This is a genomic window from Streptomyces microflavus, assembly GCF_014650075.1.
Lineage (GTDB): Bacteria > Actinomycetota > Actinomycetes > Streptomycetales > Streptomycetaceae > Streptomyces > Streptomyces microflavus.
Genome location: NZ_BMUG01000004.1, coordinates 515703 through 628132, shown reverse-complemented (window position 1 = coordinate 628132; position 112430 = coordinate 515703). Strand labels below are relative to the sequence as shown.

General features: G+C 70.2%; 111 protein-coding genes, 5 tRNA genes and 3 pseudogenes (2 of these 119 cut by a window edge). 31 read left to right on the top strand and 88 right to left on the bottom strand.

The annotated features are described in order from the left end of the window. The 4 genes from IE264_RS15080 to IE264_RS15065 form a co-directional block, all read right to left on the bottom strand. On the bottom strand, positions 1–941 hold the 5' portion of the coding sequence (locus IE264_RS15080; RefSeq protein ID WP_032757405.1) for an ABC transporter permease. It extends 1 nt beyond the left edge of the window; only the first 941 of its 942 coding nucleotides appear in the window; its start codon is at positions 939–941; the stop codon is cut by the window's left edge — 2 of its three bases fall inside, at positions 1–2. After that, positions 938–2092 (bottom strand): ABC transporter ATP-binding protein, encoded by a 1155-nt coding sequence (locus IE264_RS15075; protein ID WP_015611790.1) that lies wholly within the window; start codon positions 2090–2092, stop codon positions 938–940. Before IE264_RS15075 ends, IE264_RS15080 begins: the two co-directional genes overlap by 4 nt. A gap of 74 nt (positions 2093–2166) precedes the next feature. Continuing rightward, positions 2167–3414, bottom strand: a complete 1248-nt coding sequence (locus tag IE264_RS15070) for an ABC transporter substrate-binding protein (RefSeq protein WP_015611789.1) — start codon at positions 3412–3414, stop codon at positions 2167–2169. A gap of 72 nt (positions 3415–3486) precedes the next feature. Beyond that, positions 3487–5001, bottom strand: a complete 1515-nt coding sequence (locus tag IE264_RS15065) for a gamma-aminobutyraldehyde dehydrogenase (protein WP_015611788.1) — start codon at positions 4999–5001, stop codon at positions 3487–3489. A 207-nt stretch (positions 5002–5208) separates the two neighbouring features. On the opposite strand from IE264_RS15065, the gene ybiA reads away from it, so the two are divergent. Continuing rightward, positions 5209–5772: a riboflavin biosynthesis intermediates N-glycosidase gene (gene ybiA / locus IE264_RS15060; RefSeq protein ID WP_032757406.1), complete on the top strand. Its 564-nt coding sequence runs from the start codon at positions 5209–5211 to the stop codon at positions 5770–5772. A 125-nt stretch (positions 5773–5897) separates the two neighbouring features. Here the strand turns inward: ybiA and IE264_RS15055 are convergent, their stop codons facing one another. Continuing rightward, positions 5898–6593 (bottom strand): DUF4190 domain-containing protein, encoded by a 696-nt coding sequence (locus IE264_RS15055; RefSeq protein ID WP_078657470.1) that lies wholly within the window; start codon positions 6591–6593, stop codon positions 5898–5900. A 128-nt stretch (positions 6594–6721) separates the two neighbouring features. Between IE264_RS15055 and IE264_RS15050 the strand changes: the two genes are divergently transcribed. From IE264_RS15050 to IE264_RS15040, 3 genes are read left to right on the top strand one after another with little or no spacing between them, the layout of a single operon-like run. Continuing rightward, positions 6722–7756, top strand: a complete 1035-nt coding sequence (locus tag IE264_RS15050; RefSeq protein ID WP_032757408.1) for an adenosine deaminase — start codon at positions 6722–6724, stop codon at positions 7754–7756. Positions 7757–7778: 22 nt separating this feature from the next. Further along, on the top strand, positions 7779–8492 hold the full coding sequence (locus IE264_RS15045) for a glycerophosphodiester phosphodiesterase (protein ID WP_015611784.1): 714 nt from the start codon (positions 7779–7781) through the stop codon (positions 8490–8492). Between the two features lie 58 nt (positions 8493–8550). Then, on the top strand, positions 8551–9354 hold the full coding sequence (locus IE264_RS15040; protein WP_032757409.1) for an SAM-dependent methyltransferase: 804 nt from the start codon (positions 8551–8553) through the stop codon (positions 9352–9354). Positions 9355–9387: 33 nt separating this feature from the next. Here IE264_RS15040 and IE264_RS15035 read toward each other — a convergent pair whose 3' ends face one another. The 3 genes from IE264_RS15035 to IE264_RS15025 form a co-directional block, all read right to left on the bottom strand. After that, the gene (locus tag IE264_RS15035) at positions 9388–9930 is read right to left on the bottom strand and encodes a hypothetical protein (RefSeq protein ID WP_190167647.1); all 543 of its coding nucleotides are present in this window, start codon (positions 9928–9930) and stop codon (positions 9388–9390) included. 54 nt (positions 9931–9984) lie between these two features. Next, complete coding sequence (locus IE264_RS15030; RefSeq protein WP_032757411.1) at positions 9985–11148, bottom strand: polyamine ABC transporter substrate-binding protein; 1164 nt, start codon at positions 11146–11148, stop codon at positions 9985–9987. A gap of 204 nt (positions 11149–11352) precedes the next feature. Beyond that, complete coding sequence (locus IE264_RS15025) at positions 11353–12792, bottom strand: gamma-aminobutyraldehyde dehydrogenase (protein ID WP_032757412.1); 1440 nt, start codon at positions 12790–12792, stop codon at positions 11353–11355. A gap of 176 nt (positions 12793–12968) precedes the next feature. Between IE264_RS15025 and IE264_RS15020 the strand changes: the two genes are divergently transcribed. The 4 genes from IE264_RS15020 to IE264_RS15005 all read left to right on the top strand — a co-directional run bounded on the left by IE264_RS15020 (position 12969) and on the right by IE264_RS15005 (position 16921). Continuing rightward, positions 12969–13460 carry an Lrp/AsnC family transcriptional regulator gene (locus IE264_RS15020; RefSeq protein WP_030928325.1) on the top strand — a complete coding sequence of 164 codons (492 nt, stop codon included), beginning with the start codon at positions 12969–12971 and terminating at the stop codon, positions 13458–13460. Next, positions 13445–14824, top strand: coding sequence for an aspartate aminotransferase family protein (locus IE264_RS15015; RefSeq protein ID WP_032757413.1), 1380 nt, complete (start codon positions 13445–13447; stop codon positions 14822–14824). The genes IE264_RS15020 and IE264_RS15015 overlap by 16 nt, the downstream gene beginning before the upstream one ends. A gap of 217 nt (positions 14825–15041) precedes the next feature. Further along, entirely contained in the window at positions 15042–15779 is a 738-nt protein-coding gene (locus IE264_RS15010) for an ABC transporter ATP-binding protein (RefSeq protein ID WP_032757414.1), read from the top strand. Then, positions 15761–16921: a hypothetical protein gene (locus IE264_RS15005; RefSeq protein ID WP_032757415.1), complete on the top strand. Its 1161-nt coding sequence runs from the start codon at positions 15761–15763 to the stop codon at positions 16919–16921. Before IE264_RS15010 ends, IE264_RS15005 begins: the two co-directional genes overlap by 19 nt. 16 nt (positions 16922–16937) lie before the next feature. Here the strand turns inward: IE264_RS15005 and IE264_RS15000 are convergent, their stop codons facing one another. The 10 genes from IE264_RS15000 to rpsB all read right to left on the bottom strand — a co-directional run bounded on the left by IE264_RS15000 (position 16938) and on the right by rpsB (position 27389). Beyond that, positions 16938–17393 carry an SRPBCC family protein gene (locus IE264_RS15000; protein ID WP_015611775.1) on the bottom strand — a complete coding sequence of 152 codons (456 nt, stop codon included), beginning with the start codon at positions 17391–17393 and terminating at the stop codon, positions 16938–16940. Positions 17394–17513: 120 nt separating this feature from the next. Continuing rightward, positions 17514–18557, bottom strand: a complete 1044-nt coding sequence (locus IE264_RS14995; RefSeq protein ID WP_015611774.1) for an ABC transporter ATP-binding protein — start codon at positions 18555–18557, stop codon at positions 17514–17516. A 5-nt stretch (positions 18558–18562) separates the two neighbouring features. Further along, positions 18563–20176 (bottom strand): ABC transporter permease, encoded by a 1614-nt coding sequence (locus IE264_RS14990; RefSeq protein WP_032757590.1) that lies wholly within the window; start codon positions 20174–20176, stop codon positions 18563–18565. A gap of 53 nt (positions 20177–20229) precedes the next feature. Further along, positions 20230–21330 (bottom strand): thiamine ABC transporter substrate-binding protein, encoded by a 1101-nt coding sequence (locus IE264_RS14985; protein WP_032757416.1) that lies wholly within the window; start codon positions 21328–21330, stop codon positions 20230–20232. A 263-nt stretch (positions 21331–21593) separates the two neighbouring features. Beyond that, complete coding sequence (gene rlmN, locus IE264_RS14980; RefSeq protein ID WP_015611771.1) at positions 21594–22700, bottom strand: dual-specificity RNA methyltransferase RlmN; 1107 nt, start codon at positions 22698–22700, stop codon at positions 21594–21596. A gap of 111 nt (positions 22701–22811) precedes the next feature. Then, positions 22812–23897, bottom strand: a complete 1086-nt coding sequence (locus IE264_RS14975) for a phosphatidate cytidylyltransferase (protein ID WP_032757417.1) — start codon at positions 23895–23897, stop codon at positions 22812–22814. After that, a complete protein-coding gene (gene frr / locus IE264_RS14970) occupies positions 23897–24454 on the bottom strand; it encodes a ribosome recycling factor (protein WP_018509617.1) in 558 nt (185 codons plus the stop codon). Before frr ends, IE264_RS14975 begins: the two co-directional genes overlap by 1 nt. 116 nt (positions 24455–24570) lie before the next feature. After that, positions 24571–25347 carry a UMP kinase gene (gene pyrH, locus IE264_RS14965; protein WP_015611768.1) on the bottom strand — a complete coding sequence of 259 codons (777 nt, stop codon included), beginning with the start codon at positions 25345–25347 and terminating at the stop codon, positions 24571–24573. A gap of 161 nt (positions 25348–25508) precedes the next feature. Then, positions 25509–26345: a translation elongation factor Ts gene (tsf, locus tag IE264_RS14960; protein ID WP_015611767.1), complete on the bottom strand. Its 837-nt coding sequence runs from the start codon at positions 26343–26345 to the stop codon at positions 25509–25511. 99 nt (positions 26346–26444) lie between these two features. Then, entirely contained in the window at positions 26445–27389 is a 945-nt protein-coding gene (gene rpsB / locus IE264_RS14955; protein ID WP_015611766.1) for a 30S ribosomal protein S2, read from the bottom strand. A 276-nt stretch (positions 27390–27665) separates the two neighbouring features. On the opposite strand from rpsB, the gene IE264_RS14950 reads away from it, so the two are divergent. Further along, positions 27666–28439, top strand: a complete 774-nt coding sequence (locus tag IE264_RS14950; protein ID WP_229887527.1) for a murein hydrolase activator EnvC family protein — start codon at positions 27666–27668, stop codon at positions 28437–28439. Here IE264_RS14950 and IE264_RS14945 read toward each other — a convergent pair. The 14 genes and pseudogenes from IE264_RS14945 to IE264_RS14885 form a co-directional block, all read right to left on the bottom strand. Beyond that, positions 28390–28947, bottom strand: coding sequence for a TetR/AcrR family transcriptional regulator (locus IE264_RS14945; RefSeq protein ID WP_015611764.1), 558 nt, complete (start codon positions 28945–28947; stop codon positions 28390–28392). The genes IE264_RS14950 and IE264_RS14945 overlap by 50 nt on opposite strands. Positions 28948–29043: 96 nt before the next feature. Continuing rightward, entirely contained in the window at positions 29044–29880 is an 837-nt protein-coding gene (whiG, locus tag IE264_RS14940) for an RNA polymerase sigma factor WhiG (RefSeq protein WP_015611763.1), read from the bottom strand. A gap of 254 nt (positions 29881–30134) precedes the next feature. Next, positions 30135–30512 (bottom strand): annotated as a pseudogene (locus IE264_RS37925) (recombinase family protein); the annotation flags it as partial. 144 nt (positions 30513–30656) lie between these two features. Next, a pseudogene (locus tag IE264_RS14935) lies at positions 30657–32486 on the bottom strand (recombinase family protein); the annotation flags it as partial. A 101-nt stretch (positions 32487–32587) separates the two neighbouring features. Continuing rightward, positions 32588–32788: a hypothetical protein gene (locus IE264_RS14930; RefSeq protein ID WP_032757419.1), complete on the bottom strand. Its 201-nt coding sequence runs from the start codon at positions 32786–32788 to the stop codon at positions 32588–32590. Positions 32789–32844: 56 nt separating this feature from the next. Beyond that, a complete protein-coding gene (locus IE264_RS14925; protein WP_032757420.1) occupies positions 32845–33411 on the bottom strand; it encodes a hypothetical protein in 567 nt (188 codons plus the stop codon). Positions 33412–33712: 301 nt separating this feature from the next. Next, positions 33713–34165 (bottom strand): hypothetical protein, encoded by a 453-nt coding sequence (locus IE264_RS14920; RefSeq protein ID WP_032757421.1) that lies wholly within the window; start codon positions 34163–34165, stop codon positions 33713–33715. Positions 34166–34424: 259 nt separating this feature from the next. Then, positions 34425–34904 carry a hypothetical protein gene (locus tag IE264_RS14915; protein WP_032757422.1) on the bottom strand — a complete coding sequence of 160 codons (480 nt, stop codon included), beginning with the start codon at positions 34902–34904 and terminating at the stop codon, positions 34425–34427. A gap of 404 nt (positions 34905–35308) precedes the next feature. After that, positions 35309–35650, bottom strand: coding sequence for a hypothetical protein (locus tag IE264_RS14910; protein ID WP_032757423.1), 342 nt, complete (start codon positions 35648–35650; stop codon positions 35309–35311). Further along, positions 35637–36209 carry a helix-turn-helix domain-containing protein gene (locus IE264_RS14905; RefSeq protein ID WP_158706529.1) on the bottom strand — a complete coding sequence of 191 codons (573 nt, stop codon included), beginning with the start codon at positions 36207–36209 and terminating at the stop codon, positions 35637–35639. Before IE264_RS14905 ends, IE264_RS14910 begins: the two co-directional genes overlap by 14 nt. Then, positions 36202–36516, bottom strand: a complete 315-nt coding sequence (locus IE264_RS14900) for a hypothetical protein (protein ID WP_032757425.1) — start codon at positions 36514–36516, stop codon at positions 36202–36204. The genes IE264_RS14905 and IE264_RS14900 overlap by 8 nt, the downstream gene beginning before the upstream one ends. Next, on the bottom strand, positions 36513–36713 hold the full coding sequence (locus IE264_RS14895) for a helix-turn-helix transcriptional regulator (protein ID WP_032757426.1): 201 nt from the start codon (positions 36711–36713) through the stop codon (positions 36513–36515). The genes IE264_RS14900 and IE264_RS14895 overlap by 4 nt, the downstream gene beginning before the upstream one ends. Before the next feature lie 682 nt (positions 36714–37395). Further along, entirely contained in the window at positions 37396–39945 is a 2550-nt protein-coding gene (locus IE264_RS14890; protein ID WP_051821834.1) for a bifunctional DNA primase/polymerase, read from the bottom strand. 103 nt (positions 39946–40048) lie between these two features. Continuing rightward, a complete protein-coding gene (locus IE264_RS14885; RefSeq protein WP_078657471.1) occupies positions 40049–40282 on the bottom strand; it encodes a helix-turn-helix domain-containing protein in 234 nt (77 codons plus the stop codon). Between the two features lie 1240 nt (positions 40283–41522). On the opposite strand from IE264_RS14885, the gene IE264_RS14880 reads away from it, so the two are divergent. Then, complete coding sequence (locus IE264_RS14880; protein ID WP_032757427.1) at positions 41523–41720, top strand: hypothetical protein; 198 nt, start codon at positions 41523–41525, stop codon at positions 41718–41720. Positions 41721–41770: 50 nt separating this feature from the next. Here IE264_RS14880 and IE264_RS14875 read toward each other — a convergent pair whose 3' ends face one another. Next, the gene (locus IE264_RS14875; protein WP_032757428.1) at positions 41771–42004 is read right to left on the bottom strand and encodes a GntR family transcriptional regulator; all 234 of its coding nucleotides are present in this window, start codon (positions 42002–42004) and stop codon (positions 41771–41773) included. A 128-nt stretch (positions 42005–42132) separates the two neighbouring features. Here IE264_RS14875 and IE264_RS14870 point away from each other — a divergent pair, with 128 nt between their 5' ends. Then, entirely contained in the window at positions 42133–42303 is a 171-nt protein-coding gene (locus IE264_RS14870; protein WP_190167646.1) for a hypothetical protein, read from the top strand. Here the strand turns inward: IE264_RS14870 and IE264_RS14865 are convergent. Next, complete coding sequence (locus tag IE264_RS14865; protein ID WP_078657479.1) at positions 42300–42611, bottom strand: hypothetical protein; 312 nt, start codon at positions 42609–42611, stop codon at positions 42300–42302. The genes IE264_RS14870 and IE264_RS14865 overlap by 4 nt on opposite strands. A 423-nt stretch (positions 42612–43034) precedes the next feature. Here IE264_RS14865 and IE264_RS14860 point away from each other — a divergent pair, with 423 nt between their 5' ends. Beyond that, a complete protein-coding gene (locus IE264_RS14860) occupies positions 43035–43229 on the top strand; it encodes a hypothetical protein (RefSeq protein ID WP_032757430.1) in 195 nt (64 codons plus the stop codon). A gap of 436 nt (positions 43230–43665) precedes the next feature. After that, positions 43666–43995, top strand: a complete 330-nt coding sequence (locus IE264_RS14855) for a hypothetical protein (RefSeq protein WP_032757431.1) — start codon at positions 43666–43668, stop codon at positions 43993–43995. A gap of 171 nt (positions 43996–44166) precedes the next feature. Here the strand turns inward: IE264_RS14855 and dprA are convergent. The 15 genes and pseudogenes from dprA to IE264_RS14780 all read right to left on the bottom strand — a co-directional run. Then, positions 44167–44928, bottom strand: a pseudogene (dprA, locus tag IE264_RS14850) (DNA-processing protein DprA); the annotation flags it as partial. 200 nt (positions 44929–45128) lie between these two features. After that, a complete protein-coding gene (locus tag IE264_RS14845; protein WP_032757432.1) occupies positions 45129–46751 on the bottom strand; it encodes a YifB family Mg chelatase-like AAA ATPase in 1623 nt (540 codons plus the stop codon). Continuing rightward, positions 46751–47110 (bottom strand): YraN family protein, encoded by a 360-nt coding sequence (locus IE264_RS14840; protein WP_031124481.1) that lies wholly within the window; start codon positions 47108–47110, stop codon positions 46751–46753. Before IE264_RS14840 ends, IE264_RS14845 begins: the two co-directional genes overlap by 1 nt. A gap of 164 nt (positions 47111–47274) precedes the next feature. After that, on the bottom strand, positions 47275–47583 hold the full coding sequence (locus IE264_RS14835; protein WP_003965949.1) for a DUF2469 domain-containing protein: 309 nt from the start codon (positions 47581–47583) through the stop codon (positions 47275–47277). Positions 47584–47647: 64 nt separating this feature from the next. Next, entirely contained in the window at positions 47648–48136 is a 489-nt protein-coding gene (locus IE264_RS14830) for an NUDIX hydrolase (protein WP_032757433.1), read from the bottom strand. Next, positions 48133–48885, bottom strand: coding sequence for a signal peptidase I (gene lepB, locus IE264_RS14825; RefSeq protein ID WP_015611686.1), 753 nt, complete (start codon positions 48883–48885; stop codon positions 48133–48135). Before lepB (IE264_RS14825) ends, IE264_RS14830 begins: the two co-directional genes overlap by 4 nt. A 50-nt stretch (positions 48886–48935) precedes the next feature. Continuing rightward, positions 48936–49841, bottom strand: a complete 906-nt coding sequence (gene lepB, locus IE264_RS14820; RefSeq protein WP_032757434.1) for a signal peptidase I — start codon at positions 49839–49841, stop codon at positions 48936–48938. After that, positions 49744–50820: a signal peptidase I gene (gene lepB / locus IE264_RS14815; RefSeq protein ID WP_032757435.1), complete on the bottom strand. Its 1077-nt coding sequence runs from the start codon at positions 50818–50820 to the stop codon at positions 49744–49746. Before lepB (IE264_RS14815) ends, lepB (IE264_RS14820) begins: the two co-directional genes overlap by 98 nt. Beyond that, positions 50813–51586: a signal peptidase I gene (gene lepB, locus IE264_RS14810; RefSeq protein WP_032757436.1), complete on the bottom strand. Its 774-nt coding sequence runs from the start codon at positions 51584–51586 to the stop codon at positions 50813–50815. The genes lepB (IE264_RS14815) and lepB (IE264_RS14810) overlap by 8 nt, the downstream gene beginning before the upstream one ends. Before the next feature lie 45 nt (positions 51587–51631). Next, a complete protein-coding gene (gene rplS / locus IE264_RS14805) occupies positions 51632–51982 on the bottom strand; it encodes a 50S ribosomal protein L19 (protein WP_032757437.1) in 351 nt (116 codons plus the stop codon). A 129-nt stretch (positions 51983–52111) separates the two neighbouring features. Next, the gene (gene trmD / locus IE264_RS14800; RefSeq protein ID WP_032757438.1) at positions 52112–52933 is read right to left on the bottom strand and encodes a tRNA (guanosine(37)-N1)-methyltransferase TrmD; all 822 of its coding nucleotides are present in this window, start codon (positions 52931–52933) and stop codon (positions 52112–52114) included. After that, complete coding sequence (gene rimM / locus IE264_RS14795) at positions 52933–53532, bottom strand: ribosome maturation factor RimM (RefSeq protein ID WP_032757439.1); 600 nt, start codon at positions 53530–53532, stop codon at positions 52933–52935. The genes trmD and rimM overlap by 1 nt, the downstream gene beginning before the upstream one ends. Before the next feature lie 119 nt (positions 53533–53651). Continuing rightward, positions 53652–53891 carry an RNA-binding protein gene (locus IE264_RS14790; RefSeq protein WP_015611679.1) on the bottom strand — a complete coding sequence of 80 codons (240 nt, stop codon included), beginning with the start codon at positions 53889–53891 and terminating at the stop codon, positions 53652–53654. A gap of 2 nt (positions 53892–53893) precedes the next feature. Next, entirely contained in the window at positions 53894–54334 is a 441-nt protein-coding gene (rpsP, locus tag IE264_RS14785) for a 30S ribosomal protein S16 (RefSeq protein WP_015611678.1), read from the bottom strand. A gap of 157 nt (positions 54335–54491) precedes the next feature. Next, complete coding sequence (locus tag IE264_RS14780; protein ID WP_007452841.1) at positions 54492–55085, bottom strand: hypothetical protein; 594 nt, start codon at positions 55083–55085, stop codon at positions 54492–54494. A 451-nt stretch (positions 55086–55536) separates the two neighbouring features. Here IE264_RS14780 and IE264_RS14775 point away from each other — a divergent pair, with 451 nt between their 5' ends. Further along, entirely contained in the window at positions 55537–56394 is an 858-nt protein-coding gene (locus IE264_RS14775) for a methyltransferase domain-containing protein (protein WP_015611677.1), read from the top strand. A 76-nt stretch (positions 56395–56470) separates the two neighbouring features. Here the strand turns inward: IE264_RS14775 and ffh are convergent, their stop codons facing one another. From ffh to nsdA, 5 genes are all read right to left on the bottom strand, one after another. Then, positions 56471–58024 (bottom strand): signal recognition particle protein, encoded by a 1554-nt coding sequence (ffh, locus tag IE264_RS14770; protein WP_015611676.1) that lies wholly within the window; start codon positions 58022–58024, stop codon positions 56471–56473. 131 nt (positions 58025–58155) lie between these two features. Continuing rightward, a complete protein-coding gene (locus IE264_RS14765) occupies positions 58156–60618 on the bottom strand; it encodes a [protein-PII] uridylyltransferase (RefSeq protein ID WP_032757440.1) in 2463 nt (820 codons plus the stop codon). A gap of 31 nt (positions 60619–60649) precedes the next feature. Continuing rightward, positions 60650–60988 carry a P-II family nitrogen regulator gene (locus tag IE264_RS14760; RefSeq protein ID WP_003965965.1) on the bottom strand — a complete coding sequence of 113 codons (339 nt, stop codon included), beginning with the start codon at positions 60986–60988 and terminating at the stop codon, positions 60650–60652. Next, positions 60985–62331, bottom strand: coding sequence for an ammonium transporter (locus tag IE264_RS14755; protein WP_031124469.1), 1347 nt, complete (start codon positions 62329–62331; stop codon positions 60985–60987). Before IE264_RS14755 ends, IE264_RS14760 begins: the two co-directional genes overlap by 4 nt. 403 nt (positions 62332–62734) lie before the next feature. Further along, positions 62735–64210, bottom strand: a complete 1476-nt coding sequence (gene nsdA, locus IE264_RS14750) for a transcriptional repressor NsdA (RefSeq protein WP_031124468.1) — start codon at positions 64208–64210, stop codon at positions 62735–62737. Positions 64211–64650: 440 nt separating this feature from the next. On the opposite strand from nsdA, the gene IE264_RS14745 reads away from it, so the two are divergent. After that, the gene (locus IE264_RS14745) at positions 64651–65298 is read left to right on the top strand and encodes a bifunctional DNA primase/polymerase (RefSeq protein WP_032757441.1); all 648 of its coding nucleotides are present in this window, start codon (positions 64651–64653) and stop codon (positions 65296–65298) included. A 94-nt stretch (positions 65299–65392) separates the two neighbouring features. Here the strand turns inward: IE264_RS14745 and ftsY are convergent, their stop codons facing one another. Beyond that, complete coding sequence (gene ftsY, locus IE264_RS14740; RefSeq protein WP_015611671.1) at positions 65393–66604, bottom strand: signal recognition particle-docking protein FtsY; 1212 nt, start codon at positions 66602–66604, stop codon at positions 65393–65395. 180 nt (positions 66605–66784) lie between these two features. On the opposite strand from ftsY, the gene IE264_RS14735 reads away from it, so the two are divergent. Then, positions 66785–67765 carry an LLM class flavin-dependent oxidoreductase gene (locus IE264_RS14735; RefSeq protein ID WP_032757442.1) on the top strand — a complete coding sequence of 327 codons (981 nt, stop codon included), beginning with the start codon at positions 66785–66787 and terminating at the stop codon, positions 67763–67765. 29 nt (positions 67766–67794) lie between these two features. Here the strand turns inward: IE264_RS14735 and IE264_RS14730 are convergent, their stop codons facing one another. From IE264_RS14730 to IE264_RS14715, 4 genes are all read right to left on the bottom strand, one after another. Continuing rightward, a complete protein-coding gene (locus tag IE264_RS14730) occupies positions 67795–69213 on the bottom strand; it encodes a sugar porter family MFS transporter (protein ID WP_015611669.1) in 1419 nt (472 codons plus the stop codon). Between the two features lie 227 nt (positions 69214–69440). Next, a complete protein-coding gene (locus tag IE264_RS14725; RefSeq protein ID WP_032757443.1) occupies positions 69441–73358 on the bottom strand; it encodes an AAA family ATPase in 3918 nt (1305 codons plus the stop codon). A 352-nt stretch (positions 73359–73710) separates the two neighbouring features. After that, positions 73711–73923 carry a hypothetical protein gene (locus tag IE264_RS14720; RefSeq protein WP_015611667.1) on the bottom strand — a complete coding sequence of 71 codons (213 nt, stop codon included), beginning with the start codon at positions 73921–73923 and terminating at the stop codon, positions 73711–73713. Positions 73924–74362: 439 nt separating this feature from the next. Further along, positions 74363–74644 (bottom strand): acylphosphatase, encoded by a 282-nt coding sequence (locus IE264_RS14715; RefSeq protein ID WP_031124462.1) that lies wholly within the window; start codon positions 74642–74644, stop codon positions 74363–74365. Positions 74645–74813: 169 nt separating this feature from the next. On the opposite strand from IE264_RS14715, the gene IE264_RS14710 reads away from it, so the two are divergent. Together IE264_RS14710 and IE264_RS14705 are read left to right on the top strand one after the other, a co-directional pair. Beyond that, positions 74814–75782 (top strand): CAP domain-containing protein, encoded by a 969-nt coding sequence (locus IE264_RS14710; RefSeq protein WP_032757444.1) that lies wholly within the window; start codon positions 74814–74816, stop codon positions 75780–75782. A gap of 85 nt (positions 75783–75867) precedes the next feature. Beyond that, the gene (locus tag IE264_RS14705) at positions 75868–76254 is read left to right on the top strand and encodes a winged helix-turn-helix transcriptional regulator (RefSeq protein ID WP_015611663.1); all 387 of its coding nucleotides are present in this window, start codon (positions 75868–75870) and stop codon (positions 76252–76254) included. On the opposite strand, the gene mutM is transcribed toward IE264_RS14705, so the two are convergent. From mutM to fakA, 9 genes are all read right to left on the bottom strand, one after another. Next, positions 76227–77087, bottom strand: a complete 861-nt coding sequence (gene mutM / locus IE264_RS14700; protein ID WP_015611662.1) for a bifunctional DNA-formamidopyrimidine glycosylase/DNA-(apurinic or apyrimidinic site) lyase — start codon at positions 77085–77087, stop codon at positions 76227–76229. The genes IE264_RS14705 and mutM overlap by 28 nt on opposite strands. Before the next feature lie 109 nt (positions 77088–77196). Then, a complete protein-coding gene (rnc, locus tag IE264_RS14695; RefSeq protein ID WP_015611661.1) occupies positions 77197–78021 on the bottom strand; it encodes a ribonuclease III in 825 nt (274 codons plus the stop codon). 19 nt (positions 78022–78040) lie between these two features. Continuing rightward, positions 78041–78214, bottom strand: a complete 174-nt coding sequence (gene rpmF, locus IE264_RS14690) for a 50S ribosomal protein L32 (protein WP_003965982.1) — start codon at positions 78212–78214, stop codon at positions 78041–78043. A 2-nt stretch (positions 78215–78216) separates the two neighbouring features. Continuing rightward, the gene (locus tag IE264_RS14685) at positions 78217–78831 is read right to left on the bottom strand and encodes a YceD family protein (protein WP_051821836.1); all 615 of its coding nucleotides are present in this window, start codon (positions 78829–78831) and stop codon (positions 78217–78219) included. 251 nt (positions 78832–79082) lie between these two features. Beyond that, complete coding sequence (locus IE264_RS14680; protein ID WP_032757445.1) at positions 79083–80225, bottom strand: F0F1 ATP synthase subunit B; 1143 nt, start codon at positions 80223–80225, stop codon at positions 79083–79085. A 99-nt stretch (positions 80226–80324) separates the two neighbouring features. Beyond that, positions 80325–80804 carry a pantetheine-phosphate adenylyltransferase gene (gene coaD, locus IE264_RS14675; protein WP_032757446.1) on the bottom strand — a complete coding sequence of 160 codons (480 nt, stop codon included), beginning with the start codon at positions 80802–80804 and terminating at the stop codon, positions 80325–80327. Between the two features lie 26 nt (positions 80805–80830). Next, on the bottom strand, positions 80831–81415 hold the full coding sequence (rsmD, locus tag IE264_RS14670; RefSeq protein WP_032757447.1) for a 16S rRNA (guanine(966)-N(2))-methyltransferase RsmD: 585 nt from the start codon (positions 81413–81415) through the stop codon (positions 80831–80833). A 106-nt stretch (positions 81416–81521) separates the two neighbouring features. Continuing rightward, positions 81522–83735 carry an ATP-dependent DNA helicase RecG gene (recG, locus tag IE264_RS14665; protein WP_190167645.1) on the bottom strand — a complete coding sequence of 738 codons (2214 nt, stop codon included), beginning with the start codon at positions 83733–83735 and terminating at the stop codon, positions 81522–81524. Positions 83736–83784: 49 nt separating this feature from the next. Then, positions 83785–85488 (bottom strand): DAK2 domain-containing protein, encoded by a 1704-nt coding sequence (fakA, locus tag IE264_RS14660; protein WP_015611655.1) that lies wholly within the window; start codon positions 85486–85488, stop codon positions 83785–83787. Positions 85489–85743: 255 nt separating this feature from the next. Between fakA and rpmB the strand changes: the two genes are divergently transcribed. Then, positions 85744–85929: a 50S ribosomal protein L28 gene (gene rpmB, locus IE264_RS14655; protein ID WP_003965989.1), complete on the top strand. Its 186-nt coding sequence runs from the start codon at positions 85744–85746 to the stop codon at positions 85927–85929. Between the two features lie 74 nt (positions 85930–86003). Here rpmB and thiD read toward each other — a convergent pair whose 3' ends face one another. Beyond that, positions 86004–86807 carry a bifunctional hydroxymethylpyrimidine kinase/phosphomethylpyrimidine kinase gene (gene thiD / locus IE264_RS14650; protein WP_032757449.1) on the bottom strand — a complete coding sequence of 268 codons (804 nt, stop codon included), beginning with the start codon at positions 86805–86807 and terminating at the stop codon, positions 86004–86006. A gap of 53 nt (positions 86808–86860) precedes the next feature. Beyond that, positions 86861–87832 (bottom strand): thiamine-phosphate kinase, encoded by a 972-nt coding sequence (locus IE264_RS14645; RefSeq protein ID WP_015611653.1) that lies wholly within the window; start codon positions 87830–87832, stop codon positions 86861–86863. Positions 87833–88072: 240 nt separating this feature from the next. Here IE264_RS14645 and IE264_RS14640 point away from each other — a divergent pair, with 240 nt between their 5' ends. Further along, a complete protein-coding gene (locus IE264_RS14640; RefSeq protein ID WP_015611652.1) occupies positions 88073–88306 on the top strand; it encodes an Lrp/AsnC family transcriptional regulator in 234 nt (77 codons plus the stop codon). 184 nt (positions 88307–88490) lie between these two features. Here IE264_RS14640 and IE264_RS14635 read toward each other — a convergent pair whose 3' ends face one another. Genes IE264_RS14635 through IE264_RS14625 form a run of 3 tightly spaced genes read right to left on the bottom strand, consistent with a single transcriptional unit; the run spans position 88491 to position 91460 of the window. Then, positions 88491–89666, bottom strand: a complete 1176-nt coding sequence (locus IE264_RS14635) for a D-alanine--D-alanine ligase family protein (RefSeq protein ID WP_015611651.1) — start codon at positions 89664–89666, stop codon at positions 88491–88493. A gap of 34 nt (positions 89667–89700) precedes the next feature. After that, positions 89701–90711, bottom strand: a complete 1011-nt coding sequence (locus IE264_RS14630) for an NAD(P)H-dependent glycerol-3-phosphate dehydrogenase (RefSeq protein ID WP_032757450.1) — start codon at positions 90709–90711, stop codon at positions 89701–89703. Further along, positions 90708–91460, bottom strand: coding sequence for a lysophospholipid acyltransferase family protein (locus IE264_RS14625; protein ID WP_015611649.1), 753 nt, complete (start codon positions 91458–91460; stop codon positions 90708–90710). The genes IE264_RS14630 and IE264_RS14625 overlap by 4 nt, the downstream gene beginning before the upstream one ends. A gap of 161 nt (positions 91461–91621) precedes the next feature. On the opposite strand from IE264_RS14625, the gene cofC reads away from it, so the two are divergent. Further along, positions 91622–92305, top strand: a complete 684-nt coding sequence (gene cofC, locus IE264_RS14620) for a 2-phospho-L-lactate guanylyltransferase (RefSeq protein WP_032757451.1) — start codon at positions 91622–91624, stop codon at positions 92303–92305. A 10-nt stretch (positions 92306–92315) separates the two neighbouring features. Then, positions 92316–92519: a hypothetical protein gene (locus tag IE264_RS14615; RefSeq protein WP_015611647.1), complete on the top strand. Its 204-nt coding sequence runs from the start codon at positions 92316–92318 to the stop codon at positions 92517–92519. Positions 92520–92620: 101 nt separating this feature from the next. Here the strand turns inward: IE264_RS14615 and IE264_RS14610 are convergent, their stop codons facing one another. From IE264_RS14610 to leuC, 4 genes are all read right to left on the bottom strand, one after another. Then, positions 92621–93283, bottom strand: a complete 663-nt coding sequence (locus IE264_RS14610) for an HU family DNA-binding protein (protein ID WP_015611646.1) — start codon at positions 93281–93283, stop codon at positions 92621–92623. A gap of 142 nt (positions 93284–93425) precedes the next feature. Further along, entirely contained in the window at positions 93426–93653 is a 228-nt protein-coding gene (locus IE264_RS14605) for an SCO5555 family protein (protein ID WP_015611645.1), read from the bottom strand. A 104-nt stretch (positions 93654–93757) separates the two neighbouring features. Beyond that, positions 93758–94351 carry a 3-isopropylmalate dehydratase small subunit gene (leuD, locus tag IE264_RS14600; protein ID WP_015611644.1) on the bottom strand — a complete coding sequence of 198 codons (594 nt, stop codon included), beginning with the start codon at positions 94349–94351 and terminating at the stop codon, positions 93758–93760. A gap of 2 nt (positions 94352–94353) precedes the next feature. Further along, positions 94354–95781 carry a 3-isopropylmalate dehydratase large subunit gene (leuC, locus tag IE264_RS14595; protein ID WP_015611643.1) on the bottom strand — a complete coding sequence of 476 codons (1428 nt, stop codon included), beginning with the start codon at positions 95779–95781 and terminating at the stop codon, positions 94354–94356. Between the two features lie 174 nt (positions 95782–95955). Here leuC and ndgR point away from each other — a divergent pair, with 174 nt between their 5' ends. Continuing rightward, the gene (gene ndgR / locus IE264_RS14590; RefSeq protein ID WP_003966003.1) at positions 95956–96672 is read left to right on the top strand and encodes an IclR family transcriptional regulator NdgR; all 717 of its coding nucleotides are present in this window, start codon (positions 95956–95958) and stop codon (positions 96670–96672) included. 179 nt (positions 96673–96851) lie between these two features. Here ndgR and IE264_RS14585 read toward each other — a convergent pair. The 9 genes from IE264_RS14585 to IE264_RS14545 form a co-directional block, all read right to left on the bottom strand. Continuing rightward, positions 96852–96924, bottom strand: a tRNA-Glu gene (locus tag IE264_RS14585). 20 nt (positions 96925–96944) lie between these two features. After that, a tRNA-Gln gene (locus IE264_RS14580) sits at positions 96945–97016 on the bottom strand. Positions 97017–97028: 12 nt separating this feature from the next. Beyond that, positions 97029–97101, bottom strand: a tRNA-Glu gene (locus tag IE264_RS14575). Positions 97102–97163: 62 nt separating this feature from the next. Further along, positions 97164–97236, bottom strand: a tRNA-Glu gene (locus IE264_RS14570). A 38-nt stretch (positions 97237–97274) separates the two neighbouring features. Beyond that, a tRNA-Gln gene (locus IE264_RS14565) sits at positions 97275–97346 on the bottom strand. Between the two features lie 88 nt (positions 97347–97434). Continuing rightward, positions 97435–98154, bottom strand: a complete 720-nt coding sequence (locus IE264_RS14560; protein ID WP_032757452.1) for an HAD family hydrolase — start codon at positions 98152–98154, stop codon at positions 97435–97437. A 96-nt stretch (positions 98155–98250) separates the two neighbouring features. Continuing rightward, a complete protein-coding gene (gltX, locus tag IE264_RS14555) occupies positions 98251–99723 on the bottom strand; it encodes a glutamate--tRNA ligase (RefSeq protein ID WP_015611641.1) in 1473 nt (490 codons plus the stop codon). Then, complete coding sequence (locus IE264_RS14550; RefSeq protein WP_015611640.1) at positions 99716–100501, bottom strand: fumarylacetoacetate hydrolase family protein; 786 nt, start codon at positions 100499–100501, stop codon at positions 99716–99718. The genes gltX and IE264_RS14550 overlap by 8 nt, the downstream gene beginning before the upstream one ends. 94 nt (positions 100502–100595) lie before the next feature. Next, on the bottom strand, positions 100596–100778 hold the full coding sequence (locus IE264_RS14545) for a hypothetical protein (protein ID WP_015611639.1): 183 nt from the start codon (positions 100776–100778) through the stop codon (positions 100596–100598). 578 nt (positions 100779–101356) lie between these two features. Between IE264_RS14545 and IE264_RS14540 the strand changes: the two genes are divergently transcribed. From IE264_RS14540 to IE264_RS14505, 8 genes are all read left to right on the top strand, one after another. Then, complete coding sequence (locus IE264_RS14540) at positions 101357–105082, top strand: sensor histidine kinase (RefSeq protein WP_032757454.1); 3726 nt, start codon at positions 101357–101359, stop codon at positions 105080–105082. 9 nt (positions 105083–105091) lie between these two features. After that, positions 105092–105505 carry a roadblock/LC7 domain-containing protein gene (locus tag IE264_RS14535; RefSeq protein ID WP_006127850.1) on the top strand — a complete coding sequence of 138 codons (414 nt, stop codon included), beginning with the start codon at positions 105092–105094 and terminating at the stop codon, positions 105503–105505. 135 nt (positions 105506–105640) lie between these two features. Then, entirely contained in the window at positions 105641–106048 is a 408-nt protein-coding gene (locus IE264_RS14530) for a DUF742 domain-containing protein (protein WP_015611637.1), read from the top strand. Further along, positions 106029–106610, top strand: a complete 582-nt coding sequence (locus IE264_RS14525) for a GTP-binding protein (protein ID WP_015611636.1) — start codon at positions 106029–106031, stop codon at positions 106608–106610. The genes IE264_RS14530 and IE264_RS14525 overlap by 20 nt, the downstream gene beginning before the upstream one ends. 363 nt (positions 106611–106973) lie before the next feature. Next, positions 106974–110267: a sensor histidine kinase gene (locus IE264_RS14520; RefSeq protein ID WP_032757455.1), complete on the top strand. Its 3294-nt coding sequence runs from the start codon at positions 106974–106976 to the stop codon at positions 110265–110267. Positions 110268–110277: 10 nt separating this feature from the next. After that, positions 110278–110691 carry a roadblock/LC7 domain-containing protein gene (locus tag IE264_RS14515; protein ID WP_030125847.1) on the top strand — a complete coding sequence of 138 codons (414 nt, stop codon included), beginning with the start codon at positions 110278–110280 and terminating at the stop codon, positions 110689–110691. Positions 110692–110781: 90 nt separating this feature from the next. Then, on the top strand, positions 110782–111438 hold the full coding sequence (locus IE264_RS14510; protein ID WP_015611634.1) for a DUF742 domain-containing protein: 657 nt from the start codon (positions 110782–110784) through the stop codon (positions 111436–111438). After that, on the top strand, positions 111419–112000 hold the full coding sequence (locus tag IE264_RS14505) for a GTP-binding protein (protein ID WP_014048542.1): 582 nt from the start codon (positions 111419–111421) through the stop codon (positions 111998–112000). The genes IE264_RS14510 and IE264_RS14505 overlap by 20 nt, the downstream gene beginning before the upstream one ends. Positions 112001–112087: 87 nt before the next feature. Here IE264_RS14505 and IE264_RS14500 read toward each other — a convergent pair whose 3' ends face one another. Further along, complete coding sequence (locus IE264_RS14500) at positions 112088–112291, bottom strand: acyl-CoA carboxylase subunit epsilon (protein WP_032757457.1); 204 nt, start codon at positions 112289–112291, stop codon at positions 112088–112090. A 72-nt stretch (positions 112292–112363) separates the two neighbouring features. Beyond that, positions 112364–112430, bottom strand: the end of a protein-coding gene (locus IE264_RS14495) for an acyl-CoA carboxylase subunit beta (protein ID WP_015611631.1). The gene runs 1517 nt beyond the window's last position; the window shows 67 of its 1584 coding nt (coding positions 1518–1584); its start codon lies beyond the right edge, outside the window; the stop codon is at positions 112364–112366.

Here is a 112430-nt window from a genome sequence, read left to right as displayed (position 1 = left end):
CAGACCAGGTCCTCCGTCCCGGAGCGGCGGATGTAGAAGGTGACCGCCAGCAGGACGACCGCCATGAGGATGAACGAGAGCGCGGCGGCCGTCGGATAGTCCAGGACCCGCAGGAACTGGCTCTGGATGACGCTGCCGACCATCTTGGTGTCGGTGGATCCGAGGAGCTCGGCGTTGACGTAGTCACCGCTGGCCGGGATGAAGGTCAGCAGGGTGCCGGAGACGACGCCGGGCATGGAGAGCGGCAACGTCACCTTGCGGAAGGTGGTGGCGGGGGTGGCGTAGAGGTCGCCCGCCGCCTCGTGCAGCCGGCCGTCGATCCGCTCCAGCGAGGTGTACAGCGGCAGGATCATGAACGGCAGGAAGTTGTACGTCAGACCGCAGACGACGGCCATCGGGGTGGCGAGGACCCGGTTCGACTCGGTCCAGCCGAGCCAGCTGGTGACGTCCAGGACGTGCAGGGTGTTGAGCACGTCCACGACCGCGCCGCCGTCGGCAAGGATCGTCTTCCACGCCAGCGTACGGATGAGGAAGCTGGTGAAGAACGGGGCGATGACCAGCACCAGCACCAGGTTGCGCCAGCGGCCCGCCTTGAAGGCGATGAGGTAGGCGAGCGGGTAGCCCAGCAGCAGGCAGAGGATCGTGGCGGTGCCCGCGTACAGCAGGGACCGGATGAACTGCGGGTAGTAGTCGCGCAGTGCGTCCACGTACGTCTGGAAGTGCCAGGTGACCTCGAAGCCCTGCTCCAGGGAGCCGGTCTGTACGGAGGTGGAGGCCTGGTAGACGAGCGGCAGCGCGAAGAAGACGAGCAGCCAGAGGATGCCGGGGAGCAGCAGCCAGTACGGGACGAGCCGTTTACGGGTGGAGGGCTTGCGGAGCTTGGGCCGCTGGGGCTCCTCGGGCTGCGAAGGGGGCGCGGGCGGCGCTTCGGTGAGGCTCACTCCGCGTCCTCCACGCTCGTCGCGCCCGCGTCGATGTCCTGGGCGGCGTCGAGACCGAAGGTGTGGGCCGGGTTCCAGTGCAGGACGACCTCGGCACCGGGGAGGAGTCGGGTATCCCTCTCGATGTTCTGCTCGTAGACCTGGAGGGCGGTCCCGGCCGGGCTCTCGACGACGTACTGGGTGGAGACGCCGATGAAGCTGGAGTCGGTGATGCGGCCGGTGACGCGGTTACGGCCCGCGGCGATGTCATCCGCGTCGTCCGCGTGGGCCAGGGATATCTTCTCGGGCCGGATGCCGAGGAGGAGCCGGCCGCCGCTGGTGGTGGGGGCCGAACATCGCTCGCGGGGCAGCGTGAGCTTTCCGCCGCCCGCGGCCACCACCAGGTCGCCGCCCGTGGACACGATCTCGCCCTCGATGAGGTTGGAGGTGCCGAGGAAGTTGGCGACGAAGGTGGTGCGCGGGTTCTCGTAGAGGTCGGCGGGGGCGCCGAGCTGTTCGACGCGGCCCCCGTTCATCACCGCGACGGTGTCGGCCATGGTCATGGCCTCCTCCTGGTCGTGGGTGACGTGCACGAAGGTGATGCCGACCTCGGTCTGGATCCGCTTGAGCTCCAGCTGCATCTGGCGGCGGAGCTTGAGGTCGAGGGCGCCGAGCGGTTCGTCGAGCAGCAGGACCTGCGGGTGGTTGATGAGCGCGCGGGCCACGGCCACGCGCTGCTGCTGGCCGCCGGAGAGCTGGTGCGGTTTGCGGTGGGCGAAGTCGCCGAGCTGGACGAGCTCCAGCATGTCGTCGACCTGCTTCTTCACCGACTTGATGCCGCGGCGGCGCAGCCCGAAGGCGACGTTCTCGGTGATGTCCAGGTGCGGGAAGAGCGCGTAGCTCTGGAAGACGGTGTTGACGGGCCGCTTGTACGGGGGCAGGTCGGTGATGTCCTTGCCGCCGAGGAAGACCGTGCCGGTGGTGGCCTCCTCCAGGCCCGCGATCATCCGCAGGGTGGTGGTCTTGCCGCAGCCGGAGGCGCCGAGCAGGGCGAAGAAGGAGCCCTGGGGGACGGTCAGGTCGAGCGGCTGTACGGCGGTGAAGGAGCCGTAGGTCTTGCTGATCCCGGCGAGGCGGACATCGCCGCCCGCGGTCTGCTGCTGCTGTGTCATGGGTCGCAGTCCCAGTGTGTTCGGGGGGAGTTCGGGGAAGGGGCAGGGCCGGTGGGGTACCGGCGGATGCCCGGTCAGGCGCCGATGAGCTTGGCGAACTTCTCTTCGTACGCCGTCTCTTCCTCCGTGCTCAGGGAGCGGAAGGAGCGGGACTTCGCCGCCATCTCCCGGTCGGGGAGGATCAGGGTGTTGGAGGCCATCGACTCGTCGATCTTGGCGAGTTCGTCGCGTACGCCGTCGACCGGGCAGACGTAGTTGATGTACGCGGCGAGCTGGGCGGCGACCGGCGGCTCGTAGTAGTAGTCGATGAGCTTCTCGGCGTTGGTCTTGTGCCGGGCCTGGGCGGGGACCAGGAGGTTGTCGCTGGAGGTGATGTAACCGGCGGCCGGGATGGCGAACTTGATGTCCGGGTTGTCGGCCTGGAGCTGGATGATGTCCCCGGCCCAGCCGACGCAGGCGGCGATGTCGCCCTTGCTGAGGTCGGCGGTGTAGTCGTTGCCGGTGAAGCGGCGGATCTGCTTCTTGTCGACGGCCTTCTGGAGCCGGCCGATCGCGCCGTCGAAGTCGGTGTCGGTGAACTTCCCCGGGTCCTTGCCCTGGTCGAGGAGGGTCATGCCGACGGTGTCGCGCATCTCGGAGAGGAAGGAGACGCGTCCCTTGAGCTTCGGGTCGTCGAGCAGCTGGGTGACGGAGTCGACCTTCCGGCCGCCGGTCGCCTTCGCGTTGTACGCGATGACGGTCGGGATACCGGTCCAGGGGTAGGAGTAGGCGCGTCCCGGGTCCCAGTCGGGGGTGCGGAACTGGGCGGAGACGTTGGCGAAGGCGTGCGGCAGGTTCGACGGGTCGAGCTTCTGCGCCCAGCCGAGCCGGATGATGCGGGCGGCCAGCCAGTCGGTGACGCAGATGAGGTCGCGTCCGGTGTTCTGGCCTGCGGCGAGCTGCGGTTTGATCTTCCCGAAGAACTCGACGTTGTCGTTGATGTCCTCGGTGTACTTGACCCTGATCCCGGTGCGCTTGGTGAACGCCTCCAGGGTGGGCCGGCTCTTCTCGTCGTCGCTGACGTCCATGTACTCGGTCCAGTTGGAGAAGGTGACTTCCTTCTCCTCGGCCGAGTGGTCGTCGGCGGCGGCTGCTCCCTCGGCGCGTCCGGCGGGCGGGATGCCGCAGGCGCCGAGGGTGGCTATGCCGCCCAGTGCGAGGGCGCCCATGCCGGACGCGCGCAGCAGGGAGCGGCGGGTGAGGGCGCCCCTGCCGTTGGTCAGGGACCGCCTCATGGCCGCCAGCTGGACCGGCGAGAGGCGCTCGGGCTCGTAACTCTCCATACGCGTTGCCCTTTCGGGTGGGAGGCCGCCGGGGCCCGTCGTCGTGGACGGGCCCCGATCGTGCGGCAGCTGCTATCGGTCCCCGAAGATCGTGCGGTGCCAGTCCTTGCGGGCGACCGCGGTGTTGTCGTACATGACGTGCTTGACCTGCGTGTACTCCTCGAAGGAGTACGCCGACATGTCCTTGCCGAAGCCGCTGGCCTTGTATCCGCCGTGCGGCATCTCGGAGAGGATCGGGATGTGGTCGTTCACCCACACACAGCCCGCCTGGATCTCGCGGGTGGCGCGGTTCGCGCGGTACAGGTCGCGGGTCCAGGCGGAGGCGGCCAGTCCGTACGGGGTGTCGTTGGCGAGGGCGATGCCCTCGTCGTCGGTGTCGAAGGGGAGGACCACGAGGACCGGGCCGAAGATCTCCGACTGGACGATCTCGCTGTCCTGGGCGGCGCCCGCGACGAGGGTGGGCCGGTAGTACGCGCCGTCCGCGAGGTCCCCGCCGGGGGCCTCGCCGCCGGTGACGACCTGGGCGTAGCCGCGGGCCCGCTCGACGAAGGCGGCGACGCGGTCGCGCTGGGCGTGGCTGATGAGGGGGCCGAGGTCGGTGGTGGCGTCGAAGGGGTCGCCGAGCCGGACGGTCTCCATGAGCGCGGCGACATCGCGGACGAAGGCGTCGTAGAGGGGGCGCTGCACGTAGGCGCGGGTGGCGGCGGTGCAGTCCTGGCCGGTGTTGATGAGGGATCCGGCGACCGCGCCGTGGACGGCGGCCTCCAGGTCGGCGTCGTCGAAGACCACGAAGGGGGCCTTGCCGCCGAGCTCCAGGTGCAGGCGCTTGACGGTGGCGGTGGCGATCTCCGCGACCCGCTTGCCGACGGCGGTGGACCCGGTGAAGGAGGTCATCACGACGTCGGGGTGGCCCACGAGGTGCTCGCCCGCGTCCTTGCCCGCGCCGGTGACGATGTTGATGACACCGTCGGGGATACCGGCCTCGGTGGCGGCCTGGGCGAACATCAGCGAGGTCAGGGGGGTGATCTCGGCGGGCTTGAGGACGATGGTGTTGCCCGCGGCGACGGCCGGGAGGACCTTCCAGGCGGCCATCTGGAGGGGGTAGTTCCAGGGGGCGATGGAGCCGACGACACCGATCGCCTCGCGCCGTACGTACGAGGTGTGGTCGCCGTCGTACTCGGCGGCGGCCTTGCCCTCCAGGTGGCGGGCGGCGCCCGCGAAGAAGGCGGCGTTGTCGACGGTGCCGGGGACGTCGAACTCGGTGGAGAGCTTGATCGGCTTGCCGCACTGGAGGGACTCGGCGTACGCGAAGTCGTCGGCCTGCTCGGCGAGGACGGCGGCGAAGCGGTGCATCGCCTCGGAGCGCTCACCGGGGGTGGCTCCGGACCAGCCGGGGAAGGCGGCCCGGGCGGCGGCGACGGCCGCGTCGACGTCGTCGGTGCCCGCCAGCTCGTAGCGCAGGACACTCTCGCCGGTCGCGGGGTTCACCACGTCGTGGTGGCGGCCGGACGTGCCCGGGAGCAGCTTGCCGCCGATGTACTGCGCACCTTCCGCGAAGCGGTCCTGAACCTGGAAGCCGTTGCTCATGACGCTCTCCTCCGCCGCTGTACCCGCTGGGCGGGGTCGGCGTAGCCTCTTCGTGAATTGAGTGCCGATCCTGACAGAGGGGTCCAGGCCCAACAAGTGATTCCGTTGTTGCCTTTTGGTTACGCGACGGAATCTGTCGACCATGTGTCGTGTGGTTGCGGAAATCCCCGTACGGAGTGTCAGTGGCGGATGCCACACTCACATGCCATGGGACCGATCGATGAGCTTCTGACGGACGTGGCGCGGGGCAAGCGGGTGAAGTATCTGCCGTTCTGGGGACACCGCCCGCGCCCGGACGGGCAGCTGGGGCCGAGCTGCCTGAGCCAGTGGTGGCCGTCTCCGTTCACGGTGGACGGCATCGCGTACGCGACCGCCGAGCACTGGATGATGGCCGGCAAGGCGCGCCTCTTCGGTGATCCGGAGGCGGAGCGCGCGGCCGTATCGGCGAGCAGCCCGGCGGCGGCGAAGAAGGCGGGGCGGCTGGTGCGCGGCTTCGACGAGGACGTGTGGATACGGGAGCGGTTCGCCCTGGTCGTGGAAGGCAGCACGCAGAAGTTCGGGCAGAGCCCCGAGCTGGCCGGCTATCTGCTGGGGACGGGCGACCGGGTGCTGGTGGAGGCGTCCCCGCTGGACCGGATCTGGGGCATCGGGCTGGCTGCGGACGACGCCCGGGTGGACCGGCCGCAGGAGTGGCGGGGGCTGAATCTGCTGGGGTTCGCGCTGATGGAGGCGCGGGCGCGGCTGCGGGCGGGGGCTCCCCAGGCCCTCTAGGGCCTGGCGCCGGACACGACAGCGCCGCCCGGTCCGGCGGGGAGTGGTTCCCTGCCTGGCCGGGCGGCGGATGCCGTACGCGCCGGGTGGCTCACGACGCGCTGCGCGCCGTCGGCCGCCGGTGGCTAGCCGCGGCCCTCGACGACCAGCGACGTGGCGAACGGGTCGTCGTCGTAGGACTCCTCGAAGCTCGACCCGTCATTGGCGATGGCCCAGATGATGAAGCCGAGGAGCACCGAGCCGATCACGATGCCGATCGAGCCCGTGATGATCCCGGCGATCGCCATGCCCCGGTTGGTCGCCTCGCCGCGCTTGGCCCGGCCGAGGCCGATGATGCCGAAGATCAGCGCGAGGATGCCGAGGATGATGTTCACCCCGTACATGCAGAAGCCGACGATCGAGATGATGCCGAGCACCAGCGCGGCCGTGCCGAGGCCGTTCGAGGGCTGCGGCCCCCAGGGCTGCTGGCCGCCGTAGGGGTCGTATCCGGGGTAGCCGCCGTACGGCTGCGCCGGCGGAGCCGGGTAGCCGTAGTGCCCGGTGGTCGGGGGCGGCGGTGCCTGGTGGCCGGGGCCGCCCGGGCCGATCGGCGGCGGCGGTACGGCCGAGGGCGGCGGGCCGAAGCCGCCGCCCGTCGGTATCGGGCCGGTACCCTCCGGCGCCGGACCCGCACTCGGCATCGACGTCACGGTCGGCTGGCTGTGGACGGCGGGCGGCGGCGGGGCGGCGTCCTGCTTGCCCAGTTCCACCCTGCTGTCCGGCGGTGCCCACGGATCGCGCGGCGCGGCCCCGCCCCCGGGCTGCTCTGTGTTGTCTGACATGGGCCTCCCCCATCGTGATCCCGTCATGCTACGGCCCGGCCCCCCGGCGCCTCACCCCGCCTACGATGATCGGTGCATCCGGCAAGCCCTGGGCACCGCCGACGTACACGCCGAACCGGGAGAGAACCATGACCGATCCGCACCCCTTCATCGCCGGGCTGCCCAAGGCCGAGCTCCATGTCCACCATGTCGGGTCCGCCTCGCCCCGGATCGTCGCCGAACTGGCCGCCCGGCACCCGGACTCCAAGGTGCCCACCGACCCCGAGGCGCTGGCCGACTACTTCACCTTCACCGACTTCGCGCACTTCATCGAGGTCTACCTCTCGGTGGTGGACCTGATCCGCACCCCCGAGGACGTCCGGCTGCTCACCTTCGAGGTGGCCAGGGACATGGCCCGGCAGAACATCCGGTACGCGGAGCTGACCGTGACCCCGTTCAGCTCGACCCGGCGCGGGATCCCGGAAGTGGCCTTCATGGAGGCGATCGAGGACGCCCGCAAGTCCGCCGAGTCGGAGCTGGGCGTCGTCCTGCGCTGGTGCTTCGACATCCCGGGCGAGGCCGGCCTCCAGGCCGCCGAGGAGACGGCCCGGCTCGCGGTGGAGCGACGGCCCGAGGGGCTCGTCTCGTTCGGTCTCGGCGGACCGGAGATCGGGGTGGAGCGCCCGCAGTTCAAGCCCTACTTCGACCGGGCCATCGCCGAGGGCCTCCACTCGGTGCCGCACGCCGGGGAGACCACGGGACCGCAGACGATCTGGGACGCGCTCACCGTGCTGCGGGCCGAGCGCATCGGCCACGGCACCAGCTCCGTACAGGACCCGAAGCTGCTGGAGCACCTCGCCGAGCACCGCATCGCCCTGGAGGTCTGCCCGACGTCGAACATCGCCACCCGCGCGGTCACCGACATCGAGCTCCACCCGATCCGGGAGATGGTGCAGGCGGGCGTGCTGGTCACCGTCAACAGCGACGACCCGCCCATGTTCGGCACCGACCTGAACAACGAGTACGCGGTCGCCGCGCGGCTGCTGGCCCTCGACGAGCAGGGCATCGCGAGCCTCGCGAAGAACGCGGTGGAGGCCTCGTTCCTCGACCCGGCGGGCAAGCGCAGGCTGGCCGAGGAGATCGACACGTACACGGCGAACTGGCTCCGGGGCCCCGCCCGCTGACCCCGTTCGTCACAATGGCCCCATGGCCGACACCACCACCCGCATCACCGCCGTGGGACACCGCGGCGATCCGTACCGGGCCCGCGAGAACACGCTGCCCTCGATCCGCTCCGCCCTCGACCGGGGGGCGGACGCGGTCGAGATCGACGTACGCGTGACCCGCGACGGGGTGCCCGTCCTGCTCCACGACGCGACGCTGGAGCGGTTGTGGGGCCATGACCGGCGCGTGGACCGGCTCACCCACCAGGAGGTGCTGGAGCTGACCGGCGGCGGGGTGCCGACCCTGGCCGAGGCGCTGGCCGCCGCCGGGGAGCACCGGGTGATGGTGGACCTGCCCGGCTCCACGGACGCCTCGGTGAAGAAGATCGTCGGGACGGTCCTGGAGTGCGGGGCGGGCGACCGGGCGTACTACTGCGCTAGCGCGGACGCCATGCTGCGGGTGCGGGCCGCGGACCCGGCCGCCGAGATCGCGCTGACCTGGACGACGCTCGCCCCGCCGCGCCCCGTGCTGCTGGAGGCGGTGAAGCCGCGCTGGCTGAACTACCGCTTCGGCCTGGTCAGCCGTGAACTGGCCGACCGGGCGCACCGGGACGGGCTGCTGGTCTCCGCCTGGACGGCCGACACCAAGCGGACGATGCGCCGGCTGATCGAGCGGGGCGTCGACTCGATCACCACCAACCGGATCGACACCCTGCACAAGCTGCGCTCCAACTCCCCTGCCCCGAGGGCCTCTTGATCGGTCCGGCATGATGGTCGGTGCCGTATCGCCGGACGGGTACCGAGGAGCAGCAGACATGAGTGAGAACCGACCGCAGGCCGCGGCCCCCGACCGGATACGTACCGATGTCGCGCACAACGCCCGGGTCTGGAACTACTGGCTGGGCGGCAAGGACAACTACCCGGTGGACCGGGCGGTGGGCGACCAGGTCACCGGGATGTACCCGATCATCGGTGAAGTGGCCCGCGCCGACCGGGCGTTCCTCGGCCGGGCGGTCCGTCACCTGGCCGGGGACGTGGGCATCGACCAGTTCCTGGACATCGGCACCGGTCTGCCGACGGCCGACAACACGCACGAGACCGCCCAGCACACCGCGCCGCACGCCCGGGTCGTCTACGTCGACAACGATCCGGTCGTGCTGGCCCACGCGCGGGCCCTGCTCAGCAGTTCGCTGGAGGGCGCCACCGAGTACATCGACGCGGACGCGCACCACCCGGAGCGGATCCTGGCGGCGGCCGAGCCCACCCTGGATCTGGGGCGGCCCGTGGCGGTGATGATGCTGGGCATCCTCAACTTCGTACTGGACACGGACGAGGCGCGGTCCATCGTCCGCACACTGATGGCGGCCGTTCCCTCCGGCAGCCATCTGGTGCTCACCCACCCGACGCTGGAGCTGGGCGGCGAGGGCAACGAGGCGGCGATGCGCTTCTGGAACGAGAACGCCACCCCGCCGATCACCGCCCGCAGCCGCGAGGAGTTCGCGTCGTTCCTGGACGGTCTTGACCTGCTGGAGCCGGGGATCGTCTCCTGCTCCCGCTGGCGTACGAACCCGCGGGAGCCGGAGGTGGCCCAGTTCGGCGCGGTGGGCCGGAAGCCGTGAGGATCGGTCCGGCTGGGCCGTAAGCCGTGGGACTCAGGCGCTCGCCGCGACCGGAGTCGCGGGAGGGGCGGGTGCCTGCTCCAGCCCCTCCAGCCGCTTGATCATGCGGCGGACGATCAGCAGCGGGATGACGCCGAAGACCCCGAAGGACATGTCGATCACGGTCCACCAGAACGGGATGTCGCGGATCGGTCCGCAGATCAGGGCGAGCGGGATGATCCCGGCGCAGGCGATCATGCCGAACTCGATGACCCAGATGTTGCGGACCGGGTCGCGGTAGGGCCCGTAGAAGGCGACCGCGATGACGAGGTGGGCGAAGGCCAGCCAGTCGGTGCCGTACAGCATGAAGGGCTGGTCGCGCTCGATGGTGTCGAGTCCTTCGCGGACCCGGGTGATCCACTCCATCAGGGCCGGGAGGTGTTCGGGGACCGGGGAGGCGGAGGCCTTCAGCAGGTCCTCGGCCCAGCGGACTTCGGTGACCAGCGGGAAGGCGGTGAGCCCGCTGAGGACCAGACAGACGATGAAGAAGACCAACCACATGCGTATGCGCCGCGTGAGGGCGTGTCGCTCGCTCATATCCGCAGCGTACGCCCGTGTTTACGCTCTCTTCACGCCACCCCTGGTAGGGGTTCACAACCCGACGATGGCGTTCCACTTCTTGGCGAATCCCATGCGCTCCTCGGAGGTGATGTCCCGTGCGATGGCCAGCCGTTGGCGCATCGCGTCGTCGGGGAAGATCAGCGGATCCTCGGCGAGTGCGGCCGTCTCCTCGTCCTTCGACGAGGCGAGGACGTCACGGGCGGCGGGCACCGGGCAGACGTAGTTGACCCAGGTGGCGAGTTCGGCGGCGACCTCGGGGTCGTAGTAGTGGTCGACCAGCCGCTCCGCGTTGCGCTTGTGGCGGGCGAGGTTGGGGATCATCAGGGACTCGGCCCACAGTTCGGCCCCCTCCTCGGGGACGACGAACTCGATGTCCGGGTTGTCCGCCTGGAGCTGGATGACGTCACCGGAGTACGCCTGGCAGGCCAGCACATCCCCGGTGGAGAGGTCCTTGATGTAGTCGTTGCCGGTGAAGCGGCGGATGTGCTTGGAGCGGACCCGCTTCTCGATGTGCTCGCACATGGTGTGGAAGTCGTCGGCGGTCCAGCGGGTGATGTCGACGCCGTCGCCCTGCATCAGCAGCGCGAACGACTCGTCGAGCCCGGACAGCAGGGTCACCCGGCCGCGCAGGTCGTCCGCCCACAGGTCGCCGGTGGAGCGGATCTCGCGGCCGAGCCGTTTGCGGTTGTACGCGATGCCGGTGATCCCGGACTGCCAGGGGACGCTGTGGCGCCGCCCCGCGTCGAAGGCAGGCGAACGCAGCTGCGGATCCAGGTACTTGGCCACATTGGGCTGCTTGGCCCGGTCCATCTCCTGGACCCAGCCGAGCCGGACGAAGCGGGCGGCCATCCAGTCGCTGATGACGATCAGGTCCCGGCCGGTCTCCTGGTGGTTCATCAGGGCCGGGCTGATCTTCCCGAAGAACTCGTCGTTGTCGTTGATCTCCTCGGTGTACGTGACGGAGATCCCGGTCCGCTCGGAGAAGGCGTCCAGGGTGGGCCGCTTCGAGGTGTTCTCGTCGTCGGTGTCGATGTAGAGCGGCCAGTTGGCGAAGTGCAGGCTGCGGTCGGTCGCGGAACTGTCGCGGCCGGCCCGCTCACCCGGCTCGACGAAGGCGGCGGGCACTCCGCAGCCGGCCAGGCCGGCCCCGGCCGCCCCCGCCCCGAGGGCGCGCAGCAGGGAACGGCGGGACATGGGGTGGTTCGGGATCGCTCGCACCCGCGCAGGATGCCGGTCGGTCACGGCGGCGGACAATGGGCCAAGCGTCCAGCGGGACGGGCCCGTTCCGCACACCCTGTACAGGACCGGGCGTACGGGAACGGGCGTACAGGACCCGGGCGTACGGATACGGCCCCGGGCGCGGAGCCCGGGGCCGTATCCGTACGACGTGCGCGCCGGTCAGTCCTCGATGGACGTCATGACGTGCTTGATCCGGGTGTAGTCCTCGAAGCCGTACGCGGAGAGGTCCTTGCCGTAGCCGGACTTCTTGAACCCGCCGTGCGGCATCTCCGCGACCAGCGGGATGTGGGTGTTGATCCACACGCAGCCGAAGTCGAGGTTCTTGGACATGCGCATGGCGCGGGAGTGGTTCGTCGTCCACACCGAGGAGGCGAGCGCGTAGTCGACGCCGTTGGCGTACTCCACGGCCTGCTGCTCGTCGGTGAAGGACTGGACCGTGATGACGGGCCCGAAGACCTCGTTCTGGATGATCTCGTCGTCCTGCTTGAGGCCGGAGACGACGGTCGGGGCGTAGAAGTAGCCCTTGTCGCCGACCCGGTGGCCGCCCGCCTCGACCTTGGCGTGGGCGGGGAGCCGCTCGATGAAGCCGCTGACCTGCTTCAGCTGGTTGGCGTTGTTGAGCGGGCCGTACGCCACGTCCTCGTCGTCCGGCTGCCCGGTCTTCGTGTCGGCGGCGGCCTTGGCGAGCGCGGCGGTGAACTCGTCGTGGATGGACTCGTGGACCAGGACGCGGGTCGCGGCCGTACAGTCCTGGCCGGCGTTGAAGAAGCCCGCCTCCGAGACGCCCGAGACCGTCTTGGCGATGTCGGCGTCCTCGAAGACCACCACGGGCGCCTTGCCGCCGAGCTCCAGGTGGACGCGCTTGACGTCCTTCGCGGCGGACTCGGCGACCTGGATGCCGGCCCGTACCGAACCGGTGATGGAGGCCATCGCCGGGGTCGGGTGCTCGACCATCGCGCGGCCGGTGTCCCGGTCGCCGCACAGGACGTTGAAGACGCCCTTGGGCAGGATCTGGCCCATGATCTCGGCCATCAGCACGGTCGACGCCGGGGTGGTGTCGGACGGCTTGATCACGACGGTGTTGCCCGCGGCGAGCGCCGGGGCGAACTTCCACACGGCCATCATCATCGGGTAGTTCCACGGCGCGACCTGCGCGCATACGCCGACGGGCTCGCGGCGGACGATGGAGGTCAGGCCCTCCATGTACTCGCCGGCCGAGCGGCCTTCCAGGAGCCGGGCGGCCCCCGCGAAGAAGCGGATCTGGTCCACCATCGGCGGAACCTCCTCGCTGCGGGTGAGCCCGATCGGCTTGCCGGTGTTCTCCGACTCGGCCGCGATCAGGTCCTCGGCCCGCTCCTCGAAGGCGTCCGCGATCTTCAGCAGGGCCTTCTGGCGCTCGGCGGGCGTCGTGTCGCGCCAGGCCGGGAACGCGGCCGCGGCGGCCTCCATGGCGGCATCGACATCGGCCTGGCCGGAGAGCGGCGAGGTCGCGTAGACCTCTTCCGTCACCGGGCTGACCACATCGATGGTCCGCCCGTCCGCGGCGTCCCGGAACTCTCCGTTGATGTAGTTGCGCAGACGGCGCACCTCGGTGGTCATGACCACCCCTCCTGTCGGCTGTCCGATGGGTGAGACACCCACCCTAATCGTTCCGGTGACGCTTTCGACATAGGCAACCACCCCCAGCTTCGGATTCAGTTGGTTCGTGGCACTTGCTCAACGAATTTCATCGATCTGGGGTTGCGAGACAGACGAGTGCGGTGCAGAGTGGATGTGTGGCCAGTCGCAGCGCAGACTCCAGGACCGGGAACGGATCGTCACCAGCGGTCGATGCCGTCTCCCTCGCAATCATCGAACAGCTCCAGGAGGACGGGCGCCGTCCGTACGCCGCGATCGGCAAGGCCGTGGGCCTCTCCGAAGCGGCTGTGCGCCAGCGCGTCCAGAAGCTGCTCGACCAGGGCGTGATGCAGATCGTCGCCGTCACGGACCCGCTCACCGTGGGGTTCCGGCGCCAGGCGATGGTCGGCATCAATGTCGAGGGCGACCTCGATCCGGTGGCCGAAGCCCTGTCGGCCATGGCCGAGTGCGAGTACGTGGTGATGACCGCGGGCTCCTTCGACCTGATGGTGGAGATCGTCTGCGAGGACGACGACCACCTGCTGGAGACGATCAACAAACGCATCCGGGCCATTCCCGGCGTGCGCTCCACCGAGAGCTTTGTTTACCTCAAGCTCAAGAAGCAGACCTACATGTGGGGAACCCGATAGCCGTGAGCAAGGACCTCAGCCGAACCGCGTACGACCACCTGTGGATGCACTTCACCCGCATGTCGGACTACGAGAACGCACCCGTTCCCACCATCGTGCGTGGCGAGGGAACCTACATCTTCGACGACAAGGGCAAGCGCTACCTCGACGGCCTCTCCGGCCTGTTCGTGGTCAACGCCGGCCACGGTCGTCACGAGCTCGCCGAGGCCGCGTACAAGCAGGCCCAGGAGCTCGCCTTCTTCCCGGTGTGGTCCTACGCCCACCCGAAGGCCGTCGAGCTGGCCGAGCGCCTCGCGAGCCACGCGCCGGGCGACCTCAACAAGGTCTTCTTCACCACCGGTGGCGGCGAGGCCGTCGAGACCGCCTGGAAGCTGGCCAAGCAGTACTTCAAGCTCAAGGGCCAGCCGACCAAGTACAAGGTCATCTCGCGTGCGGTCGCCTACCACGGCACCCCGCAGGGCGCCCTGTCCATCACCGGCCTGCCCGCCCTCAAGGCCCCCTTCGAGCCGCTGGTCCCCGGCGCGCACAAGGTGCCGAACACCAACATCTACCGCGCCCCGCTCTTCGGCGACGACCCGGTGGCGTTCGGCCGCTGGGCCGCCGACCAGATCGAGCAGGAGATCCTCTTCGAGGGCCCGGAGACCGTCGCCGCGGTCTTCCTGGAGCCCGTGCAGAACGCGGGCGGCTGTTTCCCGCCGCCGCCCGGCTACTTCCAGCGGGTCCGCGAGATCTGCGACAAGTACGACGTGCTGCTCGTCTCCGACGAGGTCATCTGCGCCTTCGGCCGCCTCGGCACGATCTTCGCCTGCGACAAGTTCGACTACGTGCCGGACATGATCACCTGCGCGAAGGGCATGACCTCCGGCTACTCCCCGATCGGTGCCTGCATCATCTCGGACCGGCTGGCGGAGCCGTTCTACCAGGGCGGCAACACCTTCCTGCACGGCTACACCTTCGGCGGCCACCCGGTCTCCGCGGCGGTCGGCCTCGCCAACCTGGACATCTTCGAGCGCGAGAACCTCACGCAGCACGTCCTGGACAACGAGAACGCCTTCCTCACCACGCTGCAGAAGCTCCACGACCTGCCGATCGTCGGCGACGTCCGCGGCAACGGCTTCTTCTACGGCATCGAGCTGGTGAAGGACAAGGCCACCAAGGAGACGTTCACCGACGAGGAGACCGAGCGCGTCCTGTACGGCTTCCTCTCCAAGGCGCTGTACGACAACGGCCTCTACTGCCGGGCCGACGACCGCGGCGACCCGGTCGTCCAGCTCGCGCCGCCGCTGATCTCGGACCAGTCCACGTTCGACGAGATCGAAGGCATCCTGCGGTCCGTGCTGACGGAGGCGTGGACGAAGCTCTGACCGTCACCACACCCCCTGGATGATCATCATCCAGCGGTCATTTCATACGGTCCACCCGGCCCGGATGCGCCCTTTCGAGTGAGAAGGGGCGCATCCGGGCCGTGTGCTGTGCGTACACCCCGGTCCGACTATCTACGGTGCCCAGTGACCGATCGGCCGCGTCCTCGTTCCCCCGTACGGGGGAACGGGAAAACTCATCCGAACCGAGGTGTACGCCATGGTGGCCCCGCCGGACAACGACGTGATCTGGGCGCGTTCCCTGCACCACTCCCACAACGGATCGCCCGGTCTCGCCGGTGTCTCGGTGTCCGTCCGCGACGCCGAGATCCTGGCCGTGACCGGCCCGCGCGGCAGCGGGAAGACGACCCTGCTGCACTGCCTGTCGGGCCGGCTGATGCCCGAGCAGGGCGAGGTCTGGTTCAACAGCGTCCCCGTGCACACCATGACTCCCCGGGTGCGCGAGCAGCTGCGGAGGGAACGGTTCGGCTGGATCGGCTCCGACCCGCAGCTCGTCCCCGAGCTGACCACCTGGGAGAACGCGGCGCTGCCGCTGCTGCTGCGCGGCGCCTCGCACCGGGCCGCGAAGAAGGCCGCCACCGAATGGCTGGAGCGCCTGGACATCGCCGCCCTCGCCAAGAAGCGTCCGCACGCCCTGCTCCAGGCCGAGCGCCAGCGGGTCTCCGTCGCCCGGGCCCTGTGCGCGCAGCCGACGGTGATCTTCGCCGACGAGCCCACCGCGACCCTGCACCGGGCCGAGCGCGCCCAGTTGCTGCGCACCCTGACCGCCGCTGCCCGTTCGCACGGCATCACGGTGGTCCTGGCCACCCACGACGCCGAGGTCGCGGCCCTCGCCGACCGGACCGTCCCGCTGCTGGACGGCCGCCGCGTCGCCACCGTCGCCCTGCCCGGCGTACCCGATGCGGAGGGCAGCACGGCGTGCTCGCTCTCCGTCTAGCCCGCGGTACGCATCCCCTCGTCCTGGTCCGGCGGCTGCTCGTCGCCGCCGCCTCCGCCGGAGTCGGCTTCCTCCTCCTCTGCGCCCTCGGGTACGCCGCCGCGCACCCGGCCTCCGCCGGTTCGGTGCTGCGGCTGCTGTGGTGCTTCGTCCCGCTGGCCGCCACCGTGCAGTTCGCCGTGGCGGTGGCCCGTACGGATCCGAGCACGCGGCCCCGTCCGGGCCTCTCGTCCGTGGGCCTCGGCCCGGTGCGGCTCTCGGTGCTGGCCGCGGTCTCGACGGCCGTCTCCACCACGCTCGGCTCGATGGTGGCGCTGCTCTTCTTCCTGCATCTGCGCGGCGATCTGACCGGGATGCCGTTCGACGGCGGCGCGGCGGAGTTCCTCGGCGCGGGCACCCCGTTGCCGCTGGCGGCGGCGCTGATGCTGCTGGCGCTCGTACCGATCCTCTCGGCGACGGCGAGCGCGCTGGCGCTGCGGTCGCGGCCCGACGCCCCACGGGACACCTTCGGCTCCGAGGAGCTGCCGGAGCCCGCCCCGGCACCGAGCGGTCTCCCCTGGGGCGTGGCGCTGGTGGCGGCGGGGCTGGCGGTCGAGGCGTACGCGTCGCGGGACGCGGCGGGGAGCGCGTTCCCGCTGCCGGGCCGGTTCGACGCGACCCCGGTGGCGGTGCTGGCGGGCTGGACGCTGACCGCGGTCGGCCTGGCCCTGGCCGGACCGGGGCTGACCTATCTGTGCGGGCGGGCGATCCAGGCGGTGCGCCCCGGGGCCGTACGCCTGCTGGCGGGCCGGGTCCTGATGGACGAGGCGCGCCGGATCGGCCGGCCGCTCGGGATCGTCTGCGCGGTGGTCGCCGCCGTGATCGCCGCCTCGACGCTGTACGGGGGCGACGAGCGCCCCTACGGCCCGCTCACCGCGCTCGGCGCGGTGCTGGTCCTCGGCTGTACGGCGGCGACGCTGCTGACCTCGGCCCTGGAGGCGAAGCAGGCCCGCGCCCACACCGCCGAGGCGCTGCTCCGGATGGGCGCTCCGGTCTCCGTGCTGCGCTCCGCGACGGCTCTGCGGGCTGCCGCTCTGCTGGTCGTGTTCGCCCCGCTGACCTGGGTGATCGCGGAGCTGGCGGCGCTGCCGCTGGCGAAGTAGGCCGCCAGGGGGCGGCTCAGGGGTGGGTTGCGAGGCGGGCGGCCAGGGCGTCGAAGAAGGCCTCCCAGCCGTCCTCGGCCGCCGCGTACTGCTCGGCGGTGAGGTTGCCGCCGCGCTGCTGGAAGGCCAGTTCGGTGGTGGAGTGGCCGAGATCGGTGAAGGTGACCGTGACGGTCTCGCCCTCCGCGTCCTCGGGCGCCGAGCCGTCCTTGAGGGTGAAGACCAGGCCGTCCGGCTCGCTCACCTCCCGGTACACCCCGTGGAACGGCATCTCGACGCCCGGCATCACGATGACCAGGCTCCACGTGCCGCCGGGCCGTACGTCCATCGACACCCGGTCCAGCGGGACATCGGCCTCGCCGCCGTACCAGGCCGCGAAGTCCTCCGGTGACGTCCAGGCGGCGAAGACCCGGCGCTGCGGAGCGTGCAGCACGCGGGTGAGGTCGATGCCCTGGCGGGTGCCACCGTTCATCGTCGCGGTCCTCGTCTCATGGTCGCGGTCCCCCGGAGGGGCTATGGCTGCGCCTTCAGCTTGCCCGGCCCGCCGCGTCCTGTCCTGTCGCGCCGGTCGGGGGCTGTCCTGTCGTGCCGGTCAGGGGCTGTCCTGTCGTGCCGGGTCCCCCGCCAGCACCACCGTCTCCGCCGCGTCGAAGCGGACCCCCACGACGGCACCCTCGTCCGGGGTGTCCCGCAGGGCGCACTCGGCCTCCAGCACCGGCGCGTTCTCGGGGGTCAGCCGCACGGTCACGTGGTTCCCGCGGAACGTGCGTACGCCGACCGTGCAGCGCAGCCCGTCCTGCGGGGCGCCGAGCAGCACCCCGGCGGGGCGGACCAGCAGGTCGGCCTCGCCCTGGGGGGAGCCCTCGGGCACCGGTACCTTGCCCCAGGCGGTGTCGGCGGCCAGGCCGGTCACGGTCGCCGGGGTCACGTTGTCGAAGCCGAGGAAGCGGGCGACGAACGCGGAGGCGGGGCGCTGCCAGACGTCCAGCGGGGTGCCCTCCTGGGCGATCCGCCCGTCCCGCATCACGACGACCCGGTCGGCGAGCGCGAACGCCTCGCCCTGGTCGTGGGTGACGGCGAGCACCGTCGTACCCAACTCCTGGAAGAGGGTGCGCAGTTCGACGACGAGGCGTTCGCGCAGGCTGCGGTCGAGCTGACCCAGGGGTTCGTCCAGCATCAGGAGCTTGGGGCGCGGGGCCAGCGCCCGGGCCAGGGCGACGCGCTGCTGCTCCCCGCCGGAGAGGGCGGCGACCGCGCGGCGCTCGGCGCCGGGGAGGCCCACCAGTTCGAGGAGTTCGCGGACCCGGCGCTCGGTCTCGGCGCGCCCTGTGCCGTGCATCCGCAGCCCGAAGGCGACGTTGGCGCCGGCATCGCGGTGCGGGAAGAGCTGGTGGTCCTGGAACATCAGGCCGAGCCCGCGCCGGTGGACCGGGACGCCGCTCTGGTCCTGCCCGGCCAGCAGCACCCGGCCGCCGTCCATCGGCTGGAGCCCGGCGACGGCCCGGAGCAGGGTGGACTTCCCGCTGCCGCTGGGGCCGAGCACGCAGACGATCCGGTGGTCGGCGACCTCCAGGTCGACCGCGTCGAGGGCCGTCCGCTTCCCGAACCGTACGGTGGCTGCCTGCAAGCTCAGCATGGTGTTCAGAACTCCCCGGATCGGTCGGTACGGATGCGTTCGAGGAGCAGCAGCGACACCGCGCACACCAGCATCAGGATCGTGCTGAGCGCCATCGCCTGCCCGTAGTTGAGCTCCCCGGACCGGCCCAGCAGCCGGGCGACGGCGACCGGCAGGGTCGGGTTGTCGGGCCGGGCGATGAAGACGGTGGCGCCGAACTCCCCGAGCGACACGGCGAACGCGAAGCCCGCGGCGACGAGCACCGCCCGCCGCACCAGCGGCAGATCGACCTCGCGCCAGGCCCGCAGCGGGGAGGCCCCCAGCACGGCGGCCGCCTCGCGCAGCCGGTCGTCCACCGCGCGGAGCACGGGGAGCATGGTCCGTACGACGAAGGGGACGCCCACCAGCGCCTGGGCCAGCGGCACCAGGATCCAGGAGGTGCGCAGGTCGAGCGGCGGCTTGTCGAGGGTGATGAGGAAGCCGAAGCCGACGGTGACGGCGGAGACCCCGAGCGGCAGCATCAGCAGGGCGTCGAAGCCGCGGACCAGCGGCCCCGCCCGCCGGGTCAGGGCTGCCGCCGCGAGACCGCCGACGACCAGGGCGATGAGGGTGGCGACGAACGCGTACTGCAGGGAGTTCCCGACCGCCTCCAGCGGCGGTACGAGGAAGGTCGAGCCGCTGCCCCCGGCCGACTGGAGGGCCTCGTAATAGCCGAGGCCGTAACCGCCCGGCCCGTCGAACGACCGCTCCACGAGCACACCGAGGGGCAGCAGGATCAGCAGCAGCGCGGTGAGCAGGACCCCGCCGAGCAGCGCCCACTGTCCGGCGCCGCGCGGCCGGCGGGAGGTCTGCGCCGGGTCCACCAGCTTCAGCGCCCGCTCCCGACGGCGTACGGTCACGGCGTGCAGGGCGAGGATCGCGCCGACCGCGACGAACTGGACCATGGTCAGTACGGCGGCCGTCGGCAGGTCGAGCAGTTGCGCGGTCTGCCGGTAGACCTCCACCTCCAGGGTGGAGTAGGAGGGGCCGCCGAGGATCTGCACGACACCGAACGAGGTGAACGTGAAGAGGAAGACCATCAGTGCGGCGGCGGCCACCGCCGGGCCGAGCGCGGGCAGCGTCACCCGCCGCCAGGCGGCGAACCGCCCGGCGCCGAGCACCCGGGCGGCCTCCTCCTGGCGCGGGTCGAGCTGCGACCAGAGGCCGCCCACCGTCCGGACGACCACCGCGTAGTTGAAGAAGACGTGCGCCAGCAGGATCGCCCACACCGTGGTGTCGAGCCGTACGCCCCACAGCTCGTCGAGGAAGCCGCCGCGCCCGAGCAGCGCCAGGAACGCGGTGCCGACGACGACGGTGGGCAGCACGAACGGCACGGTGACGACCGCCCGCAGCACCTGCTTTCCGGGGAAGTCGAAGCGGGCGAAGACGTACGCGCCGGGCAGGGCGATCAACAACGTGAGCGCGGTGGAGGCGAGCGCCTGCCAGGTGGTGAACCAGAGGACGTCGAGGATGTCCGGGCGGGACAGCACCTCGCCGATCCGCCCGAACTGCCAGCCGTCGTCCGTCTTCACCCCGCGGCCGACGATCGCGGTCACGGGGTAGGCGAAGAAGACGGCGAAGAACGCGACGGGCACGGCCATCAGACCGAGCCGCACCGCAGCTCCCCGCCGCCCGCCTCCGCCGGTGGTACGGCCTACTTCACGACGAGCGAGTTCCACGACCGGACCCACTGCTCACGGTTGGCGGCGATCTTGTCGGGGGCCACCGTGGCCGGCTTGTCGACGGTCTCGCCGAACTCGGTGAAGATCTCCGGCAGCTTCGCGTCCGTCACGACCGGGTTCACGAACATGTTCAGCGGCACGTCCTCCTGGAACGTCTTGCTGATCAGGAAGTCCAGCAGCGCCTTGCCGCCCGCCTCGTTCTTCGCACCCTTCAGGAGCCCCGCGTACTCGGTCTGCCGGAAGCAGGTCCCGGTGGAGACCCCGGTGGGCGCCTCCTTCGGCTGCGGGTCGGCGTAGAGGACCTCGACGGGCGGGCTGGAGGCATAACTGACGACGAGCGGCCGGTCCGCCTTGGCCTTCTTGCCGCCGGCGGAGCCCGAGAACTCCTCGTTGTAGGCCTGCTCCCAGCCGTCGACGACCTTGACGCCGTTGGCCTTGAGCTTCTTCCAGTACGCCTCGTAACCGTCCTCGCCCTGGGTGGCGACGGTGCCGAGGAGGAAGCCGAGGCCGGGCGAGGAGGTGGCCGCGTTCTCGGTGACGAGAAGGTTCTTGTACGCGGGCTTCAGCAGGTCCTCGAAGGTCTGCGGGGGCGCGAGCTTCTTGTCGGCGAAGTACTTCTTGTCGTAGTTGACGCAGATGTCACCGGTGTCGACGGGCGTGACGCGGTGCTTGTCGTCCTGCTCGGTGCCGTCCACGACCCGGTCCAGGCCCTTGGCCTCGTACGCGGTGAAGAGACCGTTGTCGAGGGCGCGGGAGAGCAGGGTGTTGTCGACGCCGAAGAAGACGTCGCCCCGCGGGGAGCCCTTGGTCAGGATCTCCTGGTTGAGCGCGGCACCGGCGTCACCGCTCTTGAGGAGCTCGACGGTGTAGCCGCTCTCCTTGGTGAACTGCTTCAGCACCGCTTCCGAGGCGTTGAAGGAGTCGTGGGTGACCAGGGTGACGGTCTTGGAGCCGCTGCCCTTCGACGCGCCGGATCCGGCCGAGGTGTCGTCGGAGCCGCCGCAGCCCGCGAGGACGGTGACGCCGAGCGCCGCGGCGAGCGCGGTCGAGGCGTACTTCTTGGTGGTGTTCATGTGATTCCTCCTGGAGGTGACCAGGAAGAGACGCGGCCCTGCCCGCCGCCGGGACGTACCGGAAGCGGGCAGGGCGCAACAGCTTGAGTAAGGTCCGAACTTCCTACCCGGAATGACCCGGGCGAGGTTCAGAGGGTCTGCGGCCAACCTGTCCTTGGTGCCGCACTCTCAGCGCTGTGGCGCTCCCCTGTCGGAATATGAAGTTGATTTCGGCCCAGGCTACACCGGCGGATTTCGGCCGGTCGCCGGGAGTCCGCCGGTGATCAGCGCTCGGAGGCCGCCAGCTGCCCGCAGGCCCCGTCGATCTCCTGGCCGCGGGTGTCCCGGACGGTGACGGGCACGCCGTGGGCCGCGATGGCCTCGACGAACGCCTTCTCGTCCTCGGGGCGCGAGGCGGTCCACTTGGAGCCGGGCGTCGGGTTCAGCGGGATCAGGTTGACGTGCACCCGCTTGCCCTTGAGCAGCCGGCCGAGCAGGTCGCCGCGCCAGGCCTGGTCGTTGATGTCCCGGATGAGGGCGTACTCGATGGAGATCCGGCGGCCGGACTTCTCCGCGTACTCCCAGGCGGCGTCCAGCACCTCGCGCACGTTCCACCGGGTGTTGACGGGGACGAGGGTGTCGCGCAGCTCGTCGTCCGGGGCGTGCAGCGAGACCGCGAGGCGGCACTTGAAGCCCTCGTCGGAGAAGCGCAGCATCGCCGGGACGAGCCCCACGGTGGAGACGGTGATCCCGCGCTGGGAGAGGCCGAGGCCGTCCGGCTCGGGGTCGGTGAGCCGGCGGATCGCTCCGACGACACGGTTGTAGTTGGCGAGCGGCTCGCCCATGCCCATGAAGACGATGTTGGAGAGCCGGGCCGGACCGCCGGGCACCTCCCCGTCACGCAGGGCGCGCATGCCGTCGACGATCTGGTGCACGATCTCGGCGGTCGACAGGTTGCGGTCGAGCCCGGCCTGCCCGGTGGCACAGAAGGGGCAGTTCATCCCACAGCCGGCCTGGGAGGAGATGCACATCGTGACGCGCTCGGGGTAGCGCATCAGGACGGACTCGACGAGCGTCCCGTCGTGCAGCTTCCACAGCGTCTTACGGGTGGTGTCGTCGTCACAGCTGATGTGACGGACCACGGACATCAGGTCCGGGAACAGCGCCTCGGCGAGCTTCTCCCGGGACCCGGCGGGGATGTTGGTCCACTCCGCCGGGTCGTGCGCGTACCGCGCGAAGTAGTGCTGCGAGAGCTGCTGGGCGCGGAACGGCTTCTCGCCGGTCGCGGCGACCGCTTCCTTGCGCTCGGCGGGCGTGAGGTCGGCGAGGTGCCGCGGCGGCTTCTTGGCTCCGCGGGGCGCGACGAAAGTGAGTTCTCCGGGCTTAGGCATGGTTCATCCAGTGTCGCAGACAGACGGGTGAGGGCCCGCCGCCCTGTGGACAACGGACCCTCACTCGTAGAACGTGCAGGTGGGACGTGGTACGCGGGGCTGCGCGGACCCTCAGCCGGAGCCGACGAACAGCACGAGCAGCAGCCAGAACACCGGCGCGGTCGGCAGCAGCGAGTCCAGCCGGTCCATGATGCCGCCGTGGCCGGGGAGCAGGGTGCCCATGTCCTTGATCCCCAGGTCCCGCTTGATCATGGACTCGCCCAGGTCACCGAGGGTGGCGCTGACGGCGACCGCGAGACCGAGCAGCAGACCCTGCCACCAGGAGCCGCCGTCGATCAGGAACTCCATGCACAGAGCGCCGGCGACCATCGCGAAGGAGACGGCACCGAGCAGTCCCTCGCGGGTCTTGCCGGGGCTGATGCGGGGGGCGAGCTTGTGGGTGCCGAAGCGCCAGCCGACCGCGTACGCCCCGGTGTCGCTGACGACGGTAAGGACGAGGAAGACGAGAACCCTCCAGTGCCCGTCGTCCGCCGTCAGCAGCATGGCTACGAAGGTGGCCAGGAACGGGACGTAGAACGCGGCGAAGACACCGGCCGTGACGTCCTTGAGATACCCGTCGGGCGGCTCGGTCATCCGCCAGACCAGCACCGCGAGGGCGGTCAGGGCCATGGCGACCCAGGCCCCCTCGGCGCCGCGCGCGTAGCCGGCGACGACCATCGCGGCCCCGCCGACGGCCAGCGGGACGAGGGGCGCGTTGATGCCCTTCTGCTCCCGCAGCCGGGAGGTGAGCTCCCAAAGGCCGACCACGACGGCGACGACGATCACGCCGACGAAGACGGCCTTCACGATGAACAGCGAGGCGACGATGACGGCGCCGAGCCCCACACCGACCCCTATGGCGGCGCGCAGATCACGCCCCGCACGCTTCTTCTGCGGCGGGGACGGCAGCGGGGTGGACATGGGCTCCTGCGGCATCTCGTCACGGAACAGGGGGCCGCTGACGTGCGTGGCGTCCCCGTCCCGGCCGTCGCGGCTCTCTGCGTCTCTACCTGCGTCGGGAACGTCCGGCACGTTGGGCATGGGCCGAGTCTGCTGGGCTTCATGCACATCGTAGGCGGGACCCGCCGGAGCGACCCCCATCTCGGGGGCACCCCGGTAGCCGGCTCCCTGCGGTGCGCCCCAGGAAGAGTCGTTCATCAGACTTCGAGCAGCTCGGCTTCCTTGTGCTTGAGCAGCTCGTCCACCTGCGCGACGTACTTCGCGGTGGTGTCGTCGAGCTCCTTCTCGGCGCGGCGCACCTCGTCCTCGCCGGACTCCTTGTCCTTGACGAGCTTGTCGAGCGCTTCCTTGGCCTTGCGGCGGATGGAGCGGATCGAGATCTTGGAGTCCTCGGCCTTGGTCTTGGCGACCTTGATGTACTCCTTGCGGCGGTCCTGGGTGAGCTCGGGGAACGTCACCCGGATGATATTGCCGTCGTTGCTCGGGTTGACGCCGAGGTCGGAGTCGCGGATCGCCTGCTCGATGTTGCGCAGCGCGGTCTTGTCGAACGGCGTCACGACAGCCATCCGCGGCTCGGGAACCGAGAACGAGGCCAGCTGGTTGATCGGGGTCAGCGCGCCGTAGTAGTCGGCGACGATCTTGTTGAACATCGCCGGGTGCGCACGGCCGGTACGGATCGCGGCGAAGTCCTCTTTCGCGACGACAACGGCCTTCTCCATCTTCTCCTCGGCCTCGAGGAGGATTTCTTCGATCACCACGTGCTCCTGCGTGTCTTGAGCGGACCCGTCATCGACGGGCCCTGCGGGTCCTGCGTCGCGTCCTCACCTGCACGGTGTCCGACCGGCAGGCCGTTGTCCATCCTGGGGGGCCGTCAGGCCCGGGTGCTCTGATCGCTGACGAGCGAGCCGATCTTCTCACCCTTGACCGCGCGGGCGATATTGCCCTCGACGGTCAGCTCGAAGACGAGGATCGGGAGCTTGTTGTCACGGCAGAGCGTGATGGCGGTGGCGTCGGCGACCTTCAGGTCGCGCGTGATCACCTCGCCGTACTCCAGCGCGTCGAACTTCACCGCGTCGGGGTTGGTCTTCGGGTCGGAGTCGTAGACCCCGTCCACCCCGTTCTTCCCCATCAGGAGCGCCTCGGCGTCGATCTCCAGGGCGCGCTGGGCGGCGGTGGTGTCGGTGGAGAAGTACGGCATGCCCATACCGGCGCCGAAGATCACCACGCGCCCCTTCTCCAGGTGCCGCACGGCGCGGAGCGGGATGTACGGCTCGGCGACCTGGCCCATGGTGATGGCGGTCTGGACGCGCGAGTCGATGCCCTCCTTCTCCAGGAAGTCCTGGAGCGCCAGGCAGTTCATGACGGTGCCGAGCATGCCCATGTAGTCGGAGCGGGCCCGGTCCATGCCGCGCTGCTGGAGCTCGGCGCCGCGGAAGAAGTTGCCTCCCCCGATGACCACCGCGATCTGGGCGCCGTCGCGTACGACGGCGGCGATCTCGCGCGCGATGGTGTGCACGACGTCGGGGTCGACGCCCAGACCGCCGCCACCGGCGAAAGCCTCACCGGAGAGCTTCAGCATGAAGCGCCCGGAACCCTTGTCGTCGTCGCGCTTGTCGTCGGCCTGAATGGCGTCCGCGCCCTTGTCCATGGAAATTCTCCTCGTGCACATACGAAGAAGGCCATTGCCGGTGGGTCTGGTGTCCCTACAGCGGCAATGGCCTCCTCGTCAGATCTGCGGTCGTCCGGCGTGGGTGCGGCCGTCGACTGCACCAGACCCTATCGGGTCCGGCGCTGTTCGCCCGGACGGACTCAGATGCCGACCTTGATGCGCGAGAAGCGCTTCAGGGTGACACCGGCCTCGTCCAGGACCTTCTGAACCGACTTCTTGTTGTCCAGCGCGTACGGCTGGCCGAGAAGCGTGGCCTCCTTGAAGAAGCCGTTGACGCGACCCTCGACGATCTTCGGGAGGGCGGCCTCGGGCTTGCCCTCGGCGCGGGTGGTCTCCTCGGCGACGCGGCGCTCGGCCTCGACGACCTCGGCCGGAACGTCCTCGCGGGAGAGGTACTTCGGGGCGAAGGCGGCGATGTGCTGCGCGATGCCCTTGGCCAGGTCGGCGTCGGCCTTGTCCAGCTCGACCAGGACACCGATCTGCGGGGGCAGGTCGGGCATGGTGCGGTGCATGTACACGGAGACGAAGTCGCCGGTGAACTGCGCGAAGCGGTCCAGGACGATCTTCTCGCCGAGGTTGGCGTTGGCCTCGTCCACGTACGCCTGGACGGTCTTGCCGGGCTCGATCTCGGAGGCGAGGAGCGCGGCGATGTCGGCCGGGGAGGTGGCGGCGACGTGGGCGGCCAGCGCGTTGGCGACGGCCTGGAACTTGTCGCCCTTGGCGACGAAGTCCGTCTCGCACTTCAGCTCAAGGAGGACGCCGGACGTCTTGTCCTCGGAGACGAGGGAGACGACGGCACCGTTCTCGGCAGAGCGGCCCTCGCGCTTGGCGACGCCCTTCTGGCCCTTGATACGGAGCGCCTCGACGGCCTTGTCGACGCTGCCGTCGGCCTCGTCGAGCGCCTTCTTGCAGTCCATCATGCCGGCGCCGGTGAGCTCGCGGAGCTTCTTGACGTCAGCGGCGGTGTAGTTCGCCATGAGTCTGTATGTCTCTCTCGAAGTCTGAAAGATCTACGGGTGAACGGCGGGGGCGGCGCTTGTGGCGCCGGCCCCCGCCGTCAGCAGCCGTGACGGGTGTCAGGCCTGCTCGGCGTCCGCGTCGGCGGCCGGAGCCTCGGCAGCGGCCGGGGCCTCTGCGGCAGCCTCGGCCTCGGCGACGGCCACGGCCGGCTCCTCGGCGTCGGCGACCTTCTCGGTCTCGGCGGAGGACTGGACCTCGGCGGCAGCCGCGGTCTCGTCCTTCTTGTCGCCCTCGAGCAGGTCGCGCTCCCACTCGGCGAGGGGCTCGCCGGCGGCCTTCTCGCCCGGCTTCGAGTCACCGGTGGCGGCACCGGAACGGGCGATGAGGCCCTCGGCGACGGCGTCGGCGATCACGCGGGTGAGCAGGGTGACGGAGCGGATCGCGTCGTCGTTGCCCGGAATCTTGTAGTCGACCTCGTCGGGGTCGCAGTTGGTGTCGAGGATCGCGACGACCGGGATGTGGAGCTTGCGCGCCTCACCGACGGCGATGTGCTCCTTCTTGGTGTCGACGATCCAGACGGCGCTGGGCACCTTCTGCATCTCGCGGATACCACCGAGGGTCTTCTCCAGCTTGGCCTTCTCACGCGAGAGGACCAGGAGCTCCTTCTTGGTGAGGCCGGAGGCGGCCACGTCCTCGAAGTCGATGAGCTCAAGCTCCTTCAGACGCTGAAGGCGCTTGTAGACGGTGGAGAAGTTGGTGAGCATGCCACCGAGCCAACGCTGGTTGACGTACGGCATGCCGACGCGCGTCGCCTGCTCGGCGATGGCCTCCTGGGCCTGCTTCTTCGTACCCACGAACATGATGGAGCCGCCGTGGGCGACGGTCTCCTTGACGAACTCGTAGGCGCGGTCGATGTACGACAGCGACTGGAGCAGGTCGATGATGTAGATGCCGTTGCGCTCGGTGAAGATGAAGCGCTTCATCTTCGGGTTCCAGCGACGGGTCTGGTGACCGAAGTGGACGCCGCTTTCCAGCAGCTCCCGCATCGTGACGACGGCCATGGCCGTACTCCTTGAGGTGCTCGGTTACCGCGTCCGCAGGTTTGCGGTCGCGCCTGACGCCCCGACGCGCCGTGCCACTAGGGACCGAGGAGCGCGGCCACCATCCGAAAGAGGCTGGTGGCGGGGCGTGCGAAGTCGACCCGGTGACCCGGATCGCCACATGAAGTGTACGGGACCCGCCGGGTGCCGGGTGACGGCGATGTCCACAACCGGCGAGTACTCCACAGGAGCGGGTCGTGATCCCCGGAATCCGGCCCTCCGGGAGACGGTTGGCCCATGCGATTCCTGCTCCGCACGCCCGGTTTCCTGCTCCGCACGCGCGGATTCCTGCTCCGCTCGCCCGGTTCACGCCGCTGCCGTGTGCCGGTGTTGCTGCCGGTCGTGGCCTTGCTGACGGCGGCCCTGCCCCCGCCGGGGGCCGAGACCGCCGGGCCGCGGCTCCCGCCCGCCGTACGCGCCGCGGAGGCGTTCCCGCCGACGGCCGCGACGGACGTGGGTGCGGGGACCTTCGCGGAGCGGGACGGCGGGCCGGTCTGGCCGGTGGCCGGGAGACCCGCGGTGTTACGGGGGTGGGAGCCGCCCGCCGGTCCGTACGGGCCCGGCCACCGCGGCGTCGACCTGGGTGCCCGGCCGGGCAGCGAGGTCCTGGCCGCCGCCACCGGCCGGGTCTCGTTCGCGGGGCGGGTGGCGGGGCGCGGGGTGCTCGTCATCGAGCTGGCCGGGAGCGGGGCGCCCCCGCTACGCACGACGTACGAGCCGGTGCGGGCGCTGGTGGCGAAGGGCGACGACGTGGTCGCGGGCCGGCCGGTCGGGATGCTGGAAGCGGGGCCGTTCCACTGTGCGGCGGGCTGTCTGCACTGGGGGCTGCGGCGGGGCGACGCCTATCTGGACCCGCTCTCGCTGTTGCCACCCGCGCTTCTGCGGCGCGGCCCGTCACGGCTGCTGCCGGTCTTCGGGGTGCCCGAACCGGGAGCGGCGGCGGCTCCGGTGGCCGCCGCGCTCAGCCGCGTACGCCGCGCAGGATCATCGCGACGGCGGTGTCCGCGATGACGCCGGGCTCCTCGGCCACGGTCAGCTCGATACGGCGCACGGCGGCGTCCACCGATCCCTGCAGGAGCATGGCGGCGAGCCTCGGCTGGGTGTGGCCGAGATCGCCCAGCGCTTCGACGATCATGGCGATCAGGCCGCCGTGCGCGGCCCGGATCTTCTCCCGGGCACCGGCGTCCAGCTCGCTCGCGGAGATCGCGACGACCGCCCGGTGGCGGCGGTCCCCGACGAGGTCGAGCTGCCGGCGCACATACGCCTCGATCTTCGCCTCGGGGGTCTCCGCGCGCTGCATCGCGTTCTCGACCTCGGCCGCCCAGACGGGGAAGTCGACGGCGCAGAGCTCCTCGACGACGGCGGCTCGGGAGCGGAAGTACTCGTACACGGAGGACCGGGCAAGGCCCGTGCGCTCGGCGAGTGCGGGGAAGGTCAGCGCCTCCGTACCGCCCTCGGACAGCAGGGAGCGCGCGGCGTCCAGGAGGGCGCCGCGCTGCATGGTCCGGTGCTCGGCCACGGAGGCCGCTCGAATCCTGGGCACGCATCCACTCTACGGCGGCAGGTGCCGGAAGGAAGGGCTCACCCGAGGTGCGGGTGGCCGGAGGGGGGACTTTCAGCGTCCGGCGTCGGCCAGTTTGGCCCGGAGCTGGAGCACGGATTTGGTGTGGATCTGGCTCACGCGGCTCTCCGTCACACCGAGGACGTTGCCGATCTCCGCCAGGGTCAGGCCCTCGTAGTAGTACAGGGTCACCACGGTCTTCTCCCGGTCGGGGAGCGTGTTGATGGCGCGCGCGAGCAGACGTCTCAGCTCGCGGTCCTCGGCGACCTCCACCGGATTGTCGGCGGCGGTGTCCTCCAGGGTGTCCATCAGGCTCAGCCGGTCGCCGCCCTCGCCGCCGACGTGCAGCAGCTCTTCCAGGGCGACCACGTTGGCCAGCGACAACTGGCTGAAAACCGCGTGCAGTTCCTCCAGGGCGATGCCCATCTCCGAGGCGACCTCGGCCTCGGACGGGGTGCGCCGCAGCTGCGCCTCCAGCGTGGCGTAGGCGCGCTCCACGTTCCGCGCCTTCTGCCGCACCGAACGGGGGATCCAGTCGAGCGCCCGCAGTTCGTCGATCATCGCGCCGCGGATCCTGGTGATCGCGTACGTCTCGAACTTGATGGCCCGCTCGATGTCGAACTTCTCGATGGCGTCGATCAGTCCGAAGACCCCGGAGGAGACGAAGTCCGCCTGCTCGACGTTGGACGGCAGCCCCACACTGACCCGGCCCGCGACGTACTTGACGAGCGGCGAGTAGTGCAGGATCAGCTGCTCCCGCAGCCGCTCGTCACCGGTGGTCTTGTACGAACGCCACAGTTCGTCGAGCGAGGAGGGGGCGGGAGGGCGCACAGTGCCACGCGCAACCGGTGGTACTGCCGCGCGGTCAGACCCGGAGGTGTGCTGGGGCATGTGGTGCCTTGAGCCGTTCTGCCGTGAAGTGCTGGGGGACTTTTGTCTGGGGCGGAATCCTTGTGAGCGTAGCGTGACTGCAGTGTCGCAGTCCGCACAGGAGTGGAGATCCGTGCTGCGTGATTGCGTTCTGCCGTTCACGCTGCCCGCACCCGCCGGGAGCAGGGGCCATCGCCGTGGGCAACGGCCCCCGACAGGTCACCGATCGATCGTGCGAGGTCATCGGCCTTACCTTTTCACCCGAATGCTCCAGGTCAAGAACCGCCTCGCCGCGCGTCGTCGTTGCATGGGTACGGACGCGTCAACCTCCAGCCGTCGCCCTCGCGTTCGACGAACCCCAGTGAGTGAAGTTCGTACAGTCGCCCGAGTGTTTCGTCGGCGGAGGTCCCCGCGCTGCGGGCGAGGTCACGGGGGCCGACCGGGCCGTGGTACGGGAGGGCGTCGAGGACCCTCGCCGCGGCCGGGTCCAGCCGGTCCCGGGGCAGCACCGGACCGCGCCGCTCCGTTGCGAGGTCGCCGATGTCCCCGACGAGCTCGGCGACTTCGGAGGCGTCGGTGACCAGCACCCCCTCACCGCGGAGCAGTTCGTGGACACCGGCCGACAGTCCGCTGGTGGCGGGGCCCGGGACACCTGTTTCCGGAGCCACCGCCCCGGCTCCCGCATCGGCGTCAGTCAGGACGCGCGGGTCCACCCGGCCCTCCACGCGGAAGGGCGGCACCAGCGGCTGAACCCACAGAGGCTGGCCCTCGTTGGGCAGCGCCGACATGATCTGATCCCAGACGCCTTCGATGCGCCACCGCTTGTAGCGGCTGTGGATGCTCTTCCAGAGACCAAACCGCTCGGGCAGGTCCGACCACTTGCACCCGGTGCGCGCCTTGTGGAACATTGCGTCGATCATCCGGCGACTCGGGATGAGTCGGCGGTTCGGGTGCTCCGGCTCCCACGCCTTCACGATCGGCTCGATCAGGGCCCACGCCTCGTCGGTCAGCTCGTCCGGCACGAGCCGCTCGCGCTCCTCGAACCACTCAGCCAGTGAGCACGACAGACCGATCTTCGGTTTGGGCACGGGCCCGGTGATGGTGACCCGCACATCGAGCAATCCCAACACGTCAGCCTGCTCGGCCGGCGTCATGTCAGCGAGTCGAGTCCGCGCCATGGTGGCCAACGCTTCCAGGTCGCGCGCCCGCTGGGCGGTGGCCTTGGTCTCCTCCAGCCACTGGGCGGCCTCGTCTCGGATGTCGGTGAGTTGGCGTCGCTCCTCTATAAGGGCAGCGCTGGCAGCCGCGACGGCCGACGCCGGAAGCCCTGCCTTGGCGTACTCCTTGACCATGGTCGTGATGGCTCGGTCGAGGTCGGCGATTTGGCGGTCGAAGTCGGCGATGCGGTCGGCGTGCTGCACCTTGTCGCCCTCGGTCATGCCGACCCACTCAGCCGCCATCGCCCGCAAGCGGTGCGGGTCGCCCAGGAGGTTGACGACCTCGCCCCACACGGCCGACTCCATCGCGTCGGCATCGACCATCTTGCAGCCGCACACCGCGTCGCCCGGGTACTTCGCGGCCAGCCCGGTGCATCGGTACCAACGGCCACCCCGGCTCGTGCGAGCCATGCCGACATGGTGCGAGTTGCACCCGGTGTGCTCGTTGAACAGGCGCTTCGACAGCGGGTACGCCTGGGGCTGCGACTTCGGCTTGCCGTTCGCCAGCCGCCCCATGGCCGACTTGAGGGCGGCCACTTCCTCCGGCGTGAAGATGGGATCGAGCTTGATGATGACCGTCTCGCCGTTCAGCGGCTTGCCGTCGCGCCCGAACTTGGCACCGTGCCCAGCGCGCGTCCGGTTGGGGTTCCGGAAGATCACGCGGGCATTGAGCGTGGACTCGCTGAGGAGCTTGGCCCGTGCGTTCGTGGCCGACCACGGCACGCCCGACCTCGTAAGGAGACCCATGACGTTGAGCCGCTCGGCCAGCTCGTTCGTGTTCATGCCGTCCTCGACCACCAGCCCCCACATCGCCTTGAGGACCAGCACTTCGGCCGCGCACTGGACGAGGTGTGACTTGCCCTTCTGGCCCTTGCAGGCGATCTCATAGCCGTAAGGCGGCTGGCCACCCGTCCACCCCCCGTCCTCGGCCTTCTCCTGCAACCCGCCCTGGGTGCGCTTGCGGATGACCTCGTATTCGGTCTCGGCGTAGTCGGCGTCTCGACGCATCTTCTTGCGACCCTCGGCCGTGCTGTTGTCGTAGTCGTCCTCTACTACGCCGACGTACACGCCGATGTCTTCCAGGGCCCAGACCCACCGCCAGAACGCCCGGCCGACGCGCCCGATGGCGCGGCCCTCACTGACAACCACAATGTCGAAGGGGCGGGGCGTGCGGTGAGCGTCGGTCATCAGCCGCTTGAGGTCTTCGCGGTCGGCGGCCTCCAGCGACCCCGAGATGCCCTCGTCGGTGTACGTGCCGACGTGGTCCCAGTCCTTGCGCCCGATGTAGCGGGTGATCTTCTTCAACGCCGACTGCACGCCGTAGCCCTTGGCCTGCTCCTCGGTCGAGACGCGGGCGTACGCAACCGCACGAAGTCTGACCGTGTGGGTGACGCGGTCAACGACGCCCATGGCGATGTCGAGGGCGTCCGTGTTTTTCTGGTTCATGCTGGCGATTCCTTGTCTCAGCATTCAGGCCCGGCCGGGGGTGCCACCCCGGCCGGGCTCGTTCGTCAACGGGTGAAGTCGGCCGTGCAGTCGGCCCAGATGAAGTCACCGGATGCCTGGTCCATGACCACCTCGCGCACCCTCAGTTCGTGGGTCTCAGGCATGTCGCGCCGGGCCTTGTCGGCGAGCTTCTGGATCGTCTCGGCGTCGCGGTTCTGGGCGGTGACCAGGTGGCCCTGCGGGTTGCGGAACTGGATCTTGTACATCGGGGGCTCCTTGGGGAGGAGCCGGGCGGCCTGACCGACCGCCCGGCGGCGGTGGGTCAGACGAGCCGGAAGTTGGTGGTGGTCTTCGTCGCGCCCTTGGCGTCGGTGTAGGTGAAGGTGTCGCCCTCGACCGTCCCGACCCGGACCCAGCGGCCGACCTTGGCCTTCACCTCGTCCACCTGGAGCTTGTAGCCGCGCTCCCCGGCGTCGGTCTTGGCCTCGTCCAAGGCCTGGGTCATCGCCTGCTTGGCCTGCTGGAGCGCCTTCTTGGCGGCCTTCTTCGCGGGGTCGTTCTTGGCGGCCTCGCGCTCCGCCTTGGCGGCGGCCTTGCCCTCGGCGCGGGTGATCCCGGCGGCGACCATGTGGCCGAACGCGAACTTCGCGGCGTGGGTGGAGGCGTCGGCACTGCTGGCGAGGCCGTCCAGGGTGCGGATGACCTCGGTGCCCTCAGCCCCCATGCGGATCAGGAACGACTTCAGCTTGGCGTCGTGTCCGGGAGCAAACAGCCGCTTGGTCTCCGCCGCGCATCCGGTGGTGCGGCCGTCGTCGGTGGCGAACTGCGAGCAGGTGCAGGCGGCGGGCTCGGCCTGGGCGGTCTTTGCGGCGGTGTTCTTGGCGGCCATTTCGTGCTCCCTGAATTCCCGAATTCCGGCCCATCCGGAATTACGAGAAAATCAAAACACGGGATTTGCGCGCCGCACAATTTCCTAAATTTAACGAAAACTAAAAAGGTGGCGAGAATGGGCGTGACCACACCCATCCTCGCACCGCCATTCACGACCCGTAGTTGTCACTTCCCGTAATTGGAAACTGGAACTGGAAGCTGGAAACTGCACCCCTCCCACACCCTCCGTGCCTGGGCACGTACCCGGCGGCGGGGGGTGGGGCGGGCGTTCCAGTTCCACTAGTTCCAATTACGGCTCGTCACCGCCGGGCGTCGGGGTGGTTGACCGTGTCGGCCGGGACTCGGGCGGTCGGCAGGCCGTCGCTGGCGAACGCGGCCACCTCGTCGCGGCCCCTGATCTGCCGGGCCTTGACGCTCCAGTGGGCCACCTCCCCCACGGTCCAACGCGCGACCTTGTACGCGACGTAGAGCCCTCCGGCGATCACCAGGCCCCCGGGCACGGGCCCCAGCTCGCTCACGGCGTACGCCCCTCCGACCGCTGCGGAATTCACGCCGAGGACGGCCCACGGAATCCAGCGGCGAGGACGCCGGACGACCGTGCCAGCGCCCACCGTGGAAATGCGGGGAAGGCCGTTCTTGGTGCGCCCGGCGCGACGCTTGGCAGCGGTGTTGTGGGTGTAGTCCGCGCCGAAGCTGACACGCTTCCCGGTGCGGGTCCGGAATTCCGGCTTAAACGTCTTGGCGGTGGCCATCGGTGGTCCCTTCCGGCCACCTGAACCCGCGTGCTTTCCTGGGTTCGGGCGGCCTTCCTTGTCGGGTCGTTCGCGGTTGAGGGGCCTGGAAGCGAACCTTGCTGGGACTGCTTCCGGGCCCCTTCTGCGGGCGGGTCGTCAACCCTTCGCCGGCCGAGGGTCAGGACGGTATTTCCGAGGGCCTGAGACCCCCGGGCGGCCCAGGGCCCCGGCCGGATCTCTCGTGCGGCGGGAGACCCCAGGGAAGCCCGGGACGGCCCTACCGGGCGGCGCGCTCCACTGCCGTCGTCCGGTGCAGCGGGCCGGAGTGGGCCAGCAGGCTGCTGGCGAGACGGCCCAGGCCGTTGGCCGGAGTGGCGACCTCATTCGCGGCCACCGCTGTCGCCCTCGCCAGCAGCTCCGGCGCGGGGGTCCGCTCCGCGTCACGGAGTCCGGCCGCCTGGATGCCCGCCGCGTGACGTCCGATCACCTCGTTGCGGGTGCAGGCGGCGTTGGCGAGGTCGGCCAGAGCGGCCACCGCCGTGTCGAACTTCCGGGCGAGGTCGGAGAGTGTGACGCCCTCGGCGTTCATCGCCTCCTCGGCGGCGGCCTTCAACTCCTCGGTGCGCGCCTCCTTGGCGGCGGCAAGCCGGGCGGCCTCGTCGGCGGTGGCCAGCTCGGCGGCCTTGGCGTTGAGCCGGGCGGTGTCCTCGTCTTCGATGGCCTGGCGGGCAAGCTGCATCAGGTCGGTTTCGTTCATCGTTGCTGCTCCTTGATGGGGTGTCGGATCTCGCGCCGGATCGATGCGAGGTCGGCAAGTGCGGGTCCGGACCTGGGGTCCGAGGGTCCGGACCTTGGGGTCGGGTCCGGCTGTTGGGTCCGGACCTGGTCCGAGGTCCGGTGGGCCGGGTCCGGACCTGTGGGCGGGTCCGGCGGTGACGTGCGGATCTGGTCCGGACCCCTGCCAGATCCGGAGTGCGAGGTCCGGCGGACCCCGCCCGATCCGGCAGACGACTGCCAGCCGAAAGAGGCGGGCTCGCGCCTCTGTCAGGTGTCGTTCTGGCTGCGGCTCCGGGCGGCTCTCCCCCGGCCTCCCGGCGGCTGGCGGGCCCCGTGGCCCCGGGCGGGACGAGAGGCCGTCCGGAGCCCCGTCCCGCCCCGCCGCTACACCTCTTCGGTGCGGCCGTCGCCGTAGGTCCGGGTGGCCGCCCCCGTCGTGGGGTCGCGGTACTCGACGAACGAACTCGCGTCCGGCAGATCCCGGCGGTCCTCGGCCCGGACCCCGGCGGACCTCCGGATCTCCGCCATCTCCTCCTCGGTCACGGTGCCGTCGCCCTGGCGGGTCTCCTGGCCGTCCGTGACGCTGGCGGTGGCCGGGCCCTGGGGCTCCCGGGCCGCGAACGCCCCCGCCTGGCTTCCGTGCAGATCCGCCCGGATCTCGTCCACGCTCGGTCCGTCCGGCGTCATCGGGCCCTGCACGATCTGGCTGAATTCACGATTCGTCATTTTGGATTTCCTCCTGCTGTTTGATGATGCGGCCTGCCTCGTCGCTCTCGTACGGGACGCCGTAGTGCTTCTCGAATTCGTCACGCACTGCGGCGAGCCCGTCTCTGAGGTCGACCAAGAAGTCCTTGGCGTCTTCAACATCAGCGCTCTGGTCGTGAACGGGCTCTGAATCCTTGAGTGCGCGCGTAAGGTCGGCCACACCTTTGGCGCTGTAGGCGAAATCGCGAGTGCTCTCGGCGTTGTCCATGTCGTCGAGTGCTTCAAGGACCCTTTGACTGATTCGCTCGGAGATCTCCATCTTGGTAGCTTGCAAGTCGGCAAGCCGAGCCTTGAGCGGAGTTTTCATCTGCGCCGCACGGTCGAAGCTGTGACCGTGCTCTTGGGCGAGTCGGCTGACCGTGCTTTTCGACAGGCCGGTGATGCGAGCGATTTGGCGACAGCCCTGGCCCTGGTGCATCAAAGTAATGGCCTGGTCTCGCGCGCGACCTTGGGACGTCCCCGCGTTCGCCGCCTCTTCGGCCACCTGCCCCACGATCCGGCCTTCGACCACCTCAGCCACCGGGGCCACGCATGATCAGCGCCTGCGCCTCGGCGATGCCGTCCATCTGCTTCTGGGTCCGGGCCCGTCCGGCCAGCCGGATCAGCTCCCGCAGTGCGGCGATCCGAATCGCGTCCAGGCCACTCGCCCTGATCACGTCGGTGGTGCGGTGGCCCGGCTCGACCATCACGCCGTCCCGGTCCTTGACCAGTGGCCGGACGCCCTCGTCGTCCACCTCGAAGAACCGCACCCGCTGCACTCTGGCCCCGAACTCCGGGTCGCTCTCGATGGCCACCCACCCGGCGTCCGCTTTCACGTACTCGCTCATTCCGTCACCGCCACGAGGTCTTCGACGCCGCACCCGAGAATTTCGGCGATGACGACCACCGTGTGCGAATTCGGCTGCATCCGGCCGGTTTCCCATCGCCGAATTGTGAGCGGATGGCGGTCGAGTTTCTGGGCCAGCTCCGCCCGGCTCATCTTGCGCTCGTTGCGGAGTTCTCGCATCGCGTCTTTGTTGAGCACCGAATAACCCCCTTCCTGGGATCTCCGTGATCTCTAGAACAATTCGATCATGATCGGGGAGATCCCTGGAATACCCATCCGGGATTGCGTTTCACGCAAGATGGACGCGGTCCTCCCAGGGTGGTTTTCTGGGGGTACCCAGGAAGGTGCGGAGGCCCCACCGGTTCATTTCGTCGGTGGGGCCTCTGGCTGTTTCAGACGCGCGGCGCTTCAGGCAGCCGCAAGTTTCAATATTGAAGTCCGGCCGGCACGACCGGTGACTGTTGAAAACTCGTCGTTACTGGGGTTCTGCGCCCCCGCTCCCCCGGGCCACCCGCCGCTCCGGCCTGGTGTCGTCCTGGGGTCTTCGTGGCTCTCCCCGGGCCTCTGGGTGGGCCCCCGGTACTCGGTGCCGCCCGCTGGCTCTCGTGGTCTTCCGTGGGCCCTCCCGGAGTCCTCGCCGTTTGCTGCCCACCTGCACCGCCGCCGGGATGCCGGGGGGATTGGGGGGACTGGGGGGATCTCCGGGCCTCGCTCGCCACGAACCTCTCTTCACACGTACCGACCTCCCAGAAATCCCCCTACTCCCCCCTTGTAGTAATTAGGTAGTTACTTCTTGTGAAGCATCCCCGGTGAGAGGGGGTGCAGACCGGTCAGCAGGGTGGGGGGATATCTACCGGGAGAATCCCCCCACCCGGGGGGATTAGATCCCCCCACCAGCCCGGTGCGGCTCCACGAAATATTGGTTTGACTTCTTCGAGTTGGGTCCACCCGGCTTGTGGACCCTCAGGACGAGCCCACCGATAGGCCGGTCGACCCGTTCCTTGAGCTTGATTCCAGCCGACATCGCCGAGAGTTCCCTACCGCTCTTGCGCTCGATCAGGATGAATGTGTCATCCCATCCGTCCGGGATTCCGGCACCGAGGTAACTCTTCATCACCTGGCCGATGCCTTGCGGCGTGCTGCCGAACTTTGCGTGCCAGGCAGCCAGGAAGTTTGCCCATTCCTGACGCTCGGTGTCGCCGTCATTCACCTTTTCGGTGTTGGCGAGGAATCCCGGAATCCCGTGGAAGTGCAGGAATCCGGCCATCGCGTCCGACCACCAGTCGTAACCCCGCATCGGGGCTCGCATCGTCGGCGCATTCGCCATTGCCCACGCCCGTCCGAGAACCAGCAGGCAGCGGACGACCCTGGCCCGGTTGTCTGCGGACTTGAGCCACGTTTCGAGGTTGCCCAGCTTGAACCCACTCCGGAGGTCCGGCCGCTCCATGTCGGCGTCCAGCGTGACCATGAACGACCTCGATGCATTGTCGCCACCGAATCGCATGTTATTTCCGGTGACGACCCACAGCACGTCATTGATGAGCGCCACCATGCGCGACCGACCCAGAATTCGGCCGTCGTACACACCGGACGTCAGGACGGCCGAAAGGAGCGGGCTGCGGACCGAGTGGCCATCGCCCACGTTGTCGAGAAGGCAGACCGCCCCGGTCTTGTCTATCAGCAGCGAAACGACACGCTTACCGAGTTCGGATTCGTCGTCGGTCCATTCGCTGAGGCTGCCACCGAACACCAGCCGGATGATGTTCGCCAGCAGGGTCTTACCGGTGCCCGGCGAGACTGCGTTGAGTGCCAGCATGGGCGTCGGCTGCACCCCCTCGTGTCCTTGGATGAACCGTCGCAGCACCGGGGTCGCCAGAGCCGCAACGTAGTTCGCCCGGTCGGCGTCGGACACGAACGGGAAGTCGGCGAGGAGTTCGCCCAGCAGGAATGTCCGAGCCTCCTCGACCTCTTCCGGCGTCGGGTTAAGTGGGACACCGTGGAAATCACACATCGGGTCGAAGTACATGCCACTCGCGCGGTCGTACCCCTCCTCGTTGAGGACGGTCCCATCAGCCCGCATCACGGGCACTCGCGTAATGCCGAACAGCGGCGGCACACCGGTCCAGGGGCCACCCGCCAAGACCTGCCGCAGCGTGTCTTGGTACGGCTGCTTCCGACGCTGCGTCTCGCTGCCGTCCTCGTTCTTCACCAACTTGTAGAAGCGAACGTGTCGAGCCATCTGCGCACCGAGGACTTGGGGCGTGATCGACACGACCCGCTTACGCGACTCGCCGACCGGAAGCCGGGCGTCCCCGTAGTAGTCCTCAACGAGCGCGAGATCACCCGACTGGATGTAGAGGTCCGGGATGGCGTTGTCGTTGAGCGCGTCGGTCAAGTCGTTGATGACCGACGCGCCGTCGCGCGCCTTGATCTCGTACAGGCCCTTGGTCTCCGTCAATGGCTGCGGCTCACGCGGCTGGTCCTTGCCCGCCCGGAGTCCTGAGTTCATCGTGGCCTCGGCCGCGTCCCGGCCGTCCTTGAGGACATACCCGTTGACGGTGGCGGACTTCATGAGTGCAGCCGCCGCGTACCCCTCGCTGAGCTGGCCTCCGCCGACGAGCTGGCCCAAGCTGTAGGCCGCTTCGTTGAGCGCCTGGTTACGTCCCGACTCGCACGCCTCCAGCTTGGTCACGATGCGAGTGAGAGCGGCTTTGCCGTACGCGGTCCCGGTCGGTCCGCTGTAGGTCTTGGGCTCACAGGCAATGACGGTCAGCCGGTGCTTGATCGGGGGCCGAAGCACCTCGGGGGCGTCGAGCAGTTCGCCACCTGCCCACCGGTACGGCCGACCGCACTTGTGAACCGAGGGAGCCAGAACGACACCCGCGCCGTCCGCACGGAAGTCGTAGCCGATCTCAGCGTTGCTGTGCGATTTCCACGGGCGGTCATCGTCGGCCGGGATGCGAAAGTGGAGGTGCTTCCCGCCCTCACGGCCGGACTCGACCCGGAGCGCCTTTTCAAAGACCTCGTCGCCGAGCTGCCCACGCCAGTAGGAGTCAGCCTCAGGCTTGTCGAGGTCCAGGACGACGCGCTTCGACACCTGACCGGTAGCCAGCCAGAGACCGGTTCCCGGGAAGTCGATGATGGTGCCGGAGTCGTCGATCCGCTTCGCCAGCGTCGGCCAGGTGTCGGTACGACCCTTGTGGAGCCAGTCCCGGCCCCAGTTGACGGACGGGCCCTTCGAACCCTTCCGGATCGGGAAGACGACCAGACCCTGTTCGCCGTATTCGCGCCACACTCGATACAGCTCGGTGGCCTCGTTGGACATCACTTGCTGCACGGCCAAACCTCGTGATTCCGTGGCGGTGGTGTTCTGGTGGATCTGCTGGCCCTCGGTTGTGGCGACCGGGGGTCGATCCGTGTGCGTGGTCATTCGCCCTCGCCTCCGCCCTGGGTGATCTCCTTGCGGGGGCCGAAGAGCAGACGAATGAGCCGACGACGCTCGGCGTCCGTCATGGGGCGCGCGTCCTTGGAGATCATGCCGACACCGCCTCTCGGTCGGTCCGGCAGATCAGCTCGGTGTACTGGACGCCCAGCGCGTCGGCGAGACGGCCGATCGTGTCGAGGGTGGGGACCTTGCGGCCACACTCCCAGGCATTCACGGCCTCACGGTTGCGGCCGATGCGTCGACTCAACTGGCCTTGACTGACTGCCTGCTGTTCGCGCACTCGGCGCAGGGCGTCGGGGGAAAACGAAAGAAGGCCCGGCATGCGGGTACACCTCACTCGTGTGATCGAGTCGGTGCACTGACCGCTAACGGGCCGGGCGCGTGGTCGGAGTCTGTCCGCCACCCCTAGTCCCACCCGCAATAAACGGGGGACCGTGCTCCTGCTGTGGCCCCAGGAGAACACGCCGTTTCCCGGGGCCACAAGCACCGCCGGGGCTTGCGTTCTAGGCAAGGTCCCGACCTCCCGGAGCACTTACGGGAGGTGAGGAATTTCAACACGGGAAGTGATGGCCGGCGGGGACCGGATATCTCAACATGACGCCCGGTCGCCCGGGGCTCCGGCCAGCGGCCCCGGCATACCCAGCGGCGGGCTTCCGTGGGGTCTCCGGCGGCCTCTCGGGCCTGCCGGGGCGGTCTGGGCCCCACCCGCCAGCGCGAGCCCCGTACGTAGTCAACTCCTGCCGTTTCAGGTATACTTAAGGTAAGAGAGCGTTCATTGAGCTATCGCTGCCGCCGGTTCGATTCCGGCAGTCACACTTACGGTTGGTTTGGCACTCTGGCACTCCTACGAGTTCACCAAGTTCATTCGCACACTCCGTAAGGGCAAGACCTGGGGCATCTGCTCCATTTTCACAATTTCAAATCACAAGGTGGAGGTTGGCATGAAGATTTTCGAATTCATTATGTCAGCCGTAAGCGTCATTGTTGGATGGTTCCATGTGGCGGCAGCTGAGTGAACGGTCTCTGACCGGAGGGGCATCCCAGACGGGGTGCCCCTCCGGCGTTCCTGCGGCCCTATGCGGGCCCGCATACCCCGCCCCTGGCTCCCGTGGGGTCTCCGGCGGCCTCCGGTGCCCGCATGGGGCGTCCGCCCGTCCCCGCCAGCACGAGGCCGCCCGTGGCCGCCCGTGGCCGCCCGGTCACCCAACCCCCGCTGTTTCAGGTAGCGTTCTCCGTGCTGCGAGCGGAGTGCCCGACGCCTCCGTGAAGTTGAGTAGCTGGCCGTCCTTAGTTGATGGACCATCTCGGACTGAGTCGCAGATAGGGAATTGGGCCGCAGAAACGTCCGCGATCCCGAGCATGAGACTCGGGACGTCATGCCAGAAGCTAGGCGCGGAGAGCGCAGAGGAAGAGGGTGGAGCAGTCCAAGTCGGCCTTGGACAGGCACCGAGAGCTTGACGTCGGCACGGCCTCAGCAGGACCACACGTCTGTATACGTGGTGGTCGGGCTGAGAGCTGCGTGCCGCAGGCCCCGACCACCACCCGAAACGGGAAAGTCGGAAGTGAAACTGTCTCTCGGTGTCAAGCTGCTCGTGATCTTCACCTGCGTGTTGATCTCCCTGATCGTCGCCATCGTGGCGACCTGGATCAACCACTCCTCAGGAGCATCGATCGGTGATGCAGTCCTCTTTGGCGGCGGCGCGTTCGCTGGCTCCATGATTCTCTGCCTGGCCGCACTGTCTACGTTCAGCGTGCTTTGACCGCAGCGGGGCCCCGGAGATCTCTCCGGGGCCCCGCGCACGTCGGTCTTCTACTTGTCGGCGACGAAGGTGCCCAAGCCCAGCTCGGTGCGGACGACGCCGGTCGTGCGCAGGTGCGCCAACGCCTTCTGCGCGGTGGACGTGGCGATGTTGAACTCGGCGCTCAGCTCAACGATGCCCGGCACGCGGCTGCCCGGCGGATAGGTCCCGTCGGCCACGCGTGCCTCCACGATCGCGGCCACCTGCCGCCAGATCGGACGGCTTCGATCAAGATCCCGAGTCACTCCCTGACCGTAAGAGCACGCCGTTAGCCGCGCTACCGCAGTAAACTGCGATAGCGCGACATCGCGATATCGCGATACCTACTGGTCAGGACGACGAGGGAGCCACTGTGGCCGGGTTAACCATTCGGGTGTACACGTACGACCCCGCCACCAGGGAGACGCGCGAGGTGAGCGAGCGCGAGTGGTCGTTCGACTCCATGCCGGACGGGTCGCCGATCGACACGCGGTGGCCCTTGTGCCAGTGCCGCCGCTGCAAGGGCGAGGGCACGCCGGGCGAGCTGCGACGCCAGCGGGCTTAGCTGCTCCCCCGGGCGATGGCGTCCCGCACGAGGTCCTCCCAGCCGAGGTCGGCGGCCACCCGCACCGCGTCCTTAGCCACCACCGTGTCACGTTCGATTCGACGCACTTGGTGGCCGCCGGCCCCGGCTTGAATGATCAGCGATTTGAGCTTGGCATCGTGGCCCGCCGCGAACCTGCGCTGAGTCGTCGCGGTGCACCCGGTGACCTTGAGCTGCCACACCTTGTCGCCGCTGACGTCCTCGTGCACCGGGACCTCGTACGAGTAACTGCCACACATACAGGCGGTGTTGGGGTTCTGTGTAGTCATGCCGAGGATCATAAGTGCGGAATGAGCAGCTCTGTGCACTGATAGACCGGAATGGCCAGATCACGCCCAACCCGGCCGGGCAGTAACGCAGTTACTCCTATGCCAGCCCTGCGCGTCTGCGCTAAAATGAGAACGTCCTAGAGGTCGCATGGCATCTGGACGTGGAGAGGGTCAGCGCAATGCTGACTTCAGACGTAGCGCACTCGTAGGCTTGCGGGGCCCTTCACGGCCCGACACACGCCAAGTCTCAGCGAGAAGACGCCACGCTGCTTCACTGCTCCAAACAGACTGTGCCAGTTCAGTCTGTCCCGAGAACATTTGCGCGTTCGTGTGTCAGCGCGGGTGTCTCGGTCCGAACCGTAGGGTTCGGATCGAGGCTGCCTGCGCACCCGATCCGACCCATGACAGGGAAGGTCAGGATCGGTGGACGCCGTCGCCATCGCCATTCTCTCCGTCACTACCGTCGCTTCGGTAGCGTTTGTCGGAGTCAAGCAACTTCTGGACCAGGTCCCCGACGTCATCGACTCGGCTGGACGCGCTCGCGACTCGTGGCAGCGCTTCAAGCAGCCCGAGCTGCCACCTCCGGCGGACGACGAGGAGCCGCCTGCCGCCACATAGGTCGCCCCGGCTACCGCAGCCCCGCACCTACCCCATAAGGTGCGGGGCTGCGGCGTTTCAGCAGCTCAGACGGCAAAACCCTTGTATAGGACGACAGTTCGGGCTAATGCGCTACACTTCTTCGAGTACCTGTGCCTGCGGTGGAGCTGCGAACTCCGGCAGGCGCTTGGCAACGCATCCGTTTGTCACCTCTGTGATCCGCATCCGATATGCGGGGAGTTCCAGGGGATTAGGGCCTGTCAGGCTGAGCTTTTGATGTGTGAACGTGCACTGATGGGCCGTAGCCATCCGACGCCAGGTCGCATGGCTACGGAGGCTTGCCTACCGTCTAGAAACTTCACTTAGCGTATCGATCCACCGGTCGGGCGAGAGCCTGACCGTCTGAGATACCCGGCGATGCGTCGGAAGCAGGGCTTCTCAGTTCAGCCACTTCACCGTGGCCGAGCTGACGAATGCCCTGAGCATGAGCCCTGCCTCGGTCACCGAACTGAAAGGTACCGAGACGTTGGACGGGGCCATGATTCTCGCCATCCTCGCCGTCTTCGGCGTGTTGTCGATCATGCTGTACGCCCTCAAGGGCTTCCTCGATCAGCTGCCCGAATTCTTCGCGTCGCTCCGACGCGCGTGGGAAGCGTGGCAGGAGTTGAAGCGGGCCCGGCGGAAGGCCCGCGAGCTGGAGGCAGCCCAAAGGGAGGCAGCTCGGCGCAGAGCTGCCAGGCGAGAGACAGCAGAGCAGCAGGGATCGCAGTCCCAGCCCGCTGCATAGGTCGTCCCGGCCTCCGGTGGCACCACGGAGCGCACGAGACCCCGCCACGGCCTCCCAGGCCCGGCGGGCACGCGAGAGGCCCCCGGAGATATCTCCGGGGGCCTCGTGCTGTGTGAGGGGGTGACGCTACGCCGCGATGGCCACCCGGAAGCGGATCGGAGCCAGAGCGGCACCCCCGGGAAGAGGTGTGGGTACCCCCATCACGAACCGGCCGAGCCGCGCTGCCTGCCGGGCGGTGACGAGGGAACCGCTGCGGTACTCGGCCTCCACCACGACCGTCCCTCTGGTGAGGGCGGCGATCACCCGGTTGCGCAGGACGAACCTGCTGCGGGTGGGGTGGGATCCCGGTGGCAACTCCGCGACCAACAGGCCCTGTTGGGCAACCCTCCCGATCAACTCCGCATGGCCCCGCGGATAGGGGACGTCGACACCGCAGGCCAGCACCGCCACCGTCGCGCCGCCCACGGCCAGGACCCCGCGGTGCGCCGCTCCGTCCACACCGAACGCGGCGCCCGACATCACCACCCAGCCGCGCTCGGCCAGCCCGGCGCCGAGGGTCGCCGCCATGTGGGCCCCGTACGGCGTGCAGGCCCGCGCACCGACCACCGCGACCGAGCGCAGGGCCCACAGCCGCAGGTCCGGCCGGCCCCGCACCCAGAGCCCGACGGGCCGCGCGTCCCCCAGGTCGTCGAGCTGGCTGGGCCACTCCCGGTCCCCCGGGCAGACGAGGCGCCCGCCCACGGCGGCGGCCACCGCCAGGTCCCGCTCGGGTTCGGCCGCCGCCGCACGGAGCCGGTAGCCCTCCAGCCGTGCGGCGGTCATCCCCGGCAGCCTCTCCGCGGAGCCGTCCGCGACGCGGAGCGCCCGGAGCAACGCGACGGGGCCGTTCTGCCGCAGCCATGCCCCGGCACGCTCGTCCCCCGGCTCCAGCACCCGCGTCAACGCGGCCCGCGCCAACCGCTCGGGCCCCAGCCCTTGCCCCGGCGGCCCCGTGCCATGCCCCTGCTCGTCCCCATTCCCAGGCAGCCCCGTGTCTCGTTCCGGCTTGCCTCCGCTCCCCGGCCGCTCCGGATCCGCCCCGGACCACCGCCCCGGCCCCGGCCCGGGCCCCGGCAGCCCCGCCTCCACCCCGCTCACCGTGCCCCCGCTTCCATCGGCGCACCGCGCTGGATGCCGGTCCGCAGCTCCAGGGCGACCGCGATGTCACAGGCCTCCGGCCGGGCGGCGCCCCTCAGGTCCGCCACCGTCCAGGCCACCCTCAGCACCCGGTCCAGTCCCCGGGCGGTGAGGATCCCGCGCTCCAGGTCCCGCTCCGCCGCGACCGACGCCCCGGGCGCCGCGCACAGCCGGGTCCGCAGCTCGTGGCCGGGTACTTCGCTGTTGGTCGTCCATGGCGTCCCGGTCAGCCGCTCCGCCGCCCGTGCTCTGGCCTCCCGCACCCGGGCGGCGACCACGGCCGTCGGCTCGCCCCGGCCGCCCTGCTCCAGCAGATCCGCGCGGTCGACCGGCTCCACCTCGACCCGCAGGTCGACCCGGTCGAGCAGCGGCCCCGAGAGCCGTGCCTGGTAGCGGCGGACCACCGAGGGCGGACACTCGCAGCCCGCACCGGTCAGGGTGTGCCGCCCGCACGGACAGGGGTTGGCGGCCAGCACCATCAGGAACCGGGCGGGCAGCCGCACCACCCCCGCCGCCCGCGCCACCACCACATGGCCCGACTCCAGCGGCTGGCGCAGCGCGTCCAGCGCCTTCCCCGAGAACTCCGGGGCCTCGTCCAAAAAGAGCACCCCGCGGTGGGCGAGCGAGACGGCCCCGGGCCTCGGGATCCCGTTCCCCCCGCCGACCAGCGACTGCATGGTCGCCGAGTGGTGCGGGGCGCAGTAGGGCGCCCGGGAGACGAGCGGTTCACCCGGGGGGAGGATGCCCGCCACGGAGTGGACCGCCGTCACTTCGAGGGATTCCTGCCGGGTCAGCGGCGGCAGGACCGCCGGGAGCCGCTCGGCCAGCATGGTCTTGCCCGCACCCGGCGGTCCCGAGAGCAGCAGATGGTGTCCCCCGGCCGCAGCCACCTCCAGGGCCTTCCGGGGGCGCAGCTGCCCTGCCACATCCGCCAGGTCCGGGATGTGTCCCTCGCCGCGCGGAGAGGCCGGGGCCAGCCCGGCGCCGAGGCCGGTGCCCGGGATCATGAGTCCGGCGAGCATCGCGTCCGGGCGCCCCCGGTCGTCGGCGGGCTCGTCGGGAACCGGTTCGTCGCAGAGGACGGCGATGAGCTGGCGCAGGCTCCGGACACCGAGGACCGAGACGCCCGGCACCAGGGCCGCCTCCCCGGCCGTCTGCTCGGGGACGACGACCTGCTGGTATCCGGCCTCGGCCGCCGCGAGGACGGCGGGCAGCACGCCCCGTACGGGACGGACCCGCCCGTCCAGGCCCAGCTCGCCGATCATCACGACGTCGGCGATGGAGGCGGGGTCGATCCGCTCCGCCGCGCCGAGGACCGCACAGGCGACAGCAAGATCGAAACCCGAACCACTCTTGGGGACGGAGGCCGGGGAGAGCCCCACCGTGAGCTTCTTCTGCGGCCAGTCAGCCCCGGAATTGACCACCGCGGCCCGCACCCGGTCCCGGCTCTCGATCAGGCTCTTGTCCGGCAGCCCGACCAGCGTGAAGGCCGCCACCCCCGGCTCCAGGTCCGCCTGGACCTCCACCACCACGCCCTCGACGCCGACCAGCGCCACGGAACACGCCCGCGCGTACCCCATCAGGACACCCCCCGTGCGTGCTCCGTGACGGGGGCACCGCGCCGGGGCACGATCACTCCGATCAGATCGATCCTGACCCCTCCGGCCGGCGGCCCGCCGTGCCTCTCCAGCCAGATCTCGGCGAGCCGCCGCAGCCGCTCCGCCTTGACCGGGGTGACCGCGGCCATGGGATGTTCGAACCCGTCCGACCTGCGGGTCTTCACCTCGCAGAAGACCAGCGCGTCACCGTCCCTGGCGACGATGTCGACCTCTCCGGCGCGACAGCGCCAGTTGCGCTCGATCACGGCCATTCCGGCGTCGGTCAGCAGCCGCGCCGCCAGATCCTCGCCGTACCGCCCGAGTGCCCCCCGTGCGTTCATATCGGCACCACCTCCGGCACCGACTCTGACCCGGCCGGACGGAAGTTGTGGATCTTGGTGGACAACCTCCCCGATGTGGAAAACCCGGCCACCCACACGGGTGACCGGGTCTGTACCGCATCTCGCACGAATCGGCGGCCCCGAACCGTCCGGGCCGCGCGGGGTCAGCCTCCCGGAAGTTCCAGATCGCTCTTGTTGAGCTCTTCGATATTGACGTCCTTGAAGGTCAGCACGCGGACCTGCTTGACGAACCTCGCGGGCCGGTACATGTCCCAGACCCAGGCGTCCGCCATGGACACCTCGAAGAAAACCTCACCCTGGACGGAGTGCACCTGCATCTCGTAGTCGTTGGTGAGGTAGAAGCGCCGTTCGGTCTCGATCACATATTTGAACAGACCGACGACATCGCGGTACTCCCGGTAGAGCTTCAGCTCCATCTCGGTCTCGTACTTCTCGAGGTCCTCGGCGCTCATGGCATGTTTCCCCTTCAGCCGTGCGTCCCCCCATTGTGCGTCAGCCTCCGACGCCCCTGGACGATTAGACGATTTCGGCGGCGAGGACCAACGGAACACGCGGGGGACCCTCGTCGAGGAGCGTGCGCAGCAGCTCGGCGAGTCTGGTCGGGTACACCGTCTCACGCGCCGCGAGAAGTTCGGCGGAGGTCCACCACCTCAGACCGGCGACGCTGCGCAATTCGAGTTCGGTGAGGCCCTGGGGGTCGGTGGCGGTCTGGGCCGTACGGGCGAGGAAGTACCACTCGTCCTGGTCCCAGCGCCGCCCGTCGAACGGGAAGGAGCAGATCCGCTTCCAGAGCACCGGGCCCAGCTCGACGTCGGTGATCCCGGTCTCCTCGGCCAGCTCGCGGCGGGCCGCCTCCGCATGGGTCTCGTCGCCCTCCAGGCCGCCGCCGGGGGTGAACCACCAGTCGTCGTCCGGGTCGTCCGGCTCATGGCCGTGGAGCAGGAGGATGCGGTCGTCGGGGTCCAGGAGCACGACCCGGGCGACCCTGCGCGCCGCGCCGGTCACCGGGCGGTTCCGGCGGCCCGGCGGCGGGCGGAGCGGGCGGCGACGGGCCCGTACGCGGCTCCGCCCAGGATGAGCACCACGCCCACCAGCGCCGCCCCGACCTGGAGCGGGAGCGGGCCGTCGGCGGAGACCCCGCCGGGCAGCGCGGCGAACGCATCGGGGCGGCCGATCATGCCGTTCATCGGCCAGGCCACCGCGTCGACCCGGCCCTGGACGGCGCTCAGGGGTACGGAGCCCTGCCCGGCGTCCTCCAGGTGGACCCGGGAATCCAGCGAGGTGGACCGCTCGTCGCCGAGGAGGAAGATCTGCCCCCGGGGCACCTTGGCGGAGAAGTTCTGCGGCGAGGCGGGCGCCGGTGCCCCCGCGGCGGCGGGGCCGCGGTTCAGATACGGCTCGTCGACGGGGGTTCCGTCGACGGTGAGCCGTCCGTCCTTGTCGCAGCAGGCCACCGTGTCCCCGCCGATGCCGACCACCCGCTTCACCATCGGGGTGTCGCCCCAGACGCTGTCGGCGAAGACCACCACATCACCGCGGCGGACGTCCGCCCCGTCTATCCGTTCCGCGAGCACCCGGTCGCCCGCGTTCACCGTGGGGGACATCGACGCGGTGGGAACGGTGTACGGCTTGTACACCACTGCCGCCCAGATGAACCCGCCGAGGAAGAGCACACAGCCGACGGCCACGGCCAGACCCGACACCATGGCGCCGGCCCGGCCGCGGCCGTCTCCGTTGCGTTGCGTACCGCTCATCCCAGCGCTCCCCCATCGGAGATCGACAATCGCTGATCCGAGTCGGCACCCTACCCGGCGGTACGCCCGGCGGTCAGCCTCCTGCGCCGCCACAGCACGAGGGGCAGCGCTCCGGCCACACCCAGTGCGGCCGGGGCCATCGCGGCGGCCGCGTTCAGACCGGGCTGGTCGAACGTGCTGGGGATCGGCAGGGTCGCCCAGCGGCCCACGGGCCAGGCGACGACGATCGCACGGCCGACGACCTCGTCGTTGGAGACGGTGCCCTGGCCGGGAAGCTCCTGGTGGTAGCGGGAGTCCAGGGAGTTCTGCCGGTGGTCGCCCATGACGAAGATCCGGCCCTCCCCGACCTTGATCGGGCCGAAGGGCTTGTCGTTGCACGGGGTGTTCCCCGGGAAGATGAACGACTTCTCGTCGAGCGCCTTGCCGTTGACCGTGACCGGCCCGTTCTCCTTGCACTCGACGGTGTCGCCGCCGACCGCGATGACCCGCTTGATCAGGTCCTTCTCCTCGGAGGAGGGCATCAGACCGATGAAGCTGAGGAACTTCTGCGCCACGTTGGGTTCCGGCGTCGCGGTGTCCTCCAGCCAGCCGCCCGGGTCGTGGAAGACCACGACCTCACCGCGCTCCGGCTCGGATCCGAACCAGGGGGTCAGCTTGTCGACCAGCACCCGGTCGCCCCGCTGCAGGGTGTTCTGCATCGAGTCCGAGGGGATCGAGAACGCCTGGATGAGGAACGTCTTGATCAGCAGAGCCAGAATCAGCGCGATACCGATGAGCAGCGGCAGCTCCATCCAGAAGGAACGCTGCCTCCTGGGAGCCCCGCCACCGCCCGGGGCGTCGTCGTCCGGAGTCCCGCCGTCACCGCCCGGCGGGATCCCCGCCCCGCCCTCGGGAGACTCGTCGCGCTCCGACCGGTCCTCGGGTTCGTCGTGTCCGGATCGTGCGCCGACCGCCAAATCCCCCACATCCACTCCTCAATACGTGCCACTGCCCGCGCCCGATCCGGTGCAGGCCCACCACTCCCATAACGAGCGGGAGTTCCGCAGGGGTCGGGAGCCGGACCATTCCGTCTCGATCCGGAGTGGCAACCCTATGCGACGGGCCCGGAATCGCGGCCTCCGAGCCACTCGCCCGGGTCACCGCGGCGAAGGCCTCGCGCTCCTCCAGCGTGCTCCAGTTGCCGAGCGGCCAGGCGATCACGACGGCCCGCCCCACGACCTCGTCCTCGGAGACCGTGCCCTTGTCGGGCTCGTCGAGATGGAAGCGGGAGTCGGCGGAGTTGGACCGGTGGTCGCCCATCATGAAGAGGCGCCCCGGCGGAACCTCCACCTCGAACCGGACCGTCGAGGGCCGGTCGTCCGGATGCAGGTACGGCTCGGGCAGCGGTACGCCGTTGACGGTGACGCGGCCGTCCTCGCCGCAGCACTTCACGGTGTCACCGCCGACGGCCACCACGCGTTTGATCAGATCCTGCTCGTCGTCGGAGGGCAGCAGGCCGATGAACTTGAGCGCCTGGGTGATCTGCTTGACGCCGACCGGCGGGTCCTTCTTGTCCCCCGCGTTCTCCTGCTGGAGCCAGCCGCCGGGGTCCTTGAAGACGACGACGTCGCCGCGCTGCGGTGTCGACCCGAACAGCGGGGTCAGCTTGTCCACCAGGACCCGGTCGCCGATCTTGATGGTCTGCTCCATCGATCCGGACGGGATCACGAACGCCTGGACGAGGAAGGTCTTCAGGACGAGCGCGATCAGCAGCGCCATCACGATGAGGACCGGTATCTCCTTCACCGCGGATCTGCGGCGCTTGCGCCGGACCTTCTTGGCGAGCCTGCGGCGCTCGGCCCGGGTCGGCAGCGAGCGGGGCGTGGTGGGCCGGCTGCCGGTCGGCAGCGGCACATCGGGGTCCGGGGCGCCGCGCGGACGCCCTCGGTTACCCATGCGCCCTGCCGGGTGCCCCTACGCCGTCGAAGGCGCCGGTCCCCTCCAGACCACCGATCCTGGCGGGCGGCCAGCCCAGCCAGTCCACCCGGCCGATCACCCGCTCGACGGGGACCATCCCGCCACCGGGCGATCCGAGGTGGTCGCGGGAGTCGCTGGAGCGGCTGCGGTGGTCGCCCATCATCCAGAGCGTGCCCTGCGGCACGACGATGTCGAACGGTGCTCCGGAGGCGGTGTCCCCGGGGTGGAGGTACGTCTCTTCAGCCGGCACCCCGTTCACCCGGAGCCTCCCCCGCGCGTCACAGCAGACCACGCGGTCCCCGCCCACGCCCACAACGCGCTTCACGAAGTCGGTGTCGGCGGGCTCGGCGAGGCCCAGGGAGGACGCGGCCCCGCGCGCCAGTGCGGCCACCGGGTTCTCGTCCGGGTCCTCCCGGACGAAGGAGCCGGTCCCGTCGAAGACCACGACGTCGCCGCGCTCGGGCCCGGAGCCGAACCGGTAGGCCAGTTTGTTGACGAGCACCCGGTCCCCGACCCGCAGCGTGGGCTCCATCGAGCCGCTGGGGATCAGGAAGGGCTGCACCACGAAGGCGCTGAACAGCAGCGCCACGACCGCGACCGCCACCCCCACGACGAGGATCCGCCGCCGACGGGAACGTACGGAGGTGAGAGCGCCCCGGACACGCGAGAAGCGCGACCGCTCCTCGGACCCGGCACGGGGTTCCGAGGAGCGATCGCGCTCCGAGTGCTCTGCTTGCGTGTCCATCGCGGCCGAATCCTATCCGGCCGCGCTGTGGACGCGGGAAGCAGCTCAGTTGTCGCGCTTCTCCTTGATCTTCGCGGCCTTGCCGCGGAGCTCACGGAGGAAGTACAGCTTGGCGCGACGGACGTCACCGCGGCTGACGAGCTCGATCTTCTCGAAGATCGGGCTGTGCACCGGGAAGGTGCGCTCGACGCCGACGCTGAAGGAGACCTTGCGGACCGTGAAGGTCTCGCTGACGCCCGAGCCCTGGCGGCGGATGACGATGCCCTTGAACTGCTGGATACGGGAGCGGTTGCCCTCGATCACTCGCACGTGGACGTTGACGGTGTCACCGGGGCGGAACGCCGGGACGTCCGTACGGACAGAGGCGGCGTTGACGCCATCGAGCAGGGAAGACATGAATTCTGCTTTCTTCGCCGATGCCACAGGTCATCGACGGGATATCGAGAGGAGTTCGGAGTGCTGATCGCGTCGGGCGGGCGTCTTTCCCCCTGTGGCAGGGGCGCACACCGGACGTACAGCAGCGGCCTATTCTTCCACGGCCGAGGGCCTGCGCCAAAATCGGCCGCCGGGCTCCGGGGCGAAGCCGAGGATGGAGAGGATCTCGCGGTCCTTCTTGTCGAAGGCGCTCGCCTCGCACCGCTCGATCAGATCGGGCCGGTTGAGGGCGGTCCGGGCGAATGCCTGGTCCCGCCGCCAGCGCGCGATCTTCCCGTGGTGGCCGCTGAGCAGGACGTCCGGGATGGACCGGCCGCGCCACTCGGGCGGCTTGGTGTAGACGGGCCCCTCCAGGAGGTCGGCCATCGCACCCGGGGCGAAGGAGTCGTCGCGGTGCGATTCGGCGTTGCCGAGGACCCCCGGCAGCAGCCGGGCCACGGCCTCCGTGATCACCAGGACGGCGGCCTCCCCGCCGGCCAGCACGTAGTCGCCGATGGAGACCTCGACGACCGGGATCCGGGTGGCGTACTCGTCGATCACCCGGCGGTCGATGCCCTCGTACCGCGCCGGGGTGAAGACCAGCCAGGGCTTCGCGGAGAGCTCGACGGCCAGTTCCTGGGTGAACGGGCGGCCGCTGGGCGTGGGCACGACGAGCACCGGGGAGTGCGCGCCGGACTCGTACCCGTCGGCCAGCGACTCGTCCAGCGCCTCGCCCCAGGGCTCGGTCTTCATGACCATGCCGGGACCGCCGCCGTACGGGGTGTCGTCGACCGTGTTGTGCCGGTCGTACGTCCACTCCCGCAGGTCGTGGACGTGGACGTCGAGCACACCGCGGGCGCGGGCCTTGCCGACGAGCGAGACGTCCAGCGGGTCCAGGTACTCGGGGAAGATCGTGACGACGTCGATCCGCATCAGGCGTCGCCCTTCGGCGCCTCGTCGGTCTTCTCGGCCGCCCCCTGGGACTCCGCCTCCTCGTCGCGGGAGGAGGCCACCACGGCCTCGCTCTCGTCGATCAGGCCGGGCGGCGGGGTGATGACCGCGCGCTGCTCCTCCAGGTCGATCTCGGTGACGATCTCCTCCACGAAGGGGATCATCACCTCGCTGCCGTCGGGGCGCTCCACGATGAAGAGGTCCTGCGAGGGCAGGTGGGAGATCTCGGTGATCCGGCCGATCTCGGTGCCGTCGGCGAGCACGACGTCCAGGTCGATCAGCTGGTGGTCGTAGAACTCCTCGGGGTCCTCCGGGGGCTCGTCCGGGTCCACGTCGGCGATCAGCAGGGTGTTGCGCAGGGCCTCGGCGCCCGAGCGGTCGCGCACGCCTTCGAAGCGCAGCAGCAGCCTGCCGCTGTGCACCCGGCCCGACTCGATCGTCAGCGGGCCGGTGGCCGCCGGATCGGTGGCCAGGACGGCGCCGGGCCCGAGCCGCAGCTCCGGCTCGTCCGTTCGTACCTCGACGGTGACCTCGCCCTTGATTCCGTGGGCACGGCCGATCCGCGCAACTACCAACTGCACGCTGTCTCTCCGATGGGTGGGTTACGGACGTGGGTGCGGGAAGCACCCGGGGTGGCCGACGACAAAGGCCGGGGACGGCTCGAAAGCCCTCCCCGGCCCTGGCCGGTGTTCAACTGCGGTCAGCGGACCTGGTCCACATCGATGAGATCGACGCGGATACCACGGCCGCCGATGGCGCCCACGACGGTCCGCAGGGCGCGAGCGGTGCGGCCGTTACGGCCGATCACCTTGCCGAGGTCGTCGGGGTGGACCCGGACCTCCAGCACGCGCCCGCGGCGCAGGGTGCGCTCGGCAACCTGCACGTCGTCGGGGTTGTCGACGATGCCCTTCACGAGGTGCTCGAGAGCCTCCTCGAGCATGCTCAGGCCTCGGTCGACTCGGTGGACGCGGCAGCGTCAGCCGCCTCGTCCGCCTTCTTGTCGGACTTCTTGGCCTTGGGGGTGATGGCCTCACCCTTGGCCTCGTCGCCGTCCGAGGACAGCGCCTCGAACAGCGCGCGCTTGTCAGCCTTGGGCTCCGGCTGCAGCAGCGGCGCGGGGGCCGGGAGGCCCTTGTGGGCCTGCCAGTCACCGGTGAGCTTCAGGATCGCGAGGACCGGCTCGGTCGGCTGGGCGCCGACGGACAGCCAGTACTGCGCGCGCTCTGCGTTGACCTCGATGCGCGAGGGGTTCTGCACCGGGTGGTACAGGCCGATCTCCTCGATGGCCCGGCCGTCACGGCGGGTACGGGAGTCGGCGACGACGATGCGGTAGTGAGGCGAACGGATCTTGCCCAGACGCTTCAGCTTGATCTTGACTGCCACGGAAGTGGTGTCTCCTGGTCTATGACGTGGTTGGGCACAACTAGATGCCACGTGGGGTTGCGGTACTCGGAGTGCCCGATGGACGCGTCAGCCGGAGGAGAGAGGGGTCCTGTGCGACTGTCGAGTACAGCTAGCCATTGTGCCACACCACTTCGGCTCACCCCACCGCGACCGCCGCTTCCGGGATCTGGAACGGCTTGCCGCAGCCACCGCAGACGATCGGGGCCTGGGCCAGGACCGAGGGGACGACGCGGACGTTGCGTCCGCAGTCGCAGACGGCCTTGACCCGGACTCCGCCCCCGGAGGAGCCGTGCCGGGCGGCAGGGCCCCGGAAGGAGCGCTTGGTGTCGGCGGCGGTGGCGACCGTGTGCGCCTTGAGGGCGCGCTGCAGCCGTTCGGTGGTCGGGCGGTACCGGCGCTTGGCCTCCGGATTCAGCGTGACCAGCGAGAATCCGCTGCTGGGATGGGGTTCCTCGGCATGATCGAGGCCCAGCTCCTCGGCGATCGCGAGGAAGCGTCGGTTGTGGTAGCGGCCGGCGCGGGAAGTGTCACGTACTCCTCTCGCGGCGGCGATGCCGTGGACTGCCTCGTGGAGCAGTCGCTCGAAGGAGAGCTCGGCGCCACAGGCGGACGAGGACTCTCCGATCAGGGACTCGGGCGCGGCTAGATCGGGCAGCTCGGAGTGGTACCGCTGAATGTCGGCCCACGCCTGTGCCAGCTCTGCGGCAAGTACAGGTGGTGTCGTGCTCACGTCGTGACAACGAGTCCGAGTGCCCCGGTGTTCCTATTCCGGGGCATCCCAAATAATTTGCACGTACCAGTCAGTTGCTCGTGATGTGTCCTGGATGCGTCCGGACGAGGGCGGGTGCGCCGAACTGCGGAGAAGACGCACAGCTCGCACCAAGGTGGTGCACAGCGTGCGGTACGCCCGGCGCACGTGATGTGCGGTGCGCCGGAGGCCGGCGCCACTTACGGGTCTGCCGGAGAGGTTACCCGGCGGGCCGCTCGACGTGCCCGGTGCCCGGTGTCGGGTAAGACTGATTCGGAGAGGCGCACGACCGGGGCACGCAAACAGTGCCCCACAACCCCTGGACGGAACGGCGGATGCGCAGTTCTCTGTCATACGGGGGGGTGCGGACATACGCATACGGGGGCCGTCCACTCGGGCAAGATCGACCTCTTGGCGGATTGGGGCGCTTTCCATGACACCAACGCTCGTCCGGAACCACCGGGACGCGGATCTCTCCGCGCCGGCGGACGCCGGTACCCGTGCCCGCGACTGGGCCGAGATCCAGGAACGCATGCTGGCACCGCTCTACGAGGCGGTGTACGACCGGCTCGAAGTCGGACCCGCCACCCGGATGCTGTCGCTCGGCTGCGGCTCCGGGCTCGCCATGCTCGTCGCGGCGGCCCGGGGGGCGCATGTCACGGGCGTGGACTCCGACCGGGAGCGCCTGGCGCTGGCCCGTGCGCGGCTGCTGCCCGACGAGGGCGCGGAAGGTGCGCCCGCGCACCGGGCCCGGCTGCACGACGACGGGCTCCCGGCGGGCGCCGGCGCGGACGGGGCACCGTACGACCTGATCACCGTGTTCGAGCCGATCGGCTGCGCCGCCGGTGACTCCGAGGGGCTGGTGCCGGCGCTGGAGTCGGCGCTGCCGCTGGCCGCCCGGGGCGCGACCGTGGTGCTGACCGGCTGGGGCCCGCCGGAGCGGTGTGCCACGGCGCCGGTGCTGCGGGTCGCGGCCCGGCTGGCGGAGTCCACGCGCCCGCCGCGTCCCGGCGGGTGGCGGCCGACCCTCCGGGACGATCTGGAGGACGTGGCCGCGCGGGCGGGTCTGAAGCCGGACGGTTCGGGGCGGGTCTCCTGCCCGTTCGGGTACGCGGATCCGGACAGTGCGGTGCGCGGGCTGCTGTCGACCGGGCTCTTCGACGCCGCCGTACGGGCCACCGACCGCTCCCAGGTGGAGAAGGAGGTCGCGGAGGCGCTGCATCCCTACCGGCGGGCGGACGGCACGGTGTGGATGCCGAACGTCTTCCGCTACCTGGTGTGCACGACGTGACCTGAGAGCCGCTCCGAACGCGCGTAAGGGGCGCCCTCTCTCAAGGGCGCCCCTTACACATGTCCGCTGTCGCCGGTCAGCCCATGAACTTCTTGAACTCGTCCGGCAGCTCGAAGTTCTTGTCCTCCTGGGCGGGGAGCCCGAACGCGCCGCCCTGGGCGGCCGCCTGCTCGCGGCGCTCCGCGGCGGCGGCCTCCTCGGCCTTGCGCTTCATCGGGTTGCCGCTCTTGCGCTTGCCCTTGGCCTGCTTGATCTGCTTCTTCTGGCGGCCGGGGCCGCCGCCCATGCCGGGCATCCCCGGCATCCCGGGCATGCCGCCGCCCTGGGCCATCTTCGACATCATCTTGCGGGCCTCGAAGAAGCGCTCCACCAGGCTCTTGACGGCGGATACCTCGACGCCCGAACCCTTGGCGATACGGGCCCGGCGCGAGCCGTTGATGATCGTCGGCTCGGCGCGCTCCTTCGGGGTCATCGACTTGATGATCGCGGCGGTGCGGTCGATGTCACGCTCGTCGATGTTGTTGATCTGGTCCTTGATCTGCCCCATGCCGGGCAGCATCCCGAGCAGCTTGGAGATGGAGCCCATCTTCCGGACCTGCTCCATCTGGGCCAGGAAGTCGTCGAGCGTGAAGTCCTTGCCGCCCTTGCTGGAGGACAGCTTGGAGGCCATTTTGGCGGCCTCTTCCTGACTGAACGTCTTCTCCGCCTGCTCGATCAGGGTGAGCAGGTCACCCATGTCGAGGATGCGGGAGGCCATCCGGTCCGGGTGGAACGCGTCGAAGTCCTCCAGCTTCTCGCCGTTCGACGCGAACATGACCTGCTTGCCCGTGACATGGGCGATCGACAGGGCCGCACCACCGCGGGCGTCACCGTCGAGCTTGGAGAGCACCACGCCGTCGAAGCCGACGCCGTCGCGGAAGGCCTCCGCGGTGTTGACCGCGTCCTGACCGATCATCGCGTCGACGACGAAGAGGATCTCGTCGGGGCTGACGGCGTCGCGGATGTCCGCGGCCTGGCTCATCAGCTCCTGGTCGATACCGAGGCGGCCGGCGGTGTCGACGATGACGATGTCGTGGACCTTGGTCTTGGCGAACTCGATGGAGTCCTTGGCGACCTGGACCGGGTCGCCGACGCCGTTGCCCGGCTCGGGGGCGTACACGGCGACACCGGCGCGCTCGGCGACGACGCTCAGCTGGTTGACGGCGTTGGGGCGCTGGAGGTCGCAGGCGACGAGCAGCGGGGAGTGGCCCTGGCTCTTGAGCCAGAGGCCGAGCTTTCCGGCCAGCGTCGTCTTACCGGCACCCTGGAGACCGGCGAGCATGATCACGGTGGGCGGGTTCTTGGCGAACCGCAGCCGCCGGGTCTCGCCGCCGAGGATGGAGACGAGCTCCTCGTTGACGATCTTGACGACCTGCTGGGCGGGGTTCAGCGCCTGGGAGACCTCGACGCCACGCGCCCGCTCCTTCACATTGGCGATGAAGGCCCGGACCACGGGCAGGGCGACATCGGCTTCCAGCAGGGCGATACGGATCTCGCGTGCCGTGGCGTCGATGTCCGCCTCGGACAAGCGGCCCTTGCCCCTGAGGTTCTTGAAAGTCGCGCTAAGGCGGTCGGAGAGAGTATCGAACACGGCGCTCGTCGGTCCTCAGGGTCGGGGGCGGGGCAGGTCAATCGCCCTCCAGGGTATCCGTCCCCCGGAGAACACCAAGCCCTCGGCCGGATCCGGAGCCGGGCGAGGGCTTGATGTGGGTGTCCTACGGGTCAGCCGAGGGCCTTCTCGACCTCCCGGGCGACCTCGGCGGCCCGGATCTCCGGCAGCGGTTCGCCGTCGGTGCCGGTGACGTAGAAGGCGTCCACGGCGTTGGCGCCGAGGGTGGAGACATGGGCGCTGCGCACCCGTACCGCGCATCCCTCCAGGGCGTTGCCGATCCGGTGCAGCAGCCCCGGGGCGTCCTGGGCACGGACCTCGATGACGGTGGCGCGACGGGAGCCGGCCGCGGCGACGGCGACCCGGGGCGGCGGGGCCTTCACGCCCCTGCGGCGCGGATAGGCGGCCTCCCGCTCCGCGAGCCGGGCCCGGATGTCCAGGGAGCCGTCCAGGGCGCGTACGAGGTCGGCGCGGAGCCGGGTGGCCTGCGGGAGGGACCCGTACTCGGCCGCGACCCGCCAGCTGAGCAGCAGCAGGTCCGCCCGCTCGCCCAGTTCGTTGGGGAGCTCCACCGCTCGCAGGTCGGCGGCGCGCACGGTGAGGCGGTGCAGGGCGAGGACTCCGGCGGCGGCGGGCAGGACGCCGGGACGGTCGGGCAGGGCGATGAGCAGCTCGACGCCGACGGGTTCCACCTCGCCCTCCCCGGCGGGCTCCTCCGGGTGGGTGTGCAGGGTGAGGGCGGGTTCACCGGTGCGCAGGGCCTCGATGGCGAGGCGTTCGTGCTCGGCGCTGGGCGCGGCCTCCTCCGGTTCCTCGGGGGCCTCCCCCGCGAGGACGGCGGCGACGCGTTTGACGAGGTCGGTGACGAGGGAGGCCCGCCAGGTGGACCAGGCGGCGGGCCCGGTGGCGAGCGCGTCGGCCTCGGTGAGGGCGTGCAGCAGCTCCAGGGTGGAGGCGGTGGAGACGGCTTCGGCGACCGACCGCACGGTGGCGGGGTCGTCCAGGTCGCGCCGGGTGGCGGTCTCGACGAGCAGCAGATGGTGGCGTACGAGGGTGGCGATGACGCCCACGTCGTGCTTGTCGAAGCCGATCCGGGTGGCCATGTCCCGGGCGATGACCTCGCCGGCCACCGAGTGGTCGCCGGGCCAGCCCTTGCCGATGTCGTGGAGGAGGGCGGCGACCAGGAGGAGGTCGGGGCGGTGGACGCGGCGGGTGAGGGAGGCCGCGCGGACGGCGGTCTCCACCAGGTGCCGGTCGACGGTCCAGGTGTGGACGGGGTTGCGCTGGGGGCGGCAGTGGACGCGTTCCCAGTCGGGCAGCAGCCGGGTGATGATCCCTTCCGCTTCGAGCGCCTCCCAGACGCCGATGGCGGACTCCCCCGCGCCGAGCAGGGTGACCAGCTCCTCGCGGGCCTCCGGCGGCCACGGGACCGGCAGCGGCCGGACGGTGGTGGCGAGGTGGCGTACGAGGTGGCGGGAGAGCGGCAGTCCGGCCTCGGCGGCGGCCGCGGCGGCGCGCAGGGTGAGGACGGGGTCGCGGTCGGGGCGGGCGGCGCGGGCGAGGACCACTTCGCCGTCGGCCTCCACCACGCCGTCGGCGAGCGGGGCGCGCTCGGGGGCGGGTTTGGCGGAGACGCGGCCGCCGCTGAGCATGGCGCGGAGCCGGGGGCGGACCGAGCGGGCGCGCAGGACCCGGTTGACCTCGCGCCAGGTGACGTCGGTGGCGTACGAGACCGTCCGGGCGGCCTCGTACACCTGGCGCAGCAGCGCGTCGGCGTCCATGAGTCCGAGCGCCTCGGCGACCTGGTCCTGTTCCTGGAGGGCGAGTCGGTCGGTGGCGCGGCCGGTGGTGAGGTGGAGGGCGTCGCGGGCGTCCAGGAGGATACGGCGGGCCTGGTCAAGCCCCTCGCGGGGGGCGTCGGCGACCCAGGACGCGGCGACAGCACGCAGGGCGGTGGCGTCGCGGAGGCCGCCGCGGGCCTCCTTGAGGTCGGGTTCCAGGAGGAACTGGAGCTCGCCCATCCGCTCCGCGCGCTCCTGGCAGAGCTCGTGGAGGGCGGGGAGGCGCTTGGGCGCCTGGTTGCGCCAGTCCGCGAGGATCGCGGTGCGCAGGGAGGCGACCAGGCCGAGGTCGCCGGCGACCGGGCGGGCGTCCAGCAGGCCGAGCTGGACCTTGAGGTCCTCGCCCGCCGTCTTCCGGGCCTCGCCGGGGGTGCGTACGGAGTGGTCGAGGGCCAGGCCCAGGTCCCAGACCGGGTACCAGATGCCGTCCGCGAGAGCGGCGACGGCCGCGGCGTCGGCGCTGCCGTCGTGGAGGAGGAGCAGGTCGAGGTCGCTGCGCGGGGAGAGTTCGCCGCGCCCGTAGCCGCCGACGGCGACGAGGGCCGCGCCACGGACCCCGGCGCGTGCCGCCGCCGAGGTGAACAGGCCGGTGAGCCAGTCGTCGGTGAGGCCGGCGAGGGCCGCACGGCGCGGCGGCCCGGACCGCGCCTCCTGCTGGAGGAGGCGCAGCCGGGCCGCCGCGTAGCCGCTGGGTCCCGAGTCTTCGCTATCGGTGATCGCTTCGGTGCTCGTCACCCAGATGCCTTCCGTTCGGTGGGGCCGTCGGTCAGAGGGCGTCCGGACCGCGTTCGCCGGTCCGTACGCGGACGGCGGTCTCGACCGGGACGCTCCAGACCTTCCCGTCACCGATCTTGCCGGTTCGGGCGGCCTTGACGACGACCTCGATGAGCTGTTCGGCGTCCTCGTCCTCGACGAGGACCTCGATGCGGATCTTGGGGACCAGGTCGACGGTGTACTCGGCGCCCCGGTAGACCTCGGTGTGGCCGCGCTGACGCCCGTAACCGCTGGCTTCGGTGACGGTGAGCCCCTGGACGCCGAAGGCCTGGAGGGCCTCCTTGATCTCGTCCAGCCGGTGGGGCTTCACGACCGCGGTGATGAGCTTCATGCGTCCACCTTCTTTGCCTTCGGTGCTGCCGTCGTGTCCTGGGCGGGGGTGCGGGAGACCGTGCCGCCGCCGGCGCCGCTGAAGTCGTATGCGGTCTCGGCGTGCTCGATCTGGTCGATGCCGGAGATCTCCTCGTCCTCGGAGACCCGCATCCCGATCGTCTTGTGGAGCACGAGGGCGATGAGGCCGGAGACGACCAGAGAGTACGCGAGGACCGCGACGACCCCGACGACCTGCTTGCCGAGCTGGTCGACACCGCCGCCGTAGAAGAGGCCCTTGGCGTCGGACTGGACACCGCCGGTGGCGAAGAAGCCGACCAGGATGGAGCCGATGACACCACCGACGAGGTGGACGCCGACGACGTCCAGGGAGTCGTCGTAGCCGAACTTGTACTTGAGGCCGACGGCCATGGCGCACAGGACACCGGCGATGGCGCCGACCGCGATGGCGCCGAGCGGGGAGACGGAACCACCCGCGGGGGTGATGGCGACGAGACCGGAGACCGCGCCGGAGGCGGCGCCGAGGGTGGTGAAGGAGCCGTGGCGCAGCTTCTCGTAGGCGAGCCAGCCGAGTACGGCGGCGGCGGTGGCGACCTGGGTGTTGAGGAACATGACCGCGCCGACGCCGTCGTCGTTGCCGAGCCAGGATCCGGCGTTGAAGCCGAACCAGCCGAACCACAGGAGGGCCGCGCCGAGCATGACGAGCGGCAGGCTGTGCGGCCGCATCGGGTCCTTCTTGAAGCCGATGCGCTTGCCGATGACGAGGATCACGCCGAGGGCCGCGGCACCCGCGTTGATGTGGACCGCCGTACCGCCGGCGAAGTCGATGACGCCCAGCTCGAAGAGCCAGCCGCCCGCGCCCCAGACCCAGTGGGCGACGGGGAAGTAGACGATGGTGACCCACAGGACGATGAAGAGCGCCCACGCGGAGAACTTCACGCGGTCGGCGAGCGCGCCGCTGATCAGGGCCGGGGTGAGGATGGCGAACATCAGCTGGAAGGCGGCGAAGACGTACACCGGGATGGTGTAGCCGTCCCAGAGTTCGGTGACGCCGATGTTGCTGAAGCCGACGTAGTCGGAGCTCCAGCCGATGACCGAGCCGACGTCGGAGCCGAAGGCGAGGCTGAATCCGTAGAGCACCCACAGGATCGTGACGATCCCGAGGCTGATGAAGCTCATCATCAGCATGTTCAGGGTGCTCTTGACGCGGACCATGCCTCCGTAGAAGAAGGCCAGGCCGGGGGTCATGAGCATCACCAGGGCCGAGCAGATGAGCATGAACCCGGTGTTGGCGGCAGACAGCTCAGGGGCGTCTGCGGCAAGCGTCGTGATGCCTGGGGGCATCGGCGTCTCCTCGTCGTCGGAGCGGCCGCGGCGTGCGGGGGAAAGCTGCGGGACCACTGGGAAGGTGCGGGCCGGTCAGGGGGTGTCCGGCGGATCATGGCCGGACACTCTCTGTGCGCCATGAGATTGGCGGAGCGCCGTTTCCGGGGAAGCCGCACGATGTTTCGCGAGCGTGACGAAGAGGTGGTGCGTGTTACGTCGGAATGAATCCCGGGTGGCGGGTCCGGTGCGCTGCCTACCATGCAGCCCACGCCGCATACGGTCCGGTTGAAACGCCGCCGGACGCCTCGGAGGGACCCGGATACGCGAACCGGCCGCGGCTCCCCTCCGGGTGACCAGGCAATGGGGGAGCCGAGTCGGGCTGTACGAAGAAGGTGCCGCGGCCGGGGCCGGTGGTGCCGGGTCAGACCGTTTCGGCGGTCTCCGGCAGCTGTTCGCTGAGCAGATCGGTGAGCCGGGCGACGTCGGCGACATCGCCGAAGTCCCTGGCAGCGGTGTCGACGGTCTTGCGCAGCCGGGTGTTGACCCGCTCGGAGCGGACCTTCCTGGCGATCTTGAGGGCCTGTCCGGCCAGCACGGTGGACTGCTCGGGCTCGCGCTGGAGCAGATGGACGGTGGCCATGCCGATCAGGTTGAGCGCGTAGGAGCGCTGGTGCTCGTCGTCCTCGCCGAACAGCTCGACGGCCTTCTCCATGACGGGCTCGGCGAGCGAGGCGTAGGTGGGGCTGCGGCCGGCGACATAGGCCAGGTCACGGTAGGAGTGGGCGTTCTCCCCGTTGAGCTCGGCCTCGGAGAAGAAGCGGATCCAGTCGGGTTCGGGCTCCCCGTCCAGTCCCGCGTCGAGGAAGGTGTCCTCGGCCATGCGGACCGCGCGCTTGCACTTGCTGGGCTGGCCCATGTTGGCGTAGGCGCGGGCCTCCATCGCATACAGCATGGCCTGGGTGCGGGGGGTGGCGCAGTCGCGGCTGCCGTACTGGGCGAGGTGGATGAGCTCCAGGGCGTCGTCGGGGCGGCCGAGGTGGATCATCTGGCGGCTCATGCTGGAGAGCACATAGCTGCCGAGCGGCTTGTCCCCGGCCTCCTTGGCTGCGTGCAGGGCGAGCACGAAGTACTTCTGCGCGGTGGGCTGGAGGCCCACGTCGTAACTCATCCAGCCCGCCAGCTCGGCCAGCTCGGCGGCGCAGCGGAAGAGGCGCTTGGCGGTGGGCCCCGGCTGTGGCTCCTGCAGCAGGTCGGTGACCTCGTGGAGCTGGCCGACGACGGCCTTGCGGCGCAGCCCGCCGCCGCACTGGGCGTCCCACTGCCGGAACATCGCGGTGGTCGACTCCAGCAGGTCCAGCTCGGGGCCGGAGAGCCGGGAGGGCCTGCGGGCCGCGGCCTCCGACTCCGGTTCGCCCGGGCCCCTGGCCGGGGCGGGCACCAGCCAGCGCTGCATCGGCTCGATCAGCGCGGGCCCGGCGGCCAGCGCGAGCGAGCTGCCGAGGAAGCCCCGCCGGGCGAGCATCAGGTCGCTGCGGGAGAACTCGCTGAGCAGGGCGACGGTCTGCGGGCCCGCCCAGGGCAGGTCGACGCCGGCCACCGAGGGTGACTGGTGCGCGGTGCGCAGCCCGAGGTCCTCGACGGCGACCACGGCGCCGAAGCGCTCGGAGAACAGCTCGGAGAGGATGCGCGGGATCGGCTCGCGCGGCTGTTCGCCGTCGAGCCAGCGCCGCACCCGGGAGGTGTCGGTGCTGATGTGGTGGGCGCCCATCTGCCGCGCCCGCCGGTTCACCTGACGCGCCAGCTCGCCCTTGGACCAGCCACTGCGCACGAACCACGACCCCAATTGCCCGTTGGGGCGCTTACCGGCATCCGTATCGCCCGCGCCGCTGCCACTCACCGGAACGCCCCCATTCCCCATCATCCCCGTTGAATCCTTCATCGCGCGAACCACTATCAGAATGCCGTGCATCGGTGCTGTTCGTACGGGAGTTGCAGACGATCGAACTGGAAACCGGGTTGCCCGAGGCATACCCGTGGCTGCACATTCTCCCAGGGTTCGTGTACCGACGGTAATCCTACGATCACCCCTCTAGCGAGGGGGATTGCGGAAACGCCACCATTCGCCACCCCTTCGAATGAACCCGACTGCCGCCCGGCGCGCTTGACTTGAGCCACCACGACCGATGGCGAGCGTACGGAAGCATTCGGGGGCGCACGCACCGCGCCGCACCACCTCGCGCACAACGGCGCACGCCACTCGATCGAGTTGCAGCGACGGAGGGTTACCCGAGCACTCCGGGTCGTAACCACCGATGAGTCGGACCCGTTGGAGGGGGCATGGGCTTCACGATCGGCGGCATCCGCGAGAAACGTTCCGGCGTACGGCGGCGCGGCCGCGGCGCCGAGGCCACCGCGGTGGCCGAGTACACCGGACTCTGGGGCTGGGACGTGGCGCCGGGCACCCGCGCCCGGGCCGGCGCCTGCTCGTGCGGGCAGCGGGCCTGCCCCTCCCCCGGCGCGCATCCGCTGGGCTTCGCCCGGGAGGTCCCCGCGGGCACCGGACTGGACCGGGCGGCGGACGCCTGGGCCGAGACCCCGGGCGCCTCGATGCTGCTGCCGGTGGGCCGCGCCTTCGACGTCCTGGACGTCGCGGAGCAGGCCGGGCGGCGCGCCCTGGTGCGGCTGGAGCGGATGGGGCTGCCGCTGGGCCCGGTGACGGTGACGCCGACCGGCCGGGCGCAGTTCTTCGTCGCCCCCGGAGCCGCCGCCGAACTGCCCGGTCTGCTCTACCGCATGGGCTGGGACGACGCGGACCTGGACCTGCGGGCGCTCGGCCCGGGCGCGCACATCACCGCCCCGCCGTCCGACCTCGGCGGCCTCGGCCCGGTCCGCTGGCTGCGCCCCCCGGTGCTGGACACGGCCGCCGCTCCCCCGCAGGCGCGGCTGCTGCTGGGGACGCTGGCGTACGTCTGCCACCGGTCCTGAGCGGTAGGCAGGAGCACGGAAACGGCGGACGGGCGGCAGGCTCCTCGTGGGAGCCGCCGCCCGTCCGCCGTACGGGATGGTCCGGAGAGGCGCGTCAGTCCCCGATCAGCGCGTCGACGAAGGCGCCGGGCTCGAACGGGGCCAGGTCGTCCGCTCCCTCACCGAGCCCGATGAGCTTCACCGGTACGCCCAGCTCCCGCTGGACCGCGATGACGATGCCGCCCTTGGCGGTGCCGTCGAGCTTGGTGAGGACGATGCCGGTGATGTCCACCACCTCGGCGAAGACCCGGGCCTGCACGAGGCCGTTCTGCCCGGTGGTGGCGTCCAGGACCAGCAGGATCTCGTCCAGTGGGCCGTGCTTCTCCACGACCCGCTTGACCTTGCCCAGCTCGTCCATGAGACCGGTCTTGGTGTGCAGCCGGCCGGCGGTGTCGATGAGGACCACGTCGGCCCCCTCGGCGATGCCCTCCTTGACCGCGTCGTACGCGATCGATGCCGGGTCGCCGCCCTCGGGCCCGCGGACCGTACGGGCGCCGACGCGCTCACCCCAGGTCTGGAGCTGGTCGGCGGCGGCGGCGCGGAAGGTGTCGGCCGCGCCGAGGACCACGCTGCGGCCGTCGGCGACGAGCACCCGGGCCAGCTTGCCGGTGGTGGTGGTCTTGCCGGTGCCGTTGACGCCGACGACCATCACGACGCCCGGGGTCTCGGCGCCGCCCTCGGTCCTGACCTCGCGGTCGAGCTCCGGTCCGAGCAGGGTGATCAGCTCTTCGCGCAGCAGGGCGCGCAGGTCCTCGGGGGTGCGGGTGCCGAGCACCCGGACGCGCTCACGGAGCCGCTCGACCAGTTCCTGGGTGGGGGCGACGCCGACGTCGGCGGTGAGGAGGGTGTCCTCGATCTCCTCCCAGGTGTCCTCGTCCAGGTTGTCCCGGGACAGCAGGGTGAGCAGCCCCTTGCCGAGCGAGTTCTGCGAGCGGGCGAGCCGGGCCCGCAGCCGGACGAGCCGGCCTTCGGTGGGCTCGGGGACCTCCAGCGCGGGCGGCGCCGGGACCTCGACGGCCGGGGCCTCCTCGGCGGGCGCGGTGGCGTCCGGGAGGCCGACTTCGTCGATGGTGCGCCGCGCTTCGTCGCGCGGCGTCTCGGCCTCCTCGCCGACCTGCGGCTCGGCGGGAGGAGTGATGGTCGGCGTGGACGACGGCGGGGGCGGCAGCTTCCGCTTCTTGCGGCTGCCGACCACGAGCCCGCCGACCAGGCCGACAGCGGCCAGGGCGATGACTACAGCGAGGATGACGATTTCGACGAGTTCCATAACCCGTCCAGTATCGGCCACGGCCGCCGCACGGGCACGGCCCCGCACGCCGCCCGGTGATCCGCCGAACCTCTATGCACCTTTTGGCGGTAATGCGACGCGCCCGCCTCTACACTTCTGACGGTTCGTCAGCTACTGTGCGCCCCGCCCTGCCCACCCGGCGAACAGGGGACACCCGTCATGGCCTTCACCGTGGTCCGGTTCAATCTCGTCGATCCCGAAGCCACCCCCGTAACCCTCTCGGCCCGCTACCGTGCCGCCCTGGAGATGGCCGCGTACGCGGACGAGCACTCCGTCGACACGGTGCAGACCGAGGAGCACCACGGGGTGGCGAACTCCTGGCTGCCCTCCCCGTTCACCTTCGCCGGGGCGGCCTTCGGCGCCACCCGACGGATCGCGGTGACCGTGTCGGCGATCATCGGCCCGCTGCACGACCCGCTGCGGCTCGCGGAGGACATCGCGGTGCTCGACCTGCTGAGCGCGGGCCGGCTCGTGACGGTCGCGGGGATCGGCTACCGGCCCGAGGAGTACGAGCGGGCGGGTGTGGAGTGGGGGCGGCGCGGCAGGCTCCAGGACGAGCTGCTGGAGACGCTGCTGACGGCGTGGAGCGGGGAGCCGTTCCCCTACCGGGGCCGTACGGTACGCGTCACCCCTCGCCCGTACACGCGGCCGCATCCGATGCTCCTGGTCGGCGGCAGCTCACGGGCGGCGGCGCGGCGGGCGGCCCGGCTGGGGCTGCCGCTCTTCCCGAGCGCGCATCTGCCGGAGCTGGAGGCGTACTACCACCAGCAGCGCGCGGTCCATGGGACGGAGGGGTTCTGCATGATGCCCGCGGCCCGGACACCGCTGCTCCATGTGTCGGAGGACCCGGAGCGGACGTGGGCGCTGTACGGGGAGCACCTGCTGCACGAGGCGCGGACGTACGCCTCCTGGCAGTCGAAGGACATCCGCTCGGCGGTGCGCTCGGCGGCCACGACGGTGGCGGAGCTGCGGGAGGAGGGGGTCTACCGGATCGTCACGCCGGAGGAGCTGGCCGGGCTGGACGCGGAGTCGCTGGTGCTGCACCCGCTCTGCGGCGGGATGCCGGTGGAGGAGGGGTGGCGCAGTCTGCGGCTGTTCTGCGCGGCCCTGGAGACGCCAGCTGCCCCGGTTCAGCAGTGAACCAGGGCAGCGCGTGAACGTATAAGGGGCTAGCCCATCTCCTCCAGCGTCTTGCCCTTCGTCTCCTTCACGAACTTGAGCACGAAGGGGATGGAGAGAACGGCGAAGCAGGCGTAGATGATGTACGTCCCCGAGAGGTTCCAGTCGGCCAGGCTCGGGAAGCTGGCGGTGATCGCCCAGTTGGCCATCCACTGCGCGAAGACGGCGACGCCGAGGGCGGCGGCGCGGAGCCGGTTCGGGAACATCTCGCCCAGGAAGACCCAGACGACCACACCCCACGACAGCGCGAAGAAGAGCACGAAGACGTGGGCGGCGACCAGGGCCACGACGCCCTGGGTGGTGGGCAGCTTGCCGTCGATCAGATCGGCGGAGAAGGCCCATGCCTCGAAAGCGAGCGCGATCGCCATACCGACGGAGCCGACGAGAGCGAGCGGCCTGCGGCCCACCCGGTCCACCAGCACCATCGCGATCACCGTGCCGATGATGTTGATGATCGAGGTGGTGAACGAGTAGAAGAACGAGTCGGTCGGGTCGATGCCGACGGACTGCCACAGCGTCGCCGAGTAGTAGAACGCGACGTTGATGCCGACGAGCTGCTGGAACATCGACAGCCCGATGCCGACCCAGACGATGGGCAGGAAGAAGAAGCGGTTGCCGAGCAGGTCCTTGAAGGAGGACTTGTGCTCACGGTGCATGGCGGTCTCGATCTCCGTCACGCGGGCGTCGAGGTCGATCTTGTCGCCCTCGACCTCTTCGAGGATCTTGCGGGCCTGGGCCTTCTTGCCGACCGAGATGAGGAAGCGCGGGGACTCGGGGATCGCGAAGGAGAGGAGCCCGTACAGGATGGCCGGGACGACCATCACGCCGAGCATCCACTGCCAGGCCTCCAGGCCCAGGATCTTGCCGCGCTGATCGCCGTCGGCGATCTGGAGCAGGGTGTAGTTGACCAGCTGGGAGATGGCGATGCCGATGACGATCGCGGCCTGCTGGAAGGAGCCGAGCCGGCCGCGGTAGGCGGGCGGGGAGACCTCGGCGATATAGGCCGGGCCGATCACGGAGGCCATGCCGATGGCGAAGCCGCCGATGACGCGCCAGATCGCCAGGTCCCAGAGCGCGAACGGCAGCGCGGAGCCGATGGCGCTGGCGGTGAAGAGCACCGAGGCGATCTGCATGCAGCGGATACGGCCGATCCGGTCCGCGATCCGGCCTGCGGTGGCTGCGCCGATCGCACAGCCGATCAGCGCGATGGCGATGACCTGGGCAAGCGTTCCGGAGCCGATGTCGTACCGGTCGCGGATCGCTTCGACGGCCCCGTTGATGACGGAACTGTCGTAACCGAAGAGGAAGCCGCCCATCGCCGCGGCTGCCGTGATGAAGATGACATGGCCGAGGTGGTCCGGATGGGCCGCTCGGGCTCCGGACTCCGGTCCGTTCGCTGCGCTGGTCACATGAACTCCTGATGCCTGGCCGCAAGTCAGACGTGGGGGGTGAGCCTTCCCAGTGGGGCACAACATCCGGCCCGCCACCACTTGAAGGCGAAATCAACTTTGCAGAGGTTATGCGTTCAAGAAACGAAGTCAAACAGTGGGCCGGAGCAGCGTGTACCCAGGTCCGCACAGAAGGTGCGTCGAACTTCTGATGATTCGGTAAAAAGTCGGCGGATGGGCCGATCGGGTCAGCGAAGCCTCTGACTGATCACCTTCGACACACCGTCACCCTGCATGGAGACGCCGTACAGCGCGTCGGCGACCTCCATCGTCCGCTTCTGGTGGGTGATGACGATCAGCTGGGAACTCTCCTGGAGCTCCTCCATGATCCGGATCAGCCGCTGCAGATTGGTGTCGTCGAGCGCGGCCTCGACCTCGTCCATGACGTAGAAGGGACTGGGCCGGGCCTTGAAGATGGCGACCAGCAACGCCACGGCCGTCAGGGACCGCTCACCGCCCGAGAGCAGGGAGAGACGCTTCACCTTCTTGCCCGGAGGACGCGCCTCCACGTCCACTCCGGTGGCCAGCATGTTGTCCGGGTCGGTCAGGATCAGCCGCCCCTCGCCGCCGGGGAAGAGCCGGGAGAAGACGCCCTCGAACTCGCGGGCGGTGTCCCGGTACGCCTCCGTGAACACCTGCTCGACCCGCTCGTCGACCTCCTTGATCACCTGGAGCAGATCGGCCCGGGTCCGCTTCAGGTCTTCAAGCTGCTCGGAGAGGAACTTGTGCCGTTCCTCCAGCGCCGAGAACTCCTCCAGGGCGAGCGGATTCACCTTCCCGAGTTGCTGGTACGCCCGTTCGGCCGACCGCAGCCGCTTCTCCTGTTCCGCCCGCACAAAGGCCTTCGGCCGGTTACGGGGATGCTCCGGGTCCTCCGACAGCTCCTCGCCCTCCGCCGCGGGCGACGGCGGTACGAGCTGGTCGGGGCCGTACTCGGCGATCAGCCCGGCGGGCTCCACGCCGAGCTCCTCCAGGGCCTTGGTCTCCAGCTGCTCGATGCGCAGCCGCTTCTCGGCGCCCAGCACCTCGCCCCGGTGGACGGAGTCGGTGAGCTTGTCCAGCTCCCCCTTGAGGTCGCGGCCCCGGCCCCGCTCGACGGCCAGCTCGCGTTCCCGCTCGCCCTTGGCGGCCTCCGCCGAGGTCCGCTCCTGGTCCGCCCGTACGAGGGACACCTCCACGTGCGCCAGCAGCTGACGGGCGCCCGACGCGACGGCGGAGGCCACCTCGGCCTCGTGCCGCAGCCGGGCCCGGCGCTGTTCGGCGCGGGCGCGCGCCTCCCGTTCGGTGCGGGCGGCCCGGTCGAGCCCGTCGGCGCGCCCGGCCAGCGACTTCACCCGTTCCTCGTGGGTACGGGCCTGGAGCCGGGCCTCCATCTCGGTCTGGCGGGCGTTGGCCCCGTCGGCGGCGAGCCGGTCCCGTACGGAGGTGTCGGGCTCCTCCTCCACCGGCGCCTCCTCGGCGACCAGCAGCCGTTCGGCCAGCTCCTCGGCCTCCTCCACCGCCCGCTCCAGGGCCTCCTGGGCGCGGGCGGCTGAGGCAGTCATCCGCTCGGCCTCGCCCGCCGCGGCCCGGGCCTGCCCGGAGAGCCGGCCGAGCTGCTGGGCGACGCCCGACTTCTCCCGCTCGGCCGCCCGCCGCCGCTCCCCCAGCTCCTCGACGAGCGCCGCCCCCTCCGTGCGCCGCTCCCCCGCCAGCCGCTGGGCCTGCGCCAGCTCCTCGCACCGCACGGCGAGGTCGGCCAGCTCGGCGGCGGCCTCGTCCACGGAGGCCTGCACCTCCAGGAGACTGGGCGCCCCGGCGGAACCACCGTGCGCGAAGTGGGCGGAGAGCACGTCCCCTTCACCGGTCACCGCGGTCAGCTCCGGGTGCGCGGCGATCAGCTCCTCGGCTTCCTCCAGCGTCCCGACGACCACCATGTGCTGTACGAGGCGGTGGACGGCGGTCATCAGGGCGGCGGGCCCGCGCACGAGGTCGGAGACGGCGGGCGCGGTGAGGGCGGTGGCGGTCTCGGCACGGCCGTGCGGCAGAGCGACGGCGTCCGGGGCGGCGGGCGCGGCGGGTGTGGGCTGTGCGGCAGGCGCGGCGGGTGTGGGCTGTGCGGCAGGCGCGGCGGGTGTGGGCTGTGCGGCAGGCGCGGGCTGCGCGCCGGGCGCGGATTCCGTGCTGCCGTGAGCACCGGCCTGCGCGGGCAGCCGGCCAGGGGCGGCGGGCACGCCGGCGGAGGTGGCCGTGCCGGATGCGGAGGCGGTCGTGCCGGACGCTCCGGCGGAGACGGCAGGGGCGCCGGGGTGCGCCGGACCGGTCCCGCGCGCCTCCCCCTGTACGCGTACGTGCTCACCGGACTGCTCCGGTACGTGATGGGGCCGGGCCTCCGGAGCGTCGCCGGCCACCGCGCCCAGCAGCATCGTCGCGCGCCCCGCGTCCCGTTCGCGCAGCAGCCGGATCGCGTCGGCCGCCGTGGCCGGGTCCGCGACGGCCACCGCGTCCGCCGCCGTGCCGAGGGCGGCCGCGACCGGGACCTCGTAACCGGGCTCGACGGTGAGCAGTTCGGCGGCGGGGCCGAGGAGTCCGGCCAGCCGGTCCCGGGCGCCGAGCAGCGCCCCCGTACCGTCCTTGCGGCGCAGCCCCAGGGCCAGCGCCTCGTGCCGGGCCGCGACCGCCGCCCGCCTGCGCTCGGCGGCCGTCGCCTCCTCGCGGGCGGCGCTGTGGGCGGCCTGGGCCCCGGCGAGTGCCTGCTTGGCCTCCTCGTGGCGGGCGGTCAGCTCCTCGTCGTCCGCGTCGAGGCCTTCGACCTCGGCCCTGAGCTGCTCGTACTCCTCCTGGGCGGCGTGCGCCCGCTCCTGTGCCTCGTCGCGGGACGCGGCCAGCCGGTCGATCTCGGCCTGCGCCGAACCGGCCCGGCTGCGGGCCGCGTTGACCTGGCCGTTCAGCCGGGCCAGCCCCTCGCGCCGGTCCGCGATGGCGCGGGCGGCGTCCTTGAGCCTGCGCTCCTCGGCGGCCAGCTCGCGCTCCAGGTCGGCGCGGTGGGCGACGGTGTCCTCCAGTGCGTGTTCGGCCGCCTCCAGGGCCGCCGTCAGCTCCGCCTCCTGCTCGCGGATCCGGGCCGCCTCGCGCTCCAGGTCCTCCGGGTCGCGGCCCCGGCGCTCCTCGGCGGGGGCTTCGCCGGCGCTCCTGACCCGGGCGTCGGCCAGCGAGATCGTGCCGCGTACCCGCTCGGCGAGCTGCGACAGCTCGTACCAGGTCTGCTGGGCCCGCTGGAGCCGGGGCGCGAGCCGGCGCACCTCGCCCTCCAGCTCGGCCTCCCGGGCGAGTGCCGCCTTCAGATCGGCCTCGGCCGCGTCCTTCCGCTTCTTCAGCTCGGCCTCGTCGGCGATCTCGTCGCGCAGCGCGTCGCGCAGGGTTGTGAGGTCGTCCGCGAGGAGCCGGAGCCGGGCGTCGCGCAGATCGGCCTGGATGACGGCGGCCCGGCGGGCGACGGCGGCCTGCCTGCCGAGCGGCTTGAGCTGGCGGCGCAGCTCGTCGGTGAGGTCCTGGACGCGGGCCAGATTGGCGCCCATCGCGTCCAGCTTCCGGAGCGCCTTCTCCTTCCGCTTGCGGTGCTTGAGGACGCCGGCGGCCTCCTCGATGAAGGCCCGGCGGCCCATCGGGTCGGCGTGCAGGACGGAGTCCAACTGGCCCTGGCCGACGATGACGTGCATCTCGCGGCCGATACCGGAATCGGAGAGGAGTTCCTGGATGTCCAGCAGCCGGCAGGTGTCGCCATTGATCTGGTATTCACTGCCGCCATTGCGGAACATGATCCGAGTGATCGTCACTTCGGCGTACTCGATGGGCAATGCGCCATCGGAATTGTCGATGGTCAGCGACACTTCGGCGCGGCCGAGCGGAGGCCGCCCGGTCGTCCCGGCGAAGATCACGTCTTCCATCTTGCCGCCGCGCAGGGATTTGGCTCCCTGTTCGCCCATGACCCAGGAGAGGGCGTCCACCACATTGGACTTTCCCGAACCATTGGGTCCTACGACACAGGTGATCCCCGGTTCGAACCGCAGGGTGGTGGCGGACGCGAACGATTTGAAACCACGCAGGGTCAGGGCCTTGAGGTGCACGCCGCCGGACTCTACCTTTCCCTCTCGGTTTCGGTGATGAAGGTGCAGGGCACATCAGACGGTAAGCGAGGGCGGCACGGCGGGGGCCGGGGGGTCCGGACAAAGAAAAAAGGGACGCCGAAGCGTCCCTGTAGATCTTGGTGCATAGATCTTTGGTGCGGTCCTGCACGGCGCATCGCCTCGGCAACCGGACGATGCGTTGCCGGTGATCCGGGGACAGGGCGGCCCTGTCGGTCAGGGACCCGGTCGTCCGGGGACGGCGATCCGTGACACAGGACGGATCAGCGATGGAGAGATGTTGTTTCTAGGCTGCTGAGCATGGACAGCCCGACCGGCCCGCGAGGGCCACCGGTCAGGTCAGTGCAGGCTCGCCCTGGGGTACGTCGATGTCGATGCTGTCGAGCAACGAGTCCTGGTGCTGAGCGGCGGCGTTGAGCGCGTCGTTCTCGTCCTGGATCCGGTTGAGCTCGGATTCCAGGTCCTGGACGCGCTGCTGGAGCCGTCGCATCTCGGCGAGGAGTCGCGGGTCGGAACCGCCGACGTAACCGAGAAGCGCCTTTGCCATGATGGATGGTCCTCCACAATGAGTGACCGACCGATGCGGTGTGGGTCGTCAGGGGATCGCACCCGCGGTGCTCGGCAGGGCTCTGTCACCACTGCGGTTCTGCTGCATATCAGCTCTACCGAACAGCTAAGGTGCGCGGGGTTTTCAGCGTCTCACCAAAAAGTTTGACGGTCAACACGATCACACCCTGTGGAGCCAGGTGTCCCGGGGGCGCGCGGCCGGACGATCATGCGGCGCGACTCTCCTGCGGGACCCCGACGGGGGTGGAGATCTTCGTCAATGCCGCAGCCTTGCACGACATTCCGCATCTGGCAACCATCGTCCGCCGCGCGGTCCTTTCGCAGGTCATTTCGGGTGCGGGGGGTCCGGCGGGCCGGCCCGTGACCCTTCGCCGCGCCGCGTTCACCGAGCGGATCCGGGGCGTCGGCGGGGGCCCGTATCAGCGGATGGCGAATCCCTCGTAACCGCCGCGCGGGGTGTCCCAGATCTCAGTGACTCCGTCCACGCGCCCGGGTGTGTCGTCGGAGCGCAGCCAATCCAGCAGACGGTGGCAATTGTCACGTGATCCCTCGGCGACCACCTGCACCCGGCCGTCGTCGAGATTGAGTGCAAAGCCCACGAGTCCGCCGATCTCCAAAGCATTTTCCCTGGTGAACCAGCGGAACCCTACTTGCTGTACTCGGCCGCGTACCCAGACGACCAGGCGTGCATCTACGTTCATGCCCGAACGCTAACCGGCCAATTGCTCCAAGAGCACGGCAGCCCCTTTGAGCCATGGCGTACAGTCCCGTCGCAATAGCCTCACTCGATCGGGTGAGTATCGGGATGAAGATCGACCGGTAATCGGGTGACGTCGCTGCGACGTCCGGAGCATCAGGAAGGCACAGCGCATGGGACGCCACCGACGATCCGCCGCAGGCCCCGCCGCTGAAGAACCCGCGGCCGGAGCCTCCTCGCGGCACCGGGGCACGCGCCGGAAGAAGAAGTCCGCGGTACCCGTGCGCACCGGGCTTCTCGGCGCCTCGGCCGCGATGGCGGTCGGCGCTGTCGCCGTCGCCTCGGGTCTGCTTCCCGGCGGCGACACCTACACCTCGGGCGGCAGCTCCGCGGCCGACCAGGTGCGCACCGGCGGCGCCCCCGACCTGCTGACCCAGCAGGGCGGCTCCAGCGCCCCGGCCGACCGTTCTTCCTCCCCCGCCAGCCGGGGCAGCGAGCGCCCCGGGGCCCCTTCGAAGACGCCCTCGAAGTCGCCGTCCACGCCCGCGTCGAAGTCGCCTTCCGGCAGCGCCTCGAAGACTCCGTCGAAGTCGGCCGCGCCCTCCGCCACCCCCTCCAAGAAGCCGGCTGCTACGCCGTCCAAGGAGTCGAAGGCGCCCGCCACCGCCCCGAAGAAGAGCACCGCCCCGGCGAGCAGGACCCCGGCACCGCCGAAGAAGACCGTCGCCCCGCCGCCCACCAAGAAGCCGGCCCCCTCGCCGTCCGACACCTCGGCCCGCGCCGAGGTGCTGGCCCTGGTGAACCAGGAGCGCTCGAAGGTCGGCTGCTCCCCGCTGACCACCAGCGCCCCGCTCACCTCGCTGGCCCAGAACTTCAGCGAGGACATGGCGGCCCGCGGCTTCTTCGACCACACCGACCCGGACGGCGACACCCCCTGGGACCGTGCCGCCCAGGCCGGGGTGCAGGGGCTCGCCGCGGAGAACATCGCCCGCGGCCAGGCCGACGCCCAGGCCGTGATGGACGGCTGGATGAACAGCGAAGGCCACCGGGCGAACATTCTCAACTGTGACTACAAGACCATCGGCATCGGCGTCCACGAGGGCTCCGGCGGCCCGTGGTGGACCCAGAACTTCGGCTTCTGATCCGTAGACGCCCGTAGAGGCCCGACCACTTACGCCCGCACAGCGCTCCCTCGGGGTGAGCACTGTGCGGGCGTAAGCTGTTTCCATGGCCAGCGATACGGACGTTTCCGCCTTCGACGTCTTCTCCCGGCAGTGCCCCTCGCGCTCCACGCTGGAGCATGTCACCGGGCGCTGGGGCAGCCTGACGCTGGGCGCGCTGTACGAGGAGAGGCTCCGGTTCAACGAGCTGCGCCGCCGGGTCGACGGGGTCAGCGAGAAGATGCTCTCCCAGACGCTGCACGCACTGGAGCGCGACGGGCTCGTCCTGCGGGAGGCGCAGCCGGTCAACCCGCCCCGGGTGGATTACGAGCTCACCCCGTTCGGCCGCGAGGTCGCCGGGCAGCTCCTCGGGCTCATCCATCTCGTCGAGGGGCGGATGGACGACGTAATCGCCGCCCGGACGCGTTACGACGCCACGCGCGGCGGCCGCTGACAGCGCGGGCAGAAGTAGCTGGACCGGTTCATCCAGGCGCGGCGGCGCATCGGCGTCCCGCAGCGGCGGCACGGCTCGCCCTCCCTGCCGTACGCGTCGAGCGAGCGGTCGAAGTAGCCGGACTCGCCGTTCACGTTGACGTACAGGCTGTCGAAGCTGGTGCCGCCCTGGGCGAGGGCCGCGTTCATCACGTCCCGGGCATGGCCGAGCAGCTCGGCCGACTTCGGGCGGGTGAGGGTCGCGGTCGGCCGGTCGTAGTGCAGCTTTGCGCGCCAGAGCGCCTCGTCCGCGTAGATGTTGCCGACGCCGCTGATCAGCGACTGGTCCAGGAGCGCGCGCTTGACCGTCGTACGGCGCAGGCGCAGGGCGGTGTGGAACGCGGCGTCGTCGAAGAGCGGGTCGAGCGGGTCCCGGGCGATGTGCGCGATGGTGTCGGGCAGCCCGTCGGGGGTGGTGTCGTGCAGCGAGAGCCCGCCGAAGGTGCGCTGGTCGACGAAGCGCAGCTCGGTGCCGAGGGCGTCGTCGAACCGCATGCGGATCCGCAGGTGCTTCTCGTCGGGCGCGTCCGTGGGCTGCACCAGCAGCTGTCCGCTCATGCCGAGGTGGCCCAGCAGCGAGGAGGCGGCCTCGTCGATCGGCACCCAGAGGTACTTGCCGCGCCGCATCGCCGTACCGAACCGGACCCCGCGCAGCCGGGCGGCGAAGTCGGGGCCGCCCGCGAGGTGCCGGCGGACCGCACGGGGGTGCAGGACCTCGACCTCGGTGACGGTACGGCCGCTGACCCAGCGCTCAAGGCCCCGGCGTACGACTTCGACCTCGGGCAGCTCGGGCACGGTGGACCACTCCAGACACGACGACGGCAGTACGGGGGCGCGGGACCGGCTCCCCGGGACAGGGAGAACCCCCCGGTGCACAGGGCACCGAGGGGTTCGGGGTGCTGCTTCAGGCCGGAGCGGCGTCCGTGTCGGGCGACGGGTCGGCAGGGGTGTCGGCGGCCCCTCCGTCGGCTGCGGACTTCTCCGCGGCCTGCCGTGCCTCTGCGGCGGCGCTGATCTCGCGCCAGGCGGATTCCGCCGCCTGCTGCTCCGCTTCCTTCTTGCTACGGCCGGTGCCGGTGCCGTACGAGACACCACCGACGCGAGCAGCAGCAGTGAAGGTCTTCTCGTGGTCCGGGCCGGTCTCCGTGACGAGGTACTCGGGGACTCCGAGGCTCTCGCTCGCGGTGAGCTCCTGGAGACTGGTCTTCCAGTCCAGGCCGGCGCCGAGGTTCGAGGACCTGTCGATCAGCGGGTCGAAGAGCCGGTGGACCAGCTCCGAGGCCGCGCTGAGGCCCTGGTCGAGGTAGACCGCGCCGATCACTGCTTCCAGTGTGTCGGCGAGGATGGAAGCCTTGTCCCGGCCACCCGTGCCCTCTTCACCGCGGCCGAGCCGGATGAAGGAGCCGAGTTCGAGGCCGCGGCCCACTTCCGCAAGTGCACGCGAGTTGACCACCGCGGCCCGCAACTTGGCCAGCTGGCCTTCGGGCAGGTCGGGGTGGGTGCGGTACAGCGTGTCCGTGACCACCAGGCCGAGCACCGAATCCCCGAGGAATTCGAGCCGTTCGTTGGTGGGCAGACCGCCGTTCTCGTATGCGTACGAACGATGGGTCAGCGCACGTACCAGAAGGGCGGACTCGAGGTGATACCCGAGCCGCCCTTCCAGAAGCGTGTGGGACGAGGCTGTGTTGATGTTGTCTGCCTGCTTCTTGGCGCTGGACAACTCAGACATCGGGCCTCTCACCAGCCGCTCAGACCTCGAGGACCTGGCGCTTGTTATAGGTGCCGCAGCTCGGGCACGCAATGTGCTGGAGCTTCGGCTCCTGGCAACGCTCGCACGAAACCAGGGTGGGGACCGCAGCCTTCCACTGCGACCGGCGGTGGCGCGTGTTGCTGCGCGACATCTTCCGCTTCGGAACAGCCACGGCTACTTCTCCTGCTTCTCGTCGACGCCCGGTTCGGCGCCGCCCATGTTGTCCTTCTCGCCGTCCTGAACGGTGTCGGCGAGTCCTTGCAGTGCCGCCCAACGGATGTCGACGGCGTCGTGGTGGTGGCCCGGGTTCTCGTCCAGCCTGATTCCGCATTCGGAACACAGACCGGCGCAGGTCTCCTTGCACACCGGCTGCATGGGCAGTGCGAGCACTACCGCGTCACGCAGCACTGACTCGAGGTCGAACAAGCCGTCCTCGAGGAAGAACCTGTCCTCGTCGTCCTCGGCGTCGTCGGCCGGGTCCGCCGCACTGCTGCGGCCCCGGTCGTCGGCGTCAGGGTACGAGAACATCTCCTGGAAATCCGCGTCGACCTCTACGGTCAGCGGCTCCAGACACCTTACGCACTCCCCCTCGGCGCTCGCACGGGCGGTACCTGTGACAAGCACCCCTTCCATGACCGATTCGAGTCGGAGGTCCAGCTCCAGGGGTGCGCCTTCCGGCACACCGATGACGCCGTCGATACCGAGAACCGGTGAACCGGGTGCGTCCACCGAGCGGGACAGCCGCTTCAGGGCACCTGGACGCCGACCCAGCTCGCGCGTATCGAACACGAGAGGGTTGCGGTGGTCGAGGTGGCCGTTCAGGGCGTTTCCTGCTTTCGAATCATGGGAGTCGTGCTTGTTGCTCAGGGGAGGGGCCGTCTCCGGTCCGGAATCACACCGTCCCGATTCGCAGACGAAACGGGCAGCCGGGATCGCGGACCTATGTGCGACCGAGGATTCAGGATACTGGACGGACCGCTCAGCACCCAATCGGCTCAGGGCCCCGGCGCCCGGAGCGCCTCACGGCCCCCCGGCCGGGGTCAGCGGCCCTCTTCGTAGCGGCGCAGCTGCTCCAGGTCGATCATGCTGGTGTCGAAGAGGCTGGTCTCGTCCAGGGCGCCCTGGTTCTGCTGGGCGGGCACCTGCGGCTGCTGCTGCCAGCCGTAGTCCGGCCGGCCCTGCGGCTGGGGCGGGTACTGGTTCGGGTCGTAGGCGGGCTGCTGGTAGGCCGCGTACGGGTCCGGCACCTGCTGGTAGCCGTACGGGTCCTGCACACCCTGGGCGCCCTGCTGGTGCGGCTGCTCCTGGTAGCCGTACGCCGCCTGCGCGTACTCCGGCTGCCCGTACTCCGTCGGCGCGTACTCCGTCGGCGCGTAGCCCGCCTCGGCCTGCGGCTGCTGCGGCTCCTGGTAGAGGGGCTGCTGGGGTGCCTGGCGCGGCTCCGGGGTGGCCAGCTCGGCGAGCCCGGCCAGGTAGTCGGCGTCACTGGTGTGCCCCTGGGCGCCCGCCGCGTCCTGGGCGGCCATGTGGGCCCCGAGGTCGTCGGAGGCGACCCGGCCGAGCAGCTTCTGCCGGCCGCGGCCGACCGCCTCCAGGGTCTTGGCGAGGACGGCCTCGAAGGCGCCGAACTTGGCGTCGACGTACGCGTCGGCCCGCTGCCGCAGCGTCTCCGGGTCGGCGCTGCGCTCGGGCGCCTCGGCGAAGTCGGGGTCCTGGTAGCCCTGCTCGTCCAGGCCCTGGCTCCGGCCGAGGAGCTTCTCGCGGCCCCGGTCCACGGAGCCGATGGTCTTGGTGAGGACGACCTCGAAGTTGGCGAGCTTGCTGTCGACGTAGTCGTCGGCCTCGGCCCGGACCTCCTCGGCCTCGCGGCGGGCCTCGGAGAGGATCCGGTCGGCCTCGCTCTGCGACTGGCGGGCGATCTCGGTCTCGGCGATCAGGGAGGAGCGCTGGGCGTGGGCGGACTGGATGATCCGCTCGGCCTCCTGCCGGGCCTGCTCGGCGAACTGCTCCTGGCCGCCGATCAGCTGCTGGGCGTGGGCGAGCGAGCCGGGCAGGGCCTCGCGCACCTCTTCGAGCATGGCGAGCAGCTCGGCGCGGTTGACCACGCACGAGGCCGACATGGGCATGGCGCGGGCGTTCCCGACCGCTTCGACGATCTCGTCGAGCTTCTTCTGCACGTCCACCGTGTGCTCGCCACTCTCTGCTGCTCTGTTGGAGACGGACGGGACGACTGTAAGGCCAGTCGGCGGCCGCCCGACACCTGGTGACGGACCGTCAGTCACTCATCGCTTGCCCAGGCGCCCTATGAGGGCCTCGTGGACCGCCGGCGGCAGCAGGTGGGAGACATCGCCGCCCCAGGTGGCGACCTCCTTGACCAGCGAGGACGACAGGAAGCTGTACGTCGGGTTGGTCGGCACGAAGAGCGTCTCGACGCCCGAGAGGCCGTTGTTCATCTGGGCCATCTGGAGCTCGTAGTCGAAGTCGCTCACGGCCCGCAGGCCCTTCACGATGGCCGGGATCTCCCGCTGCTTGCAGAAGTCGACCAGGAGGCCGTGGAAGGACTCCACCTCCACGTTGCCGAAGCCGGCGGTGACCTCGCGGATCAGCTCGATCCGCTCGTCCACGGTGAACAGTCCCTGCTTGGACTGGTTGATCATCACCGCCACGTGCACCACGTCGTACAGCTTCGAGGCTCGTCCGATGATGTCGAGATGTCCGTTGGTGATGGGGTCGAAAGACCCCGGACAGACGGCGCGGCGCACTGTGATTCCCTCGCTCTCCGGTCCGGTCATCGTGCGTCTTCGCACGTAGCGGCGGCGCGACCGTACCAAAGCGTTCCCTCGCCGTAGCGACGGGCCCGCAGTGGCTCGAATCCGGCGGGCCAGCCGAATTCTCCGCCCCGGGTGCTGCGTTCCACCGTGACGAGCGCATCGGCTGTGAGCCACCCCTGAGCACGGAGTGTGAGCAGGATCTCGCGAAGATCGTCGTCCGTGACGGCGTACGGCGGGTCCAGGAAGACGATGTCGTACGGGTCCGAGGGCGCCGGACCTGTCACGATCTGCTCGGCTTTGCCGGTCCGCACCTCGGCGCCGGGCAGCCCGAGCGTGCGGACGTTGTCCCGGACGGTGCGCACCGCCTTCTGGTCCGCCTCCACGAGCAGGGCGTGGACCGCGCCACGGGAGAGCGCTTCGAGGCCGACGGCGCCGGACCCGGCGTACAGATCGGCGACGCGGACGCCTTCGAGGGTGCCGAGCAGCGCCTCCCAGGTGGAGAAGAGGCCCTCCCGCGCACGGTCGGAGGTGGGGCGGGTGCCGGTGCCGGGCGGTACGGCCAGGCGGCGTCCGCCGGCCGATCCGGCGATCACGCGGGTCATGGGTGTCTGGTCCTCGGGGTCGTGGGGGTCCGGGCGCACGCAGAGGGGCGCGGGCTGTGCGTCCACGATATGGCGTGCGGCCCGCACCAGCAGGGCGGCCCCGGGCTCACCCCTTGTCGAGGTACTCCTCACGGTCCTTGTCGAGCAGGGCGGCCAGCACCGTGCGCAGCTCCGGCAGGTGCTCCAGCTCCGGGTCGGCGGCGACGATCGCGACGGCCTCCTCGCGGGCGGCGGCGATGACCTCCTCGTCGTCGATGACGGTGAGCATCCGCAGCGAGGAGCGCACCCCGGACTGGGCCTGGCCCAGCACATCGCCCTCGCGGCGCTGCTCCAGGTCGATACGGGAGAGCTCGAAGCCGTCGAGGGTGGCGGCGACGGCGGAGAGGCGGGCGCGGGCGGGGCTCGCTTCGTGGGCCTCGCTGACCAGCAGGCAGAGCCCGGGGGCCGAGCCGCGGCCGACGCGGCCGCGGAGCTGGTGGAGCTGGGAGACGCCGAACCGGTCGGCGTCCATGATCACCATGGCGGTGGCGTTGGGGACGTTGACCCCGACCTCGATGACGGTGGTGGCGACCAGGACGTCGACGTCCCCGGCGGAGAACCGGCGCATCACGTCATCCTTCTCGTCGGGGTGCATCCTCCCGTGCAGCACCTCGACGCTCAGCCCGGCCAGCGCGCCCTTGCGCAGCTCGTCGGCGATCTCCAGCACGGCGAGCGGCGGCCGCTTCTCGGGGTCCTCATCGGGGGCCTTCTTCTTCGCCTTGCCCTTTTTCCCCTCGGCCTCCTCCGCGTCGTCGCCGATGCGGGGGCAGACCACGTACGCCTGGTGGCCGTTCTCCACCTCCTCGGCTACGCGCTCCCAGGCGCGGGCGAGGAAGTGCGGCTTGTCCTTGGCGGGGACGACGTGGCTGGCGATCGGGGAGCGGCCGGCCGGGAGCTGGTCCAGGACGGAGGTCTCCAGGTCCCCGAAGACGGTCATCGCGACCGTACGGGGAATGGGGGTGGCGGTCATGACGAGGAGGTGGGGCGGCTGCTTCCCCTTGGAGCGCAGGGCGTCACGCTGTTCCACGCCGAAGCGGTGCTGTTCGTCGACCACGACCAGACCCAGGTCGTGGAACTGGACCTTGTCCTCGATGAGGGCGTGGGTGCCGATGACGATTCCGGCCTCGCCGGTGACCAGGTCGAGCAGGGCCTGGCGGCGGGCCGCCATCCCCATGGAGCCGGTGAGCAGGACGACCTTGGTCCCCCGGTCCGAGCCGCCGAGCATGCCGCCCTCGGCCAGCTCGCCCATCATCTCGGTGATGGACCGGTGGTGCTGCTGGGCCAGGACTTCGGTGGGCGCGAGCATCGCCGCCTGGCCTCCGGCGTCGACCACGGTGAGCATGGCGCGCAGGGCCACCATCGTCTTCCCGGAGCCGACCTCTCCCTGGAGGAGGCGGTGCATGGGGTGCTCGGTGGCCAGGTCGCCGAAGATCTCCTTGCTGACCTTCTCCTGGCCCTCGGTGAGGGTGAACGGCAGCTTGGCGTCGAAGGCGTCCAGCAGGCCGTCGGCGACGGGGCGGCGGGCGGCGGCGGGGAGCTGGGTGTCGGCGTACCGCCGGCGGGCCAGGGCGACCTGGAGGACGAACGCCTCGTCCCACTTGAGCCGGGCCCTGGCGTCCTCGACGTCCGCCTTCGTCTGCGGGCGGTGCACCTTGAGCAGGGCCTCGGGCAGCGGGGTGAAGCCGCGCCCCGCGCGCAGGGAGGCGGGCAGCGGGTCCACCGCGTCCTGCGCGAGGGGCAGTACGGCGTCGACGGCCTTGGCGATCCGCCAGGAGTCGAGCTGCTTGCAGGCGGGGTAGATCGGCAGCAGCCGTCCGGCGAAGGCGTCCACGGCCTCGGTCGCCTCGTCGGCGTCGGAGGCGTCGAGCAGTTGGTACGTGGGGTGGGCCAGCTGCATCTTGCGGTTGAAGACGGAGGCCTTGCCCGCGAACATCGCCTGGCGGCCGGGGAGCAGCTCCTTGTGCGGCTTGTGGACGCCGTGGCCGAAGAAGACCAGCTGGAGACGGCCGCTGCCGTCGGTGAGGGTGACCTCCAGCCGCTTGCCCCGCCCGTTGTTGAACATCAGGATGCGGGCGTCGGCGACCTGGGCGACGACCGTGACGTGCTCGTCCAGCGGGAGGTCGGCCAGCGCGGTCAGCTTGCCGCGCTCCTCGTACCGCCGCGGGTAGTGGTGCAGCAGATCACCGACCGTGTGCAGGCCGAGGTGCTCGGCCATCACCTTCGCGGTGGCTCCGCCGAGCCGGTTCTTGAGAGGTTCATCGAACGAGGACACGCGATCCATTGCACACCACGCCACTGACAAGTGTCCGCCGGGCACGGCCGTGAGGCGGTTACTCGATGCCGATCAGCAGGGGTGCGCGCTGGTGTCCGCCCCGGTAGACGACGGTGTCGACGGCGAGGTAGCCCTCGCGTACATGTTCCTCCAGGGCGTCGGCGAGCGTGTCCGGGACGTCCTCGCCGAGGACCAGGGTGACCAGTTCGCCGCCGGCCGCCAGCATCCGGTCGAGCACGGTGCGGGCGGTGGCCGGGACGTCGGCGCCGATCACGGCCACGTCCCCGTCGATCAGGCCGAGGATGTCCCCGGCCTGGCAGATGCCCGCCATGGTCCACGACTGGCGCTCGGCGACGGCCAGTTCGGCGTAGCGGGTGGCGCCGGCGGCGGCGGTCATGGCGACCACGTCCTCGTCGAAGCCCCGGTCCGGCTCGTGGACGGCGAGGGCGGCGATGCCCTGGACGGCGGCACGGGTGGGGACGAGGGCGACCCTGACCCCCTCGGTCCTGGCCTGTTCGGCGGCGGCGGCCGCGGTGTGGCGCAGGGCCGCGTCGTTGGGCAGCAGCACCACCTCGCGGGCGTGCGCGCGGCGGATGGCGTCGACCAGCTCGCCGCTGGCGGGGGGTTCGCCGGGGCGGGCGATCACGGTGGTGGCGCCGGCCTCGGTGCAGAGCCCGGCAAGGCCGTCGCCGGGGACCACGACGACGACGGCGCGCTGGGCGGGTTCCGCCTGGACGCGGACGTCGTGGCCGCTCTCGGTGGCGAAGTGGGTGATCCGGATCCGGTACGGCCGCCCGGCCTCGACGCCCGCCTCCACGGCGGCCCCGGCGTCGTCGACATGGACGTGGACGTGCCAGAGCCCGTCGCCGCCCACCACGACCAGGGAGTCGCCGAGCGCGTCGAGCCGGGTGCGCAGCCGGTCCACCTGCTCGTCGCGGGCCTCCAGGAGGTAGATCACCTCGAAGGCGGGTCCCCCGCCATCCACGTCCTCGGGGCAGTCGAGCGGGCCCTCCACGAGAGCGCCGCCCGCCGGAACCGGAACCCCGCCCACCGGCAGCCCCACCACGGACCCGCCGTCCACAGGAGCCGCCGCCTTCCCGGACCCGGTACGAGGCCCCCGTACCGGCGCCTGACCGGTCACCGCCTCCACCAGCGCCCCCAGGACCGCGACCAGTCCCCGCCCCCCGGCGTCCACGACCCCGGCCCGGCCGAGCACGGCGAGCTGCTCCGGGGTCTTCGCCAGGGCGGCGCGTGCGCCCTCGTAGGCGGCGCGCACCACGGCGCGCAGTTCCGGCTCGTCGCCCTGCGCGGCTTCGGCGGCCGCCGTGGCGACGGTCAGAACCGTGCCCTCCACCGGGTGGGCGACGGCCTGCCGGGCGGCCGCGGCGGCCCGGGTCAGGGCGAGGCGCAGGTGAGCCGCGTCACCGCCGTCGGCCAGCACCCCGGCCATACCGCGCAGCAACTGGGCCAGGATCGTGCCGGAGTTCCCCCGGGCGCCGATCAGGGCGCCGTGCGCCATGGCGCGTACGGCATCGGCGGTGGCGGGTGCGGTGGTGCCGGTCTCATGGGCGGCGAAGACCGCCTCGACGGCCGCGGCGGCGGACTCGACGGTCAGATAGAGGTTGGTGCCGGTGTCCCCGTCGGCGATGGGATAGACGTTGATCGCGTCGATCTCCGCGCGCTCCCGGCCCAGGGCCTCCAGGGCCAGTGAGCACCAGGTGCGCACCGCGACGGCGTCCAGATCGTCGGGGAGCTGCGGCACCGATGGTCCTCCTTGAAGCGGCCGTGGCAACGGGCTGCACCGCAGGTTAGCCCCCCTTCCGGGGTCCCGGGCGGGACAGGGGGCGGGAGGGCGGCAGGCCAACCCGTGGTAGTTTCGTATCTCCGAAGCAGGCGTTGTATGCTGCTTCGGTTGCCCGATGAGAGTCGGGCCATTCCTCCGGTACCGCCACTTCATTCAATGATTCCGGCGCGCCGGAATTCACTGTAAGTGCATCTGAAGTCTTTGGAGTGACCCGTGGCTGCCAACTGCGACGTTTGCGGCAAGGGGCCGAGCTTCGGCAACAGCATTTCGCACTCGCACCGCCGTACGTCCCGTCGCTGGAACCCCAACATCCAGCGCGTGCGTGCCGTGGTCGGTCGGACGCCGAAGCGGCTCAACGTCTGCACCTCGTGCATCAAGGCCGGCAAGGTCGCGCGCTGACGTCTCCGTCGTAGCGCAGCCTTCCGGTTGCCCAAAAAGCCGGTCCACCTCGGTGGACCGGCTTTTTGCTGTGCTCAGACGCTGAGCCGCCAGCCGTGGTCGACCGGGCCGATGCCCCCGCCCAGCGCGAATCCGGCCCGGATCGCGCCGGTGACGTACGCCTTCGCGCTCTCCACCGCCGTGGGCACGTCCTGGCCGAGCGCGAGCCCGGAGGCGATGGCGGAGGCGAGGGTGCAGCCGGTGCCGTGCGTGTGCCGGTTGTCGTAGCGGGGGGCGCGCAGCCAGTGCTCCGCGCTCCCGTCGGTGAGCAGGTCGACCGCGTCGCCGGGGAGGTGCCCGCCCTTGATGAGCGCCCAGCGCGGTCCGAACGCGAGGATCTCCTCGGCGGCCCGGCGCATTCCGTCCTCATCGGTGACCGTGACGCCCGTGAGCTGGGTCACCTCGTCCAGGTTCGGGGTGGCCACGGTGGCGACGGGCAGCAGCTTCGTCCGTACGGAATCGAGCGCCTCGGCGGCGAGCAGCGCGTCCCCGTGCTTGGAGACCCCGACCGGGTCCACGACGACGGGGGCGTCGGTCCCGGCGAGAAGCTCGGCGACGGCCTCCACGAGGGCGGCCGAGGCGAGCATCCCGGTCTTCACCGCCTGGACGCCGATGTCGTCCACGACACTGCGGTACTGGGCGCGTACGGCGTCCACCGGAAGCTCCCACGCGCCCTGGACGCCGAGGGAGTTCTGTGCGGTGACGGCGGTGATCACGCTCATGCCGTGCACACCGTGGGCGAGCATGGTCTTCAGGTCGGCCTGGATCCCCGCACCGCCGCCGGAGTCGGATCCGGCGACGGTGAGGACGCGGGGCGGTACAGCGGTACGTATGGGCATACGCAGCAATCTAGCGGCAGCCCAGCACGGTCCTGGTACGGCCCCGCAAGCCCCTAGTAGGTGTCCTCGATCGCGCCGAAGTGGTCCCAGCCGCCCTTGCTGGTCCAGGGCGCGCCGTCGACGGTGACCTGGGGCAGGGCGGAGGGGTTGAGGACCTCGCCGATCACCTTCCAGCGGGCGGGGAGTTTCACGTCGGGCGGGAAGGTCGCCACGATCGCGTGGTCCTCTCCCCCGGTCAGCACCCACTGGAGCGGGTCGACGCCGACGGCCTGGCCGATGTCGGACATCTGCGAGGGGATGTCGATGAGGCCGGAGCGCAGGTCGATGCGGACCTTGCTGGCCTCGGCGATGTGACCGAGGTCCGCGACGAGGCCGTCGCTGACGTCGGTCATCGCGGTGGCGCCGAGCCCGGCGGCGGCGGGGCCCGCGTGGTACGGCGGTTCGGGACGGCGGTGGGCCTCGACGAAGGCGCGGGGCGAGCGGAAGCCGCGGGAGAGCACGGCGTATCCGGCGGCGGACCAGCCGAGCCAGCCGGTGACGGCGACGACGTCGCCGGGCCGGGCGCCGGAGCGGGTGACCGGTTCATGGTTGCGCAGGTCGCCGAGGGCGGTGATCGCGACGGTGATGGTGTCGCCGCCGACCACGTCACCGCCGACGACGGCCGCCCCCGCCACCTGGCATTCGTCGCGGAGTCCGTCCATCAGCTCGGCGGCCCAGGTGACCGGGAGGTCGGCGGGGACGACGAGACCGAGGAGCAGCGCGGTGGGCACGGCGCCCATGGCCGCGATGTCGGCGAGGTTCTGGGCCGCCGCCTTGCGGCCGACGTCGTACGCCGTCGACCAGTCGCGGCGGAAGTGCCGCCCTTCCAGCAGGATGTCCGTACTGGCCACGACCCTGCGGTCGGGAGCGGCCACGACCGCGGCGTCGTCGCCGGGCCCCAGCCGTACCGCCGGAGTGGTGGTGAGCCGGGACGTGAGCTCTCTGATGAGCCCGAACTCCCCCAACTCGCCCACGGTTCCCTTCACCGAGTCTCACCTCTCATTTATCGCCCCGGACACCCGTCCGGGCCCCCGGTCGCGAGCCGTCACTGCTGTCGGTACCGTCAGGAGAGCTGCCGGCACCGTCAAGGGATACGTCAACTTCCGCACTCCGCACGCCACGCTGTGGACGTCATACGGCCCGTAGGTCTCCCCGTCGCCCTCGGCAACGCGATAACGTGGCGTCCCTTTCCCCCACATGATCCTCGTGGCCGCCCTGGAGGTTCCGTGGTACAGGCGTACATCCTTATTCAGACCGAGGTGGGCAAGGCGTCGATCGTCGCCGAGACCATTTCCAAGATTCCGGGAGTCATCCAGGCAGAGGACGTCACCGGTCCGTACGACGTGATCGTGCGGGCCCAGGCCGACACGGTCGATGCACTCGGCCGCATGGTGGTCGCCAAAGTGCAGCAGGTGGACGGCATCACGCGAACCCTGACCTGCCCGGTCGTCCACCTCTGACCCCCGTCCGGTGCCGCGCGTGGGACGCGCGGCCTGTGACCGCGGTTCTCCCGCCCCCGCAGAGTGCTCTCCGCGCGCTGACGGGGCGATCGTACTGCGCTGCGGCGCTCCCCCGTCCACCAAGACAGCTGCCCCACGCCCGGAAGGCCGGGACGGTCCCCACCGTCCCGGCCTTCCGGGTCTCTCAGCGCAGTCCGGTGGAGCGGGTCATCGCGGCCTGGATCAGCCGGTCGACCAGTTCCGGGTAGCTCACACCGCTCTCCTGCCACATGCGCGGGTACATGGAGATCGGGGTGAACCCCGGCAGGGTGTTGATCTCGTTGATGACGAAGGTGCCGTCCTCGGTGAGGAAGAAGTCGGCGCGCACCAGGCCCTCGCAGGAGGTGGCGTCGAAGGCGGCGACGGCGAGCCGCTGCACCTCGGCGGTCTGCTCCTCGGTGAGCGGGGCGGGCACCAGGCCGGCGGCCGAGTCGATGTACTTCGCCTCGAAGTCGTAGAACTCGTGCGCGGTGACCGGCGGGATCTCGGCGGGCACGCTGGCGCGCGGTCCGTCCTCGAACTCCAGCACCCCGCACTCGATCTCGCGGCCGCGCAGCAGCGACTCGACGAGGAACTTGGGGTCGTGGCGGCGGGCCTCCTCGATCGCCGCGTCGAGGCCGGAGAGCTCGTCGACCTTGGTGATGCCCATCGAGGAGCCGCCGCGGGCGGGCTTGATGAACAGCGGCCAGCCGTGCTCACCGGCGAAGTCCACGATCCGCTTGCGTACGCCGGAGGGGTCGCGGTCCCACTCGCGCGGGCGGACGACCTCGTACGGTCCGACGGGCAGCCCGAAGGAGATGAAGACGCGCTTCATGTACTCCTTGTCCTGGCCGACGGCGGAGGCGAGGACGCCCGCGCCGACGTAGGGCACACCGGAGAGTTCGAGGAGCCCCTGGAGGGTGCCGTCCTCCCCGTACGGGCCGTGCAGCACGGGGAAGACGACGTCGACCTCGCCCAGCGCCTTGGGCACCGAGCCGGGTTCGCTGTAGACGACCTCGCGGCTGCCCGGGTCCACGGAGAGGACGACGCTGCCCTCGGTGGACTCGGCGAGCCCGTCCACGTCCGGGACCTTGCGGTCGGTGATGGCCATGCGTTCGGGGTCGTCCGCGGTGAGCGCCCAGCGGCCGTCCGTCGTGATGCCGATCGGCAGGACGTCGTACTTCGTCCGGTCGATGGCCTTCATGACGGCGCCGGCCGTGACGACCGAGATGCCGTGTTCGGAGCTGCGGCCGCCGAACACGACAGCCACACGCGGCTTACGGCGCTGCTGCTCAGGGCTCTCGGGGCGCTCAGGGCTCTGGGGGAGGTTCTCGCTGCTCATATCGCGATGAGCGTACCTGCTGGTAAGGGAGGAGTCAGCGTCGCTCGGCCTTGGCGCTCCGCGACATCAGCTCCTTGACGGCGACGACCGGCGACTTGCCCTCGTGGACGATCGAGACGACGGTCTCGGTGATGGGCATGTCGACGCCGTGCCGTCGTGCCAGGTCGAGGACCGATTCGCAGGACTTGACGCCCTCTGCGGTCTGCTTGGTGACGGCGATCGTCTCCTGGAGCGTCATGCCCCGGCCGAGGTTGGTGCCGAAGGTGTGGTTGCGCGAGAGCGGCGAGGAGCAGGTGGCCACCAGGTCGCCCAGGCCCGCGAGTCCGGAGAACGTCAGCGGGTCGGCGCCCATGGCCACGCCCAGCCGGGTGGTCTCGGCGAGGCCGCGGGTGATGAGGGAGCCCTTGGTGTTGTCGCCGAGGCCCATGCCGTCCGCGATGCCGACGGCGAGGCCGATGACGTTCTTCACGGCGCCGCCGAGCTCGCAGCCGACCACGTCGGTGTTGGTGTAGGGCCGGAAGTACGGGGTGTGGCAGGCGGCCTGGAGCCGCTGGGCGACGGATTCGTCGGCGCAGGCGACGACGGCGGCGGCGGGGCGGCGCTCGGCGATCTCCTTGGCCAGGTTGGGGCCCGAGACGACGGCGATGCGGTCGGGGGTCACCTTGGTGACGTCGGCGATGACCTCGCTCATCAGCTTGGCGGTGCCCAGCTCGACACCCTTCATCAGGGAGACCAGGACGGTGTCGGACTCCAGGTGCGGGGCCCAGTCGGCGAGGTTGGCGCGCAGTGTCTGCGACGGCACGACGAGGAAGGCGAACTCGGCTCCGCGCAGCGCCTCGGCGGGGTCCGTGGTGGCGCGGATGGTGTCGGGGAGGGCGATCCCCGGCAGGTAGTCCGGGTTGGTGCGGGTGGTGTTGATGGTCTCGGCGACCTCGGCGCGGCGTCCCCAGAGGGTGACCTCGCAGCCCGCGTCGGCGAGGATCACGGCGAACGCCGTACCCCATGAGCCGGTTCCGAAGACGGCTGCTTTTACGGGGTGCGTCACGTGGATCCCTTTCCCTGCGCCCTGCGCCGTTGTTCAGCACGGGCTTTGCGGTGATCGTAGAGCTCGGTGGGGGCCTTCTCCCCTCGTACGTCCTCCAGCTGGCGGGTGATCGCGGCCATGATGACCTCGGTCGCCTGGCGCAGCACGTCGGGCGTCGGCTCGACATCGTAGAAACGGCTGAGGTCGACGGGCGGACCGGCCTGGACCCGCAGCGTCTTGCGGGGGAACAACTGAAGCTTGTTCTCCTTGGCGTACGGCGGCATCGCGAGGTTGGCGCCCCACTGGGCGACGGGGATGACCGGTGCCTTGGTCATCAGGGCGACCCGGGCGGCGCCGGTCTTGCCGGCCATCGGCCACATGTCGGGGTCGCGGGTGAGGGTGCCCTCGGGGTAGAAGGCGACGCACTCGCCGCGCTCGATGGCGTCGACGGCGGCCCGGAAGGCGTCCAGGGCGTTGGTCGTCTCGCGATAGACGGGGATCTGGCCGGTGCCGCGCAGCATCATGCCGACGAAGGGGGTGCGGAAGAGGCCCGCCTTCGCCAGGAGCCGGGGCACGCGTCCGGTGTTGTACTGGAAGTGGCCGTAGGAGAGCGGGTCCAGATAGGAGTTGTGATTGACGGCTGTGATGAATCCGCCGTCGGCCGGAATGTGTTCCATCCCCCGCCAGTCGCGCTTGAACAGAACCACCAATGGCGGCTTGGCGATAACCGCCGCCAGGCGGTACCAGAAGCCGATTCTGCGGCGGGACACTCGGACACCTTCCTCTATGGACCTCTTCGGAACGTCGACCTGCTGCCGGCTACTGACGGTCAAGTCTCGCCCCAGGCCCCTCCTCTGTCGAGAACACCGTACGCCTCACCTTCGGGCCCGGCCCTCCAGGTTGTCGTACCGGCAGGCGAGAATAAGTCCTCATGCGTACGGAGGGGGAGATCGCCACGAACACCGATCCGGCGGGGCTCTGGTCCCTGGTCGTTCCGTTGAAGCCTCTCGCGCGGGCCAAGAGCCGCTTGGGGCGGGCCGCCGGCGAGCTCGCCCGGCCGCGGCTGGCCCTGGCCTTCGCCCAGGACACGGTGGCGGCGGCGCTCTCCTGCGCCCGGGTGCGGGATGTGGTGGTCGTCACGGACGACGCGGCGGCCGGGGCGGCCCTTTCGGCGCTCGGTGCGCGGGTCGTGCCGGACGTGCCGGCGGCCGGGCTCAACGCCGCCCTGGCGTACGGCGCCCGCTCGGTGCGGGCGCTCTCCCCCGCCGTCCCGGTGGCCGCGCTCAACGCGGATCTGCCGGCCCTGCGCGCCGGAGAATTGGCTCGGGTGCTCGATTTTGCTTCCGCTTTTCCCCGCGCATTTCTCCGGGACGCGGCGGGAATCGGAACGATATTTCTGTCCTGCGGCGGGGGAACGGAATTGCGCCCGGCTTTCGGCGGCCGGTCCGCCGCCCGGCACCTGGCTTCGGGTGCGGTGGAAATAACGCTGCCCGGGGTCGACTCGGTGCGCCGGGACGTGGATACGGGCGAGGATCTGAAGGTGGCCCTGGCCCTGGGAGTGGGGCCGCACACGGAGCGGCTCGCTCTCGCGCTGCCTCTCACCCGGGACCGATAGGCTGCCGCCCATGCAGGCGACCTCGTACACCTACGACCCCGAGACCCGCACCGGCAGCGTGCTGCTGGACGACGGCACGCCGGTGGAGTTCGACGCCCCGGCCTTCGACGCGGGCGGTCTGCTGCTGTTGCGTCCGGGGCAGCGGGTGCGGATCGAGGGCGAGGGCGCTGGTGCGGCCCTGCGGATCACGCTGGTGACGCTGCAGACGTTCTAGACCGTACGGGGGGAAGTACCCCCGGACAGCCCGCGGGCCGGGCTCCCCCTGAAGGGGAGCCCGGCCCGGCGCGTTTCCTCGAAGCGAGCGGTTACCCGGTCTCACTTCTTGCGTGCGGTGGCCTTCTTGGCCGTGGTGGTGCGCGCCGTGGTCTTCTTCGCGGGCGCCTTCTTCGCCGTGGCCTTCTTGGCGGGCGCGGTCTTCTTGGCGGTCGCGGTGGCCTTCTTCGCCGGGGTCGCCTTCTTCGCGGCCGGCGTGGCCTTCTTCGCCGTGGCGGTCGCCTTCTTGGCGGTGGCCTTCTTGGCGGTGGCGGTGGTCTTCTTCGCCGGTGCCACGGCCTTCTTGGCGGTGGTCTTCTTCGCCGTGGCCTTCTTGGCCACGGACTTCTTGGCGGCGGCGGCCTTGACCGTCGTACGGGCGGCGGAAGATCCGCCCGTCAGGCTGCCCTTGGGAGCCTTCTTCACGGCGACATCGTTCTTGGGGAGCTTCTTGGAGCCGCTCACCAGGTCCTTGAACCCCTGACCCGCGCGGAAGCGGGGCACCGAGGTCTTCTTGACCCGGACGCGCTCACCCGTCTGCGGGTTGCGGGCGTACCGGGCGGGGCGGTCGACCTTCTCGAACGAGCCGAAGCCGGTGACCGAGACACGGTCCCCGGCGACAACGGCACGGACGATCGCGTCGAGTACCGCGTCGACCGCGTCTGCGGCCTGCTGGCGGCCGCCGACCTTGTCGGCAATCGCTTCTACGAGCTGCGCCTTGTTCACGTCTTCCCCTTCGGAGACATTGCCAGAACGAAAGTGTTCAGGCTTTTTCGCACGTTAGGCAGATATATACCGCAAATCAAACACGAAACGGGCTAATCACCCTAGTGCCGCAACGAAGTCGACCGATGCGCAGTTCCACGTGTCAGTCACCTTCGGGGAATCGGCCCTCATCGAGGTCCTTCATCAACCGGTCCAGACGCCTTGCCGCGTCCGGGAGATCGTGCTTCGCCGCGGCCGTGACGACCAGCAGCTTCCGGGAGAGCGCCATCCGTACGCTCTCCGGGACTTGCAGTGCACGCACCTTGGCGTGCGCTTCCTTCAATCGGTCGGCGACTTGGCCATAGAGCTTGAGTTGGCTGTCGCGTTCCATGCACCGATTGTGCCATCTGGGGCGAGTTGTCGCCCGAGGGGGGCTCAACAAGCGACTGCGCCCCCTGCCCGGAGGCAGGGGGCGCAGTCATGGAAAACCGCTGCTCAGGCGTCAATTGTACGCGGCTTGTGGGCCGGCCTGGCCGCCTCGTAAGCCGCGATGTCCGCTTCGTTCTGAAGGGTGAGGCTGATGTCGTCGAGGCCGTTGAGCAGCCTCCAGCGGGCGTTCTCGTCCAGCTCGAAGTCGGCCGTGATGCCCTCGGCGCGGACCTGCCGCGTGTGCAGGTCGACGGTGATCTCGGCGTTCGGGTCGGCCTCGCTCAGCTCCCACAGGGCGTCGACGACCTTCTGCTCCAGGACCACGGTCAGCAGCCCGTTCTTCAGCGAGTTGCCGCGGAAGATGTCGGCGAAGCGGGAGGAGATGACCGTCTTGAAGCCGAAGTTCTGCAGGGCCCAGACGGCGTGTTCGCGGGAGGATCCCGTACCGAAGTCGGAACCGGCCACCAGGACCGTGGCGCCCTGGCGCTCGGGGCGGTTGAGGACGAAGTCGGCGTCCTTGCGCCAGGCTTCGAAGAGGCCGTCCTCGAACCCGTCGCGGGTGACCTTCTTCAGCCAGTGGGCGGGGATGATCTGGTCGGTGTCGACGTTGCTGCGGCGCAGCGGGACGGCCCGGCCGGTGTGTGTGGTGAAGGCTTCCATGGCTATCGGACTCCGGCAGGGGTACGGGTGTCGGACAGGTCGGCGGGCGAGGCCAGATGGCCCAGCACGGCGGTGGCGGCGGCAACCTGGGGCGAGACCAGGTGGGTGCGGCCACCCTTGCCCTGCCGGCCCTCGAAGTTGCGGTTCGAGGTGGAGGCGGAGCGCTCGCCGGGGGCCAGCTGGTCGGGGTTCATGCCGAGGCACATCGAGCAACCCGCGTGCCGCCATTCGGCGCCGGCCTCGGTGAAGACCTTGTCCAGGCCCTCGGAGACGGCCTGGAGCGCGACCCGGACCGAGCCGGGGACGACCAGCATCCGTACGCCGTTCGCGACTTTGCGGCCGTCCAGGATGGCGGCGGCGTTGCGCAGGTCCTCGATGCGGCCGTTGGTGCACGAACCTACGAAGACGGTGTCCACGTTGATCTCGCGCAGCGGCTGGCCCGCGGTCAACCCCATGTACTCCAGGGCCTTTTCCGCGGCGTTGCGCTCCGAGGCGTCCTCGTACGAAGCGGGGTCGGGGACGTGCGCGGAGAGCGGCGCGCCCTGGCCCGGGTTGGTGCCCCAGGTGACGAACGGCGCCAGTTCGGTGGCGTCGATGACGACCTCGGCGTCGAACACCGCGTCGTCGTCCGAGCGCAGGGTCTTCCAGTACGCGACGGCGGCGTCCCACTCCTCGCCCCTGGGGGCGCGGTCGCGGCCCTCCAGGTAGGCGAAGGTGGTCTCGTCCGGGGCGATCATGCCCGCGCGGGCACCGGCCTCGATCGACATGTTGCAGATGGTCATCCGGGCCTCCATCGAGAGCTTCTCGATGGCGGAGCCGCGGTATTCGAGGATGTAGCCCTGGCCGCCGCCGGTGCCGATCCGGGTGATGATGGCGAGGATCAGGTCCTTGGCGGTGACGTCCTCGGGCAGTTCGCCGTCGACCGTGATGGCCATGGTCTTCGGGCGGGCCAGCGGCAGCGTCTGGGTGGCCAGGACGTGCTCCACCTGGCTGGTGCCGATGCCGAACGCCAGTGCGCCGAAGGCCCCGTGCGTGGAGGTGTGGGAGTCGCCGCAGACCACGGTGGTGCCGGGCTGGGTCAGGCCCAGCTGCGGGCCGACGACGTGCACGACGCCCTGCTCGACGTCGCCGAGGGGGTGCAGCCGGACGCCGAAGTCCGCGCAGTTCTTGCGCAGGGTCTCCAGCTGGGCGCGGGAGACCGGGTCGGCGATCGGCTTGTCGATGTCGAGCGTCGGGGTGTTGTGGTCCTCGGTGGCGATGGTGAGGTCGAGGCGTCGCACCGGACGTCCGGCCTGGCGCAGACCGTCGAAGGCCTGCGGGCTGGTCACCTCGTGCAGCAGGTGCAGATCGATGAAGAGAAGGTCGGGCTCGCCCTCCGCGCGCCGGACGACATGGTCGTCCCAGACCTTTTCCGCGAGTGTCCTACCCATCGCTTTCCGATCCGGCCGGCGTCTTCGCCGGCCCAACTAGAGATTCGGTGCGCCGCCGTCCGGATCCCCTGCGGGGCGGTGGCTGCGGGCCGTTGTGGGGCCGCCCGTACAGGTTCGCAACTTCCGCTGAAAATTGAACTTGCGTTTCACAGAGTGAGACGGGAGTATCGTCGTATGGACAACTCTAGCGGCGTCGGCGTTCTCGACAAGGCAGCTCTGGTATTGAGCGCCCTGGAGTCCGGTCCGGCCACCCTCGCCGGGCTGGTCGCGGCGACCGGGCTCGCACGGCCCACGGCCCATCGACTGGCTGTGGCACTGGAACACCACCGGATGGTGGCGAGGGATATGCAGGGCCGGTTCATTCTCGGCCCCCGGCTGTCGGAACTGGCAGCCGCGGCGGGCGAGGACCGCCTGCTGGCCACGGCCGGACCGGTACTCACCCACCTGCGGGACATCACCGGCGAGAGCGCGCAGCTCTACCGCCGGCAGGGCGACATGCGCATCTGCGTGGCGGCTGCGGAGCGGCTGTCCGGACTCCGGGACACGGTGCCGGTCGGCTCGACGCTCACCATGAAGGCGGGCTCCTCCGCCCAGATCCTCATGGCCTGGGAGGAGCCGGAGCGTCTGCACCGGGGCCTCCAGGGAGCCAGGTTCACGGCGACGGCGCTCTCCGGCGTACGGCGGCGGGGCTGGGCCCAGTCGATCGGCGAGCGGGAGCCGGGCGTCGCCTCGGTCTCGGCCCCGGTGCGCGGCCCCTCGAACCGGGTGGTCGCCGCGGTCTCGGTCTCCGGACCGATCGAGCGGCTGACCCGCCACCCGGGCCGGATGCACGCCCAGGCGGTCATCGACTCGGCGGCACGGCTGAGCGAGGCCCTGCGCCGCACGGGCTGACCTCACGCCCGAACGACTTCTCCCCCTCTCCCGGAAGGCCGCCCCAGCGCCGTGGCGGCCCCTTTTCTTTCCCCTGCCAACAGCGTTGCGACGTAGGCGACTTGCCCCTGGGCGCCCTGAGCCGGGCAAGCCAAAAGGCCCTCCACCGAGGTGAAGGGCCTTCCTGTACTGATCTGTTGTACCCCCGACCGGATTCGAACCGGCGCTACTGCCGTGAGAGGGCAGCGTGCTAGGCCGCTACACAACGGGGGCGTGGATACTGCTGACTTGCGCTGGGCTACCAGGACTCGAACCTAGAATGACGGTACCAGAAACCGTAGTGTTGCCAATTACACCATAGCCCATAGTGTGACAAGTACCCCCGACCGGATTCGAACCGGCGCTACTGCCGTGAGAGGGCAGCGTGCTAGGCCGCTACACAACGGGGGCCCTAGCGATCCTGCATCGAGAGCGATGGGTGCGACCCATGATGTTCTCGCGGGAAGGATCTGTACCCCCGACCGGATTCGAACCGGCGCTACTGCCGTGAGAGGGCAGCGTGCTAGGCCGCTACACAACGGGGGCTTGTCCTGCTGGTCTTGCTCGTACTGCTTGGTCTTGCGCTGGGCTACCAGGACTCGAACCTAGAATGACGGTACCAGAAACCGTAGTGTTGCCAATTACACCATAGCCCACTGAAATGCAACCCCTGGAGGGGGCTTCACTTCTGTCTGCGCTTCCCGACCGGATCTTTCGGCCCGCTCGGGCGGCGCAGAAAGAACATTACCCGAAGGTGTCCGGCGCTCCAAAACGGGTTTGGCCCGCCAGCAGCCCGGGGAGCTGGTCGAGCCCGGTGATCGTCACGAGATCCGGCCTCCCACCCCTCCCCTGCCGGTCCAGCCAGATCCCGGTCAGTCCGGCGGCCACGGCTCCGGAGGCGTCGATGTCCGGCTCGTCCCCGACGTACGCCACCTCCTGCGGCTCCAGTGCGAGCGCCTCGCAGGCCGCGTGGAAGGCGCCGGCCTCCGGTTTGGAGATCCCCAGCTCGACCGCGCAGACCATCGCCTCGAACCGGTCGCGGATGCCGAGCGCGGTGAGCTTGCGGTGCTGGTGGCCGGTGCTGGAGTTGGAGAGGATCGCGTGCCGGTAGTCGGGAACCAGCCGGTCGAGGACGGGCAGCACGTCCGGGAAGAGCGCCCAGGCGGACTCGTAGTGCGTGACGTGGCCGGCGAACCAGTCGTCGGCCTCGGTGTCCGTCATGGCCCGCGAGAGGAACTCCCGGACCCGGTCCCGGCGCTGCCCGAGGAAGTCCGTCTCCCCGGCGGCGACGCGCGCCCAGTGCCGGACGGTGATCGTCTTCCAGGCGTCGAGGGCCTCGTCGGCCGACGCGTACGCCCCGGGCAGTCCCACGCTCTCCAGGTGCAGCCGCATACCGGTGTGGTCGGCGCCCGCGTAGTCGAAGATCGTGTCGTCGATGTCCCAGAGCACGGCTCGGATCGGCATGTACGTCACGGTAGCGGCCCGGAGGCGGTGGCGTGGGCGTATATGCCGAGGAGGGCCGCAGCCCGTCGGCTGCGGCCCTCCTCGGGGTGCTCGTCGTTACGCGGTCAGCTTGGCCAGGGCCGCGTCGACGCGGGCCAGGCTCTTGTCGCGGCCCAGGATCTCCAGGGACTCGAAGAGCGGCAGGCCGATGGTGCGGCCGGTCACGGCGACCCGCACCGGGGCCTGCGCCTTGCCGAGCTTGAGGCCGTGGGCCTCACCGGCGGTGAGCACGGCGTTCTTCAGGGCCTCGGCGTTCCAGTCGGCGGCGGCGAGGTTGGCCCGGGCGGTGGTCAGGAGCGCGTGGGAGCCCTCCTTCATGGCCTTGGTCCAGGACGCCTCGTCGTGCACCGGCTCGTCGAGGAAGAGGAAGTCGACGTTGGCGGTGATGTCGGAGAGCACCGTCACCCGGGTCTGGGCGTACGGGGCGATCTCCGCCCACTTGTCCTCGTCGAAGGCCTCCGGGGCCCAGGGGGCGAACGGGGCCTTCAGCCAGGGGCCGCAGGCCTCGGTGAAGGCCTTCACGTCGAGCATCCGGATGTGCTCGGCGTTGATGTGCTCGCACTTCTTGAGGTCGAAGCGGGCCGGGTTGGCGTTGACGTCCTTGATGTCGAACGCCGCGATCAGCTCGTCCGTCGAGAAGATGTCGCGGTCCTCGGCGATCGACCAGCCGAGCAGCGACAGGTAGTTCAGCAGGCCCTCGGGGAGGAAGCCGCGCTCCCGGTAGAGGTTGAGGGAAGCCTGAGGGTCGCGCTTGGAGAGCTTCTTGTTGCCCTCGCCCATGACGTACGGCAGGTGGCCGAAGGCGGGGGTCTCCTTGGCGATGCCCAGCTCGATGAGCGCCCGGTAGAGGGCGATCTGGCGCGGGGTGGAGGAGAGCAGGTCCTCGCCGCGCAGGACGTGGGTGATCTCCATCAGCGCGTCGTCGACCGGGTTGACCAGCGTGTAGAGCGGGGCCCCGTTGGCGCGGACGATGCCGTAGTCCGGGACGTTCTCCGGCTGGACGGTGATGTCGCCGCGGACCAGGTCGGTGAAGGTGATGGCCTCGTCGGGCATCCGGAAGCGGACGATCGAGCTGCGGCCCTCGGCCTCGTACGCGGCCTTCTGCTCGGCGGTGAGGTCGCGGCAGTGGCCGTCGTAGCCGGACGGCTTGCCTGCGGCGCGGGCGGCGTCGCGGCGGGTGTCCAGCTCCTCGGTGGTGCAGTAGCAGGGGTAGGCGTACCCGGCGGCGAGCAGCTTCTCGGCGACGTCCTTGTAGAGGTCCATCCGCTGCGACTGGCGGTAGGGGGCGTGCGGGCCGCCGATCTCGGGGCCCTCGTCCCAGTCCAGGCCCAGCCAGCGCATCGAGTCGAGCAGCTGCTGGTAGGACTCCTCGGAGTCGCGTGCCGCGTCGGTGTCCTCGATCCGGAAGACCAGGGTGCCCTGGTGGTGCCGGGCGAAGGCCCAGTTGAACAGGGCCGTGCGGACCAGGCCCACGTGGGGGTTGCCGGTCGGGGAGGGACAGAAACGGACGCGTACGGGTGCGTTAGCCACGCTTGATCACCTTGTTGGTGAGAGTGCCGATGCCTTCGATGGTGACGGCGACCTCGTCGCCGACGTGCAGGGGGCCGACCCCTGCGGGGGTGCCGGTGAGGATCACGTCGCCCGGGAGCAGCGTCATGGCCTCCGTGATGTGGACGATCAGGTCCTCGATGGAGCGGACCATGTCGCTCGTGCGCCCGAGCTGTCGCTGCTCGCCGTTGACCGTCGCCTGGATGGTGAGGTCGTGGGGGTCCAGGTCGGTCTCCACCCAGGGGCCCAGCGGGCAGGAGGTGTCGAAGCCCTTGGCACGGGCCCACTGCTTCTCGCGTTCCTGCACGTCGCGGGCGGTGACGTCGTTGGCGCAGGTGTAGCCGAGGATGACGTCCTTGACGCGCTCGCGCGGGACCTCGCGGCACATGCGGCCGATGACCACGGCCAGCTCGGCCTCGTGGTGCAGGTCGTTGGAGAAGGAGGGGTACTCGATCGCGTCGCCGGAGCCGATCACCGAGGTGGTGGGCTTGAAGAAGGTGATGGGCGCGTCGGGGACCTCGTGGCCGAGCTCGGCGGCGTGCTCCGCGTAGTTGCGGCCGATGGCCACGACCTTGTTGGGGAGCACGGGGGGCAGCAGCCGGACCTTGTTCAGCGGGACCTTGGTGCCCGAGAGCTCGAAGTCGGCGTACGGGATGCCCTTGATGATGTCGAGGACGAGGTCACCGGATTCCACGGTGCCCTGTCCCTCGACGGCGCCGAAGGCGACATTGCCGTCGATGGAGAACCTGGCGATGCGCACGGGATGCTGTCGCCCCTCACTTGCTGGCTGGCTGAAGACTGACGCTCCAGGCTAACGCGGTGAGGGGGCACAGCCTGTCCCGTTACGGGGCCGCTTACTGGGCGGCCGCGACCGGGGCTTCCATGAGGATGGTGCGGCGCGGGTTGGCCGTCACGGTCGGCAGGTCGGCGGCGTGCTCCGGCAGGAGGGGCGTCTGCAGCGCTTCGGCGTCCTTGAGGTGCGCCAGCGTGGTGCGCCGGGGGTTGGCAATGTTGCGGAACATCGTCGTCGTCTTCATCTGCCGTCAGGACCCTGTCGGTATGGGCGCCACCTCGGCGGCGCCGGCTTGTCGGATTCGCCATCCCTGTAAAGCGTCAGGCTAAACATCCGATTCCCCGCCGGCGCCCGGATGAGGCGACGATCATCATGTGAGTTTGCTCACGAAGTAAGGGACAAATAAACCATTGCGGACAGGTGGTCGAGGTGAAGGAAACGGACATTACCTCCCTGAATCCATCATTCCGCTCCTGATCATCGCGACTGGGACACCCCCCACCCCTAAGCGACTCATCCCTGATAGTCCGTTTTACCCACGATCACTCTGCACTGTTCGTTACTCATTCATCACAACGTGTCACCCAGGTCACAGCCCGGTACATGGCCCTTGTTGGAGATCCTGCACTGTGCTGGAATTCCACGCACCGCCGCGGGTTTCAGACTGGCGCACCGGGGCGCAACGCAGCGCCGAGGGGCGGCGGGAGGGGAAAGTACGCCGGTCACTCAACGACCACCATGGGGCGCGTCCAGCGCCCCACGACGCCGACACCGTTCTGTCCGTTCGCGGACGGAACGCCTGGTCCAGAGGTTGCGACGCTAGTGCAGGGACGTTTCAAGAGGGATGGCAGCGCTCCGGCGGAACAGGAGCCGCGCGGCGGGACCGACCGCGGTTCCTCGCCCCAGCACGCCCAGAACCCCGGGCCGGCCGCTGCCGGCGACAACGGCGACCGCGCGCAGCGCCCGGCCTCCACGACGAGCAGCGGAGCCGAGCCGGGCACACCTCCCGCTTCCCGCGGCCCGGTCGATACGGGCTCGCGAATAGCGCTCCGTAACTGGCGCATCAGTACGCGACTGGTCTCACTCCTCGCCCTCCCCGTGGTCGCAGCGACCAGCCTGGGCGGTCTGAGGATCAACGAGTCCATGACCGACATGCAGCAGCTGGAGCACATGCAGCTGCTGACCCAGATGACCAAGCAGGCGACCTCGCTCGCCCAGGCGCTCCAGGTGGAGCGCGACCAGTCCGCCGGTCCGCTCTCCAACGGGTCCAAGGCGACCGACTACAAGGTCTCCCAGCCCCGGGAGAAGACCGACCGGGCCAAGGACTCGTTCCTGGACGCGACCAACGAGATCGGCGACTTCGAGAACGACGACGCGCTGGAGAGCATCCACGCGAGCGTCGCCCAGATCGCCTCCCAGCTCGGCGACATCCGGTCGATCCGCAAGTCGGCGTACGAGGACGGCGCGCCGTCCCTCAACACCATCGACCAGTACAGCCAGCTGATCACCTCGCTGCTCAGCCTGTCCCAGGACATGGCCCAGGCGACCAGCAACCCGGACATGATCAAGCGGACCCGTGCGCTGGCGGCGTTCTCCTCCGCCAAGGAGTACGCCTCGATCCAGCGCGCGGTCATCGCGGCGGCGCTGCCCGGTGGTTCGGTCAAGGAACCGCACCTCAACGAGAACGACAAGCAGTTCGGCTCCAACGCCCTCGACAAGGAAACCCGCGCGATCAGCTCGTTCAAGTCGATCTACGGGTCGACCGGCGAGAGCGCGGTGGACCTGATGGCTCCGCTGGACAACGGCAACAACCCCGAGATCAACGCGGCGAACATGTACGCCAAGCACATCCTCGACACCCCGAACGGGATCGACGGGGCGAAGGTGCGCTCGTACATGGACTGGTACGACCAGTCCTCCACCAAGATCGACGCGATGAAGACGATCGAGACCACCCTCCTCAGCGACATGGAGGCCAAGGCGCGCGAGCTGCGCGAGGCCTCCCAGCGCGAGGCGATCATCAACGGTGCGGTCATCCTCCTCGTCCTCGGTGTCTCGCTGGTCGGCGCCTTCGTGGTGGCCCGCTCCATGATCCGCTCGCTGCGCCGCCTCCAGGACACCGCGACCCGCGTCGCCCAGGACCGGCTGCCCGAGCTCGTCAAGCAGCTCTCCGAGACCGACCCGCAGGACGTCGACACCTCCGTCGAGTCGGTCGGTGTGCACTCCCGGGACGAGATCGGCCAGGTGGCCGCGGCCTTCGACGACGTGCACCGCGAGGCCGTCCGCCTCGCCGCCGAGCAGGCCCTTCTGCGAGGCAACGTCAACGCGATGTTCACCAACCTCTCGCGGCGTTCGCAGGGCCTCATCCAGCGTCAGCTCTCGCTCATCTCCGAGCTGGAGTCGCGCGAGGCCGACCCGGACCAGCTCTCCTCGCTCTTCAAGCTCGACCACCTCGCGACCCGTATGCGCCGTAACGGTGAGAACCTCCTCGTCCTCGCGGGCGAGGAGCCGGGCCGCCGGTGGACCCGCCCCGTCCCGCTGGTCGACGTGCTCCGTGCCGCCGCCTCCGAGGTGGAGCAGTACGAGCGCATCGAACTCTCCGCGGTGCCCGCCACCGAGGTCGCGGGCCGGGTCGTCAACGACCTCGTGCACCTCCTCGCCGAGCTGCTGGAGAACGCGACATCGTTCTCCTCGCCGCAGACGAAGGTCCGGGTAACCGGTCACGCGCTGCCCGACGGCCGGGTACTGGTCGAGATCCACGACACGGGTATCGGCCTCTCCCCCGAGGACCTCGCGGCGATCAACGAGCGGCTCGCGCAGCCGCCCACCGTGGACGTCTCGGTCTCCCGCCGCATGGGTCTGTTCGTGGTCGGCCGGCTGTCGCTGCGTCACGGCATCCGGATCCAGCTGCGCCCCTCCGACTCCGGCGGCACGACCGCGCTGGTCATGCTGCCCGTCGATGTCGCCCACGGCGGCAAGCAGCCCCCGTCCAAGCAGGGCGCCGGCCAGCAGCCCGGCGGCGCCCCCGGCGGCCTCCTCGCCGGCGGCAACGGCAACGGCGCGGGCAACGGCCAGCGTCCGGGGCTCGGCGGCGGTCCGGGCGGACCGGGTGCCAAGAGCCTCGGCTCGGCCCCCGGCGGCCAGCGCGGCCAGGTCGGTGCGGGCTCCGGTCCGCGTGCCGCCCTCCCCGCGCGGGACAACGGCCCCGGCCGCCCGCAGAACAACGGCCCGCAGGGCCCCGGCAACCCGAACCAGGGCGGCCAGCCCTTCCCGGGCCAGGAGCCCCAGCGCCAGGGCGGCGGCGGCCTCTCCGGCGCCTTCGGCAACGGCGCCCGGCTCGGCGCACGCGGTCAGGGCGATGCTCCCGGCCGTACGGAGCCGGGTCAGCCGAACCTGTTCGGCCACGGCGCTCCGGCCTCCCCCGGCCAGAACGGCCGCTCGAACGCGTTCGCCCCGCAGAACCAGCAGGGCCAGCAGAACCAGCAGGGCCGCCCCGGCCAGCCGCAGTACCAGCAGGGGCCCGGCGCGCCGCAGGCCCGGCACGAGCAGAACGGCCCCGGCACCCAGGGCGGCTTCCAGCAGCCCGGCGGCCCCGGCCGCCAGCTGCCGCCGACCGGTGGTCCGCGGGCCGAGCTGCCCGGCGGCAACGCCCAGCAGCGCCCGCAGGCCGCGGGCTGGGGCGCCGACGGCCCCCGGGGCCACGAGGAGCACGAGACGACCGGGCAGTTCGCCCGGCCGACGGGCAACGGCCAGGACCCGGCGTTCAACACCCCGCTGAACCAGCGGCCGGCGGACGGCCACCAGGACCCGGCCGCGACCTCGCAGTTCGCCCGGCCCGACTTCGACGCGCCGCAGGGCCAGGGGTACGGCCAGCAGGCCCAGGACCCGGCGAGCACCGCCCAGTTCGCGCGGCCCGACTTCAACGCGCCGCTCCAGCAGAACCAGGGCCCGGGGCTGCCCGCACCGCGTCAGCGCGGCCGGGACGGCAACGACTTCGGCGCCCCGCGTCCGCCGGCGGGCGAGCCCCCGTACCGTCCCGCGCTCCCCCAGCAGCCGGAGGCCCTGCCGCCGGCCGGTCCCGGGGACGGTCGTACGCCGCTGTACGACACCCTGGAGACCAACTGGTTCCACGGCCCCGGCCAGGGCGGCCAGCAGGCCCCCGAGCCGCAGGCGCCGGCCGCTCCGGAGCCCACCGGTGTGCCCGTTCCGCCCATGCCCCAGCGTGGTGCGGCCGAGCCCCCGGTCACCAGCTCCTGGCGTGCCTCGCCCAACGACGAACTCGTACGACAGGCCGAGCGGGTCAAGAAGCCGGCTGCCGGCGGGGTCACCACTTCCGGGCTGCCCCGCCGTGTTCCCCGCGCCAATTTGGTTCCGGGGACCGCCCAGCAGCAGAATCACCAGTCCGGACCTCAGGTCTCGCGTGCGCCCGATGACGTGCGCGGTCGTCTCACCAATCTCCGCCGGGGCATCCAGCAGGGACGGCAGGCCAACAACGGCCCGTCGACCGGCAGTATCCATCTCGGCCCCACTCACCAGCAGGAGCGTTAGTTGAGCCCCATGAGTCAGGCCGCGCAGAATCTGAACTGGCTGATCACCAACTTCGTGGACAACACCCCAGGGGTGTCCCACACGGTGGTGGTCTCCGCGGATGGCCTGCTGCTGGCGATGTCCGAAGGTTTCCCGCGCGACCGCGCCGATCAGCTGGCGGCCGTGGCCTCCGGTCTGACGTCGCTGACAGCGGGTGCCTCGCGGATCTTCGAGGGCGGCGCCGTCAGCCAGACCGTTGTGGAGATGGAGCGCGGGTTCCTCTTCCTGATGTCCATCTCCGACGGATCCTCACTCGCCGTTCTCGCCCACCCGGACGCCGACATCGGTCTGGTCGGGTACGAGATGGCCCTCCTGGTCGACCGTGCGGGCACCGTCCTCACGCCCGACCTCCGCGCCGAGCTCCAGGGCAGTCTGCTCCATTAGGCGGCCGTCCTGCGGATTCACGACACGATCCCCCCAGGTAATGCCCACAACCCTCACCCGCCAGGCCGCCTTAGTCCCCTCACCGGCCCCTTGCAGACGGCAAGCCGAGAACCTGCTGTCACGCCCGGAGGATTCATGACCCCGCCACCCGCCTCACCCGATCCGTACGGCGCACTGCACCACGCGTCGTACGACGAGGGAGGCGACCAGCCGCTGGTTCGTCCTTATGCCATGACCGGCGGCCGGACCCGGCCGCGTTACCAGCTCGCGATAGAGGCACTGGTCAGCACCACCGCGGACCCGGCGCATCTGGGGACGCTGCTCCCCGAGCATCAGCGGATCTGCCACCTGTGCCGTGAGGTCAAGTCGGTGGCCGAGGTCTCCGCGCTGCTGTCGATGCCGCTCGGTGTCGCCCGCATCCTTGTGGCGGACCTGGCGGAAGCCGGCATGGTGGCCATCCACCAGCCGGGCAATGGAGAGGCCGGCGGCGCGCCGGATGTGACACTGCTCGAAAGGGTGCTCAGTGGACTTCGCAAGCTCTAGCGGCGGTACGGCCCGCGCCACTACCTCCGCGAAGATCGTGGTGGCGGGCGGCTTCGGCGTGGGCAAGACCACGTTCGTCGGTGCCGTTTCGGAGATCAACCCGCTGCGCACCGAGGCCGTCATGACGTCCGCCTCGGCGGGCATCGACGACCTGACCCACACCGGCGACAAGACGACGACCACCGTCGCCATGGACTTCGGACGCATCACGCTCGACCAGGACCTGATCCTGTACCTCTTCGGTACGCCCGGTCAGGACCGCTTCTGGTTCATGTGGGACGACCTGGTCCGCGGCGCCATCGGCGCCGTCGTCCTCGTCGACACCCGCCGCCTCGCCGACTGCTTCCCCGCCGTCGACTACTTCGAGAACAGCGGCCTCCCCTTCGTCATCGCCCTCAACGGCTTCGACGGACACCAGCCCTACACCCCCGACGAGGTACGCGAGGCCCTGCAGATCGGGCCGGACGCACCCATCATCACCACGGATGCCCGGCATCGTGCGGATGCCAAGAGCGGCCTGATCACCCTGGTCGAGCACGCCCTGATGGCACGCCTGAAGTAGCCCGGACAAGTAGGCGGAAGTCGTTTTTGCCCTACGGAAGTTGTTGTAGTCACGCGGGGGCGGCCTGTGTCGTTTGACACGGTCCGCCCCCGTGTTCATAACGTTTCGACAGAGAATTGGCTCCGCGCCACCACCCGACGCATCCATACGGTGCCACTGCGCTCACATGAGCCCCGCCTTTTGACGGGGCTCGCTCTTTATGCCCGTTTTATCTGAGGCGTGGGCCACTCGGAATGATCGATTCCGAGTGTTTGGAAGGGGGCCCGTCCCCGTGCTGCAATGCGTCGAACTCCCGAGTAGTTACGGCCCTGAACGAATAATCCGGCACAACGTAGGTGCCGACGCCGAGAGGTTGTTGGTCGAGTGAGGCGAAGCAACGAGGGCTCCGCGGTGCAGCCCGAGCGGGGTAACTTCACCCCGCCGTCGCACGCTGCGGCGTCGCCTGCACAGGCGCCCGAGCCGGAGCCGGCGGGTGGCAGCACCAGCCGGTTCTCCCCGCGCAACTGGCGGGTGGCCACCCGGCTGAACGCGATCCTCCTGATCCCGGTCATCGTCGGCCTGATCATGGGCGGCTTCCAGGTGAAGGGCTCCATCGACACCTGGAGCGAGGCGCAGGAGGCCGAGAAGATCGCGCTCGTCGTCCGCGCGGCGTCGGACTACGGTCAGGCGCTCCTGGACGAGCGGGACCTCACCGCCCAGCCGCTGCTCTCCGGCGACCGTGAGGCCGACATCGTCGAGCAGTCCCGGGCCACCACGGACGAGGCGCGCGCGGCTTTCGAGGCCGCGGTGAAGGAGATGCCGGCCAAGCCTGGTCTGGAGCGCCGCCTCAAGCTCTTCAAGGGCGAGGAGCCCAAGCTCCCCGAGCTCCGCAAGGCCGCCTACTCGCAGGCGCTGGACCCGGTGAAGACCGAAGAGGGCTACACCCAGGTCCAGCACTCGCTGATGGAGTTCTCCAACGAGCTCGGCCTCGGCACCGGCAACATCACCAGCTACGGCCGTACCGTCTACGCCATCGAGCTGGCCAAGGCTGCAGAATCGCTTCAGCGCTCGATCGGCATGCACCTGCTGGTGCGCCCGAGCAAGAAGCCCGGCACCTACAACGACCAGGTCAAGGCGTTCGGCTCGTACAACTACATGGAGCAGATCGCTCTCGCCGAGTTCAACTCCGGTGGTACCCAGGCCGATGTGGACCGCCTCAAGCAGGTCATGGCGGGCAAGGCCGCCGAGGGCTCCAAGCAGCTCAAGGCCGCCCGTGAGCAGGCCGAGGCCGCAGGTCAGCCGTTCGTGTCGCCGCCGAGCATCGACGGTTCGGTCTTCGACGGCATGGCCCAGCAGATCGGCCAGGGCCAGGACCCCGAGGACCTGGCGAAGAAGGGCATCACGCCCGAGACCTGGATGGCCGCCGCCACCGCCAAGTTCCAGGGGTACGCCACCGTCGAGGACGAGCTCGTCACCAAGGCGGTGAACGAGGCCGCGAAGATCTCCTCCGACGCCAAGCGGGACGCGATCGTCAACGGCCTGGCCGTCGTCATCGCCCTGCTGGCCGCCTTCCTGGTGGCCGGGCTCATGGCCCGCCAGATGAGCCGCTCGATGCGCCAGCTGCGTACCGCCGCCTTCTCCATCGCCGAGCAGCGGCTGCCCTCCCTCGTCGACCAGCTCTCCCGCACCGACCCGGGCCGGGTCGACACCCGGGTGCAGCCCATCCCGATCACCACGCAGGACGAGATCGGCGAGGTCGCCCGCGCCTTCGACCAGGTGCACCGCGAGGCCGTCCGGCTCGCCGCCGAGCAGGCCATGCTGCGGGGCAACGTCAACGCGATCTTCACCAACCTCTCGCGCCGCAACCAGTCGCTCATCGAGGGCCAGCTGACCCTCATCACCGACCTGGAGAACAACGAGGCCGACCCGGACCAGCTGGAGAGCCTCTTCAAGCTGGACCACCTGGCCACCCGTATGCGGCGCAACGGCGAGAACCTGCTCGTCCTGTCGGGCGAGGAGCCGGGCCGCCGCTGGGACCAGCCGGTGCCGCTGGTCGACGTCCTGCGCGCCGCCTCCTCCGAGGTGGAGTCGTACGAGCGCGTCGAGCTCTCCGGTGTCCCCGAGGCCGAGATCCACGGCCGGGCCGTCACCGACCTCGTGCACCTGCTGGCCGAGCTGCTGGAGAACGCCACCACGTTCTCCTCACCGCAGACCAAGGTCCGTGTCACCGCGACCCGGCTGCCCGACGGCCGGGTGATGGTCGAGATCCACGACAAGGGCATCGGCCTCACCGCCGAGGACTTCGCCGACATCAACCACAAGCTGGCCAACCCGCCGACCGTGGACGCCGCGGTCTCCCAGCGCATGGGCCTGTTCGTGGTCGGCCGGCTCGCCGACCGGCACGGCATCCGGGTCCAGCTGCGCCCCTCGGGCGAGCAGGCCGGAACCACCTCGCTGGTCATGCTCCCCGACGCCATCACCCACGGTGGCGGTGGCGAATCCGGCCCCGGGCAGGACGACTTCACCGTCTCCTCGATCATTCCCGAGCAGCGGGACGCCTTCGAACCGGCGCCGCAGCACGGCCAGATGCGCACCGCGGCGGAGCTCGGCTTCGACGACTCGCGCTACGAGGTCCCGGCGGACCCGGGCCAGCTGGACCCGGTCAACCGTTCGCTGATGCGCGAGGAGCGCAGGGCGGCGCTGGAGGCCCAGACCGGCAGCCCGTTCCCGGACGGCTCCCAGGAGCAGCAGGGCTACGGCCAGGAGCAGTACGCGCAGGAGCCGTACGCCGGGCAGGCTCCGTACAACGGCGCGCAGGGCCAGGAGCAGTACGACGGCTCGCAGAACTACGCGCAGGATTCCTACGGCCAGGAGCAGTACGGCCAGGACTCCGCCCAGCAGGGCCAGGCCCCGTACGCCGGCTCCTACGAGCAGCAGTACGGCACCGGGGACGGCTACCCGCAGCAGCAGAACGGGACGGAACCGCAGGCTCAGGAGGGGTACGCGGAAGCGGCATATGCCGCTCCGGAGAACCCGCAGGATCCGTACGCGGCCGACCGGTACGCTGCCCCGACCGACCAGTCCCACCAGGACGACTGGCCTGTTCAGAGCGGTTTCCAGAACACATTTGAGCCGGTTCGGCAGGCTGAGGCGGAATCTGTTCCGAGCGTTCCCGCGCCGCAGCAGGAGCGCGTAGGCTTCGACAGTCCGGGGTCCGCCCCGAACGTCGGCCACGAGCTGACCGAAGCCGGTCTGCCTCGCCGCGGCGGTGCGCAGCACTGGCAGCCGAGCGGCCGGGGCAACGACCAGCCCGCGCCGGCTCCGGCTCCTGCCGCGGCCCCTGCTCCGGCTCCGCAGCCGCAGCAGGAAGAGCGGCAGGTCTCGCAGACCAACGGGGACGGCACCGACGACTGGCGCTCGACGAACGACGAGCGCTGGGAGCGGGCCGAGAAGCTCCGTGAGCCGAAGGCGGGCGGAATCACCCCCTCCGGCCTCCCCCGGCGCGTGCCCAAGGCCAACCTGGTCGAGGGCACGGCGGAGCAGACCCAGCAGGGCGGCCCACAGGTCTCCCGCGCTCCCGAGGACGTCCGCGGCAGGTTGAGCAACCTGCGGCGGGGAGTCCAGCGGGGACGCAGCGCCGGGTCGGACACCAGTACCACCTACAACCAGGAGCGTTAGTGTGAGCCCGATGAGCCAGGCGGCGCAGAATCTCAACTGGTTGATCACCAACTTCGTGGACAACACCCCCGGGGTGTCGCACACGGTGGTGGTCTCCGCCGACGGACTCCTGCTGGCCATGTCCGAAGGATTCCCGCGCGACCGCGCCGACCAGCTGGCGGCCGTCGCCTCCGGTCTGACGTCGCTGACCGCGGGCGCCTCCCGGATCTTCGAGGGCGGGGCGGTGAACCAGACCGTTGTGGAGATGGAGCGGGGATTCCTCTTCCTGATGTCCATCTCGGACGGTTCGTCACTCGCCGTTCTCGCCCACCCGGATGCCGATATCGGTCTGGTCGGGTACGAAATGGCACTTCTGGTCGACCGCGCGGGCAGTGTTCTGACCCCGGATCTCCGCGCCGAACTTCAGGGAAGCCTTCTTAACTAGTAGACAGACAGTGCGTTTCTCGCCACCGCGCCATAAGGTGCGGTGGCGCGGCCCCACTGGGATCGGCGACCGGCAGTCGGAGGAGGAAACGTGGCAGCACCCACAGGCGGACACCCATACGAGGGTGAACAGAGGGTTCCGGGTGAGCACGGTGACAACCGTTTCGGCTACCCCGCAGGATCCGGCGGCCAGGCCCCGGGGAACGCATATCAGCCATACCAGCAGCCGCAGCAGTCACAGGGCGCCCACGGCTCGCAGGGGTCCGAGTGGCCCCAGCAGCAGCCGGGTTCGCCGTGGCCGCAGCAGCAGCCGCAGCAGTCCCAGCGGTACGACGCGCACCAGCAGCAGCGTATCCAGCCGGTGCAGCAGCAGCGGCGGGCTCCCGAGCCCGCCAAGCCCGCCGCGCACAATCCGCTGGTCCGTCCGTACGCCATGACCGGCGGCCGGACCCGGCCGCGTTACCAGCTCGCCATCGAGGCGCTGGTCAGCACGACGGCCGATCCGTCCCGGCTGCAAGGGCAGTTGCCCGAGCACCAGCGGATCTGCCGGCTCTGCATCGAGATCAAGTCGGTCGCCGAGGTTTCGGCCCTTCTCTCGATCCCCCTCGGCGTTGCCCGGATCCTCGTCGCCGACCTGGCCGAGGCCGGACTCGTCGCTATCCATCAGCCCGGCGGCGACGAGGCCGCCGGCGGCCAGCCAGATGTGACACTGCTCGAAAGGGTGCTCAGTGGACTTCGCAAGCTCTAGCGGCGGAGCGGCCCGCTCCACTACCTCGGCGAAGATCGTGGTGGCAGGGGGCTTCGGCGTGGGTAAGACCACGTTTGTCGGTGCCGTTTCGGAGATCAATCCGCTGCGCACCGAAGCCGTGATGACGTCCGCGTCCGCGGGCATCGACGACCTGACCCACACCGGGGACAAGACCACCACGACGGTGGCCATGGACTTCGGACGCATCACCCTGGACCAGGACCTGATCCTGTACCTCTTCGGTACGCCGGGCCAGGACCGCTTCTGGTTCATGTGGGACGACCTGGTCCGCGGCGCCATCGGCGCCGTCGTCCTCGTCGACACCCGCCGCCTCGCCGACTGCTTCCCCGCCGTCGACTACTTCGAGAACAGCGGCCTCCCCTTCGTCATCGCCCTCAACGGCTTCGACGGACACCAGCCCTACACCCCCGACGAGGTACGTGAAGCGCTGCAGATCGGGCCGGACACCCCGATCCTGACGACGGACGCCCGGCACCGCGCCGACGCCAAGAGCGCGCTCATCACACTGGTCGAGCACGCCCTGATGGCCCGCCTGCGCTGAGGCCCCCGGCACTCCGGTACGTACGAAGAAGGGCCCCGCAACTCCTTGAGGAGTGCGGGGCCCTTCCCGTACGGCGCTGTGGGCGGGTCAGCCCTGCCAGCTGTGCGGCGCGCGGAAGCCCGGCGTGCGCTCCAGGCGGCGCCAGCCGGCCGTGTCGCGGCCGCGGTGGGCGGCGGCGGCGGGCTGGGCAGCGGCGCGGGCCATCAGGACGGCGGTGATGGCCGCCAGCTCCTCGGGGTCGGCGTGCCCCTTCTCGACGCGCAGGACGGACTCGGCGGAAGTGAGGCTCATGGTGGGGTGTCTCCGTCTTCTCGGCAGGGTGTCGTGGACCGTGCGGCGGATCGCGCCGCTGCGGAAGGGCGACTACTGCGGGGGGTTGCCGTGCTTGCGGGACGGCAGGTCGGCGTGCTTGTTGCGGAGCATGGCGAGC

Bases quoted from the DNA above. Each gene is read 5' to 3' on its own strand.
- IE264_RS15075 (WP_015611790.1), bottom strand. From the start codon at position 2,092: ATGACACAGCAGCAGCAGACCGCGGGCGGCGATGTCCGCCTCGCCGGG.
- IE264_RS15070 (WP_015611789.1), bottom strand. From the start codon at position 3,414: ATGGAGAGTTACGAGCCCGAGCGCCTCTCGCCGGTCCAGCTGGCGGCC.
- IE264_RS15065 (WP_015611788.1), bottom strand. From the start codon at position 5,001: ATGAGCAACGGCTTCCAGGTTCAGGACCGCTTCGCGGAAGGTGCGCAG.
- ybiA (WP_032757406.1), top strand. From the start codon at position 5,209: ATGGGACCGATCGATGAGCTTCTGACGGACGTGGCGCGGGGCAAGCGG.
- IE264_RS15055 (WP_078657470.1), bottom strand. From the start codon at position 6,593: ATGTCAGACAACACAGAGCAGCCCGGGGGCGGGGCCGCGCCGCGCGAT.
- IE264_RS15050 (WP_032757408.1), top strand. From the start codon at position 6,722: ATGACCGATCCGCACCCCTTCATCGCCGGGCTGCCCAAGGCCGAGCTC.
- IE264_RS15045 (WP_015611784.1), top strand. From the start codon at position 7,779: ATGGCCGACACCACCACCCGCATCACCGCCGTGGGACACCGCGGCGAT.
- IE264_RS15040 (WP_032757409.1), top strand. From the start codon at position 8,551: ATGAGTGAGAACCGACCGCAGGCCGCGGCCCCCGACCGGATACGTACC.
- IE264_RS15035 (WP_190167647.1), bottom strand. From the start codon at position 9,930: ATGAGCGAGCGACACGCCCTCACGCGGCGCATACGCATGTGGTTGGTC.
- IE264_RS15030 (WP_032757411.1), bottom strand. From the start codon at position 11,148: ATGTCCCGCCGTTCCCTGCTGCGCGCCCTCGGGGCGGGGGCGGCCGGG.
- IE264_RS15025 (WP_032757412.1), bottom strand. From the start codon at position 12,792: ATGACCACCGAGGTGCGCCGTCTGCGCAACTACATCAACGGAGAGTTC.
- IE264_RS15010 (WP_032757414.1), top strand. From the start codon at position 15,042: ATGGTGGCCCCGCCGGACAACGACGTGATCTGGGCGCGTTCCCTGCAC.
- IE264_RS15000 (WP_015611775.1), bottom strand. From the start codon at position 17,393: ATGAACGGTGGCACCCGCCAGGGCATCGACCTCACCCGCGTGCTGCAC.
- IE264_RS14995 (WP_015611774.1), bottom strand. From the start codon at position 18,557: ATGCTGAGCTTGCAGGCAGCCACCGTACGGTTCGGGAAGCGGACGGCC.
- IE264_RS14990 (WP_032757590.1), bottom strand. From the start codon at position 20,176: ATGGCCGTGCCCGTCGCGTTCTTCGCCGTCTTCTTCGCCTACCCCGTG.
- IE264_RS14985 (WP_032757416.1), bottom strand. From the start codon at position 21,330: ATGAACACCACCAAGAAGTACGCCTCGACCGCGCTCGCCGCGGCGCTC.
- rlmN (WP_015611771.1), bottom strand. From the start codon at position 22,700: ATGCCTAAGCCCGGAGAACTCACTTTCGTCGCGCCCCGCGGAGCCAAG.
- IE264_RS14975 (WP_032757417.1), bottom strand. From the start codon at position 23,897: ATGAACGACTCTTCCTGGGGCGCACCGCAGGGAGCCGGCTACCGGGGT.
- pyrH (WP_015611768.1), bottom strand. From the start codon at position 25,347: ATGGACAAGGGCGCGGACGCCATTCAGGCCGACGACAAGCGCGACGAC.
- tsf (WP_015611767.1), bottom strand. From the start codon at position 26,345: ATGGCGAACTACACCGCCGCTGACGTCAAGAAGCTCCGCGAGCTCACC.
- rpsB (WP_015611766.1), bottom strand. From the start codon at position 27,389: ATGGCCGTCGTCACGATGCGGGAGCTGCTGGAAAGCGGCGTCCACTTC.
- IE264_RS14950 (WP_229887527.1), top strand. From the start codon at position 27,666: ATGCGATTCCTGCTCCGCACGCCCGGTTTCCTGCTCCGCACGCGCGGA.
- whiG (WP_015611763.1), bottom strand. From the start codon at position 29,880: ATGCCCCAGCACACCTCCGGGTCTGACCGCGCGGCAGTACCACCGGTT.
- IE264_RS14930 (WP_032757419.1), bottom strand. From the start codon at position 32,788: ATGTACAAGATCCAGTTCCGCAACCCGCAGGGCCACCTGGTCACCGCC.
- IE264_RS14925 (WP_032757420.1), bottom strand. From the start codon at position 33,411: ATGGCCGCCAAGAACACCGCCGCAAAGACCGCCCAGGCCGAGCCCGCC.
- IE264_RS14920 (WP_032757421.1), bottom strand. From the start codon at position 34,165: ATGGCCACCGCCAAGACGTTTAAGCCGGAATTCCGGACCCGCACCGGG.
- IE264_RS14915 (WP_032757422.1), bottom strand. From the start codon at position 34,904: ATGAACGAAACCGACCTGATGCAGCTTGCCCGCCAGGCCATCGAAGAC.
- IE264_RS14910 (WP_032757423.1), bottom strand. From the start codon at position 35,650: ATGACGAATCGTGAATTCAGCCAGATCGTGCAGGGCCCGATGACGCCG.
- IE264_RS14900 (WP_032757425.1), bottom strand. From the start codon at position 36,516: ATGAGCGAGTACGTGAAAGCGGACGCCGGGTGGGTGGCCATCGAGAGC.
- IE264_RS14890 (WP_051821834.1), bottom strand. From the start codon at position 39,945: ATGACCACGCACACGGATCGACCCCCGGTCGCCACAACCGAGGGCCAG.
- IE264_RS14885 (WP_078657471.1), bottom strand. From the start codon at position 40,282: ATGCCGGGCCTTCTTTCGTTTTCCCCCGACGCCCTGCGCCGAGTGCGC.
- IE264_RS14865 (WP_078657479.1), bottom strand. From the start codon at position 42,611: ATGACTACACAGAACCCCAACACCGCCTGTATGTGTGGCAGTTACTCG.
- IE264_RS14845 (WP_032757432.1), bottom strand. From the start codon at position 46,751: ATGGGGTACGCGCGGGCGTGTTCCGTGGCGCTGGTCGGCGTCGAGGGC.
- IE264_RS14840 (WP_031124481.1), bottom strand. From the start codon at position 47,110: ATGAACGCACGGGGGGCACTCGGGCGGTACGGCGAGGATCTGGCGGCG.
- IE264_RS14835 (WP_003965949.1), bottom strand. From the start codon at position 47,583: ATGAGCGCCGAGGACCTCGAGAAGTACGAGACCGAGATGGAGCTGAAG.
- lepB (WP_015611686.1), bottom strand. From the start codon at position 48,885: ATGAGCGGTACGCAACGCAACGGAGACGGCCGCGGCCGGGCCGGCGCC.
- lepB (WP_032757435.1), bottom strand. From the start codon at position 50,820: ATGGGTAACCGAGGGCGTCCGCGCGGCGCCCCGGACCCCGATGTGCCG.
- lepB (WP_032757436.1), bottom strand. From the start codon at position 51,586: ATGGACACGCAAGCAGAGCACTCGGAGCGCGATCGCTCCTCGGAACCC.
- rplS (WP_032757437.1), bottom strand. From the start codon at position 51,982: ATGTCTTCCCTGCTCGATGGCGTCAACGCCGCCTCTGTCCGTACGGAC.
- trmD (WP_032757438.1), bottom strand. From the start codon at position 52,933: ATGCGGATCGACGTCGTCACGATCTTCCCCGAGTACCTGGACCCGCTG.
- IE264_RS14790 (WP_015611679.1), bottom strand. From the start codon at position 53,891: ATGCTCGAGGAGGCTCTCGAGCACCTCGTGAAGGGCATCGTCGACAAC.
- IE264_RS14775 (WP_015611677.1), top strand. From the start codon at position 55,537: ATGACACCAACGCTCGTCCGGAACCACCGGGACGCGGATCTCTCCGCG.
- IE264_RS14760 (WP_003965965.1), bottom strand. From the start codon at position 60,988: ATGAAGCTCATCACCGCGGTCGTGAAGCCCCACCGGCTGGACGAGATC.
- IE264_RS14755 (WP_031124469.1), bottom strand. From the start codon at position 62,331: ATGCCCCCAGGCATCACGACGCTTGCCGCAGACGCCCCTGAGCTGTCT.
- IE264_RS14745 (WP_032757441.1), top strand. From the start codon at position 64,651: ATGGGCTTCACGATCGGCGGCATCCGCGAGAAACGTTCCGGCGTACGG.
- ftsY (WP_015611671.1), bottom strand. From the start codon at position 66,604: ATGGAACTCGTCGAAATCGTCATCCTCGCTGTAGTCATCGCCCTGGCC.
- IE264_RS14735 (WP_032757442.1), top strand. From the start codon at position 66,785: ATGGCCTTCACCGTGGTCCGGTTCAATCTCGTCGATCCCGAAGCCACC.
- IE264_RS14720 (WP_015611667.1), bottom strand. From the start codon at position 73,923: ATGGCAAAGGCGCTTCTCGGTTACGTCGGCGGTTCCGACCCGCGACTC.
- IE264_RS14715 (WP_031124462.1), bottom strand. From the start codon at position 74,644: ATGAACGTAGATGCACGCCTGGTCGTCTGGGTACGCGGCCGAGTACAG.
- IE264_RS14710 (WP_032757444.1), top strand. From the start codon at position 74,814: ATGGGACGCCACCGACGATCCGCCGCAGGCCCCGCCGCTGAAGAACCC.
- IE264_RS14705 (WP_015611663.1), top strand. From the start codon at position 75,868: ATGGCCAGCGATACGGACGTTTCCGCCTTCGACGTCTTCTCCCGGCAG.
- rnc (WP_015611661.1), bottom strand. From the start codon at position 78,021: ATGTCTGAGTTGTCCAGCGCCAAGAAGCAGGCAGACAACATCAACACA.
- rsmD (WP_032757447.1), bottom strand. From the start codon at position 81,415: ATGACCCGCGTGATCGCCGGATCGGCCGGCGGACGCCGCCTGGCCGTA.
- recG (WP_190167645.1), bottom strand. From the start codon at position 83,735: ATGGATCGCGTGTCCTCGTTCGATGAACCTCTCAAGAACCGGCTCGGC.
- thiD (WP_032757449.1), bottom strand. From the start codon at position 86,807: ATGCCCATACGTACCGCTGTACCGCCCCGCGTCCTCACCGTCGCCGGA.
- IE264_RS14635 (WP_015611651.1), bottom strand. From the start codon at position 89,666: ATGAGCAGCGAGAACCTCCCCCAGAGCCCTGAGCGCCCCGAGAGCCCT.
- cofC (WP_032757451.1), top strand. From the start codon at position 91,622: ATGCGTACGGAGGGGGAGATCGCCACGAACACCGATCCGGCGGGGCTC.
- IE264_RS14615 (WP_015611647.1), top strand. From the start codon at position 92,316: ATGCAGGCGACCTCGTACACCTACGACCCCGAGACCCGCACCGGCAGC.
- IE264_RS14605 (WP_015611645.1), bottom strand. From the start codon at position 93,653: ATGGAACGCGACAGCCAACTCAAGCTCTATGGCCAAGTCGCCGACCGA.
- leuD (WP_015611644.1), bottom strand. From the start codon at position 94,351: ATGGAAGCCTTCACCACACACACCGGCCGGGCCGTCCCGCTGCGCCGC.
- leuC (WP_015611643.1), bottom strand. From the start codon at position 95,781: ATGGGTAGGACACTCGCGGAAAAGGTCTGGGACGACCATGTCGTCCGG.
- ndgR (WP_003966003.1), top strand. From the start codon at position 95,956: ATGGACAACTCTAGCGGCGTCGGCGTTCTCGACAAGGCAGCTCTGGTA.
- IE264_RS14560 (WP_032757452.1), bottom strand. From the start codon at position 98,154: ATGCCGATCCGAGCCGTGCTCTGGGACATCGACGACACGATCTTCGAC.
- IE264_RS14545 (WP_015611639.1), bottom strand. From the start codon at position 100,778: ATGAAGACGACGACGATGTTCCGCAACATTGCCAACCCCCGGCGCACC.
- IE264_RS14535 (WP_006127850.1), top strand. From the start codon at position 105,092: ATGAGTCAGGCCGCGCAGAATCTGAACTGGCTGATCACCAACTTCGTG.
- IE264_RS14530 (WP_015611637.1), top strand. From the start codon at position 105,641: ATGACCCCGCCACCCGCCTCACCCGATCCGTACGGCGCACTGCACCAC.
- IE264_RS14515 (WP_030125847.1), top strand. From the start codon at position 110,278: ATGAGCCAGGCGGCGCAGAATCTCAACTGGTTGATCACCAACTTCGTG.
- IE264_RS14500 (WP_032757457.1), bottom strand. From the start codon at position 112,291: ATGAGCCTCACTTCCGCCGAGTCCGTCCTGCGCGTCGAGAAGGGGCAC.